General features: G+C 51.0%; 103 protein-coding genes and 2 pseudogenes (2 of these 105 only partly in view). 62 read left to right on the plus strand and 43 right to left on the minus strand.

The window, feature by feature from the left end; genetic code table 11:
* A protein-coding gene (locus ACVB80_RS06755; protein ID WP_481080516.1) for a DUF294 nucleotidyltransferase-like domain-containing protein crosses the window boundary here: on the minus strand, positions 1-884 show its beginning. 1,675 nt of this gene lie to the left of the window's left edge; the window shows 884 of its 2,559 coding nt (coding positions 1-884); its start codon is at positions 882-884; the stop codon falls past the left edge of the window.
* Between the two features lie 407 nt (positions 885-1,291).
* Between ACVB80_RS06755 and ACVB80_RS06760 the strand changes: the two genes are divergently transcribed.
* Complete coding sequence (locus ACVB80_RS06760) at positions 1,292-2,749, plus strand: DUF3360 family protein (protein ID WP_481080517.1); 1,458 nt, start codon at positions 1,292-1,294, stop codon at positions 2,747-2,749.
* Positions 2,750-2,818: 69 nt separating this feature from the next.
* Here the strand turns inward: ACVB80_RS06760 and ACVB80_RS06765 are convergent, their stop codons facing one another.
* Entirely contained in the window at positions 2,819-3,730 is a 912-nt protein-coding gene (locus ACVB80_RS06765; protein ID WP_481080518.1) for a DMT family transporter, read from the minus strand.
* Between the two features lie 94 nt (positions 3,731-3,824).
* Between ACVB80_RS06765 and ACVB80_RS06770 the strand changes: the two genes are divergently transcribed.
* On the plus strand, positions 3,825-5,261 hold the full coding sequence (locus ACVB80_RS06770) for an aminotransferase-like domain-containing protein (protein WP_481080519.1): 1,437 nt from the start codon (positions 3,825-3,827) through the stop codon (positions 5,259-5,261).
* A gap of 67 nt (positions 5,262-5,328) precedes the next feature.
* Positions 5,329-6,030, plus strand: a complete 702-nt coding sequence (locus tag ACVB80_RS06775) for a transposase (protein ID WP_481080520.1) — start codon at positions 5,329-5,331, stop codon at positions 6,028-6,030.
* A 293-nt stretch (positions 6,031-6,323) separates the two neighbouring features.
* On the opposite strand, the gene ACVB80_RS06780 is transcribed toward ACVB80_RS06775, so the two are convergent.
* From ACVB80_RS06780 to ygjJ, 4 genes are all read right to left on the minus strand, one after another.
* Positions 6,324-6,809, minus strand: coding sequence for a methylated-DNA--[protein]-cysteine S-methyltransferase (locus ACVB80_RS06780; RefSeq protein WP_481080521.1), 486 nt, complete (start codon positions 6,807-6,809; stop codon positions 6,324-6,326).
* Positions 6,810-8,165: a DNA-3-methyladenine glycosylase 2 family protein gene (locus ACVB80_RS06785; RefSeq protein WP_481080522.1), complete on the minus strand. Its 1,356-nt coding sequence runs from the start codon at positions 8,163-8,165 to the stop codon at positions 6,810-6,812.
* Positions 8,166-8,295: 130 nt separating this feature from the next.
* Positions 8,296-10,677: an alpha-glucosidase gene (ygjK, locus tag ACVB80_RS06790; protein ID WP_481080523.1), complete on the minus strand. Its 2,382-nt coding sequence runs from the start codon at positions 10,675-10,677 to the stop codon at positions 8,296-8,298.
* 17 nt (positions 10,678-10,694) lie between these two features.
* Positions 10,695-11,747, minus strand: a complete 1,053-nt coding sequence (ygjJ, locus tag ACVB80_RS06795; RefSeq protein WP_481080524.1) for a protein YgjJ — start codon at positions 11,745-11,747, stop codon at positions 10,695-10,697.
* Between the two features lie 995 nt (positions 11,748-12,742).
* Here ygjJ and ACVB80_RS06800 point away from each other — a divergent pair.
* The 16 genes from ACVB80_RS06800 to ACVB80_RS06875 are packed head-to-tail and all read left to right on the plus strand — an operon-like array spanning position 12,743 to position 29,675.
* Positions 12,743-14,134 (plus strand): undecaprenyl-phosphate glucose phosphotransferase, encoded by a 1,392-nt coding sequence (locus ACVB80_RS06800; protein ID WP_481080525.1) that lies wholly within the window; start codon positions 12,743-12,745, stop codon positions 14,132-14,134.
* A gap of 14 nt (positions 14,135-14,148) precedes the next feature.
* Complete coding sequence (locus ACVB80_RS06805; RefSeq protein WP_481080526.1) at positions 14,149-15,378, plus strand: outer membrane beta-barrel protein; 1,230 nt, start codon at positions 14,149-14,151, stop codon at positions 15,376-15,378.
* A gap of 11 nt (positions 15,379-15,389) precedes the next feature.
* A complete protein-coding gene (locus ACVB80_RS06810; RefSeq protein WP_481080527.1) occupies positions 15,390-15,923 on the plus strand; it encodes a polysaccharide biosynthesis/export family protein in 534 nt (177 codons plus the stop codon).
* A 54-nt stretch (positions 15,924-15,977) separates the two neighbouring features.
* Positions 15,978-18,182, plus strand: coding sequence for a GumC family protein (locus ACVB80_RS06815; protein WP_481080528.1), 2,205 nt, complete (start codon positions 15,978-15,980; stop codon positions 18,180-18,182).
* 26 nt (positions 18,183-18,208) lie between these two features.
* Complete coding sequence (wecB, locus tag ACVB80_RS06820) at positions 18,209-19,351, plus strand: non-hydrolyzing UDP-N-acetylglucosamine 2-epimerase (RefSeq protein ID WP_481080771.1); 1,143 nt, start codon at positions 18,209-18,211, stop codon at positions 19,349-19,351.
* A 54-nt stretch (positions 19,352-19,405) separates the two neighbouring features.
* Positions 19,406-20,644, plus strand: coding sequence for a UDP-N-acetyl-D-mannosamine dehydrogenase (wecC, locus tag ACVB80_RS06825; protein ID WP_481080529.1), 1,239 nt, complete (start codon positions 19,406-19,408; stop codon positions 20,642-20,644).
* A complete protein-coding gene (locus ACVB80_RS06830; protein WP_481080530.1) occupies positions 20,645-21,799 on the plus strand; it encodes a hypothetical protein in 1,155 nt (384 codons plus the stop codon).
* The gene (locus tag ACVB80_RS06835; RefSeq protein ID WP_481080531.1) at positions 21,796-22,920 is read left to right on the plus strand and encodes a hypothetical protein; all 1,125 of its coding nucleotides are present in this window, start codon (positions 21,796-21,798) and stop codon (positions 22,918-22,920) included. Before ACVB80_RS06830 ends, ACVB80_RS06835 begins: the two co-directional genes overlap by 4 nt.
* A 2-nt stretch (positions 22,921-22,922) precedes the next feature.
* Positions 22,923-24,026, plus strand: a complete 1,104-nt coding sequence (locus tag ACVB80_RS06840; RefSeq protein WP_481080532.1) for a glycosyltransferase family 4 protein — start codon at positions 22,923-22,925, stop codon at positions 24,024-24,026.
* Complete coding sequence (locus ACVB80_RS06845) at positions 24,026-25,207, plus strand: aspartate-semialdehyde dehydrogenase (protein ID WP_481080772.1); 1,182 nt, start codon at positions 24,026-24,028, stop codon at positions 25,205-25,207. Before ACVB80_RS06840 ends, ACVB80_RS06845 begins: the two co-directional genes overlap by 1 nt.
* An 8-nt stretch (positions 25,208-25,215) precedes the next feature.
* Positions 25,216-25,962, plus strand: coding sequence for a WecB/TagA/CpsF family glycosyltransferase (locus tag ACVB80_RS06850; protein ID WP_481080533.1), 747 nt, complete (start codon positions 25,216-25,218; stop codon positions 25,960-25,962).
* Complete coding sequence (locus ACVB80_RS06855) at positions 25,952-26,644, plus strand: hypothetical protein (protein ID WP_481080534.1); 693 nt, start codon at positions 25,952-25,954, stop codon at positions 26,642-26,644. The genes ACVB80_RS06850 and ACVB80_RS06855 overlap by 11 nt, the downstream gene beginning before the upstream one ends.
* A gap of 22 nt (positions 26,645-26,666) precedes the next feature.
* Positions 26,667-27,065, plus strand: a complete 399-nt coding sequence (locus tag ACVB80_RS06860; RefSeq protein ID WP_481080535.1) for a VanZ family protein — start codon at positions 26,667-26,669, stop codon at positions 27,063-27,065.
* A gap of 27 nt (positions 27,066-27,092) precedes the next feature.
* Positions 27,093-27,770 carry a hypothetical protein gene (locus ACVB80_RS06865; RefSeq protein WP_481080536.1) on the plus strand — a complete coding sequence of 226 codons (678 nt, stop codon included), beginning with the start codon at positions 27,093-27,095 and terminating at the stop codon, positions 27,768-27,770.
* Between the two features lie 51 nt (positions 27,771-27,821).
* On the plus strand, positions 27,822-29,216 hold the full coding sequence (locus ACVB80_RS06870; protein WP_481080537.1) for an O-antigen ligase family protein: 1,395 nt from the start codon (positions 27,822-27,824) through the stop codon (positions 29,214-29,216).
* Positions 29,217-29,219: 3 nt separating this feature from the next.
* Positions 29,220-29,675 (plus strand): low molecular weight protein-tyrosine-phosphatase, encoded by a 456-nt coding sequence (locus ACVB80_RS06875; protein ID WP_481080538.1) that lies wholly within the window; start codon positions 29,220-29,222, stop codon positions 29,673-29,675.
* A gap of 65 nt (positions 29,676-29,740) precedes the next feature.
* Here ACVB80_RS06875 and ACVB80_RS06880 read toward each other — a convergent pair whose 3' ends face one another.
* From ACVB80_RS06880 to ebgR, 5 genes are all read right to left on the minus strand, one after another.
* The gene (locus ACVB80_RS06880; protein WP_481080539.1) at positions 29,741-31,174 is read right to left on the minus strand and encodes an amino acid permease; all 1,434 of its coding nucleotides are present in this window, start codon (positions 31,172-31,174) and stop codon (positions 29,741-29,743) included.
* A 160-nt stretch (positions 31,175-31,334) separates the two neighbouring features.
* The gene (locus ACVB80_RS06885; protein WP_481080540.1) at positions 31,335-32,765 is read right to left on the minus strand and encodes an amino acid permease; all 1,431 of its coding nucleotides are present in this window, start codon (positions 32,763-32,765) and stop codon (positions 31,335-31,337) included.
* 74 nt (positions 32,766-32,839) lie between these two features.
* Positions 32,840-33,292 (minus strand): beta-galactosidase subunit beta, encoded by a 453-nt coding sequence (locus tag ACVB80_RS06890; RefSeq protein WP_481080541.1) that lies wholly within the window; start codon positions 33,290-33,292, stop codon positions 32,840-32,842.
* A 3-nt stretch (positions 33,293-33,295) separates the two neighbouring features.
* Complete coding sequence (gene ebgA / locus ACVB80_RS06895; protein WP_481080542.1) at positions 33,296-36,385, minus strand: beta-galactosidase subunit alpha; 3,090 nt, start codon at positions 36,383-36,385, stop codon at positions 33,296-33,298.
* A 247-nt stretch (positions 36,386-36,632) separates the two neighbouring features.
* Complete coding sequence (ebgR, locus tag ACVB80_RS06900; protein ID WP_481080543.1) at positions 36,633-37,616, minus strand: transcriptional regulator EbgR; 984 nt, start codon at positions 37,614-37,616, stop codon at positions 36,633-36,635.
* Between the two features lie 268 nt (positions 37,617-37,884).
* Between ebgR and ACVB80_RS06905 the strand changes: the two genes are divergently transcribed.
* The 3 genes from ACVB80_RS06905 (at position 37,885) to ACVB80_RS06915 (ending at position 39,701) form a co-directional block, all read left to right on the plus strand.
* Positions 37,885-38,217 (plus strand): tRNA-binding protein, encoded by a 333-nt coding sequence (locus tag ACVB80_RS06905; RefSeq protein WP_481080544.1) that lies wholly within the window; start codon positions 37,885-37,887, stop codon positions 38,215-38,217.
* Positions 38,218-38,462: 245 nt separating this feature from the next.
* Entirely contained in the window at positions 38,463-39,230 is a 768-nt protein-coding gene (locus ACVB80_RS06910) for a YoaP domain-containing protein (protein WP_481080545.1), read from the plus strand.
* 54 nt (positions 39,231-39,284) lie between these two features.
* Entirely contained in the window at positions 39,285-39,701 is a 417-nt protein-coding gene (locus tag ACVB80_RS06915; protein WP_481080546.1) for a VOC family protein, read from the plus strand.
* 56 nt (positions 39,702-39,757) lie between these two features.
* Here ACVB80_RS06915 and norR read toward each other — a convergent pair whose 3' ends face one another.
* Positions 39,758-41,320: a nitric oxide reductase transcriptional regulator NorR gene (gene norR, locus ACVB80_RS06920; protein WP_481080547.1), complete on the minus strand. Its 1,563-nt coding sequence runs from the start codon at positions 41,318-41,320 to the stop codon at positions 39,758-39,760.
* Positions 41,321-41,511: 191 nt separating this feature from the next.
* Here norR and ACVB80_RS06925 point away from each other — a divergent pair, with 191 nt between their 5' ends.
* From ACVB80_RS06925 to ACVB80_RS06945, 5 genes are all read left to right on the plus strand, one after another.
* On the plus strand, positions 41,512-42,285 hold the full coding sequence (locus tag ACVB80_RS06925) for a ferredoxin--NADP reductase (RefSeq protein WP_481080548.1): 774 nt from the start codon (positions 41,512-41,514) through the stop codon (positions 42,283-42,285).
* 243 nt (positions 42,286-42,528) lie between these two features.
* Complete coding sequence (gene norV / locus ACVB80_RS06930) at positions 42,529-44,019, plus strand: anaerobic nitric oxide reductase flavorubredoxin (RefSeq protein WP_481080549.1); 1,491 nt, start codon at positions 42,529-42,531, stop codon at positions 44,017-44,019.
* Positions 44,019-45,164, plus strand: a complete 1,146-nt coding sequence (gene norW, locus ACVB80_RS06935; RefSeq protein ID WP_481080773.1) for an NADH:flavorubredoxin reductase NorW — start codon at positions 44,019-44,021, stop codon at positions 45,162-45,164. Before norV ends, norW begins: the two co-directional genes overlap by 1 nt.
* A gap of 31 nt (positions 45,165-45,195) precedes the next feature.
* Positions 45,196-45,759 carry a class I SAM-dependent methyltransferase gene (locus ACVB80_RS06940; protein ID WP_481080550.1) on the plus strand — a complete coding sequence of 188 codons (564 nt, stop codon included), beginning with the start codon at positions 45,196-45,198 and terminating at the stop codon, positions 45,757-45,759.
* 16 nt (positions 45,760-45,775) lie between these two features.
* Entirely contained in the window at positions 45,776-46,114 is a 339-nt protein-coding gene (locus ACVB80_RS06945; protein WP_481080551.1) for a TehB family protein, read from the plus strand.
* Between the two features lie 82 nt (positions 46,115-46,196).
* Here the strand turns inward: ACVB80_RS06945 and ACVB80_RS06950 are convergent, their stop codons facing one another.
* The gene (locus tag ACVB80_RS06950) at positions 46,197-47,087 is read right to left on the minus strand and encodes a LysR family transcriptional regulator (RefSeq protein ID WP_481080552.1); all 891 of its coding nucleotides are present in this window, start codon (positions 47,085-47,087) and stop codon (positions 46,197-46,199) included.
* Between the two features lie 116 nt (positions 47,088-47,203).
* On the opposite strand from ACVB80_RS06950, the gene ACVB80_RS06955 reads away from it, so the two are divergent.
* The 3 genes from ACVB80_RS06955 (at position 47,204) to ACVB80_RS06965 (ending at position 50,505) form a co-directional block, all read left to right on the plus strand.
* A complete protein-coding gene (locus ACVB80_RS06955; RefSeq protein ID WP_481080553.1) occupies positions 47,204-48,058 on the plus strand; it encodes an SDR family oxidoreductase in 855 nt (284 codons plus the stop codon).
* A 129-nt stretch (positions 48,059-48,187) separates the two neighbouring features.
* Positions 48,188-49,063: a nuclear transport factor 2 family protein gene (locus ACVB80_RS06960; RefSeq protein ID WP_481080554.1), complete on the plus strand. Its 876-nt coding sequence runs from the start codon at positions 48,188-48,190 to the stop codon at positions 49,061-49,063.
* A gap of 230 nt (positions 49,064-49,293) precedes the next feature.
* On the plus strand, positions 49,294-50,505 hold the full coding sequence (locus ACVB80_RS06965; protein ID WP_481080555.1) for a multidrug effflux MFS transporter: 1,212 nt from the start codon (positions 49,294-49,296) through the stop codon (positions 50,503-50,505).
* A gap of 122 nt (positions 50,506-50,627) precedes the next feature.
* Here the strand turns inward: ACVB80_RS06965 and ACVB80_RS06970 are convergent, their stop codons facing one another.
* The gene (locus ACVB80_RS06970) at positions 50,628-50,939 is read right to left on the minus strand and encodes a DUF3861 domain-containing protein (RefSeq protein ID WP_481080556.1); all 312 of its coding nucleotides are present in this window, start codon (positions 50,937-50,939) and stop codon (positions 50,628-50,630) included.
* A 103-nt stretch (positions 50,940-51,042) separates the two neighbouring features.
* On the opposite strand from ACVB80_RS06970, the gene ACVB80_RS06975 reads away from it, so the two are divergent.
* The 8 genes from ACVB80_RS06975 (at position 51,043) to ACVB80_RS07010 (ending at position 57,994) form a co-directional block, all read left to right on the plus strand.
* A complete protein-coding gene (locus tag ACVB80_RS06975) occupies positions 51,043-51,480 on the plus strand; it encodes a MarR family winged helix-turn-helix transcriptional regulator (protein ID WP_481080557.1) in 438 nt (145 codons plus the stop codon).
* A 211-nt stretch (positions 51,481-51,691) separates the two neighbouring features.
* On the plus strand, positions 51,692-52,582 hold the full coding sequence (yhfZ, locus tag ACVB80_RS06980; protein WP_481080558.1) for a GntR family transcriptional regulator YhfZ: 891 nt from the start codon (positions 51,692-51,694) through the stop codon (positions 52,580-52,582).
* Between the two features lie 11 nt (positions 52,583-52,593).
* Positions 52,594-52,971: a hypothetical protein gene (locus ACVB80_RS06985; RefSeq protein ID WP_481080559.1), complete on the plus strand. Its 378-nt coding sequence runs from the start codon at positions 52,594-52,596 to the stop codon at positions 52,969-52,971.
* A complete protein-coding gene (locus ACVB80_RS06990) occupies positions 52,965-53,843 on the plus strand; it encodes a phosphotriesterase family protein (protein WP_481080560.1) in 879 nt (292 codons plus the stop codon). Before ACVB80_RS06985 ends, ACVB80_RS06990 begins: the two co-directional genes overlap by 7 nt.
* An 8-nt stretch (positions 53,844-53,851) precedes the next feature.
* Entirely contained in the window at positions 53,852-54,211 is a 360-nt protein-coding gene (locus ACVB80_RS06995) for a DUF2620 domain-containing protein (protein ID WP_481080561.1), read from the plus strand.
* Between the two features lie 9 nt (positions 54,212-54,220).
* Positions 54,221-55,522 carry a YhfT family protein gene (locus tag ACVB80_RS07000; RefSeq protein ID WP_481080562.1) on the plus strand — a complete coding sequence of 434 codons (1,302 nt, stop codon included), beginning with the start codon at positions 54,221-54,223 and terminating at the stop codon, positions 55,520-55,522.
* A gap of 65 nt (positions 55,523-55,587) precedes the next feature.
* Positions 55,588-56,745 (plus strand): YhfX family PLP-dependent enzyme, encoded by a 1,158-nt coding sequence (locus tag ACVB80_RS07005; RefSeq protein WP_481080563.1) that lies wholly within the window; start codon positions 55,588-55,590, stop codon positions 56,743-56,745.
* 1 nt (position 56,746) lies between these two features.
* Positions 56,747-57,994 carry a phosphopentomutase gene (locus ACVB80_RS07010; RefSeq protein WP_481080564.1) on the plus strand — a complete coding sequence of 416 codons (1,248 nt, stop codon included), beginning with the start codon at positions 56,747-56,749 and terminating at the stop codon, positions 57,992-57,994.
* Positions 57,995-58,221: 227 nt separating this feature from the next.
* On the opposite strand, the gene ACVB80_RS07015 is transcribed toward ACVB80_RS07010, so the two are convergent.
* Positions 58,222-58,614, minus strand: a complete 393-nt coding sequence (locus ACVB80_RS07015) for a universal stress protein (protein ID WP_481080565.1) — start codon at positions 58,612-58,614, stop codon at positions 58,222-58,224.
* A 141-nt stretch (positions 58,615-58,755) separates the two neighbouring features.
* On the minus strand, positions 58,756-59,241 hold the full coding sequence (locus tag ACVB80_RS07020; protein ID WP_481080566.1) for a VOC family protein: 486 nt from the start codon (positions 59,239-59,241) through the stop codon (positions 58,756-58,758).
* A 421-nt stretch (positions 59,242-59,662) separates the two neighbouring features.
* On the opposite strand from ACVB80_RS07020, the gene ACVB80_RS07025 reads away from it, so the two are divergent.
* Positions 59,663-61,336: an ABC transporter substrate-binding protein gene (locus ACVB80_RS07025; protein WP_481080567.1), complete on the plus strand. Its 1,674-nt coding sequence runs from the start codon at positions 59,663-59,665 to the stop codon at positions 61,334-61,336.
* A gap of 142 nt (positions 61,337-61,478) precedes the next feature.
* On the opposite strand, the gene ACVB80_RS07030 is transcribed toward ACVB80_RS07025, so the two are convergent.
* From ACVB80_RS07030 to ACVB80_RS07055, 6 genes are all read right to left on the minus strand, one after another.
* The gene (locus tag ACVB80_RS07030) at positions 61,479-61,907 is read right to left on the minus strand and encodes a CesT family type III secretion system chaperone (RefSeq protein WP_481080568.1); all 429 of its coding nucleotides are present in this window, start codon (positions 61,905-61,907) and stop codon (positions 61,479-61,481) included.
* Positions 61,907-62,890: a YopT-type cysteine protease domain-containing protein gene (locus ACVB80_RS07035; protein ID WP_481080569.1), complete on the minus strand. Its 984-nt coding sequence runs from the start codon at positions 62,888-62,890 to the stop codon at positions 61,907-61,909. The genes ACVB80_RS07030 and ACVB80_RS07035 overlap by 1 nt, the downstream gene beginning before the upstream one ends.
* Positions 62,891-63,060: 170 nt before the next feature.
* Positions 63,061-64,050 (minus strand): helix-turn-helix domain-containing protein, encoded by a 990-nt coding sequence (locus ACVB80_RS07040; protein ID WP_481080570.1) that lies wholly within the window; start codon positions 64,048-64,050, stop codon positions 63,061-63,063.
* Positions 64,047-67,121 (minus strand): efflux RND transporter permease subunit, encoded by a 3,075-nt coding sequence (locus ACVB80_RS07045; RefSeq protein WP_481080571.1) that lies wholly within the window; start codon positions 67,119-67,121, stop codon positions 64,047-64,049. The genes ACVB80_RS07040 and ACVB80_RS07045 overlap by 4 nt, the downstream gene beginning before the upstream one ends.
* Positions 67,118-68,224, minus strand: coding sequence for an efflux RND transporter periplasmic adaptor subunit (locus tag ACVB80_RS07050; RefSeq protein ID WP_481080572.1), 1,107 nt, complete (start codon positions 68,222-68,224; stop codon positions 67,118-67,120). Before ACVB80_RS07050 ends, ACVB80_RS07045 begins: the two co-directional genes overlap by 4 nt.
* Positions 68,225-68,231: 7 nt before the next feature.
* Entirely contained in the window at positions 68,232-69,080 is an 849-nt protein-coding gene (locus ACVB80_RS07055) for an ABC transporter six-transmembrane domain-containing protein (protein ID WP_481080573.1), read from the minus strand.
* A gap of 359 nt (positions 69,081-69,439) precedes the next feature.
* On the opposite strand from ACVB80_RS07055, the gene ACVB80_RS07060 reads away from it, so the two are divergent.
* Together ACVB80_RS07060 and ACVB80_RS07065 are read left to right on the plus strand one after the other, a co-directional pair.
* On the plus strand, positions 69,440-70,231 hold the full coding sequence (locus ACVB80_RS07060; RefSeq protein ID WP_481080574.1) for a hypothetical protein: 792 nt from the start codon (positions 69,440-69,442) through the stop codon (positions 70,229-70,231).
* Positions 70,228-72,141 carry a DUF3857 domain-containing transglutaminase family protein gene (locus ACVB80_RS07065; protein WP_481080575.1) on the plus strand — a complete coding sequence of 638 codons (1,914 nt, stop codon included), beginning with the start codon at positions 70,228-70,230 and terminating at the stop codon, positions 72,139-72,141. Before ACVB80_RS07060 ends, ACVB80_RS07065 begins: the two co-directional genes overlap by 4 nt.
* 53 nt (positions 72,142-72,194) lie before the next feature.
* On the opposite strand, the gene ACVB80_RS07070 is transcribed toward ACVB80_RS07065, so the two are convergent.
* Together ACVB80_RS07070 and ACVB80_RS07075 are read right to left on the minus strand one after the other, a co-directional pair.
* Positions 72,195-72,731: a GNAT family N-acetyltransferase gene (locus tag ACVB80_RS07070; RefSeq protein ID WP_481080576.1), complete on the minus strand. Its 537-nt coding sequence runs from the start codon at positions 72,729-72,731 to the stop codon at positions 72,195-72,197.
* Between the two features lie 58 nt (positions 72,732-72,789).
* On the minus strand, positions 72,790-73,965 hold the full coding sequence (locus tag ACVB80_RS07075; RefSeq protein WP_481080577.1) for a MerR family transcriptional regulator: 1,176 nt from the start codon (positions 73,963-73,965) through the stop codon (positions 72,790-72,792).
* Positions 73,966-74,170: 205 nt separating this feature from the next.
* Here ACVB80_RS07075 and ACVB80_RS07080 point away from each other — a divergent pair, with 205 nt between their 5' ends.
* Positions 74,171-76,078, plus strand: coding sequence for a methyl-accepting chemotaxis protein (locus tag ACVB80_RS07080; protein WP_481080578.1), 1,908 nt, complete (start codon positions 74,171-74,173; stop codon positions 76,076-76,078).
* A 72-nt stretch (positions 76,079-76,150) separates the two neighbouring features.
* Here ACVB80_RS07080 and katG read toward each other — a convergent pair whose 3' ends face one another.
* From katG to ACVB80_RS07095, 3 genes are all read right to left on the minus strand, one after another.
* Positions 76,151-78,325 carry a catalase/peroxidase HPI gene (gene katG, locus ACVB80_RS07085; RefSeq protein WP_481080579.1) on the minus strand — a complete coding sequence of 725 codons (2,175 nt, stop codon included), beginning with the start codon at positions 78,323-78,325 and terminating at the stop codon, positions 76,151-76,153.
* Between the two features lie 168 nt (positions 78,326-78,493).
* Positions 78,494-78,865 carry a hypothetical protein gene (locus ACVB80_RS07090; protein WP_481080580.1) on the minus strand — a complete coding sequence of 124 codons (372 nt, stop codon included), beginning with the start codon at positions 78,863-78,865 and terminating at the stop codon, positions 78,494-78,496.
* Entirely contained in the window at positions 78,862-79,182 is a 321-nt protein-coding gene (locus ACVB80_RS07095; RefSeq protein ID WP_481080581.1) for a monooxygenase, read from the minus strand. Before ACVB80_RS07095 ends, ACVB80_RS07090 begins: the two co-directional genes overlap by 4 nt.
* 118 nt (positions 79,183-79,300) lie before the next feature.
* Between ACVB80_RS07095 and ACVB80_RS07100 the strand changes: the two genes are divergently transcribed.
* Both ACVB80_RS07100 and ACVB80_RS07105 read left to right on the plus strand, forming a co-directional pair.
* Positions 79,301-80,191 carry a LysR family transcriptional regulator gene (locus tag ACVB80_RS07100; RefSeq protein ID WP_481080582.1) on the plus strand — a complete coding sequence of 297 codons (891 nt, stop codon included), beginning with the start codon at positions 79,301-79,303 and terminating at the stop codon, positions 80,189-80,191.
* A 195-nt stretch (positions 80,192-80,386) separates the two neighbouring features.
* A pseudogene (locus tag ACVB80_RS07105) lies at positions 80,387-82,001 on the plus strand (BCCT family transporter).
* 76 nt (positions 82,002-82,077) lie between these two features.
* On the opposite strand, the gene ACVB80_RS07110 reads toward ACVB80_RS07105, so the two are convergent.
* The 3 genes from ACVB80_RS07110 to ACVB80_RS07120 are packed head-to-tail and all read right to left on the minus strand — an operon-like array spanning position 82,078 to position 85,130.
* Positions 82,078-82,623, minus strand: a complete 546-nt coding sequence (locus ACVB80_RS07110) for a dihydrofolate reductase family protein (RefSeq protein ID WP_481080583.1) — start codon at positions 82,621-82,623, stop codon at positions 82,078-82,080.
* Positions 82,624-82,674: 51 nt separating this feature from the next.
* Positions 82,675-84,540, minus strand: a complete 1,866-nt coding sequence (locus ACVB80_RS07115) for a M48 family metallopeptidase (RefSeq protein ID WP_481080584.1) — start codon at positions 84,538-84,540, stop codon at positions 82,675-82,677.
* Complete coding sequence (locus tag ACVB80_RS07120; RefSeq protein ID WP_481080585.1) at positions 84,540-85,130, minus strand: LemA family protein; 591 nt, start codon at positions 85,128-85,130, stop codon at positions 84,540-84,542. The genes ACVB80_RS07115 and ACVB80_RS07120 overlap by 1 nt, the downstream gene beginning before the upstream one ends.
* Positions 85,131-85,279: 149 nt before the next feature.
* Between ACVB80_RS07120 and ACVB80_RS07125 the strand changes: the two genes are divergently transcribed.
* Positions 85,280-86,212, plus strand: coding sequence for a GGDEF domain-containing protein (locus ACVB80_RS07125; protein WP_481080586.1), 933 nt, complete (start codon positions 85,280-85,282; stop codon positions 86,210-86,212).
* Between the two features lie 57 nt (positions 86,213-86,269).
* On the opposite strand, the gene ACVB80_RS07130 is transcribed toward ACVB80_RS07125, so the two are convergent.
* Positions 86,270-87,430 (minus strand): iron-containing alcohol dehydrogenase, encoded by a 1,161-nt coding sequence (locus tag ACVB80_RS07130; protein WP_481080587.1) that lies wholly within the window; start codon positions 87,428-87,430, stop codon positions 86,270-86,272.
* Between the two features lie 118 nt (positions 87,431-87,548).
* Positions 87,549-87,881, minus strand: coding sequence for a hypothetical protein (locus ACVB80_RS07135; protein ID WP_481080588.1), 333 nt, complete (start codon positions 87,879-87,881; stop codon positions 87,549-87,551).
* Positions 87,882-88,032: 151 nt separating this feature from the next.
* Here ACVB80_RS07135 and ACVB80_RS07140 point away from each other — a divergent pair, with 151 nt between their 5' ends.
* From ACVB80_RS07140 to ACVB80_RS07150, 3 genes are all read left to right on the plus strand, one after another.
* A complete protein-coding gene (locus tag ACVB80_RS07140; protein ID WP_481080589.1) occupies positions 88,033-88,902 on the plus strand; it encodes a LysR family transcriptional regulator in 870 nt (289 codons plus the stop codon).
* A 74-nt stretch (positions 88,903-88,976) separates the two neighbouring features.
* The gene (locus tag ACVB80_RS07145) at positions 88,977-89,375 is read left to right on the plus strand and encodes an OsmC family protein (protein WP_481080590.1); all 399 of its coding nucleotides are present in this window, start codon (positions 88,977-88,979) and stop codon (positions 89,373-89,375) included.
* Positions 89,376-89,507: 132 nt separating this feature from the next.
* Positions 89,508-90,653 carry a pectin acetylesterase-family hydrolase gene (locus ACVB80_RS07150; protein WP_481080591.1) on the plus strand — a complete coding sequence of 382 codons (1,146 nt, stop codon included), beginning with the start codon at positions 89,508-89,510 and terminating at the stop codon, positions 90,651-90,653.
* Between the two features lie 36 nt (positions 90,654-90,689).
* Here the strand turns inward: ACVB80_RS07150 and ACVB80_RS07155 are convergent, their stop codons facing one another.
* Positions 90,690-91,094 carry a hypothetical protein gene (locus ACVB80_RS07155; protein ID WP_481080592.1) on the minus strand — a complete coding sequence of 135 codons (405 nt, stop codon included), beginning with the start codon at positions 91,092-91,094 and terminating at the stop codon, positions 90,690-90,692.
* Positions 91,095-91,259: 165 nt separating this feature from the next.
* On the opposite strand from ACVB80_RS07155, the gene ACVB80_RS07160 reads away from it, so the two are divergent.
* Entirely contained in the window at positions 91,260-92,123 is an 864-nt protein-coding gene (locus ACVB80_RS07160) for a LysR family transcriptional regulator (protein WP_481080593.1), read from the plus strand.
* Between the two features lie 19 nt (positions 92,124-92,142).
* On the opposite strand, the gene ACVB80_RS07165 is transcribed toward ACVB80_RS07160, so the two are convergent.
* Positions 92,143-92,706: a porin family protein gene (locus ACVB80_RS07165; RefSeq protein WP_481080594.1), complete on the minus strand. Its 564-nt coding sequence runs from the start codon at positions 92,704-92,706 to the stop codon at positions 92,143-92,145.
* A gap of 1,057 nt (positions 92,707-93,763) precedes the next feature.
* Between ACVB80_RS07165 and ACVB80_RS07170 the strand changes: the two genes are divergently transcribed.
* The 4 genes from ACVB80_RS07170 (at position 93,764) to ACVB80_RS07185 (ending at position 97,122) form a co-directional block, all read left to right on the plus strand.
* Positions 93,764-94,159: a hypothetical protein gene (locus ACVB80_RS07170; protein ID WP_481080595.1), complete on the plus strand. Its 396-nt coding sequence runs from the start codon at positions 93,764-93,766 to the stop codon at positions 94,157-94,159.
* Positions 94,160-94,251: 92 nt separating this feature from the next.
* Entirely contained in the window at positions 94,252-94,647 is a 396-nt protein-coding gene (locus tag ACVB80_RS07175) for a hypothetical protein (protein ID WP_481080596.1), read from the plus strand.
* 314 nt (positions 94,648-94,961) lie between these two features.
* Entirely contained in the window at positions 94,962-96,341 is a 1,380-nt protein-coding gene (locus ACVB80_RS07180; protein WP_481080597.1) for an NfeD family protein, read from the plus strand.
* On the plus strand, positions 96,334-97,122 hold the full coding sequence (locus tag ACVB80_RS07185) for a slipin family protein (RefSeq protein ID WP_481080598.1): 789 nt from the start codon (positions 96,334-96,336) through the stop codon (positions 97,120-97,122). The genes ACVB80_RS07180 and ACVB80_RS07185 overlap by 8 nt, the downstream gene beginning before the upstream one ends.
* A gap of 95 nt (positions 97,123-97,217) precedes the next feature.
* On the opposite strand, the gene ACVB80_RS07190 is transcribed toward ACVB80_RS07185, so the two are convergent.
* Positions 97,218-97,805 (minus strand): DJ-1/PfpI family protein, encoded by a 588-nt coding sequence (locus ACVB80_RS07190; RefSeq protein ID WP_481080599.1) that lies wholly within the window; start codon positions 97,803-97,805, stop codon positions 97,218-97,220.
* Positions 97,806-98,165: 360 nt separating this feature from the next.
* Here ACVB80_RS07190 and ACVB80_RS07195 point away from each other — a divergent pair, with 360 nt between their 5' ends.
* Together ACVB80_RS07195 and ACVB80_RS07200 are read left to right on the plus strand one after the other, a co-directional pair.
* Positions 98,166-99,305, plus strand: a complete 1,140-nt coding sequence (locus ACVB80_RS07195) for a hypothetical protein (protein ID WP_481080600.1) — start codon at positions 98,166-98,168, stop codon at positions 99,303-99,305.
* A 271-nt stretch (positions 99,306-99,576) separates the two neighbouring features.
* A complete protein-coding gene (locus tag ACVB80_RS07200; protein ID WP_481080601.1) occupies positions 99,577-100,707 on the plus strand; it encodes a hypothetical protein in 1,131 nt (376 codons plus the stop codon).
* A gap of 84 nt (positions 100,708-100,791) precedes the next feature.
* On the opposite strand, the gene ACVB80_RS07205 is transcribed toward ACVB80_RS07200, so the two are convergent.
* Together ACVB80_RS07205 and ACVB80_RS07210 are read right to left on the minus strand one after the other, a co-directional pair.
* A complete protein-coding gene (locus tag ACVB80_RS07205) occupies positions 100,792-101,121 on the minus strand; it encodes a hypothetical protein (protein ID WP_481080602.1) in 330 nt (109 codons plus the stop codon).
* Positions 101,122-101,207: 86 nt separating this feature from the next.
* Positions 101,208-102,116 carry a LysR family transcriptional regulator gene (locus ACVB80_RS07210; RefSeq protein WP_481080603.1) on the minus strand — a complete coding sequence of 303 codons (909 nt, stop codon included), beginning with the start codon at positions 102,114-102,116 and terminating at the stop codon, positions 101,208-101,210.
* 99 nt (positions 102,117-102,215) lie between these two features.
* Between ACVB80_RS07210 and ACVB80_RS07215 the strand changes: the two genes are divergently transcribed.
* Together ACVB80_RS07215 and ACVB80_RS07220 are read left to right on the plus strand one after the other, a co-directional pair.
* Complete coding sequence (locus ACVB80_RS07215) at positions 102,216-102,566, plus strand: DoxX family protein (protein WP_481080604.1); 351 nt, start codon at positions 102,216-102,218, stop codon at positions 102,564-102,566.
* Positions 102,567-102,827: 261 nt separating this feature from the next.
* The gene (locus ACVB80_RS07220) at positions 102,828-104,408 is read left to right on the plus strand and encodes a BCCT family transporter (protein WP_481080605.1); all 1,581 of its coding nucleotides are present in this window, start codon (positions 102,828-102,830) and stop codon (positions 104,406-104,408) included.
* Positions 104,409-104,508: 100 nt separating this feature from the next.
* On the opposite strand, the gene ACVB80_RS07225 is transcribed toward ACVB80_RS07220, so the two are convergent.
* On the minus strand, positions 104,509-105,378 hold the full coding sequence (locus ACVB80_RS07225; RefSeq protein ID WP_481080606.1) for an OmpG family monomeric porin: 870 nt from the start codon (positions 105,376-105,378) through the stop codon (positions 104,509-104,511).
* 309 nt (positions 105,379-105,687) lie between these two features.
* Positions 105,688-106,746, minus strand: a complete 1,059-nt coding sequence (glpQ, locus tag ACVB80_RS07230) for a glycerophosphodiester phosphodiesterase (protein WP_481080607.1) — start codon at positions 106,744-106,746, stop codon at positions 105,688-105,690.
* Between the two features lie 419 nt (positions 106,747-107,165).
* Here glpQ and ACVB80_RS07235 point away from each other — a divergent pair, with 419 nt between their 5' ends.
* From ACVB80_RS07235 to ACVB80_RS07255, 5 genes are all read left to right on the plus strand, one after another.
* On the plus strand, positions 107,166-108,533 hold the full coding sequence (locus ACVB80_RS07235) for an endonuclease/exonuclease/phosphatase family protein (protein WP_481080608.1): 1,368 nt from the start codon (positions 107,166-107,168) through the stop codon (positions 108,531-108,533).
* A gap of 109 nt (positions 108,534-108,642) precedes the next feature.
* Complete coding sequence (locus ACVB80_RS07240; RefSeq protein ID WP_481080609.1) at positions 108,643-108,918, plus strand: nitrogenase-stabilizing/protective protein NifW; 276 nt, start codon at positions 108,643-108,645, stop codon at positions 108,916-108,918.
* Between the two features lie 95 nt (positions 108,919-109,013).
* Positions 109,014-110,693, plus strand: coding sequence for an amidohydrolase (locus ACVB80_RS07245; protein ID WP_481080610.1), 1,680 nt, complete (start codon positions 109,014-109,016; stop codon positions 110,691-110,693).
* A complete protein-coding gene (locus ACVB80_RS07250) occupies positions 110,690-111,112 on the plus strand; it encodes a hypothetical protein (RefSeq protein ID WP_481080611.1) in 423 nt (140 codons plus the stop codon). Before ACVB80_RS07245 ends, ACVB80_RS07250 begins: the two co-directional genes overlap by 4 nt.
* A 70-nt stretch (positions 111,113-111,182) precedes the next feature.
* On the plus strand, positions 111,183-111,524 hold the full coding sequence (locus ACVB80_RS07255; protein WP_481080612.1) for a DUF6508 domain-containing protein: 342 nt from the start codon (positions 111,183-111,185) through the stop codon (positions 111,522-111,524).
* 93 nt (positions 111,525-111,617) lie between these two features.
* Here the strand turns inward: ACVB80_RS07255 and ACVB80_RS07260 are convergent, their stop codons facing one another.
* The 4 genes and pseudogenes from ACVB80_RS07260 to ACVB80_RS07275 form a co-directional block, all read right to left on the minus strand.
* Positions 111,618-112,559, minus strand: coding sequence for a TAXI family TRAP transporter solute-binding subunit (locus ACVB80_RS07260; RefSeq protein ID WP_481080613.1), 942 nt, complete (start codon positions 112,557-112,559; stop codon positions 111,618-111,620).
* A 42-nt stretch (positions 112,560-112,601) separates the two neighbouring features.
* Positions 112,602-112,748, minus strand: coding sequence for a hypothetical protein (locus ACVB80_RS07265; RefSeq protein ID WP_481080614.1), 147 nt, complete (start codon positions 112,746-112,748; stop codon positions 112,602-112,604).
* A 17-nt stretch (positions 112,749-112,765) separates the two neighbouring features.
* A complete protein-coding gene (locus tag ACVB80_RS07270) occupies positions 112,766-113,536 on the minus strand; it encodes a hypothetical protein (protein WP_481080615.1) in 771 nt (256 codons plus the stop codon).
* A gap of 263 nt (positions 113,537-113,799) precedes the next feature.
* Positions 113,800-115,343: pseudogene (locus tag ACVB80_RS07275) on the minus strand (chitinase C-terminal domain-containing protein) (its annotated part continues 1,333 nt past the right edge of the window); the annotation flags it as partial.

The following is a 115,343-nucleotide window of genomic DNA, read 5'->3' on the forward strand; positions in this document are numbered from 1 at the left end:
TTCCACTGCCACTGGTATTCCAGGTAGCCATGCTGGGACGCTTTAACCAGTTTGGTGATTTCAACAAACACCGGGAAGCCGGTGGTATTTTCACTGTCCCTGTAATTAGTAAGGTCTGTACCGGTTAATTCACTTCGGTAAGGGTGCATGATCATGCGCGGATGCATATCGGTAATAAAGAAATAGTCTTTATTTTCAGAACCGTATCGCATGGCTTTAATATCGGTAGCCGCCTGTTTTTTTGCCTCTTCAAGGCTTAATACACCTCTTTGCTCAAGGGCGACATAACTGTCGACGATACTGACGGCGGTGGACGTCAGCTCTTTAAGCATCTGACGTTTTTGCCCCAGCATGGAATCTTCAACCAGAGGCAGAATTAAATAGATAATAGTGGTGACAAAAAGAAAGATAGCGACGACGGTTGGCAGGACAATTCTGAGATTGAATTTATTAAATGATGGCTGACTTTCCTGCTGTGAGGAACTGAGTCCGCTGAAATAGTCTGCCAGTTCATTCGCATCGAGGACTTCACTGAGTTCTTCACCATGCGCAGCATCATGATATTTAGCGGTAAATGTGCCGTTTTCGAAGTCTGCCCGCGATGGCAGATAACCGTCGTAATCATCCCTTATATGGGTTTCAAAAACGTCCTGGATTTGCTGGTTGGTGTACTTGCCGCCAAACTCTTTGATGGCTTCTGAAAGGGCTTCTTTGCAGTGACGAAAACGGCGGTGATCGTAGGGGTCATAGCCGATGTGTTTGGCCATGGTGGCAGAGTGGTCAGCCCCGTTGTAGTCGAAGAAGCCGTCTATCCACCTGTGTATCTCTTCCGCCCGAACTCCAAACAGTTGTTCTGTACGATCAGCATGGTCAGATATCTTCATTTAGGTCCTTCGTCCCCTGGTTAAATTAACGTTTTTAACGCAATTAAATGCATTAAAACCCTATTTATAAAATCATCAAAAACTGTGCGATGGGTAGCAAGTATTTACAAAAAATCTGCCATGAATATCGATTGCGCTTTGATAAATTAACCCAAATCAATATTTTTAACTAATGGGTTTTTTAAACTTGGTTACATAAAGTGAATGGATTTTAACCGGGGAGGTGATTAGCCTTCCTGTTTTCCCCCACCGGGTAGCCAACCTTCATTTTCCCTCTTTATCGAAAAATAGAGATGTTTGGTAGCGTCTGGGATGTCGTCTCGTACTGGTCGAAGGCCGGTATACCAAGCGCAAGCGGAATCTGAATGGATTTGGTGCCACCCGAAATCCTATAAGGAATGACTATTATGTCAAAAGATAAGAAGTTTTACAGAGACATGCGTCGAAAGGCGCAGGAGTTTGGGAGTCGTGAAGAATTCCTGAACCATGATCTGAAGATCATGCGCTTTAACCGCTGGGGCATCCACCTGCCTTCGCGTGATTACAGTGTTGAGCTTGAAGACCTGGTACCGGCACTGGCTGCAACCATTGGTAAAGTAGTAATGGTTACCGCTATGGTTGCGGTATTTGCTGCGCAGTTTGGTCTGTCTCCTGAGTTTGTAGCAGAAAACGTTCGTTACGAACTGCTGATTGCTGGTGCTCTGTTTGTAATTCTTTTCTCAGCAATTCTGAACCCTAACGCTAACCTGGCCGGTACCCACGGCCCGATGATTCCGTTAATACCTTTGATTGCCGCCGCCGGGGGACACCCATTGGCGCTTGGTATCATGGTGTGTGTGTTTGGTCTTGTACTCGCTTATACCAAAGGTGGCTCTAAACTGATGACTCTGACCGGGGTCGGTGTTCGGGGTGGTTTGCTTATCTACCTTGGTGCGGTGGGTTTGATCGGTCAGATCAACAAAACTGAAGCCTGGGCAGCAAGCACCGATCAGGGCTACATTTCATTTGCGGTAATTGGTGTGACTCTTGCGGTTTACGCTTACCTGGCAAAAATCAATAAACGCTGGCTGGCTATCCCGCTGTGTTCTCTGATTGCGGGTATTGTTGCTTATGTAATGGGCGCTGACTTTGCCTTTACTACAGAACCAGGCCTGCCACACTTCAGCCCATTCTACTGGTGGGGTGAAGACACAGGCTGGCAGCTGGGCTGGCCGAACTTTGCTCACTTTGTAGCGGTAACGCCGTTTGCACTGCTGGCAGTTGCGATGTGGTCTCCGGATTACCTGGGTCACCGTGTATTCCAGGAGCTTAACTACCCGAAAGATGCGAAAGGCGTTCTGATGGACGTAGATGACACCATGATGGTTGCTTCTATCCGTCAGGGTATTGGTTCTTTCCTGGGCGGTGGTAACCTGGCTTCTTCTTGGGGTACTTACATGATCCCGGCAGCTATCGCGAAGCGTCCTATCCCTGGTGGTGCACTGCTGACAGGTATTATGTGTATTGCTGCTGCGGTTATCGGTTACCCGATGGATCTCGCAATGTGGGAACCTGTTCTGCGTGTTGCTCTGATCGTTGGTGTATTCCTGCCACTGCTTGAAGCAGGTATGCAGATGATCCACAAACACAAAGACTCACTGAGTGCGGGTATCTGTATCTTTGCGTGTGCGTTCGTAAACCCTGTATTCGGTTGGGCAACCACAATGCTGCTGGACAACATGGGCCTTATCGGCGACCACGAGCGTGCGAAAGAGCTGTCTGCTAAAGACAAATACCTGATCCCAGGCGCTGCGTTTGTTATCTGTGTAGGTTCACTTGCACTGGTAGGTCAGCTGCCAGGTATTCCTGCGCTTCTGGGCAACTAAGCTCAATCATTCACTTTAGATGATGGAAAGGGTACTGATTGCGGTCAGTACCCTTTTTTATTGCTCTGCTCAGACGGGTTTTACGCTTTTCCTTTGCAGGCCGGACTTAAACGCTGGTAATTCTGGCTTTTTCACTACCATATAAACTGCGGTTGCCGCGAGAATAAAGCCAACTAATCCCATCCAGTCGAACGACTCACCAAAGGCCAGCCAGGCCTGAATCGCAGTGGTTGGCGGCACCAGGTAAAAGACAGAAGCAACACCCGATGCGGCGCCATTTTTCACCATATAAAGCAGTAAAAGAATCGCCACGCAGGAGAGCACGACCACAAGCCAAATCAGGGTCAGGATGAACTCCGTCGTCCACTGTACTTGCATGGTTTCAAACTGCATCGCAACAGGCAGAAACATAACAAAGGCCGCCAGATACTGCACCGTTGCTCCACCAACCATATCTGTCTGCTGGCAATACTTCTTCTGATATAAGGTTCCGATGGTGATTCCAAATAATGCCGACAGGCAAACACCAATCGCCAGCGGTTTATGCAGATCTGACTGCCACTCCATTTTACCCATCAGGACCATTGCAATACCCGCAAAACCCAATAATAAACCCAGCCACTGTGAGGGTCTGAACTGCTCAGAGGCACATGTCACCAGTACCACAGCGGTTAAGATGGGCTGGATTCCAACCAGTAAAGAACTTAGCCCTGCGGGCATGCCTAAGCTGATTGCGAAGTAGGTACCGCCCAGATAGAAACCGTGAACCAGAATGCCGACGACGCAGCTGTGCCAAAAGTCTTTTCCTGTAGGAAGGCGGCGACGCAGAAAAGCAACAAGGGCCAGAAACAGCAGGACATTAAGTGCCATACGAATCGACAGCAGGGTTGCTGGCTCAGCGTAGTGCAGTCCGAACCGGGCACCGATGAAGCCGGAAGCCCAGAGGACAACGAATACAAAAGGGATGGATCGGATTAGCATTGTTCGCCCTCACTCTTTCTTGTGTTTTGTTTTCAGATGCTGTTAATTTAGTTGGGTACAGTGGTTTCAAAAAGTGACAGAAAGAAGTGTTTTTATGGGTACAGATTTGATGGATAAGCATGCGGCCAATAAGTATTTGAGTGTCGAGAAACACCTCAAACAGGCGATTGGAAATGGGATTTATCAGCCGGACGATAAGCTGCCTTCCATCCGTCAGTTGAGCTCCGAACTTAACGTCAGTAAGAACACCGTGATCCGTGCTTATCAGGAACTGGAAGCTCAGAGCTTAGTGTATGCGGTTCCGAAATCGGGCTACCGGGTCCAGTTCACTCAGAAAAGTGAAACCAAAATTGCAGCCCCTGCTCAGGTAGATTTGCTTTCCGTATGCAGGGAGATCCTCACTTATCCAGGGTATCAGGAGCTGTTGCCAACCGGCTCGGCTCACCCAAATGCTGATGCGCCGGCGATAAAGAGTCTGTACGCCGAAATTGGGCGTCAAAGCCGCCGGCAAAGCCATATCCCAAGCCACTATCAACTGCCGCCTGGCGATGATTTGTTGATCAAACAGCTGGCGAAGATTACTCAGGATCTGGGCACACCGGCCAGCGTGGATGACATTCTGGTCACTCATGGTGCGCAGCAGGCGATCAGCCTGGCCCTGCGTGCGACCACTCAGGCGGGGGATATAGTGGCGGTGGAATCGCCGTGCTATTTCGGCAATCTGCTGATGCTGGAATCCCTTGGCCTGAAAGTGGTGGAGATCCCGGGTTGTCCGCGTGATGGTATGGACCCGGAAGCATTAGAGAAGGCGATTGAGAAGTGGGATATCAGGGCCATCATTGTCACGCCAAACTTCATGAACCCGACAGGTTCACTGATGCCGGTGGCAAGGCGCAGGCAGCTACTCGCCGTATCAGGGGATATTCCAATCATTGAAGATGATGTCTTTGGTGCGCTGAGTTATGACAAGCCTTTGCCGAGCTTATGGAAGATGGATGATAAACAGCGTGTTATCTACGTGAACTCGCTGTCAAAAACACTGGACTCCCGTCTTCGCATTGGCTGGATGCTTGCAGGCCGCTATCGCGCGCAGGTGGAGCAATATCTGTTGTGCGAAAACATGGGCAGCCTGAACCTGATGCAGTCAGCGGTGGCTACTTTTCTGACTTCAGGAAAATACCGCCCCCACACCGCACGTATGTGCCGGATATATCAGGTGAACGTACGTAGGTATTTGCAGATGCTGCACCAATGTCTGGATGCTCACACTCAGCTGAAGAATCGCTATCAAATCAACTCAGTACAGGGTTCATTCCTGCTTTGGCTGCGTCTGCCGCCAAACACTGACAGTTATGCGCTCTACCAGGCCTGTAATGAACATAAAATAAGTATCCTTCCGGGGTCCGTGTTTGCCACACAGGGACAGTTTCAAAACTGTATTCGCATCAGCGTTGCGAACTTCAGCGCAGAAAAAGACTGGCTTCCTGCGATGGAAAAGTTCGCTGCTCTGATTGCTGAGCATGCCAAATGAAATAAAAAGGGTCAGAGCCGTTTTAAATCTACTATCCTTTCATGAACTGTTTTGATGAGGGAAGATAATGCCAAGGAAACCCAGAACGTCAGCGCCAGGCGTGACTGAACACGTGATACAGAGAGGCAACAACAGACAGGCTGTTTTCAGAAGTGACAGGGATATGGCCGCCTATGCTAACTGGCTCAGTGAGTATGCCAGGAAATATAATGTGGCGATTCACGCGTGGGTATTTATGACCAACCACGTACACCTGCTTTGTACACCATCCACATCTACAGCAATATCGCAAATGATGCAGTCTTTGGGGCGAATGTACGTGATGTATTTCAACAAGGCTTATGAGCGTACCGGAACACTCTGGGAAGGGCGTTATCGATCATGCTTAGTGGAAGACGAAAGGTATCTGTTTGAATTACACCGGTACATAGAGCTGAATCCTGTTCGGGCAGGAATGGTCGATGACCCGGCAGAATATAGCTGGTCAAGTTATCAGTGCAATGGTTTGGGTAAACAGAGCAGTTTGCTGACGCGGCACCGGTTGTATACGCAGATGGGCTCAACGGATTCAGAGCGCCAGCAAGCTTATCGTGAACTATTTCATTCGCATGTTGAGGGTGAGCTGCTGGATGAGATCCGCAAGTCTTCGAACAAAGGACTGGTGCTTGGTAGCGAAAGTTTTATTGATGAAATTGAAAAGCTTACCGGAAGCAAATTGAAAGAGGGCAGGCGAGGCAGAAGGGTTGGATGGCGAAAGAGTGAGAATTAGCCGGATTTAAAACGGCTCTGACCCTGTTTAATTGTCGGCGGGGGGCTTTGATGCTGGCCCCTTTTACGCCCGAGCCACACTTGGTTGAGAAGCTACGAATGCTCGTTCACGGGACACTTGTAAAACCCATCGACATTTTTGACCTGCTGATGCATGCCAGTCCGTTGATGCTTTTTGGGATTAAAGCTGTTCGTCAGTTTGTTTTGAAGGTGTGAGAACCTTTTTTAATCTCTGCCTGTCTTTAAATCCGGTATGCATTACCACGCTGGAGCGTGGTAACGAGGTGCTGTACTCTATTGTTCAATAAAATCAATTTCTTCCAGTTTTAATAGCGCTTTCTTCCGCTCCAGCCCTCCGGCATACCCGGTCAGCTTGCCGCTTTTCCCGATCACCCGGTGGCAGGGCACGATAACCGAGACTGGGTTCTTTCCGTTTGCCAGCCCGACCGCGCGTACGGCTTTGGGATTGCCGATATGGTCGGCCAGTTGTTGATAGCTCCAGCTTTCACCAAACGGGATTTCAGTCAGAGCCTGCCAGACCTGTTTCTGGAATCCGGTTCCGGTTGCGTCCAGCGGCAGGTCGAACTCAGTTCGTTTTCCTGCCAGGTATTGGGTTAACTGCTCTGTGGCAGCCTGCAGGAGCGGGTTTTCAGGGGCGTGTTGGCCCAGTTCATCCGGCATGGTGGTGTGGATCTCAAACCAGGCTCCGCAAAGACCTTTGTCTGTGGCCTGAAGGGTAACTTTCCCTAACCGGGATTCAAAACAGCTGTAGTACTTCATTCAGATGGTTCCATTGTTCCAGCAGTGCAGGGTGGCGTAGCTGCCCCATGGGGCGACGCTCTGTTTGTTTACGTTCGGGTATTGCGGCAGGGCCTTTTTTACTACCAAGTCCTGGTCCAGAAAACAGTCTGGCTCGCTTATCCCGCGCAGGCGGGCGTAGTTGACTGTCCAGGGGCCGATGCCTTTCAGTGTCAGCCACTGCTCTGGTTCCAGCTCAGGATTTTTTGATATGGCCAGTGCGAAGCGGTGCAGGGTATCTTTACGGCTTTGGGGCATTTTCAGTTGACTCAGGTCGGCTTTCAATACCTGTTTTGGGTCTGGAAAGCTACCCGGTCCGTTTTCACCAATACACAGAGTACGCAGAAGGTTAAGCTGGCCGATAGCCGCTTTTACCGATACCTGCTGGCCGAGTATCGCTCTTACACCAGCCTCCCATGCGCTCCAGACGCCGGGAATACGGATCCCGCTGTGCCGGATAAGGTTTGGGTCCAGTTCGCGAAGCTGTGCTTCGACGCCAGCGAGGTCCACGTCCAGGTCAAACATTCTGCGAACGCGCACTACCAGGCGGCGCAGGGCTGACACGTCACTCAGCTCAAATGCCATTTCCAGTACGCCGGGGCGTACCGGCGTCAGCGCAAACCATCCGGATACGCCTTCAAGATCGACTGTCCTGCGGTAAGTTTGCCCTTCAATGGACTCGACGCCCTCAAGCAGGCGGGTACGGTAGAAATCGAGCAGATAATCCCAGTCCAGCGCGCCGCGGTAGAGCAGGGTAAGGCGGTTGGAGCCATCTGCCTTAGCGGATTTTCTTATCTGGCCCGGGGTCAGTTTCAGGTGGGCGGAGAAGGCATCATTAAACCGGCGTACGCTGTTAAAGCCGCTGGCAAACGCGATATCGCCGATGGCCAGGCTGCTGTTATGCAGAAGTTGCTTGGCAAACATTAACTGGTGATAAAGGGCGTATTGCTTGGGAGACATCCCCAGATACTGATTGAACAGCTTTCTCAGGTAGCGGTCTGAGAGGCCCAGACGCTCTGAGAGTTGCGCAAGGGATTGAGTCTGAAGCGCACCCTGCTCGATAAGCGCGACGGCGCGCTGAAAAGAGGTCTCGGTGCCTTTCCACGCCCACGAGCCAGGCGCGGCGTCCGGGCGGCAGCGAAGGCAGGGGCGGAAACCGGCCTGCAGTGCCTGCGCAGAGCTTGGGTAATACTCAACGTTTTCTTCTTTGGGAAGATTGGCCGGACAGACAGGACGGCAGAAAATGCCGGTGGTTTTCACCGCGACAAAGAACACTCCGTCAAAGCGGGCGTCACGCGACATCCGGGCTTTCTGGCACTCGCTGCGGCTTAACTCCATTTTCTGTTCCTGACTGGTTTGACTGCAATGGGGTAAGTCTACCTCTGAACGGCCGAAAAACTAGCCATTTTCGGAACCGAATAAAAAAGCCCGGCGTTTAAACCGGGCTCTGCTCTTTATACCAGTTCCATTACTCCTCAGCAGTAAAGAAATCGTTGTAGAGCATATACAGGTGCGCCGCACTCCAGGAGAAGTTTGGGGCGCCCTGCTGGTCGCCGTTAAGCGGGTTGTAGTTCTCGCGGATTGGGCCGTCCTGCAGCAGGCCGTCGGCGTTGTCGAAGAACGCCTGTGCCATTTCGATTGCGTCTTCACGGTAGCCGTACCTGTCCATGCCTTTCAGGCCGAAGTAGAACTGATCTACCCAGACGCGTCCGCGCCAGTAGATGTCCGGGCCAAATGCCGGGCTGGTTTGCGCTGCGGTGCCAAGAGGAACCCAGGTATTGAACTCCTGCGGATCTTTCATCACTTTTACGACCGCATCTGCGTTTGCCTGGGTGGCAGCGCCGTTGAACAGCGGTGACCAGCCTTCAGGGCCTTTACCGCGCTCGACGATAGGCTTACCGGCACAGCCGTTCGCCAGTGGTTTATCTTCGATGCGGATATCGTAGTAGAAGCCGGTTTTCTCATCGAACATACAGGTGTTGATGTAGTCCGCCAGTCTGGTCGCTTTGGCGCGGAACTCTTTGGCCTGTTCAGGTTTGCCGAGCAGGTCTGCCATCTCTGCCAGATAACGGTTATCACTGTACATGTAACTTGCCTGGTCTACCGACTCCTGGAGCAGTGAGTAACCGAGCAGGGTACCGTCTTCATCGCGGTTCTGGGCAAACTCGACGTCCCAGTCACTGCGTTTTCCGCCGGCTGCAACGTACTTCTCCATCTGATCCGGGTCGATAAAGCCGAAGACTGCGGCGTCATCACGTCCGGACTCCCACGATGCAGCAGTCTGAGCCGGGATCTCTATATGGTCATACTGGCCGCTTTTCACGATTTCCTGGTACTGCTCCAGGCCGGAGAAGGTTTCTTCCTTGTCGCCGCGTTTGACGGTAAACAGCATCTGACCGCCTGGTGTATTGTGGGCTTTGTCCAGCGCTGCACCGTACTCCGGTACGCCGTTGTTGTTGTGGTCACGGTTTTTCAGCCACCAGTTGTGGTAGGCGACCAGTTTTGGATACATCTCTTCCAGCCAGGCTTTGTCACCGGTGGTTTTATATACTTCCATCACGGCCCATGCGGCCAGACTTGGTTTGGTGTTGCGCTCGTTCCAGTTACCACCGTCACCGCCGCGTTCAGGGCTCAGGTTGTAGGCGAGAAGATCCGGCACGTATCCGGCATCCCACGGGCGAACAGGGTCATCGGCCTGGATCTGGTAAGCAAACATGGCGCGGATATTGTCTTTGGCGACATCCGGGTTAAAGTGCGCCATCGCGTAGGCCTGTTTCCAGGTATCCCATGGCCAGGTCTGGTTACCGGAGAACCAGCGGGCAGTGACAGACGGAGTGACTGAATCAAATTTCATCGCCCCTGCGATACCACGCCAGTTACCGTTGAGTGTTTCCATCGCTTTGACCGCTACGCGCTCCTGCTCTTTGGTCGCATCCGGGTTGCTCAGGCCGTTGCTGAGGTAATCTTCCCAGCGCTGGACTGAGGCGTCGATATACCTGCCAGGGTTGGCCAGAATATCGCTGATCCTGGCCTGTTCTTTCTGGTTCTCTTCTGCAGTCAGAACATGGCTGTAAGTGGTGTAGATGGTGGTCGAACCATCAACGGCGGCTTTGGAAGTAAAGCTGTGGCCGTTTACCTCGGTTTGTACCGGGATGGATTTTTGGACCTGATATTCGGATTCTCCGGAAGTCAGCAGGGTCCAGGTGGCGCGTACTCTACCGAAGGTGACATTGACGCCGTTGCCTGTTGCGATCAGTTCACGGTCGTAATCCGGGTAAGCCTGGTCGATGGTTTTGTCAGACTGGGCGATGCCTTCTTTCGCGTGGTATTTCTCCAGAAGTTTACCGTCCCACACCAGCTCCAGCGGGCTGTCCGAGGTGATTTTGGTTTCGAGCAGAGAGGTGCGGTCTGAGGCAAAGCGCATTGTCATCTCAACGGTGACATCATCTGAGGTGAGCTTTTGAACCAGTGCGCCGGGAATGCTGTAAGCCTGCATCTTAAAGTCTACTTTTTGGCCGTCTTTGTACACACTCAGACGATCAAAGTTGTCGGCCATAAAGTTGATGTACTCTTCGGTCAGTAGTGCGGTTCCCGGGAATCCCCCCATTCCTTCATCGCTGTCCGGCAGAAGGTGACCGTGCCAGGCTCCGAGGTCAAAGAATGGGTTGTAACGCTGGTGGTCATCAAAGTCGTAATCACGCATGTATTCCGGTGAGCCGGTGCGGTCAATGACGTTTTTAAACTGCATGGCCTGAAGCTGGTCAGATTCCGAAGAAGGTGCTGTTCCGCAACCGGCCAGGAGAATGGCGCTGCCAACTGCCAGTGCAGTCAAAGATTTATGTAGTGTCATCTGTTTTTTCCCCGTGATTACCAGTAGAAATACTGCATTAAAAATACCTGATGGTCTGAGTCCGATGTGTCATTGCTCAGAAAGAATTTTGAGTCAAATGCGGTGGCGTATTTACCTTTGCCATACGCCCACCAGATGCCGGTATTGATGTAAGAAGTGATTTGATCTTCTTCTTTGTCGAGTGGATTGTTTGCGTAGTTATAGGCTGCAGACAGGTAGACGCCTTCTGCTGCTTCATACCATGCGCTGGTCTGAATGCCGGTTTCTGTGCCTTCGCTGGTGTCGGTTCCCTGGTCAGTGTGGTGCCAGGCCCGGGCTGCGAAGTTCTTGTATTGCACACCAAGCAGCATCAGTTCTCCGGCGTTATCTGCGACTTCCGCACCACCCATTAGTGTCAGATCCTCCTGCAGATCATACTGAACGTAGCCGTTGATCATGGCCGCGTGGGTGTACTTGTCCGCGTAACGGTCATACTTGCCAAAGTGCACCCAGGAATCGTCTTCGGTGAAGTTACTTTCCGGCGCAGCGGTTACGCTGTAGCGAAGCTTTCCTTCCCGGTTCTGAACTTTGAAAGCGAAGTTCATATCCCGTGAGTTGGGAATAACGTAGCCGTACTCAACAGTTGGATCTCCCCACCACTGTACGTCATCCAGTGAGGAGTCATTGCGGCCGAGGATAAACTCGGTTCCGCCATCTGTGCGGTAGCCAGCGTAGAAGCGGTTTATCCCGCCTTCAAAGCCACCCCAGCCGTGTCCTGTGGCCCACGGATTACCATCGCCGTCAGCCTGCACTGTCCAGCCTTCACCATAAATAAGGCCAAACCAATTACCATAGGTAAACTCCAGGCCACTTTCTATGTAAGTGCCGTCAGCGTATCTGCCTTTGTGATCGCCCTGAAGAGCGGTATGACCGCCGATCCCAAGTTCGCCATAGAAGTTCAGTTCCAGCTCTGTTTCCGGCGAAGCGTTGGTACTGTGCGGTGTCACAGGGCTTGTATCTTTAGCCTGTACCGATAGTGCAGCAAGCGCAATACACAATACCAGTGTTTTTTTAGTAAATTTATTGTTCATGATTTTACTTATTTGAGTTGATTGATTACGGGTCAGTGGTTGATGCAAACCCTTAACACCCCCGAAAAGTGTCTGCACAGAGTGCCTGATCCGGTGGTTACTTTATGATCGATGCATGCGTTTATAAATGACACTGGAGTAAAAGTGCGATCTTGTTTTTAGTAAAAAGTTTTACCAAATGTGACGGAGTGATGAAGTGGCGCTGAGAGGGCGCTGCGTAAAAAAGGTAAGAGGGATGTAGTCTGTCTGAGCTGTTTCCGGCCCCGGATGGTGGAGCAGATGCTGATGAGTGCAGGAGGTATTGAGGTGCTTTGACTGTTCAGAGTGCCAGGGGATGTGTTTATATTATTTCTTTCAAAGTTAATTAGAGAACAGTAAATAGCTAATGAATAGTAATGGATTTTCATTAATTACTAATACTGGTTAAAGTAATTTAGTTCCAGGCTTAGTATGAGTTGTTGAGCCTGATAACTTAATTATGAGTGTTGTTTTTATTTATTGAATAATTGATATCGTTCATTATTTAATGGTGCTTAAGTACTAAATACATGTCATCGTCTCAGTTATGCTACTTTTAATCTTATTACTTAAAAAGAATTTAGTTACGGCTTTTTCTGTATATTCTGGCGGGATAGTTGGTGGTGGTGATTTGTTCTGTGAATTTTTTGCTTGTTGGTTGTTAATGTTGTTTGTGTCTGTTTTTTTGGTTGTTGATTATTAACATAGGCTTGCGCGACTAATGTCACACTTTGTTATTTGAATTGATTGCGCATAAAGTGAGAGTATTTACCCGATACTCGTCAGGTGGATATATTACGCGATCATTATTAATTGTGGCTTCTGTTATTAATGTGGTGTTTTGAATGTCTGTTTAGTTGTCGGTATTGGCTTTGGTTGGTTTAAAGTGTTATTACATAATTAGCTTGTTAGCTCGTGGTAAGGTGACTAAAGGCATGCTTCCAGGCAGCGTCAGGCTGGAATAAAAAGGCTTTCTTGTGAAAATTAAATTCTATGGGACGGAGTTTTCGGTTTTATTTCGTCTTATTGATGCTCTTGCCATTATTATGGTGCATTTCCTGTGTGCTATGGCTTATGAGGGAGGAGTATCCAGTCATCACCTTATCGCTACAGGATATGCAGTTGCGGTGTTTTTGGTTGCATCAGAAACCAGTGGACTATACCGGTCATGGCGGACGTACAGCTTTAAAGAGCAGTTATTTGCTCTGTGTGTTGGCTGGCTGATGGTCGTAGTGACGCTAATGTTTATCAGCTTCTTCCTGAAAATCAGTTCGCAGTATTCAAGGGTAGTGACTGCAAGCTGGTTTGTACTGACGCCGTTGATCCTGGCTACATGGCGTGTGATGGCAAACCGGGTGATTCATTACCTGAGAAGCCGTGGGCACAATCAGCGCAAAGCCATCATCATAGGGATGACGGGCAGCGGTCTGGCCCTTGCGGATCAGATCACCCAAAACTCACATCTGGGCATTGAATTAGTCGGTTTTTTTGATGACCGCGATCCCTCCCGTCTTAACACTGAAGACGAACGTTACCCCTACAAAGGCAAAGTACAGGAAGGGCTGGAGCTGACTAAAGCTAATATGATTGATCATGTTTACATTGCGATGCCTATGAAGGCGGAGTTACGTAACGCGGAATACCTCAAACAGTTTTCTGATACCACTGCCAACACGTACGTGATCCCTGATTTCTTTGTATATAACCTGATTCAGTCGCGCCTTTCGTCGATCGGTACGGTGCCGACTCTTAGCGTGCATGACACGCCATTTTATGGCTTTTCCACCTGGATAAAGCGGGCTCAGGATGTGGTCCTCTCCTCACTCATTCTGGTTTTGATCTCTCCGGTTCTCCTGCTGGTATCGGCGGGAGTAAAGCTCTCTTCACCCGGACCTGTGCTGTTTAAGCAAAAACGTTATGGCCTTGACGGCAGACAAATAGAGGTTTGGAAGTTCCGCTCCATGAAGACCATGGACAACGGAAAAGTAGTAAAGCAGGCCACGAAGAATGACCCAAGGGTGACCCCTTTTGGTGCTTTTATCAGAAGAACCTCCCTGGATGAACTCCCTCAGTTTTTCAACGTGTTGCAGGGCTCAATGTCCATTGTTGGTCCGCGGCCGCATGCGGTAGCTCATAACGAAGAGTACCGGGCGATTGTTGAGCGCTACATGCTGAGACACAAGGTTAAGCCAGGGATCACGGGCCTCGCTCAGATTAATGGCTACCGGGGAGAGACGGATACTCTGGATAAGATGGAAAAGCGGGTTGAGTATGACCTGAGATACATCAATTCATGGTCGACCATGCTCGACCTGCAGATCATCTTTATGACTGTATTTAAAGGATTTGTTGGCAAAACGGCTTACTAAAGGATTAGGTATTCATGAACAAGAGAACAAAAGCGGCAGTGGCACTGAGTGTGGCTGTTTATGCTTCGGGTGCAGTTGCAGATGAGAAGCGGAGTTTCTTTACTGACTCTGGACTGGAAATCATTCCAATGCTGGAGAGCGGGTTTGAGTATAACGATAATATTGGTCGTGTTTCCGCAAATCAGAATCCTGACTCGTCCTATTTGTTTACGTTTAATCCGGGCATTGCAGCAGAAGCTGAGGTGAATGGGAATGAGTTTCGGGTTTCGTATGAAATGGGCAGTGGATTCTATTTCGACAGCAGCAAAGATAACTATTTGGATCACAGCCTTAAAACTGACAATAAGATCATTTTTAACAGCAAGAACCAGTTAAAAGTGTATTACGCGCTTCAGTATCTGCATGACGAAAGGGGTACGGGGCTGACAGCTGGTGATGCGTTGTCTCCGCTGGTAGATGATCCGGTTCAGTATCTGAAAAATGATTTTGAGCTGACTTATGTATACGGCAGTGATGGTGCCAAAGGCAGGCTTGAACCTGTGTTTGAATACAGCGACAAGCGTTACAGAAACTATCGCGATGTGAGTGGTGGTTTTGAGTCCAGAAGTACCCGCTATAAGGATTTTCAGCAGCTGGGTGCTGGCATCGCATTCTATTACCGCCCTGTCGGTATGGCTTCGTTACTGCTGGAGGCTTCCCGCTTTGATAAGGATTATGCCCTCGATGATCCTGATACCAGCAGCTCTCTGGACAATGTAAACACTTACTACTACATCGGAGCAACGTGGGATATTACCGGACAAACGCGGGGTAAGGTCCGCCTCGGGCATCAGGATAAGTCTTATGCCGACTCTGCAAAGCAGGGTTTCAGTGGTACCAGCTGGACAGCGGAAGTCACCTGGACGCCGCTGGAGATTTCCAGTCTGAAGTTGTCTGCTTCACAAAAAGCAGAGGATCCTGATCAAAGTACGAGTTATATCGAAGTGGTGAATGCATCAGTGGACTGGAAGCATTACTGGAAGCCGGAACTGTTCAGTGATCTGTCCCTCTCGCTGAAATCGGATGATTACTCCGATTCAGCCCGAAATGACGAACTCTATACCTTCAAACTTGATTTTGGTTATGCCTTCCGGGAGTACCTGAATTTTGTTGTTGGCTGGCGAATTGAAGACAAGAAATCAAGCTTCTCGACCTACGGTTATCGTCAAAACCTGTATACGGCGATGGCTGAGTTTAATTTTTAACAGGGGGGGATATGTCCGAAGTATTAAGGATTTTGGTGTGTCTGATATCAGTTTTAATCCCGCTACAGGTATCCGCTTCTGTTAATGACAGTTACCGGCTTGGGGCAGGAGATAAAATTGAAATAGTTGTATACGGAGAGTCCGATCTCACCATTGAAGAGTTGTATATCAATAACAGTGGGTTATTTGATTATCCATATCTTGGCCGGTTAAGTGCGATAGGTAAAACACCTGAGGAAATTCGGGTGGAAATATACAGCGGACTGAAAGGTGATTATCTGATAGCACCTAAAGTTCGTGTAACCGTCGTTGGTTATCGAAGTATCTATGTTAACGGTGAAGTAAAAAAACCAGGGGGATACCAGTATCAGCCCGGCTTAACGGTTGATAAAGCGATTGCACTGGCTGGTGGTTTCACCGACCGGGCATCACGGCAGAAGATATTTGTGACCCGGTCAAACCTGAATGACACCAGGTCAAAGGTAGGGGTTAATTATAAAGTCTTACCTGGCGATATTATTGAAATCGAGCAGAGCTTTTTCTGATTTTCTTTTTACAACACTGCCTGACGCGCTGTGTATTACCTTAAGAGTGATGCTATGTCATCTCAATATGCTAAAAACACAAATGAAAGACAACTGGTAGATATTGGCTACTATTTTAAGCTGATTAAAGCTAATGCCTTATCGGTATTAATGTTTGCCGCCCTTATATCTGCGATCACCCTGATGATTTTACTGTCGGTAACACCTGTTTACCGGGCGACAGCAACCTTGTTGATCGAGGCGTCTCAAAAGAAAGCGGTCTCGATTGAAGAAGTCGTTGGGATAGATACTTCGGCGAAGGAGTATTACCTCACTCAGTTTGAGATCCTCAAGTCCAACAAAATTGCCCTGAAAGTTATTGAGACACTGGAGCTGGACAGGTTACCGGAGTTCAATCCCCAGCTGGAAGACACTACACCGTCTTTTTTTGAGAACCTCTCTCTGAAACTGAGTGAGATCCCGCTGATTAAGGCTGTAATACCCGGTAAGTCATCGTCAGCAGAGACTGCTGAGCACGAACTGGTTACCCGGACGGTGCTGGAAAACTTCAGTCAGCGGCTGACGATCAGTCCGATAAAAAAGACGCAACTGGTCAGAATCTCCTTTGATTCCCGGGATCCGGAACTGGCAGCCCGTGTCGCAAACGCTGTCGGGAATGCCTATATCGAGAACAACCTGGAGTCCAAGCTTATTGCGACAGAGCAGGCCAGCAGCTGGATAAATGTTCGTCTGGCCGAGCTAAAGCAAAAGTTGTCCGAATCCGAGCAGGCGTTGCTGGAGTTTCTTGAACGTGAGCAACTGATCGAAGACAGCGGGATTGTTGCGCTGGCAAGTTCAGAACTGAATAACCTGACCAGTCGTCTGGCTCAGGCTACGGACCGGCGTATTCAGGCTCAGTCTTTATACAGTGCAATCAGCAGCAATAAAACCAAGGATCTGGCTACGCTCTCCTCTGTTGCGGCAATTTCAAATCACCCTCAAATAACGTCCATCAGAATGGCTGAAGTTGAGGCGGAAAAGAAAGTCAGCGAGCTCTCAAGGCGCTACGGCGCCAAACACGACAAAATGATCCAGGCGAAGGCTCAGCTTGAGGCTATTCAGGACCGGGCAGACAAGCTGATCAATAAGTTGTTTGTTGGTATTGGCAAGGAACTGGAGAGTGCCCGTCAGCAGGAAGCGCTTATCCGATCAGAGCTGGAAAGCAAGAAAGATGAGTTTCAGAAGCTGAGTGTCGTCAAGCGGGAGTACGATGCGCTGAAGCGTGAAGTGGACACGAACTCAAAGCTGTATGATCTGTTTCTGACCCGTAAGAAAGAGACCTCGGCGACCAGTGACTATGACGCAACTAATGCCACTTTCTCTGATCATGCGCTGGTTCCTTATGAGCCGGTAAAACCAGACAAGAAAACACTGTTGCTGGTGGCATTTATGTCCAGCATTACCTTTGCGATCGCTGTGGTATTTATCCGCGATGCTCTGGATAACACCATTGAGTCCAGCCGTGACTTTGAAGATAAGTTCGGACTGATCCCTCTTGGTGCCATTCCTAAAATAAAAGACAAAGCCTACCGTAAGGCACCGGTTGGGGCTGAGGCCTATCTTAGGGGTGATCAGGGAATCTATCAGGAGTCTGTGGACTCGATTCGCACCTCCCTGATGCTGATGCTGATGAACAAGTCCCGCAAGCTGATTGCCATTACCTCGTCAATGAAAGGGGAAGGCAAAACGACGACAGCAGTCGGTCTTGCTCTCTCATTTTCCAGGATGGAGAAGGTGCTGCTGGTTGACTGCGATCTGCGCAAATCCTCTGTCGCAGAACGCTTTGGCCTGCCAAGAAACCATCCGGGTGTCACCAATATTCTGCTGCAGGGATCAGAGCCAGGTGACTGCCTGACCACTATTGAAGGCTCAGGGCTGACGGTACTTTGTGCCGGTATGGTTTCCCCTGATGTACAGGAAACGCTGAGTTCTCAGGCTTTTGAACAGCTGATGGAAACTCTGTCCGGCCAGTTCGACCGGATCATCATTGATACGCCGCCAGTGCTCCCCGTTACCGACTCTCTCATCATTGGTAAATACACCGGTTCCCTGATCATGGTGATGAAAGCCAATTCAACATCAAGAACTCAGTATCTTCAGGCGGTTTCCGGCATCAGCAAACATGATATCGCTCTGGATGGCGTGATCATCAGTCAGATTGGGGAGAAGTCCAGAGCCGGGGAGAAGTATCAGGAATACGCACGGTACGCGTATAACTGAGTTGACAAGGAAAAGTACTTAATATGTTGAAAAAAATGAAAATACTGTCGGTGTTTGGTACCCGTCCTGAGGCGATAAAAATGGCGCCACTGGTGAAAAAACTCCAGGCCAGTGATGCTTTTGACGCCCGGGTTTGTGTGACCGCACAGCACAGGGAGATGCTCGACCAGGTATTGACGCTGTTCGATATTGAGCCGGAGTTTGACATGAACATTATGAAGCCGGGACAAAGCCTGACTTCTATCTCTGCCTCTATTGTGTCCGGGCTCAGTCCGATCTTTGAATCTTTCCTGCCGGATCTCGTGCTGGTTCATGGTGATACCTCGACGACCATTGCTGGCGCGATGGCTGCGTATTACCACCAGATCCCTGTGGGTCATGTGGAAGCGGGTCTTCGTACCGGAGATATGAACTCACCCTGGCCGGAGGAGGGGAACCGCCGTCTGACCGGCTCGATCACCCGTTTACACTTTGCTCCTACGGATTCATCCAGGGATAACCTGCTGCGGGAAGGTACCGAGCCTCATCACGTATTTGTGACAGGGAATACTGTTATTGATGCCCTGCTGATGGCGAAAAAGAGAATTGATGGAGAGGCGGGGATGAAGCAGCAGTTTGAAGCCCGCTTTCCAATGATCGAAGGGGACAGAAAACTGATTCTGGTGACAGGGCACCGCAGGGAGAGCTTTGGTGGCGGTTTTGAACGGATCTGTCAGGCACTGGCGAGGATCGCCCGTCTTAATCCGGATGCTCAGGTTGTCTACCCGGTTCACCTCAATCCAAATGTCCGTGAGCCGGTAAACCGCATTCTGAAAGGCATTGACAATATTCATTTGATAGAGCCGCAGGAGTATCTGCCTTTTGTCTATCTGATGGACCGGGCCACGCTGATCCTGACCGATTCAGGCGGCATTCAGGAAGAGGCGCCTTCCCTGGGTAAGCCGGTGCTGGTGATGCGTGATACCACTGAGCGTCCGGAGGCCGTTGAAGCGGGAACGGTCAGACTGGTTGGAACGGATGTCGACACCATTGTTGGTGAGGTTCAGCAGTTATTGGGGTGCGATGATGCTTATCAGGCGATGAGTCAGGCCCACAATCCATACGGGGACGGCCATGCGTGCGACCGTATTGTTGATGCGATTGCCACGTATCACATCAGTCAGGGCTAAACAGTACCTGGCAACAAGGAACAGAATTTGAGTCAGTCAGTTAAAGGATCAGATATGAGTTTTGAAAAGGTCTCAGTGATAGGTTTGGGCTATATCGGCCTGCCAACCGCAGCGGTTGTGGCCTCACGCGGTATAGATGTGATTGGTGTTGATGTCAGTCAGCATGCGGTGGACACCATTAACGAAGGCAATATCCATATTGTTGAACCGGATTTGGACATTGTTGTGCGAAGCGTGGTAACCACGGGCAAACTGCGTGCGACGATGACTCCGGAGCCTGCGGATGCGTTTATGGTGGCGGTGCCCACGCCGTTTACTGAGGGTAATTCACCGGATTTGTCTTATATCAAAGCGGCAGCACAGGCGATTGCTCCGGTACTGGAGAAAGGAAATCTGGTGGTACTGGAATCTACGTCTCCGGTTGGCGCGACAGAGAAACTGGCGGGCTGGCTTGCACAGGCGCGCCCTGACCTGACATTTCCTCAGCAGTCCGGGGACGGGGCCGATATCAAAGTTGCCCACTGTCCGGAGCGGGTTTTACCTGGCTATGTGTTGCAGGAACTGGTGTCAAACGATCGTGTTATCGGTGGTCTCTCTTCTGCGTGCAGTCAGCGGGCAGTTGAACTGTATCAGACTTTTGTCCGCGGAGAGTGTGTTGTCACTAATGCCCGCACCGCTGAAATGGTAAAGCTGACCGAGAACTCATTTCGCGATGTGAACATTGCTTTTGCCAATGAGCTCTCTCTTATCTGTGATCAACTGAAAATTAACGTCTGGGAGTTGATCAGGCTGGCCAACCGTCATCCAAGGGTAAACATTCTTAAGCCGGGACCAGGCGTTGGCGGGCACTGCATAGCAGTTGATCCCTGGTTTATCGTCGACAGCTGTCCGGAGCACGCCAATCTTATCAGGCAGGCCCGGTTGGTGAATGACGGCAAGCCAGGTTATGTGCTGGATCAGATAAGCCGGGCGGCGGATGAGTTTAAGCGCCCGGTGATCGCCTGTCTTGGGCTGGCGTTCAAGGCGGACATCGATGATTTGAGAGAAAGCCCGGCGCTGGAGATAGTGAAAGCACTGGCGGCGCAAAAGCAAGGTCAGGTTTTTGCCGTAGAGCCAAACATTCAGGCTCTGCCAGAGTCACTGGTTCTGGCGGGTGTCGAACAAACCAGTCTTGATGATGCACTTGAACGGGCGAATATTGTTGTGGTGCTGGTGGATCATAAAGAGTTTACCGGTCTTGAAAGCACGCAGCTTGCCACCAAAGTGGTGATTGATACGCGCGGGATCGTCTGAATGCTGGTATTCGAACGGGATAAGGTACTGATGTACCTTATTTTAACCTCAGTCAGCATTAAGCTGGTGATCTCCCCCTGGGCAACGGGGGATTTCGCTGTGTCAGCCGGAAAGGTGCTGAACTATCTGTGTGATGGTGGCATCTTTGCTGCCATTTTGCTGGGGTTGTTCCGTCTCAGACGGGAGTATCTGTTCGTTTATGTTGCTGCGTTTGCCTCAGGGTACGCCTACTGGCTTTCCACGCTGTTTTTTACCGACCTGAATCCGCTCAGCATGCTGTCAACGCACCTGAAGATTTATCTGCCCCTGCTTTCTGTTCCGGTGCTGTACCAGGCGTATGAGCAGGACAGGGAGGCGTTCTTAACTGCGATACAGCGGGTATGCTGGCTGGTTGGCGGACTCTTGTTGTTGGGGCTGGTGATCCTGCCGCCTTCACTCAACCGGATGGAAGTCTGGTGGCCAACCTGGTTCAGCGGGCTGCATTCTACCGCTTATGCGGCATTAGTTCTGATGTACCTGACCTGCGCTCTGGTGATCCATCAGCGGATGTCAGCGTGTTTTGCGCTGGCAGTGATCGGTGCATTGACGCTGGCTGTGTTTGTTGGCTGGGGAGTGAGGACGGCAACCCTGGCTTCGCTGGTTTTTTTGTTTGGCTTACTGGTTATCAGACTGGAACTGCACAGTCGTCCGGTTTTGCCTCCATTGCTGATCATCGGAACTCTGGCGACAGTCTCTTTGCTGCCTCTTGCTGGTATCAGTGAGGATTTTGACCTGCTTACATCCGGGCGTCTGTCAATGTATGCCGCCAAATATGCTCAGCTTCAGCATAACTCCTTATTGCAGTGGTTTATCGGTAACGGTTTTGGCAGTGATCTTATCGAGACAGATATTTGGTGGTGGGGCGCAAGGGGGGCTCACAGTGATGTGATTACCATGCTGGTTGAGGGAGGGCTGATCTACCTTTGCGCCTTCATTTATGTGGTATATCGCCTTTCTGCACTGGGCGGTTGGGTGCTCAGGTGCCTGCTGGCATCGGTAATGGTTACCACGCTTTTTTCCAATGGGGTATTCGTCCGTCCGGTTGCAGGTTATTTGCTTGCGTTTACCCTGGTGCTCTTTATTGCCGCAGACAGTAAGCAGGAGGCTCGCGCATGAGTGCTTTCTGTCGATTGCTTGCAACGCTGTTCCCCGGCGGATACCGGTTTATTTCGGTCTATCTGGTGGCTTTTTTCTGCAGTTCGCCGGTATCTGCATTTTACTCCGGTGCCTTTTTTACTGTGAGCTTACTGGCAACATTTTCTGGTATGGCGGTAGCTACTCAGTCGTTTGTGCGCGGACGTAATCTCCCTCTCGGTTCGCGTCTGGCAGTGATGAGCGTGTTACTGATCATCAGTGCGCTGCCGGCACTGGCATTGTGGCAGCATGGGCTGCACGAGTACCTGGCTGTTGTATTGTGCGCCTGGTGTTATTCGGGTTTTGAAATAGTGCGCTCCGACCTTGCCGCGGAGGGAGAGTTTCAGCGCATTGTCTGGGCCGGTGTGCTTGCCTGCCTGTTGCTGGCGCTGTCTTTGTTCACACTGGCCGGACAGCAGGTCTGGCTGACGCTGGGGATTTTCTCTTCGCTGTTGGTCTCACTGATGGCAGTGAGAAAGCCCCTGACAGTCACCGGCCGCCTGGACCGTGAAGTATACAGAGACATTGGCAGTTACTCCTTGTCTAACGGACTGAGCAGCGGGCTCTCTTTCCTGCTTCCTCTTTTGCTGGCGCGGGAGCTTAACTCTGCGGCAGATTCAGTAACCCTGGCTAAGGTGTTCACGCTGGCAACCCTGTTCCTGTTTTATCCACGCTATCTTTCAGCGAAATTCCTGGTGGATTACAAACACTGTCAGCAACAGGCAACCGTTGTCAGTTTTGAACGGCGGGTTCAGGTGTACGTTGCGGGCATCAGTTGCGGCTACGTTTTGCTGACTCTGCTGTTGTCTCCGGACTATTTTCAGTTCTCTGTGTTGTTCGTTTCAGTACTGGCTACTCAGCTCAGCCTGCCGGTTGCAAATGCCATGATGGTACGGGGACAGGGAAAGCTGATGCTGACAGTTAACCTCATTGTATTTCTGGTTCTGGCCTTGATGTGGGGGGCGATTTACCTCTGTGTGGATTCGGTAACGATGCGGGTATCTCTGATCATGCTGGCTTACTTCGCTTATGTACTGGTGCGCACATTAGTGTATCGGGTTGTGTTTTTCCGCGGGCAGGTAACGCCTGCAGGAGCGGTGTGACGATGAAAAAAGGGAACATGATGCGTCAGAAAATTAACCTTACCCTTGCCACAGATATTGAAGGGATGGGAGGCATTGCTTCGGTGCTGAATACTTACCGTTATTGCGGTTTCCTGCAGCGCAATAATGTCCGCCTTATTGCCACTCACTCCACCCGGTACCAGGCGAAAAGTCTGGCTGCTGTGGGGCTGTATTTGTGGGCACTGCTGAGGGTGACCGGATACCTGATGTTTTATCAGGTCGGCGTGGTACATATCCATGTGTCTGCCAGGGGAAGTTACAGTCGCAAGGCTCTTATGGTTCGTCTGGTAAAGCGTATGGGGGGGCGGGTCATATTACATCTTCACAGCGGAGGATTTCGGGATTTCTACGAAAAGCAGTGTAATGCGGATAAGCAGGCGCACATCCGGAAAACGTTTGAAATGGCGGATATCGTTATCGCTATTTCATCACAGTGGGCTGCGTGGCTGCAGAAGCTGCTTGGGCGCAGCGAACATGTTCGTCTGCTGTATAACTCAACCGCGGAGATCAAAACGGACCGTACAAATGCCGTTCCGGAAAACATCGTTTTTATGGGCAAACTCTGTCAGTTAAAAGGGGTAGAAGACCTGATTCAGGCTTATTCCCGGGTAAGGGAAGTGTATCCGCAGGCCCGTTTAAAACTTGCCGGTAACGGTCCGGCAGAACGTTATCAGGAATATGCCCGTCAGCTGTCAGTTGATGATGGCGTTGAGTTTCTTGGCTGGGTATCCGGAGAGGGGAAAAACAGGCTGCTTGAGAGTGCCGGTGTGTACTGTTTGCCCAGTTATCATGAAGGGTTCCCTAACGGTGTGATTGAGGCGATGTGTTGTGGTATTCCCGTAGTATCTACTCATGTGGGGGGGATCCCCGATGCTATTGGTCATGGTGAGCATGGTTTGCTGGTGGCACCGGGCGATGTTCAGGCACTGACCGATGCACTGCTGACGGCTTTGCTCTGTCAGCCAACACGCAACAGGATGGTGGCTTCGGCCAGAAAGAAATTCGAGCGGGCATTTCATCTGGATGCAGTGATCCCCCAGCTTGAGCTGATTTACCAGGAAGCCGCAGGAGACAAACAGGGATGATTCGGTCAGATACTATTGCTGCAGGGATATTGCGGGAGGCGGTTGCTCAGGACTTTGGTGGTTATGACCCGTTTGACGGGCTGAACAGCCGTCTGTTTGAGTGGTTTCCGGTTCTCAAAGACAGCGTGCTGGGTTTGGCCTGGATCCAGCTGTTTAAGCGCTCTCCGCTCAATCTTCGGCCGCTGTCGGGCGTTCCCAAAGGGCGCAATCCCAAAGGTGTCGCACTGTTTATTTTAGGGTTGCTGAACGATTACCAGCGAACCGGGCAGGCTCATTACCTCGAAACTGCGCTTCCGCTGGCAGACTGGCTTCTCGAACAGCGCTGCGATCGCGATATCTGGCAGAGCAGTTGCTGGGGCTATCACTTTGACTGGAAAGCACGCGCTTTTTTTGTTCCCAAAGGTAAGCCAAATATCATCACAACGATTTATGTTGCCAGGGCTTTGCTGGCTCTTGCATCTCAGGTTGATTCCTGTGATGCAAAGCAGGCCTGCAGGTATCGTATCGCCGCCTGTGAAGCCGCAGATTTCATCGTCAACAGTCTCTCCCATGAGCATGGTGGAAAGCCCTTTTTTGCCTACATTCCCGGAGAAAAGGCGTTTGTCCATAACGCCAGTCTGTGGGGCGCAGCATGGGTGGCAAAAATAGGTGCATTGACGGATAACCAGGATTATAAAACCCTGGCGATCAGGGTAGCTGAACACTCTGTTTCCTGTCAGGGCTGCGATGGCTCCTGGGTCTATGGTTCACGTCATCACCACCAGTTTATCGATGGGTTTCACACCGGATACAACCTGGAAGCTTTGCACATCATCCGGACAGAGCTCGGAACAAGCCAGTTTGATCAGGCCATTGATACCGGGCTGACCTACTACAGGGAGAAGCTGTTCGAGACAGACGGGACAGCCAGGTACTATCACAACAACCGTTATCCGCTGGACATGCATTCTGTGGCTCAGGCGGTGATCACTTTACAGGAAGTAGGCGGAACTCACAGTGACAGGCTGATGGCAGAGAAAGTTATCCGCCGCAGTATCCACTCTCTTTACCACCCCCGCAGGGGCAAATTTGTTTATCAGAAAAACAGGCTCTATACCAATCCGATCAACTACATGCGCTGGACTCAGGCCTGGATCTATTACTCGTTCACATTTTTTCATCTTCACACCCAACAAAGCTGAGCCCGACTATGCAAAGAATACAATTCCTGAACACCCCCATGGACAGTATGACCATGAGTGAAACCACCGGGTACATTGAAAAGCGGGTGCTGGCAGGCCGCTTTACCCAGCATGTGGTGGTGAATGTTGCCAAGATTGTTCACATGCAGACTGATCATGAGCTGGCCCGGTCAGTGACATCGTGCGACATCATTAACATCGATGGTATGGGGGTCGTATGGGGAGCCCGGTGGCTGGGACATGCCGTGCCGGAACGGGTGGCTGGTGTGGATCTATTTCATAACCTTCTGGCAATGAGTGCCCGTAACAAGCTGCCGGTTTTTTTGCTTGGCGCTACGGAAGAGGTCGTTGCCAAAACGGCGGCCGTAGTCAGCGGACAAAATCCCGGGCTGAACATTGCCGGCTTTCATCATGGTTATTTTTGGGATAACGAGCAGGAAGTGGTTGAGAAGATCCGGCAATCCGGAGCCAGGATGTTGTTTGTTGCCATTACTTCACCGAAAAAAGAGAACTTCATCAATCGCTGGAAAGAAGAGCTTGGCGTCAGTTTTGTTATGGGGGTGGGAGGCACCTTTGATGTAGTGGCCGGCAAAGTAAACCGCGCACCTTTGTGGATGCAGAACTATGGGCTGGAATGGCTCTACCGGGTTATTCAGGAGCCGGGAAGAATGTGGAAGCGTTACCTGGTATCCAATACCCGGTTTGCGCTGATGCTGATTAAGGAAAGGTTTTTACGGAAGCGATATGCACGCTAATAACACCCGTTCCGGTTTTCTGACAACGCTCGTATCACTCGCACTGCTGGTGATATGCGGGACAGTTATCTGCTACGCCGCACTGCAGATGCACCTGAGCCTGTATTCCAAGGCGCTCGATCACTCACTGGCACAGTACAGCGGGCTGGATAAGGGCGCAATCATACAACGCGCGGAGAATGACCTTCAGCTGGCGAAGCGAATTACGAGTTCACCACTGGCAAGGGGGTATCACCACAATCTGATAGCCCGTTTGCACAGCTGGCGTCACTACGCGACTCAGGCAGAAGACGCACCAAAGGAAATTGAACGTCACCTGAGGATGAGTATGACGAAAAGGCCAACATGGCCAAATACTTATGTTGAATATATTAACTATCAGCAGAGGGTGGGGGCTTTTCGTGAGGAGTTGTACGAAACCCTCGAGATTGCTCAGAGATTTGGTGCGCATGCGCATTCTGTAAAGCTGAAAGCGGTAAAACTGGATTTTGAAAACTGGCACTACCTTCTGCCGGAACAGAAAAAGCAGGCGGCTCTTAGTTTGCTGACAATGCATGACTACTGGCGAACCAGACCCCGGATAGAGCGGCTTATCAGCTACTCATCCGCGGGAGGAAGAATGTGTCATCTGCTTGGTTTTAATAATGTGAAAAGTAAAGCGTGTGAAAGGTTTGGAAATTAGTACCAGAGAGCCTGCTGACCGGATGATTGTACGGTGGGCAGTTTGGGGACTCAGTGTGTTACTGGCAGGGCTTTTGTCACTGTTTAAGTCAATAGGGTGGATGACAGAGTACATCCTTCAGGCAGAGCAGCTGTTGGGCAGCGATCTTTATTTACACATTTTGATCGCTTTTACCCTTGGTTTCCTGTCTCAGCGACTGGCACCTGACCGCATGCGGTTCAGTCGATTCAGAATAAGCTGGCTGCTGGTACCTCTTATGGTGCTGCTGGCCGGAGATGAGCTGGCTCAGTTGTTTATCAGCAGCCGGCAGTTTGCAGTGGCCGATTTAGTGGCCAACATTGGCGGGAGTGCAGTGGGCGCTGCAGCTGCCGGTGTTATGGATAAGATGAACGCTCAAAAAAGACAGTTTAGGTTGGATTAATGACCATCATGAACAGGGAGTAACACCATGAAAAAGAAAATAATACCAACTCTTATCGCAATGTCTCTTGGCCTGGGCTCGGCCGGAGCTTTGGCAGAGTTGACTGAGCAGCAGTCAGAGTTGCTGAAGCAATTGCAGGGAAACTATTTTCAGGAAAATATTCAGTCGCTGCTTTCTGCAAACCCTGAACTGGCAGCTTCTATTGTGGAGGCACTGGTGAAGTCAGATGCGGTTCCGGTAGCGGATCTGGTTAAAAGTGCTTTGGCTGTCGCCTTGGTTTCACCTGAGCTGATTATCCAGTCTGCGCTGGAGGCAAAGCCGTCGGCGGTATCTGAAATAGTACAGGCGGCGCTGACAGCTGAGGGTGTTTCCCCTGAAGTAGTGGTCCGAACTGCGATGGAGGTAGTTCCGGATGGAGTCAGTCAGATTGTGGAAGCTGCGCAGTCTGCTGGTTTAAGCAATGAGCTGGTTACTACGGCAGCTATCGAAACCGGTATCGACCCCACGTCTGTTGCGGAAGCGACGGCTGCAGGTCGTTCAGATGACGACGATGATGACCGGGATGATGATGATCAGGATGACGATGATGATCAGGATGATGACGATAACGATGATAATGACGAAGACGATGACTCAGAGCCCGGGGAAGATGATGAAGCGGGTGACGACGGGGAAGGCGGTGAAGATGTGGTTTCAGGAAACTGATTAACTGCAGCTGAAAGGCAGTGGGAACACGAATGATCAAACGGAAGTGATATGAAGCACGCTGAAAACCTGGCATTTATTCTTATGATCCTGCTTTTGATCTGGCTGCCGGTACCACTTGGCAGTAACCGTTCATGGGCGTGGGCTATCATGGAAGGCTGGATAGTCCTGCAAACCCTTCTGATCCTTGGGCATTATCAGGGAAGGTTGCCGCTGGAGCGGCTGAAGCCATATGGGCTGCTTCTTGGAGGGCTTGCCGTTTTTCAGCTCTGGGTTTTGCTTCAGATTGTACCTCTGCCATTGTCATGGCTGGCGCTTGTTTCTGAACAAAGTGCTGCGGTGTATCAGCTGACAGGGCTCTCATCCGGCTATCTGTCGCTGGAAAGACTCAGCACTGCCGGATCTCTGGTAAAAGGGATCTGTTACACCCTGTTTGTGTTTAATGCGGCTTTGCTGATCAACAGCAGGAAACGTCTGAAAACGGTTGTGCTGACGCTGATTATCAGCGGTACGCTTCAGGCGTTTTACGCCGCGCTTGTCGTGTTGCTCGACTTCCCCGAGAGCCTGTTGTTTGGCTATGAGGAAAAGGGCATCGCTACAGGCTCATTTGTGTATAAGAATCACCTTGCTAACTATCTGATGATGACCCTGTGTTTGGGGATCGGCTGGATTGTTTCCCATATGCACACCAGCAGTGCGGGTTCAGGAGTAAACAGTATGAAGCGATTACTGACCGGCGTTCTGAGTGGCAAAATGCTGGTCAGGCTGTGTTTGATCATCATGGTAGTCGCACTGGTGATGACGCGTTCAAGAATGGGAAACAGTGCGTTCTTTTTTGCGACGCTTGCCGGAGGATTGCTGGCACTGTTCCTTTACCGGGATCGCCCCCGCGCCCTGACGATATTAATTGTCAGTATTATTGCAGTGGATACCCTGGTGGTTGGCGCACTGTTCGGGCTTGAAAATGTATCTCAGCGGCTTGCGGAGACTTCACTTGCCGGGGAGTCCCGTGACCAGGTCGTACTCTGGGGGCTGGACATTATCCGGGATTACTTCTGGACAGGTACAGGGATGGCCACTTTCTATACTGTCTTTCCTGCGTACAGTCAGAGCAACATCGGTTTTTATGACCACGCCCATAATGATTACCTTCAGTTTGCTGCTGAGGCAGGGATCCCGGCAACGCTGTTGCTGGGGGCAGTTGTTCTGTTCTGTCTGCTCCGTGCAATCGGGACCATACGACGACGAAACAGTAAAACCATGAAAGGGATTGCCCTTGGGAGTGTGATGGCTATCCTAGGGATGTTGCTGCACATTTCGGTCGATTTTCAGTTGCAGCCATCAGCTAATGCGCTGACATTTATTCTTATCCTCTTTCTGGCTAATGCTACGGCGCACCTTCCGGCTGTTTCGCGTGTGGACGCCGACTGCACAGCCAGGGGGTGAGAGGTGTTTCAGCGTATTCTTATTGTTTGTTCAGGAAACATCTGCCGTTCACCGATGGCGGAGGCACTGTTTCTCAAATATCTTCCGGAGCTTGAAACAGAGTCTGCCGGGCTTATTGTTGATGAAAGCGGATTAACCGGTCATCCGGCTGACAGTAATTCTGTTGCTGTTGCCGCTCAGTATGGTCTGGATATTCGTGCTCACAGGGCCAGACAACTGACTACGGAACTGGCACAACGGTTTGACCTGATCCTGGTGATGACACATGACCATTGCGCTCAGGTTGCCAGGGTGGTGCCGGAGGCCAGGGGAAAAACGATTCCTGTTGGACAGTGGATAAATCATGGTCATGTTGAAGATCCGATAGGGGAATCCATTGACCGTTTTAAATGTTGTTTTCAGCTTCTGGAACGCGCGGTAAAGAGCTGGGAAAAACGGCTGATCTGCGAGCAGGTGTAAGACTGCGATTTGGGGGCGTCTGGCAGGAAGAGTGAGGCCGCGGATGCTGCCGCGGCCTTATACCGTTACAGCTGAGCAGCCGGACTGGCCTGGCTGTCAGTCTCTTTGCTTAAAGCCTGCTTTTTTTCAAAGCGGGATATCCACCAGTACGCCAGGGCACTGAACACCGCGGTCATAAATACGTTGATAAAGAACGCTTTAACCAGGTCGACACCGGTCGGGAACGCGGAGGCTGTCATACTGACGACGAAGATAAGGATCAGCATGGATACCACGCCCATACCAAAGCCCCGTGAGCCCATGCGGAAGTCACGCGGGGTATCGTCGTGTTTCCAGCGGAAGACGAAGTAGGCCACCATGATAAAGATAGGTGGCAGCATCGCGGTACCAGCGGTCAGGTTGATGGCGGTGTTCATCATCTCCTGAACGGACTCAGAGCCAAAGCCGTTGACGATTAGCATGACGAACACAAACGCAAACTGCCACCAGGCCGCGCGCACCGGCACGCCATGTTCATTGAGTTCGGTGGTTTTCTTGCCGTAAACGCCCTGAGGGATCTCTGAGAAGTGGATTTTTACCGGCGCAGCAGTCCACATCATCATAGAGCCGAACATGGCGATAAACAGGATGATCCCGACAAAGCGCCCGACCAGCGTCTGGGATACTTCGAAGTAGGTCGCCATACCGGTAAAGATCTCGACCATACCGCCTGCGTAAGTCAGATCCTCACTGGCGACAAACACGTTGACCAGCAGTGAGCCGACAGCGTACATACCGCCGATCAGAACGCCGGCTGCGATGATCACTTTGATAAAGGATTTTTGGCCGCCTTTCACATCATTCAGGTAGGCCGCTGCGGTTTCTGCGCCGCCTGCCGCCTGGAAGATCCAGCACATAATGCCAAGAGTCGCCCAGTTGATGGTCGGGGTCATAGCCTCCATGGTGATTGGCTGAGCCGGGGTATGGTCACCGCCCAGCGCCATCAGCGCGCCGAGCACATAGATACCAAACAGGGCAAATACGCCGTAGGCGACGATTTCAGAGATCTTGCCAAGCCAGCTTGCGCCTTTGGTGGAGATATGGGTCGCGGCAGCAAACAGCACAATGGAAATAACCGATGTGACCATAGGTGAAAAGTTGTATTCGTAGCCCAGCATCGCGTAAGACGCATAGGCAATAACGTTCGGCAGCAGGGAGACGAACCAGAACAGGTTTACGAACCAGTAAAGGAATGAGCCCAAATAGGCAGACCTGGTGCCAAGCGGTTTTTTCAGCCAGTCGTACATTCCCGATTCTGAGTCTTTATTGGCCGAGACAAACTCAGCGATAATAAACACGAACGGAATAAAGTAGACAACGGTTGCCAGCAAAAAGATGGGTGCTGAGCTCAGGCCCAGCTCGATGTTGTTGTTGACTATGTTGCGGACGTTAAAGACCGCCGCAAAGGTCATCGACAGCAGGGCAAATTTGCCAATGGTGCCGCGCATGGAATCAGACATGGTGTCCTCCGGTGAATCACGTCAATTATAGTGCCATCCCGGCATTCCGGTCCGGGATGTATGTCTTGTGTTCGGGCAGGAATCCCCCTGCCCAGGGTTGCTGACTAACGTTGTTTAACTGGTTTGGATATGCGCATGATTTAAATCAGTGGATACTTAATCAGACGCTCACCCCTGGCGTGGCTTCTTTGAGCCGCTCATCTTTGCTCAGGGATTTCTCGTACTGGCTGTACTTCCACCAGGCAAAGCCAAGGAAGATCACGATGCCGCCCACGTTGTAGAACAGGATGGTCATGATGTCCGCGCCGGTCGGGAAGGTTGAGGCCAGAAAGCCCACGGTGAAGATGGCGATAAGTACCGAGACAGCGGCAATACCAAAGCCGCGTGAACCCATCACAAAGTCACGCTTCAGGTGATCCAGTTTCAGGCGCAGGTTCAGGTAAGCGAGCATGATAAACAGCGGTGGCAGCATCGACGCCGCAGCGGTCATGTTGATTACGGTGTTCATCAGATCCTGCGCTGTGTTTGAACCCAGAGTCGGGATGATCATCAGCGGGATAACAATCAGGAACTGAATCCAGGCCGCGCGAGCCGGTACCCCGTTCTCGTTGAGCTCGACGGTTTTCTTACCGAAGATCCCGGCCGGGATTTCAGAGAAGAAGATTTTTACCGGAGTCGCAGTCCACATCAGCAGTGAGCCGAACATTGCGGTGAAAGAGACCAGGCCGACAAAGCGGTTCATCATGATTTCAGGCAGACCAAAGTACGCTGCCAGACCCTCAAATACCTGCACTGAGCCGCCGGTGTATTTCAGTTCTTCTGCCGGTACAAATACGTTGATCAGTACCGAAGCGACTGAGTAGAGCACGCCGATAAAAATACCCGCCAGGATGATGACTTTGACAAACGATTTGGAGCCGCCTTTTACGTCGTTAACGTATACCGCGACCGATTCCGCACCGCCTGCCGCCATAAAGATCCAGGTGGTAATACCGAGGAATGCCCAGCTGAACTCAGGGATCATCGCATCAACTGTGATCGGGTCTGCCGGTTGCACGCCACCGACCAGCGCAGCGCCGGAAAGCAGAATGTAAGACAGGGTGAGCAGCAGCATCAGCGAAGAGGTCACCGAGGTGATTGGCCCCAGCATTTTGGCACCGTTGGTCGACACGTAAGTGGCAAACGCAAACAGCACCATGCTCAGCGCTGTGGTGGCAAACGGGGTCAGGATGTATTCGTAGCCCAGGAACGCGTACGAGGCGTAAGCGATAACCCGCGGCAGCAGCGAAGTGAAGAAGAACAGGTTTACAAACCAGTAGGTGTAGGCAGAAATAAACGCCCAGCGCCCGCCGAGTGAGCTCTTCACCCAGGCGTAGACGCCGGCTTCGGAGTTTTTGTTCAGCGAGACGAACTCAGCGATGATGAGGCAAAACGGGATAAAGTAGAAAATGGTCGCCAGGAAGAACATAGGTGCCGAGGCGAGGCCAATCTCGATGTTGTTATTTATCACGTTGTTAAAGCTGAATACGGCAGCAAAGGTCAGTGACAGCAGACCGAACTTACCTATCGTATTACGTTTTGAATCAGACATTTATCTGTCTCCGGTGAATCACGTTTGGAATCGTAGGGGAGGGGCATACGCGCGGCGTTGCCCCTCTGTTGTTTTTATTTATTCAGGAAATAGCCGTCTTCAATGGTGACTTTAAGGACCACCTTGCGGACCTCGCCATCCCCGTGAAAACGATACGCCTTGTTGTTTTCAAATATCGCCACCTGACCTTCGCAAAGCTGGTGGACGTCACCTTTGCCGCTCAGGTACTCGCGGTCGGTTTCGTTCTGATAGGCTTTGGCTGTGGTCAGTCCGGATTTCTCCGCCACTTCCACGCTTTCACGCCCTTCCAGGTAGTAGTGCACGTCGAAGTAACGGCGGTTACCTTCAAACAGCTCGTTTGCTGCTGTGGTGCCGCTTTCAATCATGTACACCAGGGAATCACCGATGGAGTGCATAACGCCGTCGCGGATGTTGCCAATATTCTCAATGGCTTCTACGCAGCGGTTCCATTTGCGGCCTTCACGGTATACCTGTTTGAATTGCTCTAAGCTCTCTAGCACGATCATGGATTACGCCTCGTTTTCTGAAGTTGGGGTGAAAAAGCCGTGGCCGAAGCTGTGGCCTGCCATCGCCTGGGCGCTGCAATCCCCTGCCTGAAGTGGCATCAGGGTCAGGCCGTAGCGGAAGCGGTCCATATACACCCGGTAGGTATCGAGCACTTCGCTGCCCCAGGAGTTGGAGCCGAGACCCATTACCTGATGGTCCAGGTTGAGGGTGATATAGCCGCTCTTTTCCAGCTCATTGGTGTGCTGCGCTTCATGCAGGTTCTGACTGGTGTAGAACCAGGCGCTGAAGTTGATCTCCTGCTGCGGTTTCACCAGAAGTCCGCAGCCACTGCGGTCAGTCAGTGCTGCCCAGCGTACGTGCTGACGGTTGCCGTTGTTCTGCGGGAACGGGTAGTTCTCAAACATCCCAGCGACGGTCGAGTGGTAGATATCGATAAGGTTGGCCTGCTGGCTGTCCTGGTAGTTCTCTTCCGGGCCGCGGCCGTAGTAGCTTACCTGGTCAAACTCCGCTTTGATGCCAAGGTCCAGTCCGATAACCGGGATAACGTGCGGATAGTCACCGTAGCGCTCGCCGCTCAGTTCGATATTGAGCTGACCTTCGGCTCCGATCTGGTAGCGGTAGGTACAGCGCATACCAAAATCAAATACCGGCGGAGCAATAATGCTGGTGGTGGTGATTTCAACCGTGCCATCTTTCTCACTCACATCAAGCGTGCGGAAGTGCTCCTGCATGATTTGCAGGTGCGCCGGCTCCCAGAGGCCTTCGTGTTCCTGCTTGTGGTTGTCCACCATAGGTTTGAAGAAGTTCAGCTTTGGCTCAGAGGCAATCATCTCTTCACCGTTAACCCGCCATGAGGTCAGCTTGCCGCTCACTTTGGAGAAGGTCAGGGCAAAGTTGTGGCCGGTAATACGGTGCTCAAGGCGGCTCTCTTCCAGCGCCAGCGCGGTTGCGTTGTGGTTAACCAGCTCAGGCTGCTCAGCACTGTTCTCTTTCAGCCGGAACTGATAAACCGCGATATCGTGATTAGCCTCGCTGTACGGGGTGCGGCTGTCTTTGCGCACGGTAAAGTTGATAAAGGTTTCGCGGCCATCGAGCTCAGGCAGTTCAACGCTGAACTCACGCTCACTGTTCGCCGCCAGCGCTTTGGCTTTGAGCGGCAATGAGGCCAGAGTTTCTCCCTCTGCGCGCACTTCAGCGGTAATGGTGTAGTCATCCAGGTTGCTGAACCAGAGCCTGTTTTCGATGATAAAGCGGCCTTTTTCGGCGTCGCAGGCGCGGATCTTCACCGGCGCGATCACCTGTTTGTACTCTTTCAGGCCCGGGCCCGGAGTCTGGTCTGAATAGACGAGGCCATCCATGCAGAAGTTGTAGTTGTTCGGGTAATCCCCGTAGTCACCACCGTACTTGTAGAACTCTTCGCCGTTTTCATCCCTGGCCAGGATGCCGTGGTCGCACCATTCCCACACAAAGTGCCCCTGAATATGGTCATGTTTGTAGAACACGTTCTGGTACTCGGTCAGGCCACCAGGGCCGTTACCCATCGCGTGAGCGTATTCACAGATGATGCGCGGTTTCTCGTGCGGGTGTTCGCCAAAGTAGTTCATCAGCTGTGCACGTGAGTACATGGTGGAGATCACGTCCACCACTTCGGCGTCGCGGTCTTCTTCGTAGTGCACTTGGCGGGTGTCGTCGATTGCTTTGGTTGCCTCGTACATAGAGCGGATGTTGCAGCCGTAGCCGGACTCGTTACCCAGTGACCACATGATGATGGACGGGTGGTTTTTCTGCGCGTGTACATGGCGTTCGGCGCGCTCAACAAATACCGCTTCCCAAGCCGGATCGTTGGTGATGCGGCTGAGGTCACCCACATTGGCAAAACCGTGGGTTTCTACGTCGGTTTCTGCCATTACGAACAGGCCGTAGATATCACACAGTTCGTAGAAGCGTGGGTCGTTCGGGTAGTGAGCGGTACGCACTGAGTTGATGTTGTGCTGCTTCATCAGGAGCAGGTCTTTCTCTACCCGGTCCATACCCACGGCACGGCCTTTGATATGGTCGTTGTCGTGGCGGTTAACGCCATGCAGCATCACGTACTGGTTGTTGATATAGAAAAGGCCATCGCGAACTTTAATGTCGCGGAAACCGACCCGCTGTGGAATGACTTCCACAGTTCTGCCCTGAGAATCCTTCAGGGTGATCAGCAGCTGATAGAGGTGCGGAGATTCTGCGTTCCACTGTTTTGGTTGCACCACATCAATGGCAAAACGGGTTTTGGTGTCGTTGTCGAAGGTCAGTCTGTCTGTGCTGCCCTGCGCCACCACCTGCTCGCTGTCCAGCAGGGTGTATTCGATTTGATAGCCGCTGGCCTGAAGCTCACTCAGGTTCTCCAGCGCTACTTCACATGAGAGGGTCGCGCTCTGGTAATCAGCGGCAAAGTCGGTGCGTACGGTCAGGTCCTGAACGTGTACCGGCTCTTTACCTACCAGGTAGACGTCACGGAAGATCCCCGCGGTCCACCACATATCCTGGTCTTCGATATAGGTCGAATCGGCCCACTGCATGACACGCACAGAGAGCAGGTTTTCACCCTGACTGACGTATTGGCTGATATCGAACTCGGCGGTCAGGCGGCTGCCTTTGCTGAAGCCCGCGTAGTGGCCGTTTACGTAAACCTCAAAGTAGGTTTCGACGCCATCAAACTTGATGATGGTCTGCTTGTCCTGCCACTGGTCACTCAGGGTGAACGTGCGCTGGTAAGCCCCGGTTGGGTTATCGGTTGGGACAAACGGTACGTCGATTGGGAAGGGGAATCCTTCGTCGGTGTATTGCAGTTCACCGTGGCCTTCCATCTGCCACATATTTGGTACGGTGATCTGTCCCCAGCCGGACATTGGCTGAGAGTAAAATTCTTCTGGTACCAGCAGTGGGTTGGTGAAGTAGTTAAACTGCCACTGGCCGCTGAGCAGCAGGTAATGGCTGCTCAGTTCACGTTGAAAGGTTTTGGCGCGCTCGGCGCTGTCATAAGAGAAGAAGTAAGCACGGGGTGCCATACGGTTCTCATGTAAGTGCAGGAAGTTTTCCCAGTTGTTCACGATGCCTCCCGAAGCGGGTGTTTGTAATATGGGAATGAGTTTAGTAAAACTTTTACTAAAATAGATCGGTAAAAAATGTTTATCTTTAACCCGATCACGCTTTTACCCTGGCTGACAGAGAAAGCTGTGATCCGGGCGATAAAACGGAGATTAACTGGGGGAAGGTTTGTGTTTGGTGAAGCGGAGGCGTAAAAAAACGCTGCCAGGGCAGCGTTATTGAACAGCGGAATGCCTTATACAGAAAGGCTCAGCGGGTGGTACCGCGCAGCTTGAGTTTACTCGGCACATAGACCTGCAGTGGCAGTGCCCGGCCATCGCGGGCCTTTTCTGTCAAGAGGTTAACTCCCTGAATTCCCATCATTTCTGAATGAATCCGAACCGTAGACAGAGACGGGAACGTAAACTTGGCGGTCGGAATATCGTTAACGCTGATAAGAGCAATATCGTCAGGAATACTCAGTCCCTGCTCATGTATAGCCCTCAGTACCCCGATAGCGATTGAGTCAGAGGCGATAAAAAGCGCCCCAGGATGGTCGCCTTTGCTCAGCATCTCTCTTGCAAGGTCATAACCGGATGAACTGGTAAAATCACCACGGTAGATATCACCGGCAGACACTACGCCTTTCAGTTGTCCGTATTCGGCGAAGGCCAGCTCGCGGATATCGGGTTTATTGGGCTCATCCTGCCCACCGATAAAGCCGATGCGCTCATAGCCCTGGCCGATAAAGAAGTCGGTGATCTCTTTACTGATCCGCGCAAGGTCAATGTCTACTGAGTCAAAGCGGGCGTCCTTATCGCTGAAATCCACATAGCAGATATTGTCGGTTTTCTTCAGCAGTTGGGTGACCACGCTGGCCGGGCTGCGCCCTACCATGAGCGCGCCGCTGACTTTACCTTCCAGTGCATCCAGATCACTGTCGTAGCAGTTGGTCAGCTCGATACCGAGCTTGTCACACTGGGTTTCGATGCCATGGCGGATCGAGAGGTAGTAAGGGTCGTTTACTTCTGCTTCCTGCCTGTAGTTGTACACCGCGACAAAGTGGTGCTGCTGTTTGCGCTCGGTGGTTTGCTTCCGGGCGCTGCTGGTGCGGTACTCCAGCTTTTCCGCGATTTCGAGAATGCGGTGCTTGGTCTCTTCTTTTACGCTCAGCGTCGGGTCATCGTTCAGTACCCGGGATACCGTCGCCAGCGAAACGCCTGCGGCGGTTGCGATATCTTTCAGTGTTGCCATACGGTTCGCTTTCCTTTGGCGTGACTCACCATCCTGATGAGTGTTGGATCTATAACTGCCCTGATTGTAAACAATTCAGTGATAAATGGGGTGTTTTTTACTAAAAAAAGTGCTGCAAAATTTAACTGTCTCTCAATGCGGGAGCAGAGGGCGGGCAGAGTCCGGTAAATGACTCATCGCTCAAAAATGCGATCCCGGCCACTTTTTATCCGGCTAAAAGTTGTTAACTTGCATTTTTACTAAAATTTTTACCAAAAGGATATATCAGATGGAAATCATTGCCTATTCAGATTTTGCCAAACTGGAAATCAGAACCGGGAAAATCATCGAAGTTGCCCGTCATGAGAATGCGGACAAACTCTATATAGTGCAGATCGATGTTGGCGAACGTACTCTTCAGACCGTCACCAGCCTGGTGCCGTACTACACAGAAGAGGAACTGATGGGCAAACAGGTCGTGGTACTGTGCAACCTGGCAAAAGCCAAAATGCGTGGTGAAACCTCTGAATGCATGCTGCTTTGCGCTGAAACCGACGACGAGTCTGAAAGCGTACTGCTGACACCTGAGCGCGCGATGGCACCGGGTGTAAGGATCGTATAAGCCGTTCAGTTCAGCAGGAGATAAATAACACCGTCAGAATCCGGCTGTCCGGTATGTACAAAAATAAGTCCTCCCCCTTCTGCAAGGAGGAGTCAGAGGGGGGCCACAGTGATCACCTTCCTACGGTTTGCCCTAAACGACCAGCAGTATCACAGGACGTGACCTGCCTTGCGTCCTGCTTTTACTCCGGATGCTACAGTTCAGTATCAGCCACTCTTCTGGCGCTCTGATTAACCGGGGGCAACATGGAATATATCTCACTGACCAAATCCACTATCGAACATGAACATATCTGCTGTGCTTTTTCAGACAAGAAATGCATTGCCGGGTACGAAGCCAAAAAGCAGTGGTTGTCCGGTGAGTTTGAGCATGGTTACGTATTTGAGCGGCTGGACGAAAGGGCCAAAGTCTTTATTGAGTATGGCCCCGCCGAGAGTGCCTGGCTGCCGATAGAAGCAAAAGAGTGCCTGGCGCTGGGCTGCTTTTGGGTATCCGGCAAATACAAAGGGAATGGGCATGGAAAGGAACTTTTAAGCAGAGCCAGGCTGGCGGCTGAAAAGCTGGGTAAGCGCGGGCTGGTAACCGTGGTTGGAAAAAAGAAAAAACACTTTATGAGCGATACCAAATGGCTCATGAGGCAGGGCTTTGAGATTTGCGACAGCGCGCCCAATGACTTTGTGTTGCTTTACCTGCCGTTGGTGGATGACGAATACAAACCGGCTTTTTTACCCCACATACAAACCCCGCAAGTCGATGCAGACGGCTGTGTTGTTTACTACTCCAACCGATGCCCGTTTACTGAGTATCACGTCAGAGAGTCACTGACAGAAAGCTGTAATAAACGGGGCATTCCTCTGAAAGTCATTAAGCTTGAAACCGCGACCCAGGCGCAAAATTGCCCGTCACCTGCCACCATCTTCAGCCTTTACTTCAACGGTGACTTTATTACTACTGACGTGAGTGCCTGTATGGACAGCCGGTTTGATAAGTTTGTTACTGTGAGCACAACATAGGCGCTTGATATCTGGCAAATTCTGTATTTCATTACCCATATCCAAAGGTCACCCATGAAACAGAACATCGTCCATATCGCGCTGGTCGTCAGAGACTACGATGAAGCGATAGATTTCTATGTAAACAAGCTTCAGTTTGAACTTATCGAAGATACTTATCAGCCGGAGCAGGATAAGCGCTGGGTAGTGGTGGCACCGCCAAACTCACACGGCGTAACTTTGCTGCTGGCAAAAGCATCCAAGCCTGAGCAACTGGACTTTATCGGTAACCAGGCGGGAGGAAGGGTGTTCCTTTTCCTCAACACCGATGACTTCTGGCGTGATTATGAGCGTATGAAATCCCTGGGTATTAAGTTTGTACGTGAGCCAAAAGAGCAGGATTACGGAACGGTGGCGGTGTTTGAAGATCTGTATGGCAACCTGTGGGACCTGCTTCAGCTGAATCCTGACCATCCTATGGCAAAACGATAGTCAGACATTAGAGTAGCCGGGAAGTGCTTCATCCCGGCCTGTCTGCAGGGGGCGACTTACTTCAGCCCCAGCCTTTTCATCAGCCTGTGCAGGTTGCCAGAGTTAACCTGGAGCTGCTTTGCCGTTGCGCTCAGGTTCTTGTCGTTATCCAGGTAGGCCTTTTGTACCAGCCGGGTCTGGAACTGCACCATGGCTTCTTTCATTCCTGACTGCTTATAGCTGTCAAGGTCCTGATCGCTTATGCCTGTCACCTGTGGTTCAGCGGATTGTGAGAGGGTTGCAGCCTCTGGCGTAAGCGCGAAGTGTCCGGGGAGCAGTACCAGTTGATCGCCCTGATTGCTGGATTTGGCGATGACAGAAGCCCGGTTGATGGCGTGTTCAAGTTCACGCACGTTACCTGGCCAGGCGTAGCTCTGGAGAAGGGTCAGCGTTTGAGGTGCCAGGCTGATATTGGTCATCCCGAGTTTATGGGCACAGCGCTCTGCAAAAAAGCCGGCCAGAAGAACCACATCGTTTTCCCTCTCTCTCAGCGGTGGTACAAACAGCGGGAACACACTCAGACGGTGATAGAGGTCTGCGCGGAACGTACCTTCAGTGACTTCTTCGTGCATAACCCGGTTTGTCGCGGCAACGATGCGAACGTTCACCTTGATATTACGGTCATCGCCGACGCGCTGAATATCGCCATACTGAAGTGCCCTCAGCAGTTTGGCCTGCAGGGACAGGGAAAGCTCACCAATCTCGTCCAGAAAAAGCGTCCCGTTATCCGCCAGCTCGAACTTACCTTTACGGTTACTGATAGCGCCGGTAAATGAGCCCTTCACGTGGCCGAACAGCTCACTCTCCGCGACGGACTCCGGCAGGGCGGCGCAGTTCAGGTAGACAAGTGGCTCATTACTGCGGTCCGACTGGCTGTGAACAGCATTGGCAATCAGCTCCTTACCCACACCGGTTTCGCCCATGATCAAAACAGACAGATCGGTTCTGGCGACCGCATCGATATGGTTTTTCAGGTCAAACATAGGGCGGGACTGACCGATGATCTCTGTTGAGTGGGTCAGCCGGTTGGTGTGTTTGGGAGAGTTACTGACTGCTCCCATTCCAACGGTTTGTTCCAGCTTTTCCATCAACAGGGCAGTGTTCAGGCTGCTGGCTGCCAGGGCGCTGATGATCCGCAGATCGTCGTTTTCAAAACGCTCAAACTGAACCGGATCAAATGCATCTATGGTGACTGCGCCAATCAGGCGGTCGTCCTGCATCAGCGGCAGGCCGATACAGGAGTGAACTTTCAGCTCATCATCGTGATTTGGGATCAGGCCGTCATAGGGGTCAGGGAGGTCACTGTCTGATGGAAAGCGCACGATATCACCGGCGCGGGCTATCGCTTCCAGCCTTGGGTGCTGCTCTACTGCAAACCGGCGGCCCAGTACATCGCTGCTCAAACCGTCGATCGCCAGCGGGACAAACTGCTGGTCCCGAAACAGCAGCAGTGCGGAAGCGTCACAATGCAGTGTGTCGCGGATGGTTGAAAGCAGCCGGTTAAACCTGTCTTCGGCGGAGATACCTGAAGTAATATCCTGCGCTACCTGCACCCACTCTTTGCTTACCTGAGCGACCATTAATACGTTCCTGTTATATCTTTGTCTTATTGATAGTTAATTTATCTTATTGACAAACTTAAGTCATTGTCAATTTTACAAACCTGGTCAGGGTTTTGAGCTATCTCACTGATATTTATGGTTTTACCTTTCCGGCATGGTAAATGCGTTAAGGAAAGGGAAGTTAGTTATCCATTTCAGGGGGTATGCAGATGATAAACAGTCTGGCGGGTTTTGCTCCGGCCGCGGTAGTTAAGCGCAGGGAGTGGTCAGAATCGCTGTTTTCTATCACAGTAAAAGTACAGGGGGTCTCATTTAAAGCGGGACAGTTCACCAAACTGGCGTTATTTGATACCAGCGGAGAGCTGGTGAGAAGGGCTTATTCAATAGTGAATCATCCTGATCACTATGCTGATACAGGGGAGCTGGAATTTCTGATTGTCACCTGTCCGGACGGACAGCTTTCCCCGTTACTGCACCAGTTATCCGAAGGGGAGCTGGTTTATGTCGGGAAAGAAGCGGCGGGTTTTATGACGCTTGATGAACTTCCTGTCGGTGCCAGGGAGTTATGGATGCTTTCTACCGGCACCGCAATAGGCCCTTTCTTGTCGATGCTGGAAGACAGGAAAACCAGTCATCGTTTCAATCAGTTAGTGCTGGTGCACGCAGTACGTTATCAGTCTGATCTCGTCTATCAGGATGTGATCAATAAACTCAGCCACCTTTATCCGGGGAAATTTGAATATGTGCCAATTGTGTCCAGAGAACAGGCTTCCGGAACTCTGTCTGGAAGAATACCGCTGCTGCTTGGTAATGGAGAGCTCGAACGTGCCGCCTGCGTCCGTCTCGACCCGGAGCAGAGTTTTGTCTATCTTTGCGGGAATCCCGGGATGGTTAAAGAGACGGCTGATACGCTGAAGTCGATGGGGTACCGCAAGCATCTGAGGCGTAAAACAGGTCACTTTGCTGCCGAAAATTACTGGTAGAGACAGACCGGTATTACTTCTTTTCAGGGGGATTGAAAATAATCTCCCTTTTTTGTTTTGTTGGGTTGTCATTATGACAATGGTTTGTCCTTTTGATACTCTTTATGGCCGTGTCATTATGACAGTTATTTTTACTGTAATAGTTGATTTTTCAATAAAAACAATAAGTTAAAAAGTTGGCACGCTGGCTGCAATATAAGGGACAGAAATTAATTTATTTTTGCAGTAACAGGAAAAGAAATAATGACTATCCACGTTAAAAATAACATTCACTGGGTTGGACAACGCGACTGGGAGGTTCAGGACTTTCACGGCACAGAGTACAAAATGACGAAAGGGACCAGCTATAACAGCTACCTGATCCGTGAAGAGAAAACCGTTCTGATTGATACCGTTGATCATCGATTCAGTCATCAGTTTCTGCAGAATCTGGAGATGGAAATTGATCTGAATGAGATCGATTTTATTGTGGTTAACCACGCGGAAGAAGATCACTCAGGTGCGCTTTCTGCCCTGATGGAGAAGATCCCGGGTACGCCTATTTACTGTACTGAGGCGGCCATCGACTCCATTGTCGGCCATCATCATCACCCTGAGTGGAACTTCAAAACCGTAAAAACCGGCGACACCATTGATATCGGTAACGGTAAGCAACTGATCTTTATCGAAGCGCCGATGCTGCACTGGCCGGACAGCATGATGACCTATATGACCGGCGATGCGGTACTGTTCAGTAATGATGCCTTTGGCCAGCACTACTGCGACGAACGCCTGTTTAACGATGAGGTCGATCAGAACGAGCTGATGGACCAGTGTCTGCGTTACTACTCCAATATTCTGACACCGTTCAGCAGCCTGGTGACGGCGAAGATTCACGAGGTTCTGAGCTTTAATGTTCCGGTCGATATGATCGCGACCTCGCACGGTATCGTATGGCGTGACAACCCGACTCAGATCGTGCACCAGTACCTGGAGTGGGCGGACAACTATCAGGAAGACCGCATCACCATCTTCTACGATTCCATGTCCAATAACACCCGCATGATGGCCGATGCGATGGCGCAGGGTATTCATGATGTTGACCCGAAAGTGGCGGTAAAAGTGTTTAACGTCTCTAAACATGACAAGAATGAGATCCTTGCGAATGTGTTCCGTTCCAAAGGGATTTTCGTCGGTTCATCGACCATGAACAACGTCATGATGCCTAAGATCGCCGGCATGCTGGAGGAGATCACCGGGCTGAGATTTAAGGGTAAGAAAGCCGCTGCTTTTGGCAGCTACGGCTGGAACGGCGGGGCAGTGGACCGTATACATGCCCGCCTGACCGACGCAGGATTTGAAACCGCACTGAGCCTGAAAGCCAAGTGGCGTCCCGACGGTAAAGCAATGCGCGAGTGCCGTGAGCACGGACGTCAGATTGCCAAGCACTGGATGTTAAATAATGGCGCTGCAACACAGCAGGTACAGGAGCAGGTTACCGAGCTGGCGACTCCGGCTGCGCAGGCAAACGGTGCCACCAGTGCCACGGATAACAGCGCGCATCCTGCTGACTGCCAGTGCATGATCTGCACCGTGTGTAACTGGGTTTATGACCCTGCAGTTGGCGAGCCTAATCAGGGCGTTGAACCAGGTACTGCGTGGAACGATGTGCCGGATTACTTCCTCTGCCCGGACTGTAACCTGGGTAAAGAAGTCTTTGTTGAACACAGTAAAGATGGTGTGGAGGCGGCGTGATGAATGCTCCGGTGATCATTATTGGCAGCGGCTTTGCCGCTTACCAGCTGGTTAAGACACTTCGTCGTAAAAGCACCGATATGCCCGTTCAGGTGTTCACCGCTGATAACGGGGACGAGTACAACAAGCCGGACCTGAGCCATGTTTTTACCCGTGACCAGAGTGCGGATGATCTGGTCACCCTGACAGGGGAGGAGTTTGCGGCGCGTCACCAGATTGAGCTCTTCGCCAATACCCGGGTTGAGTCCATAGATGTGAAGGCTCACACCATCATCGCCAATGGTGCCTGTTACCGGTACTCCAAACTGGTTCTGGCTACCGGAGCGAGAGCGTTTGTTCCCGGGATAAAAGGGGATGCGGCAGATACGGTCGTGACCCTGAACAGCCTGGAAGAGTACCGGAATGCGCAGCAGCATATCGGCGAATCAAAGCGCATTCTGCTGATGGGCGGCGGACTTATCGGGACTGAGCTGGCGATGGATCTTGCTGCCAGTGGAAAGCAGGTTCGTCTTATCGAGCCCGGAGCTGGCCTGATGGCGAACCTGTTACCTGACTTTGTCGCCACTTCGCTGGAAAAACAGCTGCGCAGTGAGGGCGTTGAGGTCGAGTGTCTTGATTATGTGACCGAAGTGTCGCACGGCGACCAGGGCGTTACAGTCAATACCGCTAAAGGCGTGGTGTATGAGGCTGATTGCGTGATTTCTGCCGCGGGATTAGTACCCAACACTGAGCTGGCGCAGAGCATTGGTGCTGAGGTCAATCGCGGCATCGTGGTCGATAAACAACTGAAGACGACTCAGGAGGATATTTACGCCCTGGGTGACTGCGCAGAAATTGATGGCAAAGTGATGGCTTTTCTTCAGCCTATTATCTTAAGCGCAAATACGCTGGCGGCTGATCTGTTGTCTGACGTGGCCCCGCTTAAGCTGCCTGCAATGATGGTTAAAGTAAAAACACCCGGCTATCCAATCCAGGTGGCCGGCAGTTACGACGCCAGCTCCCGGTGGCAGGTGACATTCTCTGAGCAGGGTACTGTCGCCAAAGCTTATGACACGCAGCAGCGTATGACGGGGTTTGTCGTGACCAAAGATAACGTAAACCAGGCATTTCCCCTGCTGAGGGAACTGCAGACCAGCTCTTCGTAATCAACATCACTAAAGCGGAAATTTGAAAACTATGGGTATTAGCTTTTCCGAGCCGGAGCGGCTCAAAGAGATTTTTGACAACAGTAATCGCGAGGAGTGGCAGAAAACGAGTCATATCATCCGTACTCTGGCGTTGAGTGAGAACTGTATCATCGCGGATATTGGCGCGGGTACCGGTTACTTCTCCAGCATTTTTTCTGAGCAGCTGAAAAGCGGCAGGGTGTACGCCATTGATTGCGAGCCAAATATGGTGGCGTACATGCAAAACCGGTTCTCAGGTGTAGAGCACCAGAACGTCACCCCGATTTTGTCAAAGGCAGAAGACCCCTGTATTCCTTCAGATGCTGAGGTGGTATTTCTCGCCAACACATACCGCTTTATTCAAAATCGCGGCACATTTTTACGCCGTGTGTTCGAACAGACCGGGCTGAACACCAAATACGTCTTTGTTGATTTCAAAGGGGAGAATGCAAGAGTTTCTCCTTCTATGGCGAAGGAGGAAGTCACGACAGCGGGCTTTGAAGTCATGGACTTCGACTCTGACGGCTGCCCGGACCACTATATTCTGACATTTAAAAAAAAGACCAACGATTAATTCGAGGAGAACAGTTATGAGCCACCAACGTATTCCTGAAAACTGGACGATTCAACGCTCAACCCCATTTTTCACCAATGAAAACGTGCCTCAGGCACTGCTTTCTCACCATAACACCGCAGCAGGCGTGTTCGGCCAGCTCTGCGTGATGGAAGGGGTAGTGACCTATTACGGTTTTGCTGACGAGCACGCGACAGAGCCTGAGGTAAAGGTCGTGATCCCGGCAGGCAGCTTTGCCACCAGTCCGCCACAGTACTGGCACCGTATTGAGCTGAGTGAAGACGCTCAGTTCAACATTAACTTCTGGTCTGACTCCGATAAAAAAGACCAGAAAATGTACAACGCCAGGTCATAGCTTCAGGCCTGTCCGGACAGGCGGCATAATGATATGCCGCCTGTTTTTTGTGGTGGGTGCGGTTTCTGTTTGCGTTTGCCGCTCAGTGAAACTCTCCCCCTTCCTGTTTAAGGAAGTCGATCAGCATCCGGATCCCTGCTGGCATCAGCGCCTTATTCTGATAAACCGCATACAGGGAAATGGTGTGGCTGTGAACTTCAGGCAGGATGTGCACCAGCCTCCCTTCAGCTAATTCATCTTTTATCGCAAAACTGGGAAGCACACCGAAGCCAACATGATTGAGCAGAAAATTCTTCAGTGTGGTGGTGGTGCGTACGCGCACTTTGGGCTTTTTGTTTAACCGGATCTTTTCACCCTGTGAGGAGGTCAGTATCAGCAGCTTATCGCCCTGAACAATGTCGTGACTGATCCAGTCAAGCCTGAGCAGATCCTGGGCGGTCTCAGGATTATCAAAGCGCCTGAGGTACTCAGGAGAGGCGCACAGAATATCGTCAAACTCACCGATTCTGGTGGCGTAAAGGCTTGAGTCTTCTAACGCCGAAGAAGCGCGGATAGCGATATCACAGCGGGACTCGATCAGATCGCTGTAAGCGTCGCTTTCTATCAAATCGAGCTGAACCTGAGGGTAGCGGGTAAGGAACTGGCTGAACAGACTGACGTATTTCGTATCACCGACCGGAGTAGATATCCGGATCAGGCCGCTTGGCTCTGTGCGGAACTTCTGCGCTTCGTTGTTGGCCCGTATCGCCAGCTCCTGGATCATCTGACACTTTTTGTAGTAACGCTCCCCGGTCTCTGTCAGCGACAGTGAGCGGGTGGTGCGGTGCAGCAGGCGGGCGCTCAGCTCCTGCTCAAGCCGGGTCACTATCTGGGAGACCCTGGCTTTACCTAGCCCTAACTCTTCGGCTGCTTTGGTAAAAGACCGGGTTTCAACCACCCGGGTAAACACCATCATGTCATCAATCGAGATCATATTGCCCACATTGTTTAGTCACGCTTAACTATCAGTTTATATAATGGCTAATTATCTATCAATGACAAAACTATATAGTTACTCCATCGCAATTCAGTAACGAGTGGAGTCAGAAAATGATTGTTGTAACAGGTGCAAATGGCCAGCTGGGCCGCATGGTGATCAAACACCTTATCGGTAAAGTGGATGCGTCGCAGATTGTCGCGGCGGTGCGCTCTCCGGAGAAAGCCGGTGAGTTATCGGCGCTGGGTGTTCAGGTTCGTGAAGCGGATTACTCGCGCCCTGAAACGCTGAAAACCGCTTTTGCCGGTGCAGAGAAAGTCCTGCTTATCTCATCAAGTGAAATTGGTCAGCGGGTTGAGCAGCACAAAAACGTCATCGATGCTGCGAAGGCAGAAGGCGTATCGCTTATCGCCTATACCAGCCTGCTGCGTGCCGACAGTTCGCCGCTGGGGCTGGCCGCAGAGCATATCGAGACCGAGAAACACCTGAAAGAGAGCGGCGTGCCGCATGTACTGCTTCGCAATGGCTGGTACACCGAGAACTATCTGGCGAGCGTAGCGGCGTCTGTTGAGCACGGTGCTTACATCGGCAGCGCAGGTGAGGGGCGTATCAGCTCGGCGGCAAGAGAGGATTATGCAGAGGCTGCGGCAGTGGTAATGGCATCGGACGTATCTCAGGCCGGTAAAGTGTATGAACTCGCCGGGGATGAGTCATACACGCTCTCAGAACTGGCGGCATTGATCAGCAGGGAGACAGGTAAGGAAATCCCTTATGTGAACATGCCGGAGCACGGGTTTAAAGAGGCCCTGATGGGGGCCGGGCTGCCTGAACCATTCGCGGCGCTGCTGGCAGACTCTGATGTCGGTGCGTCAAAAGGCGGACTGTTTGAAGAGCGCCGGGATCTGAGCACGCTGATCGGCCGCCCGACAACCAGCCTTGCTGAGATGCTTAAAGCGACGCTGGCTTAATTAAACTAGTTTAAGTAACCCGGCGGCGGGTTCCTGGTTCCCTGAGACTGTCGCCACCCAATAAAAAATATAACTATTTGAGCTAAGTACTATGCCGTGTTTGCGGCACATCTGTGAGGATTCATTGAAATGAAAACACCAAAATCTTGTTTGACGGCAGCACTGCTGACATCGGTATCTCTGCTGGGCACGCTGGTAAGTGGCGCAGCTAACTCTCACGAACTACAGGTAAACAGCCCTATGAAACAGACAGCGATGAAAGCTCAGAACGCTTTCTTTACAGACTTTGATGCAGCAGCAATGAAGAAGTATTTCCGCGAAGACTATATTCAGCACAACCCGCATGTGCCAACAGGTCTGGCTCCGGCAATCGGTTTTCTTCCGGCGCTGAAAGAGGCTGGCCTGACGTATAAGACGCATCGTCTTCTGGAAGATGGCGACTTCATCATCATGCACAACACCTACGATAACGCGCAGGCATTTGGCGCCAAAGAAGTGGTGACGTTCGATGTGTGGCGCATGCAGGATGGCCAGGTCGCAGAACACTGGGATGCGATTGCCCCAATCGTGAAAGAGACCGCCAGCGGCCGTTCACAGTTCGATGGTCCGACAAAGGTAACCGATACCGATAAGACTGAGCAGAACAAAGCGCTGGTCGCCAGGTTCATGGATGATGTCTTCTTTGGTAAAGCGCCGGAGAAAATCGGTGAGTACATCAGCAGCGTGCAGTATGACCAGCACAACCCAGCGGTGAAAGACGGTCTGGATGGCCTGAATGAAGCGCTGGCGTATCTCGCTTCCCAGAACAACATGTTCGAGTACCACAAGGTTCACCGCATTCTGGGCGAAGGTAATTTTGTTCTGACCCAGAGTGAAGGACGCTGGAACGGCAAACCACAGGCTTTCTACGACCTGTTCCGTATCAAAGACGGCAAGATCGTTGAGCACTGGGACATCATTCAGGAAATTCCAAAGGAAATGGCCCACTCTAACGGTATGTTTTAATTAGTAAAAGAACCTCTCTGGCAGAGGTTCTTTTTTGTATTCAGGATAGCGCTGTGAGTCAGACATGCTTTCATGTGTTGATCAATGTAGTTGACAAAGTCAATTACATTTTGTATTTTGATTGATATTGTCAACTAGTTTGATTTCTGTATTCCCGGCTGGTCCCTGAAGGTGCAGCATTTTCGCACTCCGGACTGGTCTGAAAACCAATCTGAAATAAGGCATAACGATTGAAAGATAAACAACCCATTTTAGGCCGTATCGGCACTATCCTGTTTCTTGTTCTGATCAGTGCGTTTCCGCCGCTGACCGTGGACCTTTACCTGCCGGCACTGCCGCAGATGGTCGCGAATTTTAATACTGACCAGTCGATGGTCAACCTGACCCTGAGCGTCTACTTTGTCGTATATGCTGCAGGCCTGCTGTTCTGGGGACCACTGAGTGAAAAGCAGGGGCGCAAACCCATCCTGCTCACCGGTATGGTGATGTATATCGGTGCCAGCCTGTTCTGTGCTTCGGTATGGAATATTGAGTCCCTTATCCTGGCGCGTCTGCTGCAGGCCTTTGGTGGCTCTGCGATAACTGTTGTTGCTACGGCGATAGTGAAAGACATGTTTGAAGGGCGGGAGCGCGAGAAGATCATGGCGATAGTGATGTCGCTGGTGGTTATCGCACCAATGGTGGCGCCGGTTCTGGGGGCATTTCTGCTCAAAGTCGCGTCCTGGCGGATGATGTTTGTCAGCCTGGCGCTGTTTGGCGGTATCGCGCTTATCTTCGCGCTTTGCTACAAAGAGACGCTGCACCAACGTTATCAGGGAACCCTCGTAGAATCGTGGGGACGCCTTGGCGCAGTGATGAAAAACACTTCGTTTGTGAAGCTGCTGGCGATCTTTTCCATTGCGCCGATGGCGATGATGGCATTTCTGGCCGCTTCTTCGTACGTCTATATCAACCACTTTGGTCTGACCGAGCAGCAGTTCAGCTTTGCATTTGCCTGTAACGCGCTGACCGCTGCGTTTGGCCCGACTATCTATATGAAGCTGTCTCAGCGTATTTCGGCAGCGAAGATCATCCGGGCCTGTTTTGCCGTCGTTGCTGTAGCTGGTGCGCTGATGATAACGGTTGGTGACAGCTCACCGTTTGTGTTTGCTGCGCTGGCTGCGCCTGTGACCCTGTCCATCATTACCACCCGGATCCCGGGCACTAACCTGATGCTGGACCAGCAGGATAAAGATACCGGCTCTGCTGTCGCGCTTATCCAGTTCGTCGGTATGATCAGCGGCTCGGTGGGTATGATGCTGGTGACGCTGCACCCTGAGTCACTGATCTTCAACCTCGGCGTGATCCAGCTGACCATCGGTCTGCTGTGCAGCCTGGGCTGGATGCTGGTGCGGAACAAAGGTTACGTTACTGAGAATCTGGTCTGTCCCGCTGCGGGCTGATGAGGAACATGGGTGTGTTGATCGTGAAAGATCAACGCGCCCTTGCACTAAGCGGTTTACGAACTGCAGGCAAAAAAAGAGCCGGTACTGAGTTCAGTACCGGCTCTTTCTGTTTCGCTTGCTTATTCAGCTTCTGCCTTTGAAGCTGCTTTCAGTGTGCGTTTCAGGTTACCCATAAAACGGCCGAAATGCGGCATCAGCTCTGAGAACAGAGGATTTTTTCTGTGTTCCATCATCACCGGCCCCAGCAGTTTCAGGCCTACCCCCAGCCGGGTTGCGGTATCGGCTTCAAGGCCGCTCGACTTTTTCATTTTGTCGACGATAGCAAACATATCATCGCGCTCTTCAAGCGCCAGCTGCATAGACTGAACCGTTGTTCCCTCTTCAGGATGGATTTGCTCAATAGTGACGCGGTAATGGTGTGCGTTTCTCATAGTTTCTTCTCCAGCCTTGAAATGGCATCAAGCATGATTGATAATGTCAACTATATCCGATTGGCTGACAAAGTCAACTAAATGTTGAGTAAGGAGATCCGTAATGCGGGAAAGCAAATCCCTGGAGAATGTGTTTCGTCTGGTTCATGTGCTGAAACGTCACCTGCATGAGTACATAGAAAAGCTGGGACTGGGTATTGCCCCCATGCACGTCAGAGTGATGAAAATTATCAATCGTCGTGACGTTTGTACCGCGGTTGATATTGCGAACTTTCTTAACCGGGATAAGGCTCAGGTAACGCGCCTGTTGAAAACTCTGCTCGATAAAGGGCTGGTGGAGAAAGTGCCAAATCCTGAAGATAAGCGCAGCCAGCGACTTTTGATCACTGAAGGTGGCGCAGCAGTTCTGGAGAAAATCACGGAGCTGGATGCGAAGATTAATGCGCTGATGGCTGAGGGAGTCAGTGAGGAAGAGCTGATTGTGTTTCAGAAAGTCGCGGGGCAAATGGCGGAGAACCTGGCGAAGCCGGAACAGGAGTGAGGCTGAAAGCCTTCTGCCCACGGGCACTCCGGATATCACTGCTTCAAAAAGGCCCTTCACCGGGCCTTTGTTCCATCTGTCTGCTCAAAACTTCTCCCGGTAACAGTGGCGATAAATTCATCGAGTCGCTTCACACTTTTCTCTTCTGGTTATTTATAAATCACTTATGACTGATTAATATATCTTCAAAATAATGAAGATATAAAATTCTATGCAATACATTAGTCGCGAAGGCTCTGCCGTTATCAGCGTTGCCAGGTATCTCCTGTCAGCCAAAGTGGGTGACAGGGTAAAAACCATAGACGCATTGTCGTTGGAGTTTGGGGTGTCGATCGGTTTTGTGCAAAAGGCGCTGACCACGATCGAAGAAAATGAAGCGGTGCGGTTACGCCGTCAGGGCAGAAACGGCACCATTATTGAAGCGCTGAACGAGCCACGGCTGGTACAGCTGGCAGGTATTGCCCATGTGGTGTGCGCTATGCCGCTGCCTTACACCCGGCACTATGAGGGGCTTGCCAGCGGGATTAAAGTGCAGATGAAAGAGCTGCCGGTGTTTTTTGCTCACATGCGGGGGGCGAATGTGCGGGCAGAGTGCCTGAAATCCGGCACCTATGATGTGGCCATTATGTCCCGCCTGGCTGCCAAAGAGTATTCGGATGGGCTGGTAACCGCGCTGGATTTGGGGCCCTGTTCATACTCCAATCCACACCGGCTGATTTTCCGCCAGGGTGAATATGAGCAGATCAGGCGGGTCGGGGTCGACTTTGACTCTCCTGACCAGAAAGTGCTGACCGAGCTGGCGTTCGCCGGAAAGGATATTGAGCTGGTGGAAATCAGCTACAGCGAGGGCATCAGTCTTTTGCAGAGCAAAGTGATTGATGCTGTGGTCTGGCTGACAGAGGCAACCGATATGCATGGTCTGAAGCTGGAGGAGAAATCACTGGATGAATTTGCACAGTGTCAGCAGGCTTCAGAAGCGGTCATGCTGGTGAATAATGACAGCCCGCACATACGGGTACTGCTTCGCAAATTATTGAATATAGAGACGCTTCGTCAGCACCAGCAGGCGGTGATTAACGGAGAAATTTCCCCAAGCTATTAGGTGGAAGAGAGATGGAACAGAGACTGTTATTACTGATGCAGAGCAATGTGATCAGCGGGCAGAGTTACCGGGCGACGCTGAACGCATTACCGTTGCTTGCCGAACATTTTGGCGCGGAAGAGGAGTGTCAGCAGTATCAGATGCTGGTGACGCACATGGCCCGTGCTGCCGATCGCATACTGGATGATCAGCAGATTGAAGCTGGTCTGGATGAGGAGATCTGGCAGGAGATCATTGAGGATGAGCAGTATGGTCTGCTGTCAGCACTCAACAGTGAGCTGTTGGCCCTGTATGGCATCAGTAAAGCCAGTCACGCGGAGACCAGTTTTCTGATCAGCAATCTGTTTTCTCTTCATTGCGCGACACAGCAAGAGGCACAGCCATGTTGATTGACAGCAGTGGTTACACTTATTGCCATGAGCATCTGTACATTGATTTATCTGCGCAGAAACAGGATATCGACGCGCGATTGGATCAGTTCGAACTGATTGCCGGTGAAATGCGTGAGCTGGTTGCCCTTGGGGTGTCGAACATCATAGAGGTGACCAACTCTTTTATGGGGAGAAATCCTCATTTTATTGAAGATTTAATGGATCAGACCGGGATCAATGTCCTGCTTTCGACCGGTTACTACATCGAGGGTTTCTTCCCGCCGGAAGTGGAGGCAGAGAGCGCAGCCCAGCTGGCGGCGCGCATGGTCAGTGAGCTGGAAGAGGGCATAGAGGGAAGCCGGTTAAAAGCCAGTGTGATTGGTGAAGTCGGCAGCAGCGAGGACCGGTTTTCCCCTCTGGAGCAGAAAGTCTTTGAAGCGGCGGTGATCGCACACCGTGAAACCGGACGCCCGATCTCCACTCATCAGTCGATGAGCACCATGGGACGGGAGCAGATTGCATTTTTCCGCCGTCATCAGGTGGATCTTGAGCGTGTCACCATTGGTCATTGCGATCTCAAAGACAATCTGGACAACATTTTGTGGCTGATAGATCAGGGCTGTTATGTGCAGTTCGACACTATTGGCAAGAACAGCTATTTCCCTGACGAACAACGGATCGCCATGCTGACGGCTTTGTCCCAGCGCGGCCTTCTTGAGCGGGTGATGCTCTCAATGGATATCACCCGTCGCTCTCACTTAAAAGAAAACGGCGGACCCGGATTTGGATACCTGGTGACTGAGTTTCTTCCCCGGCTCCACGAAGCGGGCATAAGTGAGAAAGAAACAGACATCATGATGAAGCACAACCCCTACACATTATTTAAATAGGCACGGTTATGAAAAGGATCGGTATCGCTGGCCTCCAGCGTGAGCAAATTAAAGAGCAGATTGAACAAACTGCCCCGGGTCAGTTTGAGCTGCACATTCTTAATGACATGGACGCCGCCATGAAGGTAAAAGCCGGGCAGCTGGATTACTACATAGGCTGCTGCAATACAGGCGCGGGAGCAGCACTCTCCATCGCAATTGCCATCATCGGCTTTGATAAGAGCTGCACCATTGCCAAACCTTCTATCCGGGCGAAGCAGGATGAAGTCACCCGCTTTGTTGAAGAGGGAAGAGTCGCGTTTGGTTTGTCGGTTGAGCATGTCGAACATGCTGTCCCCATGTTGACTCAGTCACTGCTCAGTGCGTAAGGAATAATTATGGACATCATGAACTTAGGCCTGGTGGCGCTGCTGTGTGCAACCACCGCCCTGATCGCTAACATGAGTGCGGCCGTGTTCCATGACGGGATCCGCCCGATCCTGCCTCAGCTGTTTGAGGGTAACATGACCCGCCGTGATGCCGGTTCGGTCGCTTTTGGCCTTTCTATCGGCTTTGTAGCATCCGTGGGTATTTCGTTTACCCTTTCCACCGGGTTGCTCAATCCCTGGCTGCTGTTTCTGCCGACTGACATTATCGGTGTACTTGTAGGCAGCCGTCTGCTCGCCGCGGCGGGTGGCGCTGTCTGGGGGATCCTGGTGGTGACTTCGCTGACAGCCGTCAACACCGTGCTGACCGGCCTGCCAATCGATGCGCTGGGCGCTCTGGGCGAGTTGGGTACACCGGTTATGTCTGCGTTTGCGCTGTTCCCTCTGCTGGCTATTTTTTACCAGTTTGGCTGGAGAGCCGGTGCAGTCGCTGCAGTAGTTGTGCTGCTTTCGCGTCTGCTGGTGATGAAGTATACCGGTATCTACCCGGAGTCGATTCAGATCTTTATTGGTATGCTGATGCTTATTCTTACCGCCGTTCGTAAAGACCTCAGTGACCGGAAAAATGGCATCGCCCCTCCGGATATGTCCGGCATGCACAGTATTTTTGACGAGCGAACCAAACGTATCGTGAAGCACCTGCCGTTTCTTGCGCTCACCGGGGCATTGATTGCCGCTGTCTCTAATGCAGGAATCTTTGCCGGCTCGGAAGTGTCCATCTACTCACTGGCAGACGCGTACAAGATAACTGATCCTGCAGAACATGATGCCGCTATGAAGCAGGTTGCCTTGTCTGAGTTTATGCGTGGTCTGGGCTTTATTCCGCTGATCGCAACCACGGCTCTGGCCACAGGGGTATACGGGGTCGTTGGTATGACGTTCGTCTTTGTGGTGGGTTACCTCTCTCCTAACGTTGCTGTTGCCGCAGCTCTCGGTGCCGTCACTATCTGTGTGGAAGTAATGCTGCTGCGCAGTGTTGGCCGCGTACTGGAGCAGTTCCCGTCTATCCGTAATGCGTCTGACAATATCCGTAACTCGATGAACACCCTGATGGAGTTTGCGCTTCTGATCGGTGGCGTACTGGCGGTGATGAAAATGGGCTCCACAACCGGTTTCACCATCTTCGCCATGTTCTACTTCCTCAACGAAGTGATGGGCCGCCCGGTTCTCAAGATTGCCGCACCGGCGGTAGCCGCCATCCTGACCGGTATCGCGCTAAACCTGCTGTACGTTTTTGGACTGTTTGCAGTTTAACCTTCCCTGGTGTCAGCTCTGCTCCCCCTGTAAGGGCTGACACCGCTTTCTGTTGAGATGTCGATATGTTTGTAAACGCATTACAAAAGCACAATCCTGCCCTGATTGACGCTGCGTTGGCTTTGCACGCGCAGGGTAAGGTGTTGCCGGACAGCTATGTATTAGACCTCGATGCTTTCGTGGCAAACGCAAAGGCGATCAAAGCTGAGGCGGATAAATACGGGATCGCGCTGTATGGCATGACCAAGCAGGTTGGCCGCAACCCTTATCTTGCAAAGCTGCTGGTTGAAGAGCTGGGCTATGAAGGTATTGTTTGTGTCGATTTTAAAGAGGCCAGGCTGTTTGCCCGCCATGGTGTAAAAATCGCCCACGTTGGGCATCTGGTGCAGCCGCCGGAAGCGATGCTCGGGCAGTTGATGACGGAAATTAAGCCGGACGTGGTGACGGTGGTCAGCCTGGATAAAGCCCGTTCACTTTCAGAAGCCGCGCAAAAAGCCGGGCGGGTACAGGATGTCCTGCTTAAGTTTCTGGCTCCGTCAGACATGCTCTATATCAACCAGGAGACTGGTTTTCCATTGAATGAGCTGGAACTCGTAGTGGATGAAATCAGGCGGTTACCCGGGCTGAACATCGCCGGGCTGACTCACTTTCCCTGCCTTTTGGCTGAAGGTGAAAGAACAGAGCCGACCCCAAACGCCGCTACTCTGGGTGAGGCTGCCAGACGGTGCCGGAACCTGGATATAGAGCTGACCCAGCTGAATCTTCCGTCGCTCAGCTGCGCCGCGTCTATGCCGGTACTGGCGGAGCTTGGCGCCACACACGCAGAGCCAGGACACGCCCTGACGGGCACCACGCCACTTCATCAGTATCCGGCGGCCCAGCCGGAACAGATTGCGCTGCTCTATCTCAGTGAAGTCTCTCACCATCACAATGGCAGCAGTTATTGTTATGGCGGAGGGTATTATCGCAGGGGCCACGCAACCCATGCGCTGGTTTGGCCCGGTGCAGGAGTCGGTGCAGTGTGTGAGGTTTTTAATGAAGACCTGGCCAGTATTGATTATCACCTGAAGCTGACAGCTCAGGTGCCGGTCGGCTCTCCGGTGATCATGGCATTCCGTACCCAGGTGTTTGTCACCCGAAGCGATTTGGCTGTTGTCGCCGGTATTCAGAGCGGGAAACCACACCTGATCGGGATATGGGATGCGCTGGGAAATGAGGTGTAACATGGCCAGGTTTATCGTTGTGGTGTTGGATGGGTTTGGTATCGGGGAAATGCCTGATGTTGCGGAGGTTCGCCCTCAGGACCTCGGGGCGAACACGGCCGCCAAACTGCTTAACCACTTTCCCCTAAAACGCCTGCCGGTTCTCGAAAAACTCGGGCTTATAAACCTGGTTCCGGGAACCGCCAGCGTGATGTGTGAAAATCCGGAGGCTAATACGGGTGTGGCTCATCTTGCCCACCACGGTGGTGATACCTTTATGGGCCACCAGGAAATCATGGGTACCCGGCCGGTAAAACCACTGGAGATGCCGTTTCAGCAGGTACTGGAACCGGTTGAACAGGCCCTGACCGCAGCCGGTATTTCCCACCGGCGGATATGGAAAGAAGGCCTGGCAGCACTGGTGGCTGAAGAGGCTGTGGTGATAGGGGATAACCTGGAGGCGGATCTGGGTCAGGTTTATAACCTCTGCGCCAGCTTTGACCTGCTGAGCTTCGATAAGGTGCAGGAGATTGGCGCAGTCGTGCGCGGAGCTAATCCCGTTGGGCGAAACATTGTGTTTGGCGGCTTTGTTGGCAGTGTTCAGGTCATCACAGATGCGCTGGAAGTCCGCCCGGATAAGTCAGGAAAGCCCGCTTTCATAGGCACCAATACGCCGGATACCGGGGTATACGAAAACGGTTTTGAAGTAGTGCACCTTGGTTATGGCGTTGACCGTCTGACCCAGGTGCCACACCTGCTGAAGCAGAAAGGGATCACGACCTGGCTGTACGGCAAAGTTGCGGATATTGTGCAAAATCCGGGTGGTGTGTCTTACTGCTCCCTGGTCGATACTGATCAGCTGTTCGCGCTGCTTCATCAGGATCTTACTCAGCACAGTGAGGGTTTTTTTTGCCTGAATGTTCAGGAAACCGACCTCTCTGGGCATCAGCAGGATCCGAGGCAATACTGGAAAGTTCTGGAGCGCGCAGATGCAGGCCTGGGTAAGGTCCTGAGCCTGATGAATCCGGAAGACGTGCTGGTCGTAATGGCCGATCACGGCAACGATCCTTTTATTGGCCATACCCGGCATACCCGGGAGAAAGTCCCGTTGCTGGTTGCCCGGCACGGCCTGAAAGGATGCGCTTTGGGAACGCGCAGCAGCTTGTCAGATGTGGGGGCGACCGTGGCTGGTTTCTTTGGTGCTGATGCTCCTCAGCATGGAGAATCGTTTAACGCACTGCTTTGCCCGGTGGAAGAAGTCGCCGGGTGAGCACTTTTGAGCGGGCTGAACCTGAAGTTCGGCCCGCTCTGAGAAGTTTTCAGATATCCCTGTGGCTGTCCAGCCACTTCATCAGCTTATCGGCAGAACCGGCCATCTGCTCCAGCCCGGCCTGATCCCACTCTTCAAAACACTGCGCCATATAAGGCCCAAAGTTCCCGTTTACCTCTGCGACTTTTTTCAGTCAGTGCAGGAGACGAGGTCTGACTCATATACATTCAGTCATCTGCCAGATGAACCACAAGCAGGTCAGCCTCAACCGCATTCACCATTTTCGGAACAGAAGAGAACAGGCGGCTCGAAACTTTATGATGGTGGCCACAGACCACCAGATCGAAGCCAGACTTTTTCACCAGCCCTGACAGCCGGATATGAAGGTCACCGATAACAACCATGGTATCCGTGACCGGGTAGTCGCATTGTACGGCGAGTTCCTGCAGCTTTTGCTGGCATTCCTGTTCTTCTTTGGGAGCCATCACCACCTTATCGACAGCCACATACACAAACGAGAGTTTGCCACCGGATTCTTTCGCCATTGAAACGGCTTTATTGATCACTACCCGGCTGGAATCTGATAAATCAACGGCCACTAAGATGTTTTTATAGCTCATTCTTCTCTCCTGCTTGTCAGCCTCAAAGAATTGTTGCGATGGTTACTTAGAGTGTAGGGCTGGTAAATGGATAGCGCCTGTTTTAGCCGAAAACAAAAAAGGACCGGCGCTGAGCCAGTCCTTGGTGATGAGTTCACGCAATTACTCGTAATCTGAAGCGTAAGTCTCTTCATAGGTGTGCGAGTACAGCTCAAACAGGTTGCCGAATGGGTCTTCCAGGTAAACCATTTTCGCTGGTTTGCTGTCGTCTTCAGGGTGGTAGCGCATGATGTCCATACGCACTTTACCGCCGTACTGCTCAGTGCGTGCGATCACGCCTTCAAAATCATCGCTCTGCAGACAGAAGTGGAAAATACCAATACGGGAGAAGTCCACTTCGTGGCGCTGCTGGCGTTCTTTCATCTCGAACAGCTCAACGCCGATGCCATCAGTGGTCACCAGGTGCGCAATGTTAAAGCCTTTAAAGCCTTCACCGAATACCGCGATACACATACGGCCAATGGCGGTCTCACGCTCTTCGATAACCTTAGTGTTATCCATCACAATCTTAAGGCCCAGCGCTTTGGTGTAAAACTCAACTGCCTGAGTCATATCGCCCACCATAATGCCAATGTGGTTCATCTTCATAATCTGCTCCGGTTTTGAAATTGGGTTTGTTGTTTGTGTTGGTGGGGAGAGTATAGGGAAGGAGGGTGATTACATGAAATTATCAATATTTATTCTGATAATAACAATGCGTTATGGCTTTGCATGACCACAAGGAAAGACTGCACACTCGTTATGTGGTGATAAGTTGCTCGCAAAATACACAGTTTCCTGTTGTGGGGCGGTCAGGGCGAATAGTGGTTTAGTTTCATCATTCTTAACGATTTTTCGACGTACTTCGCCTTCTCAGTTGTGGAGTAAAACAAAATAACTTTGTCTGAATTACAAATTATCACCTGTTTTACGAATTGCATTAAGTTTCTGTTTTTATTTGATTTTGATCGACTTGAGACGTTACGGATATGACGATACCTTGGTCGAAATTCAATCACAGGACGTAATCATGAAAAGAGTTTTGTTTTACAGTTCAGTCGCGGCTGCGGTGATGGCTTCTGCTTCGGGTGCCTGGGCTCAGGATGTTTCTTCCATGTCTCAGCTGACTATTATTCCCAACCACAACGCTTCTCTGATCCGTAATTTCAACCCGTTCGCGGTGGCGCGTCTGCACACGGCCCGGGACTTTATCTATGAGCCTCTGGTTGTTTTTAATGAGCTGAAGGGGAACATTCCTGAATATCGCTTAGCGACGGATTCACGAATGAGCGAAGATCTGCTGAGCGTGACCTTTGATCTGCGTAAAGGGGTTAAATGGTCGGATGGGGAAGAGTTTAATGCCGATGATGTGGTGTTTACCTTTGAACTGGTAAAAGCCTTCCCGGCTCTGGATGATCGCGGCATCAACGATAAGATCAGGGCAGTGGAAAAGGTCGGTCCCTACCAGGTGACTTTCCATATGAACGAAGTAAACACCAATGGTACTTACGAGATCGTTCAAATTCCAATTGTGCCTGAACACCAGTGGAAAGACGTGAAAACACCGGCGGAGTTTACCAATGAGAATCCGGTAGGTACCGGTCCGTTTACAGAAGTGCCTCAGTTCACTTCAACGCTGTTCCTGCAATGCCGCAACCCGCATTACTGGGATAATGACAACCTGGATGTAGACTGTTTGCGCGTGCCACAAATGAACCACAATGATCAGGTATTACGTGAGCTGATGGACTCCCGGATTGACTGGGCTGGCTCGTTTATTCCGGATATTGATCAGACCTTTATGAAAGCGTCGAAACACCATGGTTACTGGTATCCGCCTGCCGGTACTCAGGCGTTTGTGTTCAACTTTGACTCCAAAGACAAGGTGAAGTATCAGGTCCTGACGGATGTGCAGTTCCGGCGAGCGTTCTCAATGGCACTGGATCGTCAGATGCTGATTGATGTTGCCAACTACGGTAACGGGGTGGTTAACGATTTTGCGTCTGGGCTGGGGTATGCGTTTGAGGCCTGGTCTGATGAAGCGGTCCATAAGAAATATCAGACGTATATGACCTACTCAAAGGACAATGCGAAAGCGTTGCTGAAGAAGGCTGGGTATAAGGACACCAATGGTGATGGTATGCTCGAAACGCCGGATGGTAAGCCATTTGAGCTGGTTATCCAGTCCCCTCAGGGCTGGACTGACTTTAACAACACCGTAATGCTGGCCGCCGAACAGCTGCGGGAAGTCGGGATCAACGTAAAAGCCAGAACGCCGGACTTTTCTATCTACAACTCGTCAATGCAGTCAGCAGAGTACGATATCGCGTATACCAACTACTTCCACGGGCCAACGCCGCATAAATACTGGGACAGCGGCTATCACTCCAGGTTGCAGGCTTCTGAAGGAATGCCAAGGTTCGCTATGCACCACTGGAAAAATGACAAGCTCGATACTCTGTTAGACAGCTTCTACAAGACGGCAAACATGACGAAGCAGAAAGATATTGCCCATGATATTCAGCGAATCATCGCCGAAAATCAGGTGACAGTGCCAGTGTTGTCAGGGCCAAACTTCTACCAGTACAACACCACCAGGTTCACCGGCTGGTGGACAAAAGAGAATCCGAAAGGACGCCCAATGATCTGGGAAGGCACACCAGAGCGCCTGCTTCATGTGCTGGATCTCAAGCCACGGAGTTAATCGGACAGGTTGAAGTGTTTTAGCCGTAATTTGCCCCGGTTCCGGTCGGGGCTTTTTTTATGAGACAGAAGCTGTTTTGAATGGCATCGTTGTTGAGGTAAACGGCCCGCTACAGGGCCGTTCTATCTAATTTCAAAGAGACTTAAACCGAGATCATATGCGGCGCAGAGCGCGTCAGCGAAGGTGCTGGTTGCTCGTCGTTAACATCGGAAAGTGCCATTTGCTTATTGAGCATATCTTCGGTAAAGCGTTCCAGCCACGCTTCAAGCTCAGCAATGGTCAGAGCGGAAAGTGGTTGCTGTGACCAGAGTACCGCCATATCTTCCTGTTGAGAGAGGATATGAGCAGGCCAATATTCACCAAACAGGTTAATCTTTGCAAGCAGCTCAGACAGTGGATTGGTTTTGCCAAGCTCGGCGTAAAGCACCATCCACTGATCGTGGTACTGGGTGAAGTGGACCTGATGTTTGTTGTCGATCAACAGACTGTAAATACCGTCTTCTGAAAGTGGCGCATCGACGCCGATTTTCTCAAACAGGCTTTTTACCAGGTGGTCAAAGGTTGCGCTCATTAGTGATTAGCCTCCATGTTTACAATGGTGAACTCGCCGTACAGGCCAAACTTAGGGAAGTCGTAGCCGGATTTGGGCCAGAAGTCCTGGGTAAACCAGTTGGTGAAGTCTTCTTTACTGGTAAATGAAAACTCACCAAAGTTAGGGTCAAAGAAAGCCACGCCTTTGTCATCAACATGAGCGGCGACTGCGTGTGCGTTGCCTGGGCCGGTCAGACCGATCTTTTTAAACAGTGATGATTTAGGGCCGTTATCGACGATTTTTGCTGCCAGTTCAGCGGCGCCGTTTTTCCCTCGTGTAGTTGTTCCGCGTACCCGCGCCAGTGCACCCAGTTCACGGTACGGAGAATCGATACCGTTGCCTCTCAGCCAGTTTTCGGTAACGGTTTCCTGGTTCTTGTCCAGCATCCCATCAGTCTGAAGCTGAGCGACGGAGCCCATCATCTCCGGTTTCAGCTTACCCTTGTCACTCGCTGCGCCACTTTCAAACAGCATTTCTCCCAGGTTGCTGCCCTCTGAGCGCGCTTTCATCCAGTGTGCGCTCAGCGCTTCACAGCAGCCGCCGGAAGTGTTGGTGTCTTTCATAATTGCACTTTTTACAGTGCCGGTAACCTGAGAAAACTGCTGGGTTACGCTGCCGTTATGTTTTTGAGCAGAGTTACGTACGGATTTTGTCTTGCCACTGACTACTGTATGCATGATGCGATCTTTCAGTGTCAGCACAGCTGTTTTGAATTTTTGCAGTTTTGAGCGTGGCTCTGCACTCTGTTCTGTTGAAGCGGCACTGAGAGAATGCGAAGCCAGTGGTGCCGGATTAGCAATCGCCTGTCCGTCTTTCATCTGCAGCATCAGATTGCGGATCTCATCGGGAGTCATCTGTGTGGTCACAGATAGACCAGCAAGTTTTCCCTGACTCTGAGGCTGGCTGATCGGGCCTGAAATAGTCGGGCGGCCAACCGGGGAAGTATTCATTACACCTTGCATCTGTTCTCCTGAACCTGTTTTTCTGTCTTAGTATGCAGAGCAGGTTAACCGGAGCAGGCTGACAAGGCTGTTAGTAATGGTCGTTGTTTTATTAATTAGCCGGGGTTTCGTTGCGCTATTGGGGAGGGTTGGCTGAATGTTGATTTGCAACCCACTGTTTTCTCCCGGCTTTAGTTCTTTGATGCCTTAACCACCGGTGCCTCAATCCGAAGCACAATCCCCCCGGTTATGGAGTTATCCAGTTCCAGAACCTGCTCAACACAAAGCCCGTCCCAGTCCGGCAGTAAGCCCATTTTTTTACCCTGTTTCTCCATTCCCTCCAGGGCGGCAAGGTAGCCCATGTCCGAGACGATATAGCATTCACACACCAGGTATTCACCAGCGGGTACGTTTTTGTGATCGGGAGAATCGGGGACTGGTTCACACCACTTACCCAGCCAGTGATATTCGTCATTCCAGGGTTCTTCCAGCATTTTGACAGGAGTAAGCATAGCCAGGTCGCAGATCTTATCGCCGAGGTGGTCACACAGTTCGTCAAAACCTGCGTCCGGCACTTTTTCAATACGGATCGCCCGCTGTTCAAACACTTCGATCCGGCACGGCAGGTTTTCGGCCAGCTGGATCTCCAGTGGCGCTTCATCCGGAGAAACGCGGTGGGCAAGGGGTTCGAGCACCTGTTTGAGTTCAGGAACCGTGCCACTGAGGCCGATGGTTTTGACGGCTTTGGCGGTCAGGTTGAGTTCCCGTTTCAGGGCTTTGGCAAGTGCCTGAGACGAGGAAAAACCGCACTCCAGCGCGATATCGGTGATCTTCATATCCGGAGATTCGAGCAGCATGGAGACGGCCCACTGCAATTGTATCCGGCCCAGATAGCTTCCGGGCGTTTCGTGAAACACCCGGGTGAACTGACGGTGGAAATGATACGGGGAGATAGCGCTGCGCTTTGCTATCTCCTGCCAGGTCAGCCCAAACTCGTCTTCTGAGTGCATCAGATCCAGTGCGGTTTCAAAACGCTTACGCTGATGGCGTGGCAGATTCTTCAGCAGTGCGTATTCCGGCACCAGCATGTAGGGCGTTCCATCGGTCATTAATTCCTGCTCCAGGGGCAAGTCAGCATCTGCTACTACCATGCCCATGGAAGCGGGGGATTGCAATATCATTGTGCGGTCACCACTTGTTTCCTCTGTGTCTTTTGTCTGCTGGTGATCCCGAGCAGTACCGGGATCAGTATCAGGGTGATGGTGGTGGCAAACAGCTCACCAAACACCAGTGAAACCGCTGCCGGCTTCAGGTACTGGGCCTGCTCGGCACTCTCGCTCAGCAAAGGCAAAAGCCCGCACACCGTGGTGATGGTGGTAAGGAATATTGCCCTAAAGCGGCTGGTGGCTGCGGTGATCAGCGCTTCTTTGAGTGCCATTCCTGAACGGTAGTAACTGTTAAAACGGGTTATCAGTACCAGCGAATCGTTGATCACTATGCCAGTCATCGCCATCATGCCAAACATAGACAGCAGGCTGACCGGCAGTCCCATGATGCCGTGGCCAAAGATAGCCCCGGCAAAACCAAACGGGATCACCGCCATGATGATAAGCGGCTGCCAGTAAGATTTGAGCGGCACAGCCAGCAGGATGTAGATAAGCAGCAGCGTCAGCAGCATCGCCTGTTTAAAGCCATCCTGCACTTCGCCTATCTCTTCAAACTCACCCGCTGCCCGGATGGTCACCCCAGGGTATTGCGCTTCGATCTGAGCGATTTCCGGTTCCAGTTGTGTGAGTGTCAGTTCCGGCGCCTGTATCCGGCGGTTCTGACTCCAGTATAGGTTCACCACCTGGTCGCGGTTGCGCCGGTGCAGTACCTCTGGTTCCCGCTCGTATTTGAGCTCTGCCACATCGCCGAGTATCACGGTCTGGCCATTTTCCAGAAATACCGGGGTGGTCAGCAGCTGTTCCGGACTGCGTCTCAGCCTTTCCGGGTAGCGCAGGATCAGCCTGGTTTCCTGCCCCTGCTCAAGAATGCGGTGGATCTCCCGCTGGCCAAAAGCTTCTCCGGCAAGTTTGGCTATCCGGAACTGGCTCAGCCCAAGCTGACGCCCAAACTCATTCAGCCTGATCCGGATTTGTTTCTGGCCGCCTTTGCCATCGTCGTAGACATCTGAGACGCCGGGCAAGCCGGTAAGTTTGTCTGTCAGCGCTCGGGTCGCTTTGCGGGCGAGCTCTCTGTCCATAGCAGAGATGGTCAGCAGGCTGCCTCCGGCGGGGGACTCAGCGCCGGAGAATCTGACCGAGTATGCGCCTTCAAAATCTCCGGATTGCTCGCGCCAGTTGTCGAGCAACAGGTTGGCGGGCAGGGCGCTCAGCGCTTCATTGCTGAGCTCTGCGGTCACTTCGATTTCGCCATAGCCGTCCGAGTAGGCCAGCAGGTTGGTGAACAGCTGTTTGGTAAGCCTGTAGTCCTGCTCATGTTCAGCTGCGATATGTTCTGCGCTGCCGGTAAGCCGGTTGAGGGCCATCTCCTGCAGAGGAAGCGGCGCTCCGTCTTCGAGTTCGACCTTAGCGGTGATATAGCGGCCGGGGATCTCCGGGAAGATCGCGCTGCGGATAGCTCCTGTGCTCCACAACCCGTAAGCGAGAATAATAAAGGCACCAAAGCTGAGCAGGGTGGCGGTTTTATTGCCAATGGCCCACGTGAGCACCGGCTGATAAATGCGGTCGATAAACCACTGCAACCCACTCTGGGCCCGGCGTTGTATCGCTTTGATCAATCCCGGTGTCTTTGCTTCCCTTCCGGTCAGGTGTGAGGGCAGAATAAATTTGCTCTCGACCAGGGAGAACAGCAGCGCCAGGATCACCACCGCAGAAAATCCGGCCAGCACTTTGGCGAGTTCGTTGTTGATCCACAGCATCGGCGAGAAAGCCGCGATGGTGGTCAGTACCCCAAATACCGTTGCGACCGATACCGATTTTACTCCATTAAATGCCGCTTCCTTTGGCGCGATGCCACGGCCCCGCTGAGAATAAATGCTTTCTCCGACGACTACCGCATCATCAACCAGTATCCCGAGCACCAGGATAAACCCGAACAGGGTGATGTCATTGATGCTGTAGTCAAACACCTGCATGGTGCCCAGGGTTCCGGCCAGCGCGATGGGAATGCCCAGAGCGACCCAAAATGCCAGTTTAAGCTCAAGAAAGATCCCCAACAGCACCAGTACGATCAGCAGGTCCTGCCAGGCGTTATCTCCAAGGCGGCTCAGCTGGTCGCTGATATAGGGGGCCATATCTGCCATGGTGGAGAGCTGAATATCCTCAGGCAGGCGGGGGCGCAGCTCATCCAGGGTTTCTGCGATGGCGTCGCTCACTTTCAGCAGGTTATCCTGCTGGGCTGTACTGACCAGCAGTGCGATGGCCGTCTCGCCGTTATTGCGGACAATCGCTCCTTCTTCCTGATAATCCCGTTTAATGTCCGCCACATCACCCAGCTGAACTGAGCCCTGTGGGGTAGTTATTAGTGGAATCGCGCTGAGTTTTTTAAGGTTATCGGCATAGCCGTCACCACGCAGCACCAGACGTCCGGTGGTGCTTTTCAGCTCTCCGCTGCGCGCTTCCAGCGAGCTCTGTTCGATGGCCTGTGCCACCTGCTCCAGGTTCAGGCCAAGGTTTTGCAGTTTGTTGAGATTTGGTTCGATGATCAGCAGTGCCTGACGGCTGCCCCAGTTAGAGACTTTAGCGATCTTCGGGTGTTTTTTCAGTGCCAGTTCAACCTGGCGGGCAACGGGCTGAAGTTCGCTGTCTGTACGCTGCCCTGAGACGATCACAAACGCTGCCAGATTGGTAAACTCCTCGCGGGTGATCTGCGGCTTTTCAGCCTGTACCGGGAAGCCCTCAATTGCATTGACCTGATTGCGGATATCCTCGACCAGTTTATCCAGATCGGCGGATGCGGTTCTGCGCACCCGTACGCTTGCCATGCCCGTACTGGACTGACTGACAATCTGTTTGATGCCCGATACACCGCTGATGGATTCTTCAACCTGCTGGGTAATACTCTGGTCGATTTGAGTTGCGGTTCCGCCCGGGTAAGCGACATTAATCACCAGACTGTTTGGCGCGATTTGCGGGAATGATTCGACCCGCAGCTGACCAACAGAAAGGACACCGGCGGCGATGATCGCTACCATCAGCAGGTTGGCCCCTACAGGGTTGTCGATAAACCATTTGGTCAGCCAGTTCATCGAGCCACCTCAACAGGCGTTACCTGTAATCCAGGCTGCATTGAAAGCAGTGGATATATGACGATCTGGCGGGTCTGTGGTTGCGTATTTTCAAACCGGACCCAGACGTGCTCCGGGTGTTGTTCCAGTATCCGGACACGCTCTTTGACCAGTTGGTTGTTTTGCACGTACCAAACCTCTCCATCCCGGGTCAGCGCGCTGACCGGCAGCTGCATCGTATTTTCGACCTGTGGCATCTGAACGAGCACTTTTACCTGCTGGCCAGGCAGCAGGCGGGGTGAGGTGTGATACGGTCTTGCGACACTCAGTACCACCTCCCTCTGACGGGTGGTGTTTTGGGCGACCGGAGTGACGTAGCGAACGCTTGCCGGCCAGCTCTGGTGCTGACGGTCTTCGACAGTGATTTGTGGCTTCCCAAGCGCACTGGAGAGTTTCTGCCACTGGCTTTCGGCAACTGGAAGGCTGACATCCAGGCTGTCAGTTGAGGCGATGTTAAACAGTACCTGGCCCTGTTCAATGTGTTGAGCCGGGCTGATTAAGCGCTTAAGGATCACCGCATCAAATGGTGCATGGATTTGCGCGTCTTCCAGCTGCTTTTGAGCGTTTGCCTGGGTGCTTTTGGCCTGAGCCAGTGCGGCTTTGGCGGCGGCGATTTGAGGCTCTTTACGCGCGTAGGCGGAGCTCTTTTTACCGCTCAGCATTTTAAGCGCGACGGTTTGTTCATGTTGCTCGCGCAGAAGCTGCAGTTCGGCATGTTTCAGCTCACTATCCGCCTGGGTGAGTTGGGCTTTGAGCTGAGTGGTATCCAGTTTTGCCAGCAGTTCACCTTTTTGTATCAGGGTGCCGGGTTCTGTGTTTTCGGATAACCAGTTCAGTTCGGCCGTGCTTTGGGCTTTCAGTTCGCTTTGCCAGCGTGGTGATGTCGTACCCAGCAGCGTAAGTGTTGGTGAGAAAGGTGCAGCGCTGACCTTAACCACGCTGACCGGCCGGGGCGTGTCAGGTTGCTCTTTGGCAGTGACCGGCTCCGGCCCGGTGAGGACCACCAGAGCGATGGCTGCAGCGATCAGCAGGAGTCCGGCAATAATTGGCAGCAGACGTTTCACAATCAGATTACCTCAGGTTAAGTCGTTCGCTGATCTCACTCAGCCGGGAAAGGGTTTGCAGGGTGACTGGCAGCAGGACCGCCGCTTCAACAAACTCCAGCGAGTAAGTAACAACAGAAAACAGCTGACCGGCACTAGGTGTATCGAGCCGGGTGGTCAGCATCAGGTTGGTAAGAACAAAGCCAAACAGCACCAGAAATACAAGTCCGTAGAGCACGGCTTCGGTATCGGAGAGTTTGACTTCCCTTGATTTGAGCTTTCGCAAATGGGTAAAGAGCCCGTTATGGGTCAGTGCGCTCAGCACTTTGACCTGGCGCTCCATCTGGGTATTGAGCGCGGCATTCAGGCTGATAAAGGACTGATGAAACAGCGCATAGGTGGCAAGCATGACTGTGCCTGCAACCCCGGCACTGACCGCGAGCCAGCTGCTGAAACTTGCCAGCACCACGACGGTTACGATCAGCTGGATAATCGCAGTCAACAGGGGAGGCAGATCGTTTTCCAGAAAATCGACCAGTTCACGGGACATACTCAGTCGCGCATTGCGTGTGGTGACGGGGTGCTCACGCAGCAGGTTATCCGTCTGAAGCCCGATCCTGACCCGGATTTCTCCATAGATGCGGGTATCGTAAAAACGCCGCGCCACCGCGACCAGTACCAGCACGGTGATCACGGCGGCCAGTACCAGCACATCGTCAAATCGCCCGGCCATCAGGCTGTCTATTGAGTAGCCGATAAACAGCGGCAGCAGTGCCATCAGCAGGTTTTCAACTACCACCATCAACCAGGTGATGCTTATTTTGCGTTTATGGCCGGAAATGATGGCGGAAAGGGAAATGCGGCTGGCGGAATCCACGTGGGTTCTCCTGATAAAAGTCTCAGGCGAAATTATTGCGCGATGCGGATTAAAAAAAGTGTCTCAGATTGCGGTATGGAGGACGGTGGCAGATTTGAGAGTTGTCACGATATTAATCCGTCAGTTGTTGGTGATTTTGCCATATTGATGCAATGCGTACCGATGCCATTTTGACCAGTTGGGCTGACCAGATAGGGGATGGTATTGGTATACAAAATTGAACCAGCCTTTTCCAAAAGTTGTTAAACTGAAGCCGGATCGTTTGGTCTTGCGTTTTCTTAAGTCTAACCGGTTGCCTGAATGTAAGCTTAGTCTCATATTTTAAGTTTGGCATATGAACCGATTGACTGATAGCCCTCGTGAATGGTTTAATTGATGGTTTCGTATTTACCACCAATAAAAATAAGATGTCTATATTCAACGTCACATCATATATACCTTCTTCAGGAGATGGTGACTCTCCAACACTTCGTACTACTTGTTCAACTTGCCCACCCATTAATGTACTTGCCGAAGTAACTGTTTCAATACAAGGGTGGTATGGCAGGATAAAGAATGCTTCTACTCAAGTTTCCAGGGTAGGAAAAACTAATGGGTACAACCTGGTTAAAAGATTCCTGGTATTACCGGCAATGATATTGCTGGCACCGGTTGGGTGTGTGTCAACAAATATAGTCACGCACGAAAATTACGTAGAGAACAGTATTTACAGAAGTGAAACGCCATCATTTACGCTTGAGTTTTCCGGCGGAACATGGAAAAGAGCAGCCAAAGGAAGTTATACAGACGGTACTTCTGTGGTCGAGTTCTCCGGACCAATGGAAGAAAGCTATGCTGCGGTCTACTCCTACTCTAGGAAATTTGATCTGAATGAACTGATAGATGGGAGAGCGACAACAGATTCTGTTATCACAACTGCCACTCCCGATTGCACTGAGTCCCGGTCATTTGTAGAGGGTACGCTCCGAGTATCCGCTACTCTTAGCTGTCAGGTAAAAATGTATGGCAGGTACGCACTTGTAGTTAATAAGTTTATTGAAACGGATACTGGTTATATTGAGTTGATGTTAGTACAGGACTCTGTCACTCAGCCCTTTGAAAGATGGGCTGATACTTATTACAAAACAGCAGAGGGCTTTAAACCACTATGACTAATAAATGGAAGCTTCAACTATGCTGGCTGGCCGCTTTTTGCTCCTTTTATGCTTTTGGTCAGGAACGTTCTGTAGAACTTAAACTAATTGAACAAAACTCTGAAATTGAATTTGCAAAGGCGTTTGTTAAGCAATCAAATAAACCGAATGAGCTGACCGTAATTCGTTCACATGATACTTACTATGTAACGCCAAAACATGTGACTCACAAAAAAACAAAGATTGTTTACTTTCCCGACTTTAAGGCTATAGAAGATTATGGGCCTGGCTGGATTTACTATGACAATCATACGCAAAAAGTACGTATTACGTCAGCAGCTTCAGTTTCTCCTGATGGCGAAGTGGTTCACATTACCCAGGACAAGCTAAAAGAGGTAGATACTGACAGCTACAATACATTCAGCTCGCAAAAGGAGATATTACTGAATATTCCTGCCATCGTCTCAGGTGGTCTTACCGTTGTCGAGTATGAGATCACGACAGATAGAACCAAACTGGAAGCGGACTGGTGGGATGTACGATATCTTGAAAGCAACTATCCGACTAATGAACTAAAAATCAGCGTTGAATGGGGTGCTGGTGAGCCAGTGCCATGGAAAGTAAGTTCGGGTAATGTTCAGTGTCAGCAGGGCGCCGGTAAACTTAGCTGTGAAGGCTATCAGATTGATGGGTATGAAGGTGACGTAAGTTCTCATTGGAGAGATCATGTCGGCCGTCTGGAGCTTGGAGGGGTGCCTGAGTGGCAAAATGTAGCAGATGCAGCTGCACTCAAGATGAATAAAGGAGCTTCCCAGCTTGGCTCTGCAAAAGATGTATTGGCCAACGTGATAGCAACGGCAAGAAATACGGACGACAAAATTGAAGCGATTTTGGCATTTATAGCTCGCGATATCCGATATGTTTCTATGTCTGACTATGGGCATGCGTATACGCCACACACTATTGGGGAGACTCTCAGTAATCGCTATGGAGACTGTAAAGATAAATCTGTATTACTGAAGTGGATGCTCGGAGAGATTGGCATTAAAGCTGACCTATGGTTGGTTTCAGTGTACCGGACCAGCACTGCAAATGCTCTTCTTCCTTCAATGGGAACTTTTAATCACGTTGTTGTTTGTTTTTCAATGAATGGAAAAGATTATTGTCTTGATCCAACAGATATGCAGTCACACTGGCAGACTATTCCGCGCTGGATCCAGGGGAAAATTGCATTGCCATTGACTAAGACAGCTTCTTTGTCTCACATTCCATTCAGTGATTACCTCTGGCAGGCTGATTTTATCAGTCATATAGAATTTACTGATGAGGGGGGGCTAAAAGAGCATCAATGGCGGTCTTATACAGGGGCAAACGCGAGCCATTATCGTGGGTGGTTGAGTAACAAAAAGTATCGGGATCAGAACAGCGCTATGACAAAGGAATATCAATATATAGTGGCTGAGAATGGTGAACCACAGTTTTGGGTGAATGGATTGACAGATATGAATAAATATCTGGTGATCGAATCTCAGGCTGACTTTGACTCACTAATAGATGTTTCCGAAGACTTGTATTATGAAGAGTCTGACTCATGGGTGGCTTATGAGTTGAGTGAACTTAAGTTAAAGAATGAAGCTCAGGCAGAACACTTTAAAGGCTTAAAACTGATTTCCCGGCATAATTATGACACCAATGGAGTATGGGATGTTTGGGCTAATGCAGCTGAGCTGGATCTGAAGCACAGATTTGGTTCCCTTATCCGGGAAGTATATAAGTCCTCGCCCTCTAAAGTGGATGTTATTACACGGGTAGAGATCCCTGCCAGAGTGGTGAAAGCATCGGAGTTAAAAGAGTTCAACCAATTTCTGGAGGTTCTGGAAAGAGAGTCGACAGTCCGGCTGAAAGGTAAGGTAACCCCAAAAAGGTAATCGACCAATTAGTAAAAAGAGAGCCTCACCGGGCTCTCTTTTTATGTGTATGTTTACCAGTAAGCCTGATTATTAAGCGCTTTGGCGCAGCGGGTTTCCCCAACTACCGGTTTGATCCCTTCACCGGTCAGTGACTGAGCCAGCCATCCTTCCGGGTAGCTCAGTTTGAGCGGTGCCTTCACCAGCTCTTCGCTGATCAGCTCAAAGCCGGTTTTAGAGTAGAAGTTGATGTCTCCATAGGTGACAGCCAGAGTAGCACCAGCTTCACGCAGGGTGTTCAGACCGAAGTCGATCAGCGCCTGGCCGATACCTTTGCCCTGGCAGTCTGTGTGGACGGCAACCGGGGAAAGCAGCCATGCGTTGGTGTCGTCTTCGCAGTGCAGCGGGGTGAAGATAATGCAGCCGGCCAGCGTTTCTCCTTCCATTGCGGTGAAGACTTTCAGTTCGCTCTCGTCTGTCATCTCAAAGAAGTCTTTCACCAGCTCAGCGATAACTTTGCCTTCCTCTGCGCCTTCTGAGTCACTGAATGTTTTAAGGAACAGGTTCTGAATCTCTTCTTCCTGACCTGGTGTATATAGTGCGTATTTCATGTTTTATCCGTTTTTGGGCAGCCCCGGGATATACACCGGCGGCTGCGTGTTATTTGGTTCAGCGCCTTTTGCGCAGAATAAAGAAGTGATAGCCAAAATCACTTTCCAGGTGGTTGTGGTAGATATCCAGTTCGGTTTGCAGGTTTTCCAGTGCGACTGAGCCCGGCATCCGGGGTTTCAGTTCATCCACCCGCTGTTGCAGTGGTTCAAAGTAGTTCCGCCAGGAATCCGTGCTGATGGTGAACTGATTTAACACTTCATATCCGGCGGCTTTTATCTGCTCAAGGCGAGTCGGGATAGTCTGCATATCCGGGTAGTCGCTTTTCCAGAAGGCTTTCGACTCCGGATGCGGCTGGTCGCTCAGCCACACCAGGTCGCTCAGAACCAGAACGCCGTCCTGCTCCAGCAGCGGCTTCCAGCTGGTCAGTGCATTGTTGACGCCCATAATGTAGACACAGCCTTCAGCCCAGATAAGGTCGAAGCTCTCTTTCTCAAACGGCAGCGCCGTCATGCTGGCGCAGACCGGGTTGACCCGTTCAGACAGGCCTTCACTCTGCAGCATTTCGCTCAGCCGGTCGATGGCAGACATTTCGTTGTCTACCGCTGTGATTTCGGCGCTGGTGTTTTTAACCAGCTCCCGGGTAGAGAGCCCTTTACCGCTGCCGATTTCCAGAATCGTTTTTGGTTTTTCCGGCAGCATTGAGAGTGCCTTCAGAGTTTCGTCCCTGCTGCCCGGGCCCCAGCGGTCCAGGGTTTCAAAGACCTTCATAAAGTCGGCCATGTACTGGTCGTGTTCGTTCATATCTTTTGATAACCATTTCACCCGCAGCGCTTCTTTTTCGTTAAAGCCCTGCTTAATCAGCCAGTCCAGATGAGCATCTGGCGCGTTTTCGCTGAGAGACTGGTGCCATTCGGTCTGCAGGCCTTCACCAAGCAGGGCGGCCAGCAGGTTTCGCGACCGCTGCTTTTGCTCTATCTCCCTGTCGAGCTCTTCCAGCCGGTTTTGCAATAGCCGCCTGTCCACTTTGGCTTCCAGACACGCCTGACACTCTTTCAGTGTCAGGCCACCGGCCTGAAGCTGCTGAATCAGGCGCACGCGCTGCAGGTCTGAGTCACTGTAGGCCCGGTAACCGTTGCTCATTCGTTTGCCACAGATAAGCCCAAGCTTTTCGTAGTAAAGCAGTGCAGTGCGTGACAGCCCAACCAGGGCCGCCAGTTCAGATATACGGTACATACTCTGTCTCTCATTACGTTGGCTGCAGCATAAAGTGTAAAGCTATAGACAGGTCAAGCAACAGGGAGATCTTTTTTTGTGGCATTGCGGGACTTCACATAAGGAACTGCTTACAAGAAGTATTAGATAAGGCCTGCCTGAATTTTTATAAATATCAACTAAGCTCAAGATGAATCAGAAAAATCCTGCATAAAGGATAGGAACTATGAAAAATCTGGGATTTAAAAACCTGTTGCTAATTGCCACTCTGACGCTGGTGGCATTATCGGTAGCTGTGTCCGGTATCATTTCGTACCAGAATGAAGCGAGAACGCTCACCAACCTGATCATCAGCAGTACGGAGAGTTTTGTGGAATCGTCAGCCAAAAAAGTGGAGCTGGTGGTCGGAGATAAAGTTGGCGCGGTAGGTAAGATAGCCTCTCTTTATAAAAACAAAGAGGTAGTAGGAACGCCTGAGGAGCTCATTAATATGACCCATCTGATGGCGGCAGCGGCAAACCTGAACAGTGCTGTGGTCGGGTTTGAAAACGGTGATGCTTACTGGAATCAGGAGGCCAAAACCTGGCCGAATCATAAGTATGAGGGTGATGTGACGACCAGAGGCTGGTATCAGGCGGCCCGTCAGTCCAGCGGTACTTCGGTGACGGACCCATATCTTGGCTCAGAAGGGGATGTGTACTGGATCAGTATCGTTGAGAAAACCCTGAGCGGTATGGTTTCGGTGGATATGAAGCTCGGCTTCCTGAACGAGCTGGCAAATGCGGCGACGGAGATCCCGGGGTCAGTCGCGGTGATTATTGCCGAAGATACTTCGATTCTGGCCAGCTCTTCGCCTGCACTGAAAGTGGGTGAGAAAGGGGACAGTATCGCTTCTCTTAAAGATGTGCTTCATAACGCGGTGAAACAGGATCACGCCCTGCAGGAATACACGCTTGATGGTGTGGATAAGATTCTGTTTTCAAAACGAATCAAAGCCGGTGATAAGAACTGGTATTTTGTACTGGGCCTGGATGAATCTGTAGCCTTTGCTGATTTGTCGGCGGCGAGGTCTGAAGCAATATGGGTGGGTGTCATTGCCTGTCTGGTAGCTGTGGTTGCAGCTTACTTCATTATTCAGCTTCTCTATACGCCGATTGTCCAGCTCAAGAAAACCATTCTTGACCTGGCACAGGGAGATGCGGACCTGACCCAGAGATTGAAGGTGGACTCGCATGATGATCTTGGTCAGATAGCCGAAGGGGTAAACGGCTTTGTTGAAAACCTGCAGCAGATGATGAATCAGATCCACGATGCTGCAGGAGTGCTGCAGCAGAATGTGATGCGTTTGCAGGACAACTCTTCGCGCAACTCTTCTATTCTTGATTCTCACGTTTCTGAAACAGAGCAGGTGGTGACTGCAATCGAAGAGATGAATGCGACCGCTGAATCTATGGCGGCAGACGCAGCAAGTACCGCTCAGCTTACCCAGAAAGCGAACGCTGCCAGTGAAGCTTCAAGAGGGACGGTAACCAGTGCCCAGGACTCGGTTTCTGCCCTGGTAGAAGACGTGCAGGGCACTGCAGGCAGCGTGCAGAAGCTGAGCGATGAGACAGACAGCATTAACCAGATCCTGAATGTGATCGGCGATATCGCCGAGCAGACTAACCTGCTGGCGCTGAATGCAGCCATTGAGGCGGCCAGGGCTGGTGATCAGGGACGCGGCTTTGCGGTGGTCGCTGATGAAGTGCGTAAGCTTGCCACCCGTACCAAAGAGAGCACCGAAGAAATCGAGTCTGCGCTGGGCAGCCTGCTGAAAGGTAACCAGCAGGTGGTTCGTGCAATGGACACCACTAAAGACCGTTGTCAGAGCACAGCAGACGCCATGGGCGCGGTGGCTGAGAGCCTGAGTTCGATGACGCAGCACGTAACGGATGTGAGCGATTTAAGCTCGCAAATCGCAACCGCGGCAGAAGAGCAGAGTAGTGTTACTCATGAGCTCAGCCGGAATATGAGTGCGATTAACGATATTGTTCAGGAGCTCGACCAGAACGGCAAAGAAGCGCTGAGTGATGCGGAGAGTATTTCAGATGTTAACACTAAGCTTAACGATATTGTTGGCCGGTTTAAGCTCTGAACAAAATGGCCGGCCCAGTGGCCGGATTGGAACTTACAGATAAGGCCTCCCGAAAAGGGAGGCCTTACTTTCTTAGACCAGGTCGAAGCGGTCAGCGTTCATTACCTTACTCCAGGCGGCGATAAAGTCGCGGACAAACTTCTCTTTGTTGTCATCCTGGGCGTACAGTTCGGCGTATGAGCGCAGCACGGAATTTGAACCAAATACCAGATCCACCCGGGTGGCGGTCCACTTCATTTCACCGGTTTTGCGGTCACAGATATGGTACAGGTTGGCGCCTTTTGGCTGCCAGGTGTAGGTCATATCGGTCAGGTTGACGAAGAAGTCATTGCTTAGCGCGCCTGGGTTGTCGGTAAACACGCCATGGGAAGTGCCGGCGTAGTTACTCTCAAGCATCCGCATGCCACCGACCAGTACAGTCATTTCCGGCGCGGTCAGGCCCATCAGTTGTGCGCGGTCCAGCAGCAGCTCTTCCGGCGTTACGGCATACCACTGCTTCTGCCAGTTACGGAAGCCGTCAGCCAGAGGCTCCAGTACCGCAAACGAGTCGGTATCGGTCATTTCGTCACTGGCGTCACCGCGGCCGGGTGAGAACGGCACGCTGATATCGAAGCCGCCCGCTTTTGCTGCCATCTCCACACCCAGGTTACCGGCCAGCACTATGGTGTCGGCAACACTTGCGCCGTTTTCAGCAGCGATGCTCTCTAGTACAGAAAGAACCTTTTCCAGTCTCTCCGGCTCGTTACCCTGCCACTGATTTTGGGGAGCAAGGCGGATACGGGCGCCGTTCGCACCACCGCGACGGTCAGAGCCACGGAACGTACGCGCGCTGTCCCATGCAGTGGCAACCATTTCGCCGATGCTCAGTCTGCTGTCTGCGATCTTCGCTTTGACGTTGTCTATATCGTAGTCACGGTTGCCCGCCGGAACCGGGTCCTGCCAGATGAGATCTTCATCCGGTACATCCGGGCCGATATAGCAGGCTTTTGGCCCCATGTCGCGGTGGGTGAGCTTAAACCAGGCGCGTGCGAAAGTTTCGGAGAAGTAGTCCGGATCGTTATAAAAACGCTCTGAAATCTTGCGGTATTCCGGATCCATTTTCAGCGCCATGTCTGCGTCAGTCATCATCGGGTTGTAGCGAATGCCCGGGTCTTCGACATCGACCGGCTTGTCTTCTTCCCGGATGTTTACCGGCTCCCATTGCCAGGCTCCTGCCGGGCTTTTGGTCAGTTCCCAGTCATAGCCGAGCAGCAGGCTGAAGTAGCCGTTATCCCACTGAGTTGGATGGGTTGTCCACGCGCCTTCAATGCCGCTGGTGACCGTGTCGCGGCCTATGCCCCGGCTGTGGTGATTCAGCCAGCCAAAGCCCTGGTCTTCAAGGTTGGCGCCTTCCGGCTCTGCGCCCAGCTTGCTGGCATTTCCGTTGCCGTGTGCTTTGCCCACGGTGTGGCCACCTGCAGTCAGGGCGACGGTCTCTTCGTCATTCATTGCCATACGGGCAAAGGTAGTACGCATATCCTGAGCGGTTTTCAGTGGGTCTGGATTACCGTCAACACCTTCCGGGTTGACATAGATAAGGCCCATCATTACCGCGGCCAGAGGGTTTTCCAGCTCACGTTCGCCTGAGTAGCGGCTGTTTTTGCCACCGCTCGGTGCCAGCCACTCTTTTTCTGAGCCCCAGTAGATGTCTTTTTCCGGATGCCAGATATCTTGGCGGCCAAAACCGAAACCGTAAGTTTTCAGTCCCATCGACTCGTAAGCCATGTTACCGGCGAGGATCATCAGATCCGCCCAGCTGATTTTGTTTCCGTATTTTTTCTTGATTGGCCACAGCAGACGTCGCGCTTTATCCAGGTTGGCGTTGTCCGGCCAGGAGTTAAGTGGTGCAAAACGCTGACTGCCTGTGCTGCTGCCCCCGCGCCCGTCGGCGATGCGGTAGGTACCGGCGGAGTGCCATGCCATACGGATCATCAGGCCACCATAGTGTCCCCAGTCAGCCGGCCACCACTCCTGGCTGTCGGTCATCAGGGCTTTAAGGTCTGCTTTGAGTGCGTCGGTATCGAGTTCTTTCAGGGCTTCTCTGTAGCTGAACCCCTCGCCAAGCGGATCTGTCTTATGGTCGTGCTGGTGCAAAATATCGAGGTTGAGTGATTTGGGCCACCAGACAGGGTCTGACTGGCTGGACGAGGTGGCACCGCCGTGCATTACCGGGCATTTTCCTGCAGATTTATTATCATGGTCTTTCATGTTTTGCTCCTTAATCCACCGCCTCTGGCAGTGGTCTGTAATAGGATAAGTACGGCCAAAATCGTACTTAAGCGAACACAAGACCTCTAACTCATTGTGGCTATTAATTTAATAGGTATTACCGAAATGAAGAAGGTGCAGAGGGCCGGGGCCCTCCGTATAACAGGGTTATTGCTTTTTTAGCTGGAGGTAGCTAAGCAGTGTCAGCGTCAGGAAGAACACCGGATCACTCCAGCCAAATCCGGTAAAGATGCCGGCTACAGCTGCGTAACCGGTAATAGCTGCACCAAGAGCGTTGGTAAACAGCAGTGCTTTAATCAGCTGAGTGGCTGATGTACCGTTTTCAATGTCCCGTAGTAGCCAGGTGATCGCAGCGACACCGCCGAGAAAGATGCTGGTGTGCTGCGACAGGAACAGCGCGTACTTATCGTTGATCTCTACACCATACAGCGGCCACATCAGTGCCGGAACGACAAACAGCGCTACCGCAAACAGGGCATAAATGGCGCCATGCAGACTGAGGAACTGACGGTTGCTCATAATGGCTTCTCCATGTTTACCGGAGCACGGTTAATGGCGCTGAGCGGTTGGTTAATATCAAAGATGATCCCTCTGACTTCCTCAACACCCATCGCTTTTAGTCTTGCGCTGTGCATTTCCAGGTAGGCCAGGGCACTGGCTTCATCTTCAAACAGATATACTCCACCACCAATTTGCTGGTGGGCATTCTCGGTCCAGATCTTCCAGATCATGCCTGGTTCCTGATTGATTGACTCTGCCAGCTGGGTGAGCTGGTTCGCCATCTCTTCACCAAATGGGCCATTAAAACCAAAATCGACCTGTAGTAACTTTTTCATTCTCTTGCTCCGTTGTCTGAATCCTGCCACACGTCGGTGGCGTTGGAGCTATTCTTATCTATATAAAATGAACAAAAAAGTTCATAATATTGCGAGATAATGTGGAAAAAATAGACCAATGAGACTTAAGACCACCCTGGAACAGTGGATGACGCTGTTTGAAATAGAACGTGCAGGCAGTATTCAGGCGGCTGCTGGCGTGATGAACAAAAGCCACACAACCCTGATCTATGCGGTGAGAAAGCTGGAAGATCAACTGGGTGTCGATTTGGTTCAGGTTCAGGGAAGGCGGGCAGTGCTGACCGAAGATGGCCGCTCCCTGCTAAGGCGTGCCAGTGCGATGCTCGAACAGGCTCAGGAGCTGGAGCTGGTGGGCGAGCAGCTCTCTCAGGGAGTGGAGTCTGAGCTCACTATCGCAATGGATCACCTGTGCGATCCTCAGATGCTTTACCGGCCACTGGCTGAGTATCTTAAGCAGAATCAGTTCACTTCAATTCAGGTAGTAGAAACCTCACTGAGCAAAACCACCGAAATGGTCACCAGCGAAGAGGCCGATATTGCCATTATTAACCTGCCGGTGACCAACTATCCTGCTGAAGCGTTTGGCCTTACTAGTATGCTGCCTGTGGTATCGGTCAATCACCCTTTGGCCTTGCCCGAAAAGGTTTGTCTGGCGGAGCTTTCCGGTCTGGCACAAATTGTTATCCGGGATCTGGGCGACCGTTCGCAGGGGCAGGATGTTGGATGGCTCAAGTCATCACAGCGGATCACGGTCGATAATTTCGACCACGCACTGCGCGCTGCGCAGGCTGGCCTGGGTTACTCTCGTCTTCCCCGCCATATCATCAGCCAGGCTGCCGCAGGGTCGCTGAAAGTGCTGGAGGTAGAGCAGGCTCAGAGCTACCAGGTGCCGCTGCATATTACGCTGCCCAAAGGCGCAAAGACCGGGCCGGCGGCGAGGTGTCTGTATGATTTCCTGGTCAGGAATGAAAATCCGGAGCAGGATTAAGCCAGCTCTTACGTTCCATTTTGTTTTTAATCTCAGGGAGATGGACAGTTTTCATCAGGATGTTGAGTTAAATGTAAATAATAAAGTGTGATCTGGGTCACGCAGTCATGTTAGGATCGCCGGCTTTTTACAGCCCTGGTAAAACTTACCGGGGGAAATACATGGCCCTTAGGTCCACAAAATAGCGAACGATTTATGTCAGATATGACAAACGCTACCTGCTGCTCTTCGATTGATGAGTCGCAATATCCTGCAGTTCATCCTCCTTCCCTTGGAGAAAAGCTTGCGCTGAATAATCCTGTCTTCCTGCTCAGCGGCAGTTTCCTCTCTCTCTTCGTGTTGCTCGCCCTTACTCACACCCACACGCTTACTGCATCGATTAGCAGTGCATTTTCTTACGCTACTCAGTACTTTGGTGCTTACTGGCAGGTACTCTTGTTGCTTAACTTTATTATTGGTCTGGCCATCGCGATAAGCCGGACCGGCGCGGTGCGCCTTGGCGCGCTTGAGACGCCAGAAATAGATACCTTTAAATGGCTGTCGATTGTGCTTTGTACCCTGCTCGCTGGTGGTGGGGTATTCTGGGCGGCGGCTGAGCCAATTGCTCACATGGTGAGCGCTCCGCCCCTTTATAGTCAGGCTGGTTCACTGAAAGAAGCGGCGGTTAATGCCCTGGCTCAGTCATTTATGCACTGGGGCTTTCTTGCCTGGGCGATTTTGGGCTGCCTGTCATCTGTTGTGCTGATGCATCTTCACTACGATAAAGGCCTGCCGCTCAAACCAAGAACTCTGCTTTACCCCGTGCTGGGTGAGAAGGCGATTAATGGCTGGCCGGGTACCCTGGTGGACTCGTGCAGTATTATTGCCGTGGCAGCCGGTACTATCGGCCCGATTGGCTTTCTTGGCCTGCAGATCAGCTACGCTCTCAGTGAGCTGTTCAGCCTGCCGGATACCTTTGTCACCCAGAGCCTGGTTATTCTGGCTGCAGTGGCCATGTATACCCTGTCTGGCTGCAGTGGCCATGTATACCCTGTCTGCGCTGAGTGGCGTGAGCAAAGGGATTCAGATCATCAGCCGTTACAACATTCTGATGTCGGCCGGTCTGATCGGTTACATCCTGCTGTTCGGTCCAACGGGCTTTATTGTCGATGGCTATCTTCAGGGTGTAGGCCAGATGGTTGATAACTTCTTCCCGATGGCACTGTTTCGTGGTGATACCGCCTGGCTGAGCAGCTGGACGGTGTTTTTCTGGGGCTGGTTTATTGGCTATGGACCAATGATGGCGATCTTTATCGCGCGTATCTCCCGTGGCCGGACTATCCGCCAGCTTGTGTTGTCTATCAGTATCGCAGCGCCGCTTATCACCTGCTTCTGGTTCAGTATTGTTGGTGGCAGTGGCCTGGCATTTGAGATTGCCAACCCGGGTTCAATCTCAGGGGCTCTGGAGGGCTTTAATCTGCCTGCCGTTCTGCTGGCGATCACCGCTGAGCTGCCGATGTCTGTGGTGATTTCAGCGCTGTTTCTGCTGCTGACTTCTACCTTTATCGTCACCACGGGTGACTCGATGACTTATACCATCAGTATGGTGATCACAGGTTCAAATGAACCAAATGCAGCGGTGCGCGCATTCTGGGGCATCATGATGGGCCTGGTGGCAATCGCGCTGATCTCAATGGGTCAGGGCGGTATCGGCGCACTGCAGTCGTTTATTGTTCTGACCGCGGTGCCTGTGTCGTTTATTCTGCTGCCTTCTCTCTGGAACGCCCCAAAAATAGCGGGTGAAATGGCGGATAAACAGGGGATTCGCTAGTAGTCTGATGTATTTCCCACCATCTGGTGATGGTGGGATTATTCGGTTCTCGGTTCTCGGTTCTCGGTTCTCGGTTCTAGGCTCTGGACTCTCTCACTCTCACATAATGACTCTGTACAATCGCATCCAGATAAACTGTGCTGCTCTTAAGCTCAAAGTTCTGTGGTTCAGCAAGCTCTCCAAACAGCGGTGAGCCACCACCGAGCAGTACCGGAATGGTTGAGATGATCAGCTCGTCGATAAGATCCTGTTTAAGGAAGTTCTGGATGGTGAGGCCGCCGTCGATATAAAGATCCTTATAGCCTTTGCTGTTGAGATCTTTCAGCAGCTCATCCAGCGGGCCGTTGACCAGAAAAACTTTATCCTCATACCCTTTGGGGACAGTTTTCAGGGTGTTGCTGAGTACAAACACTGGTTTGCTGTACGGCCATTCCACACCAAAACTCAGCACCATTTCCAGGGTGTTTCTGCCCATCACCAGCGCGTCGACTCTTTCCATTAAAGGGCCAAAACCCATATCGATGCCGTCTGGGTTTGGTATCTGATGCAGCCAGTCAAGGCCGCCCTGTCTGTCTGCGATATAGCCATCTAAGCTGGCAGCGATAAAAACGATATTTGCCATTACTGTTTACCTCATGAAAAAAAGAGCCACCGTCCGGCAGCTCTTCAAAGTTTACACTGAAACCGTCAGCGGCGGCTCCGGTACCTCAAGGAAGCAGGCAATCACCCGGTAGAGTTCGCCTTCTGCGACGGTGATCTTACCGTCAGATTCAACTGCAATCCGGCAGGCTTTAACAAAGGCGTGTTTATCCTTTGGTTTGAGCTGTACCAGCAGCTCCAGTGCTACCCGGGTCAGTTTCCAGTTTTGGTTGGACGCTTCCAGCTGTAGAGCTGGCAGGCCAATGTGCTTAAGCGCGGCGTCATAAGCCTGTTGCGCTTTCTCTGGTTTCGGATGACAAACCCAGGCCAGCTCGCGAAGCACCCAAAGAGCACTCTCTTCCACCTGTTTGAGTGTTTTGTGCTGGCCAGCTTTACCGAAAGAGGGCAGCAGTTGTTTCTCCAGCAGATTGATCACGCACCATTCGCTGAGAGAGTAGTGGTTGTCCATCTGAGCCAGCTCGCGCAGCACCTCACACAGGCGGTGCTTTTGCCCGTCACTGAGGGACTTCAGTGCCGGTATAGCCAGCTCAAGCAGTGGCAGGTGCAGGTGATGGGGAAGATCATGGTCCAGCCATGGCATCATGCGGGGCTGTGCGGCTGGCGGAATATGGTTGGCGATGGCGCTGCGCTGGCTATCGGTTCCGTCAAAGATCAGCATCAGGGTGATAAAGCGGGCGCTGTAGGGTTCTCTCGCCATATCAGCCAGTTCTGGCGGGATTTGACTGATCAGTTTCTGGCCTGCTGCGCTCACGTGCTCAGGCTCCGGAGCTGCCCCGGGGGCTGGCTGCTGTGTTTGAGGCGCTGCTCCGGCGGCAAATCCGCTGGCCTGAGCATGAACAGAGGCACCAGTAGACGGGTTGTCCGCGCTGTAGTTGCCATCCCATCCCGGCTCTATCCGCAGGATGCGTTCTTCCAGTGGCGGGTGGGTGGCAAACATGCCTGAAAGGCCGCTCAGTTTGCTCTGGCCAAACATCATGTGGCTCATCTCCTGGCTGGCTTTGGAGGCCAGTGTGGAGCCTGTGCTGTGGCCGCCGATCTTTTTCAGTGCTCCGGCGATACCCTGATCATTACGGGTAAACTGCACTGCGCTGGCATCAGCCAGAAACTCGCGCTGACGCGAGATCGAGGCTTTGATCATCGAGCCAAACAGGGTACCCAGCCAGCCAAGAATGATGCAGACCACAGCGATGAGCATGATGGCGGCGAGTGTTTTTCCGGAATCTGATGAGCTGGATGAAGAGCTGCGGCGGGAACGGGGCATGTTATCCAGTACCAGATGACCAAACCACGCGATACAGGTAATGCCAAACAGTATGCCAATCAGGCGGGTATTGAGTCGCATATCCCCGTTGAGGATATGGCTGAACTCATGAGCGATCACGCCCTGAAGCTCGTCACGGCTGAACGCATCCAGCGAGCCCTGGGTAACACCGATCACCGCATCGTCTATGCTCATTCCGGCAGCGAAAGCATTAATGCCGTGCTCTTTTTCCATCACGTAGACTGGTGGCACCGGCATTCCGGCAGCAATCGCCATCTCTTCAACTACGTTGAGTAACTGACGGTGTTTGCCGTTTGTGGTATCGGTGGAGATAAGTTTGCCGCCCATGCTTTCAGCAACACCGCGGCCACCATTAGAGCCGAGATCGTGCAGCCGGATGGCGCTGCTCATGCCCACAACAAAGGCCACGCCGAGGAAGCAGTAAAGGCTGTACTCAGCCATTTTCCCTGGCTCAAGTGGTTCTCCGGTGGTGCTGAGATAGATAGCTATCGACACCACACTGACCAGGGCGGTGATGGTCAGCACCGCCACAGAGAACAACACCACCAGAAGCCCGGTACGCTGGCGCGCGGTATCCTGATGCTGAAAAAAATCCATCAGAAGCTCACTTCAGGCGCAGCCTGAATAGCTTCGCTGTCAGCAAACTCCAGCAGCTTGCCATCCTGGAAGCCAAACATATTGGCGAAGATCACTGGTGGGAAAGTCTGCTTGTAGGTGTTGTAGCTGGTTACCGAATCATTGAATGCCTGACGGGCAAACGCGACCTTGTTTTCTGTGCTGGTCAGCTCTTCCTGCAACTGGCTCATGGTCTCATTGGCTTTCAGTTCCGGGTAGGCTTCAACCACCACATTTAGTTTGCCCAGTGCGCTTTGCAGCATGCCTTCGGCCTGAGCAAGCTGGCCGATAGCTGCTGAGCTGTCCGGTGCATCACTGGCCGCTTTCAGACCGGAAATCGCCTGGTTACGGGCCTGAATAACACGTTCAAACGTCTCTTTCTCGTGCTCCATGTAACCTTTGGCGGTATTGACCAGATTTGGGATCAGATCGTAGCGGCGTTTCAGCTGAACTTCGATCTGAGCGAAGCTGTTTTTGAAGCGGTTGCGAAGCGTTACCAGCTTGTTGTAGATACTGATGGCGTATACCACCACAAGCAAAACAATGACGATGAGGACGATTAGTGTGGTCATAGTGCATTCCATTTTGTGAATAAAGCTTAGTTGCTTATATAACCTGCTGACCTAAAAAGCAAATTAACCAGTCGTTACCGTATTGTGTCTCATGGGCCAATGCATGCCTATACTTATAACAGTAAGCAGGAAAATGACGGAGACACACCATGCCGGACGATCCCAAACTCGCCATAGAAGCGGTGCTGCATCAGGGGCTGGATATTTCCCCCGACTGTTTTGGTGTACTGGATGAAAACAACTGCATTCTTTATTGCAACAGTATCTGTGCGAGTATTTTTGGTACCACCAAAGAAAAGGCGCATGGCCAGCATGCAGAAGATTTGCTGCGTAAAGCATGGCACTCTAAACAGGGGGTCAGGATAGAAACTGACGACATTGAAGCCTGGCTGCAGGATGTTTACGAGCTTCAGCAACAAAAGCCGATCAGTCAGTTTGAGATAGATATGGTCGACGGGCGCTGGTATCAGATGACCCGGATGAATATGGAGAATGGCTACAAGCTGCTGTTCGGGGTTGATATTACCCTGCTGAAGAAAACCCAGCGTGAGCTGGAGCTTGCCAACCATGAGATTGAGCGTCTGGCTAATCAGGATCAACTGACCGGGGTGTTTAACCGCCGGGCATTTGAGCATGCAGCCGGGGCCGAGTTTGAGCGCGCGAAGCGCTACGGATTCCCGCTCTCTCTGCTGCTTCTGGATGTGGATTACTTTAAACAGGTTAATGACAAGTACGGTCATGAAGGCGGAGATAAGGCGCTGGCCAAGTTTGCTGCCACCTGTGCCGGACTGATCCGTCAGTCTGATGCGATCTTCCGTATTGGCGGCGAAGAGTTTGTGATCCTGCTGCCCAATACAGAGCGGGATGATGCATTCCATCTGGCCGAGCGTATTCGCGCGGTAGTTGAACATCAGGGAGTCGAGGTAAACGGCTCATTTGAACCTGTGATGCTGACCACTTCTATTGGCGTTGGCTCGATAATGAGCCACGACGGCAGTATCGACCAGGTTCTGTTGCGTGCCGATCAGGCGCTCTACCATGCCAAGAAAGCGGGGCGGAATCAGGTATCGGTAGGGCACTGAGTAAAGGCAGATAAAGAGAAGGCAGGGAGTTTCCCGGCCTTTTTGTGAATGCGGCTGTTACAGCGCGCTGGTCAGGATCTTTCTCACCACATCCGGGGTCAGGTCACCACTTTCTGAAAGGGCAGTCATACCCAGGTTTTCCAGGTTGGCGATCACTTTTTCGATGCCCCGCTGGTCAATGTCGTAGTGCGACAACCGGGTAACGATATCGAGTGAGTTAAAGAAGGATTCGGTTTTATCAATTGCCTGGTCGATCTTCTCATCGTCGCTTCCTTCGGTAATATCCCAGACACGTTCGGCGAACTGCAGCAGCTTATCGCGTTTGTGTAGTTTACGCTCGCGCAGCAGGTGCGGCAGTATAATAGCCAGGGTTCTGCCGTGGGCGATATCGAACAGAGAGGTCAGCTCGTGGCCGATCATGTGCGTTGACCAGTCCTGCGGAACGCCAACTCCGATTAGGCCATTAAGCGCGTTGGTCGCAGACCAGATAAAGTTCTTACGCGCTTCTATATCTTCATTGTTTGCGTAAGTCACCGGGCCGATCTCTATCAGGGTCTTCAGCAGTCCCTCAGAGAAGCGGTCCTGTACCAGGCCATTGGCCGGCACCGTCAGGTACTGCTCGATAACGTGCACAAACGCATCCGCGACCCCATTGGCGATCTGCGCTTTTGGCAGAGTCTGGGTCAGTTGCGGATCAAGGAAAGAGAACTTCGGAAAGGTCAGCGGCGACATAAACAGCAGCTTCTGGCCGTTGTATGTCACCACGCCACCCATATTCATCTCAGAGCCGGTAGCAGGCAGGGTGACCACACAGCCAAACGGCACGGCAGATTCGGTCGGAACCGGGGCGAAGCCGCTGAACAGAATGTTCTGGTACTCGTCGCTGGCGTAGCGCGCAGCCAGGGCGATAAATTTGGTGCCATCCATTACCGAGCCACCGCCGACAGCGAGAAGAAAATCGACTCCTTCCGCTTTTGCCACTTCGGTTGCTTTTACCAGGGTTTCAAACTTCGGGTTGGCTTCAATGCCGCCAAACTCAACTACCTCATGGGACCTCAGAGCCTGGCGTACCCGCTCAATCGTGCCGTACTTCTTCGCGCTCTGGCCGCCAAACGTGATCATGACTTTGGCACCGGCCGGAACAAGGCGGTCTAGCTCATTAAGGCGGTTCTGGCCAAATACGATTTGAGTGGGGTTGTAATAATCGAAATTTTGCATAGCTGCTTTCTCACTTTGGTTGTGTGGCTGACAATCACCAGTCTAGAGAAAAGCGCCAGGCATGCACTCGCCAAAGATGCCAACTCACTTGCCAAAAGTGACAACAGGCGGGCAGAGGTTAACGTGGCCATCTGAGCTGCCAAAACAGCTCGATTCTGTCCTTCGTCGCAATACGGACAGAGCCCTCACTGCCTCTGTTGATGGTTATCCTGGGAAGCACTTCTACTGTACAGGTTCCTTTTTTGTCCTCATGGCACTGTTGTTCAACAGTCGCGATCGGAGAGATGCAGTCATCGCACAGCTGCAGGGTGGAAAGTGTCAGGAAGGTGTTCAGCCCGGCACCTGCCGGACTGATATTCGTCCGGCTGTTAAGTGCTAATCTGTGGGGGCCATAGTCGGTATTGGCTAAGATCAGTCTGATTTCAACTTCTTCGGCAGAGGAAATGAACATGTTGAACTCACTTATTGTTTTTTTACTAAGGTTAAGCTTTCATGCTCGTCTGTTCTATGCAAACTCCGTTAGTAAATTGTGATGGAGTTTGCTCTTGCGCCGGAAAGAGAGTTCTTCCAGAATCACTCTGAACAGGACAACCGGAACTACCATGAACCTCAATGCCATCAGAGCTTTTGTTTATACCGCCGAAACCGGCTCAATTTCTGCGGCCGCACGGCGGATGGGGCGCAGCCGGGCGCAGCTTAGTCAGTGGATCAGCAGCCTGGAGATAGACTGGAATACACAGCTTTTTAGCCGGGAAGGCTATACGCCGGAACTGACAGCCGAAGGCAAAGCCATGCTTGATGAGTGTAAGCAGATGCTTCGGATGGAGCAGTACATTAATCAGAAAGTCGGTAGCCTTCAGGATGGCCACAGTAATGAAATCAACATAGGTGTCAGTCGTTATCTGGGGTATAAAACGCTGGCTCAGGCGATAATCCTGTTTCATCAGAAGTATCCCAATATTGATTGTAATTTCTATGGGCGCTGCGATGAAGATTTGATGAGCGATCCCAACAACTATGACCTTTCGGTGGGGTATTACGCCGACGTACTCAATGATTACCTGCATGTTGAGCAGGTCTGTGAGCATACCCATCTGGTGGTGTGCGGAGCCGGGCATCCGCTGGCAAATCAGGACGTGGTTTCTATTCTGGATTTTAACCAGTACACAGTGGCTGACCTGCGTAAAGAGACAGATAAAGAGTACTGGCCGACTCTGCCGGATCAGAAATGCTGGCTGGTAGATGACTACGAAGCAGCACTTGAGCTGACCGAAGCCAATCTGACGCTTTTCTTTACGCCTAAACACCGTATCGAGCAGGAGCTGAGAGACGGAAAGCTGCTTATTGTTAACCATCCTAAGGCAGTATCCGTTGTACGCCTTGGAGTATCCTGGCAAAAGCCGCGCAATCTGTCAGAACCGGAGAAATACCTGCTTGAATGTATTAAGCAGGTTTTTTGCCAGCATGGCTGACAGGCTTGCCCGGTTCGTCAACTCATTGTAAGTTCGTTCTTAAATCGCACCGCATCCAGCAGTAAGGAGCAAGCATGCAAGCAGAAGTAAAATGGGTTGATGGACTGAAATTTATCGGCACTTCGCCATCTGGCCACTCAATCGTAATGGACGGAAACGGTGGCGAAACCGCCCCAAGTCCGATGGAAATGGTACTGATGGCCGCAGGTGGCTGCAGCTCAGTGGACGTGGTAGATGGCCTGAAAAGTGCGGGCCAGACCGTGACCGGCTGTAACGCTAAACTGACCACTGAGCGTCGTGAAACTGCGCCACGGGTGTTTACTGCGATTAATATTCACTTTGAAGTATCCGGCAAGGATCTGGATGCAGACCTGGTAGCGAAGGTATGTGCTGATTCGCTGGAGAAGTACTGCTCAGTGTGCCTGATGCTGGGGCAGGGCGTGGAAATGACCCACAGCTGGGAAGTGCTCTGATCCCGGCTCAGTAAGGTTCAGCCGGGACTGCCCGGCTGATCTGTAATAAACCTGCTACAGAGTGTGAATTCATCAGTTATTTGATTTGTTTTACATTGAATACATAACTTCAATGACACTTAGCAGGTAACTATGAAAACGGCTCATCTTATCTTTCTCTCCCTTGCAATATCACCGCTCTCTCATGCCACGGGTCTGGGAGGAGCAACAGTCACCGAGTCCCAATTGACCGGTTTGTGGCAGGAGGTGGAGCCAGGTGGCGACACCATGTGCAGTGACGGCAGCCCTTACCGCTTTTATCACCAGAAAGGCAGTTCTGATAATCTTCATATCTTCTTTCAGCCAGGCGGCGCGTGCTGGGATGAAGAGAGCTGTAATTTGCCCGTACACTGGCAGGATAAAGCTAAGAGCGTTGAGGGCGGCATCTATTACGCCGATGCGCTGAACATGAATGAAGCGGCTTTTCAGACCGGTATTTATCGCCAGGAAAGGCAGGCTAACCCTCTGAAGGACTGGAACAAGGTGGTGGTGACCTATTGCTCCGGCGATGTACATATTGGTAACGCAGAGCGCCAGTACCGCGGCCCTGACGGTAAGCTGAAAACCATACATCACAAAGGGCAGTCTAATGCCCGGGCGGTACTGGACTGGGTTGCTGAAAACTACCCAAAAGCAGATAAAGTGTTTGTTTCAGGTGAGAGCGCAGGCGGTCATGGGGCAATCTATTATTTGCCGGCTATCGCTGAAATGTACCCCGACAGTCAGATTTTCCAGTTGTCGGATGGTAATGCACTGACTACGGAGAGGTTCGCAGAGATTACCGGCTGGTGGGGCGTTAACGCTAAGGAGACGTTTGGATTCGAAACCACCAACAATACGATGAATGATGGTTATCGCTATGCGCTGGAGAAGTTTAAGGATGAGCCCCGTGTTACCATGATGCAGCAAAATACCATCAGGGACAGGGCGATGGTCGGCTTTCAGGCCAGAACCAGCCGTGTGGCAGTAACCGATGCAATCAAGGCCCGCTGGCAACAGGATATGGTTTACGCAACCCAGGAGTTAAAGCAGCTCAGTAACAACAATTACTATTATTGGATTTCTGACTGCCATATGGACCCGAAAACCAAGCTGACCCCGCACTGCCTGGAGTGGCTGGACGAGTTCTATACCTGCAAACAGGATGGTGTAACCTTCTATCAGTGGCTGGACGGGATTCTTAACCAGAACAAACGGTTTGATGTCGGCTCGCGTTTTTTACCTGCTCCGCTTAAGTAAGAATGAAAAAGGCTCTTATATTTAAGAGCCTTTTTTTCAGTTCAGTAACTGTACCCTCCAGTAAATATCAGTAAATGCCTCTGAACCAATTTCGATACTTCCTTCACTGCCCGGTTTCAGGGTCAGGCTTGGTGAAGTAAACAGGTTATAATTTCCCTTCAAAACATTGTGTACCTGCTCAACCTCAGCGATCAGCTCGATACTGTCATCGTACATAACCCGGTCAGAGACCGTCAGATAGGTGCGGTAGTCGGAGTCTGGCTGGGTGATATTCGTTCTGGTGTTCAACTGGATCTGATGCCTGCCGTAATCGGAATTTTGCAGGATCAGATGAGTATCAATGTCGGGCTGTTGCTGCTCTTTGCCGGGAAGCCACAGGGCTCCTGCAATAGTGGTGAGTGACAGGGCCAGAAACAGGCCGGATGCTGAAATAACTCGCATGTTTTCTCTGAGATTTGGCGCAGCAATATCACTGCCCGGTCAGCATATAAATTACGGTCACAACCAGCCATTCACACTCTGTCACAAAAACAGGACGGTGTACTCTTGTACTAAAAGCTGGTCTCTACCATTATCAAAGTCATCAATAATGCGGGTGCCGACACGATGAATTTAAATGCGATAAGGGCTTTTGTGTACACTGCACAGACCGGCTCTATTTCTGCTGCTGCGAAGCGGATGGGGCGCAGCAGGGTCCAGCTCAGTCAATGGATCACCAATCTTGAAATTGACTGGAATACGACTCTGCTCAGCCGGGAAGGCCATAAGCCGGAGCTGACCGAAGAGGGTAAGAATCTTCTCAACGAGTGTAAGCAGATGCTGCGTATGGAGCAGTACCTGACCCAGAAAGTTGACAGTATGCAGGAAGGCTTCAGCAGTGAGTTAACAATCGGTGTGAGCCACTACCTTGGCGGTAAAGCTGTAGTTCAGGCGGTAGAAGAGTTTAACCAGCGTTATCCCAACATTGACTGCCATTTTTTCAGTCACAGTGATGAAGACCTGATGGATGATCCTAATCGGTACACGCTGTCACTGGGTTATTATACCGAGCAGCTTTGTGACCAGTTCCATGTTGAGCATGTGTGTGAGCAAACCTTGCTGGTGGTGTGTGGTGATGACCATCCGCTTGCCATGCAGGAGGAGGTTTCTATTCTGGAGCTGAACCAGTACACGGCAGCAGCCCTGCGGAAGAACACCGAGAAGGAATACTGGCCTACATTGCCGGATCAGAAATGCTGGTATGCCGACGACGCGGCGACGTGTATTGAGCTGACCAAAGAGAATCTGACGATCATGCTGGTACCAAAGCATCGAATAGAGCGTGAGTTAGATGAAGGAGAGTTGGTCATCATCAACCATCCTCAGGCAGTTTCCAGCGGAGATGTGGGCGTGTTCTGGCAAAAACCTTATGTTCAGAGTGAGCCAGAACGTTATTTGGTTGAGTGCATAAAAAAGGCATTTACCGCCTGAGCGGTAAATGCCTGACCGGTTAGAATCGGTAGTTAATAGAAAGGTTAAACCCGCCCAGTTGCAGATCTTGTGGTTTCTTTTTACCAACCGCATAGTTAATGTAGTCAGCGCTTACAGTCAGGTTATTGGTAATGTCATAACCAACACCCACACCCAGTGACGGCTTGAACTGACGATGATGTTCCGTTTTTTTAGGATCTTCAAGATGGCCTTTCAGTCCATATTTCACGTTAGAAACACCAGCAAGGCCATACAGATATGCCTTATCAGTCACGTTCATGCTGAACTTAGAGTACAGACCCAGGTTATAGTTGTTGCTTAGTTCAACGCCATCTTTCTTATAGCTGTTCGCCTTATTGATTCGCCCTTCAACGGAGAACCAGTCGTTTACCTGGTAACCGGCATTCAGACCAAAGCTGCGGGCATTAAATTTCTCGTCCTTATCATTTCCAGTCGCTTCCTTGCTGATAGTGCCGCCCAAGTTTCCTACGTTGGCGCCAAGATAGAAACCGCTGTTGTCTGCAGAAGCCAGGGCTGAAACAGATAACAGAGATGCAACTAAAAAAGTAAGTGGTTTACGCATTGTTTTGATTTCTCCTCATTGATAATGCGGGGTGGATTATTGATGAAAAGTTCAATGCGGAGAATTCAGTTTCTGTAGCAGATTTATTACAGGTTGTGGGAGTGCATCATACGGGCAGTGTCGCTGGAAGGTTTGTTAACATCTCGCGCTTTGGCTCTATCCACACACAAGAACGAGATCACTTCATATTCTTCAGAGAATTTCTTTTCGCTTTTGACAGAACGATAGTGCAATGGATTGCGCTCTCACTATTTACTCTGTGAATTTATGTGGTTTGATTTATGTGAATTAGCTCATAGCTCACTCTGAAGGATTTCGTTACATTCCGAAAAATTTTCACAAGCAAAGCTTACAGAATGGGTAGATGGAATAGCTCGGATGAAGGGATTAACAATCTGTGGGAAAGTTAGGCAAGCTTGGTTTTAATCAGGCTGGAGTACATTATGTATACAAGATTTAAGATTGTCGATATTGCTGTATTGCTACTTTTCATCCCTTCAATGTCTGTAGCGAGTTACAAGTGTAATAAATTCGAACTGGATTCTTACTTTAATCTTAAGGAGGAAGGCTACGCTTTGGCCAGGCCTGATAGCACAGGGACATCCTTCATATTACCTAAACTGATTGACTGTAAAATTCATATGAATTTGGTTTTAAATAACCATGATATATTAAAAAATAACAAATGAAAAAAGAAAGAGCATGGAGACTGAACTAATACGAGAGCTATGCGCACAGGATTACGTGTCTGGTTTGGTTGATAAAATGGGAGTGGTTTATTTTCGCTTTGGTGATGTGTTTAATAGGGATATGTTGGAATTTTCGTTGACAAAGAAAGTATGTGGGGACGTCAATTGAAATGTATATAGCATCATGCAATAAAAGAAAAGTATCCTAACTAGAAGGAAGGGTTAATTCTATTTTAGAAAGGCTGGCAGACGCTGGGTGGCCCCAAATAAATAGAAGGCTATATATATGCCAGTGATGCTTCTGTGATCAATAAAAAACAACATCGATTTTTACTTAGAGCCTGGTTTTACTTAAACAGGAGGAAACTATGAAAAAATACTTTAAATATATCTTTCCAGCTTTAATCTGGTCAGGCTGTTCTTTAGCAGCAGAGCAATGTGAACAGAATGTCTTGGATTTTTACTCTGGTATTAAAGAGAAAGCCTATGGCTCTAAGCCTAACGCAGATAGGATTTATGTTGCGCCTCCAAAAATCATAAATTGCATTGTTCATATTTATCTAATAGCTAATAGTTCTGATAAAGACAAAGTAACTGGTGAAGAGCTGGTTGCAAGGAAAGAGATAGCAAGAAAATCCCTTTGCAGTGATGAATCAAATATACAATCTGCAAGTGAATTAGGTGGTGTTGTATATGTATTTAGAGACTATTACAATCGAGACTTGTTTTCTGTAGCTTTGAATAAACAGACCTGTAACAGGTGAGTGAGGGTGTATTTATGTCAGTGAGGCTTATATAATTAAAAAGCAACACCGATTTTACTTGAAGTTTTGATTTACTCAAATAGGATGAAATAATGAAAAAACACTTTAAATATATCTTTTTAGCTTTAATTTGGTCAGGGTGTTCTTTAGCTGCGGAGCAATGCAATCAAAATGTCTTGGATTTTTACTCAGGTGTAGAAGTGATAGCTAATAGCTCTAAGCCTAACTCCGATGGGATTTATATAGGCTATCCAAAAATCAAAGATTGTATAGTTCACATGTATTTAATTTCTAATAGTACAGATAAAGAAAAAATATCAGATGAAGAGTTGCTTATAAGGAGGGAGGTGGCCAGACAGTCCCTTTGCAGCGATGACTCAAATATACAATCCGCAAACAGCTTAGGTGGTGTTGTATATGTTTTCAGAGATTATTATAAACGAGACTTGTTTTCTATAACCTTGAATAAAAAGACATGTAGTAAGTGAGTATAAGGTATTGTTATGTCAGTAAATGGATTGCCGGATGTTCTACCTGGCAATCTCAGGGTAGCAATAAATTAACGATGGAAATAGCTGTTTCAATGTAAGTACTGACTTAAGTAGCACTTTGCCTTACGTTAGGCTACTGAATATTTTATGATTTACTAAATGACACTTTTTTTAGATCGAGGATAGTCTCTGGCTCCTGCTTCTATTGACCTCATTTCGTATGTACCGAAGCAAAGGCTGCATATCAATATCCCCACACAACAGCCACTTATCGACTAAACTCTAATTAAACACGCTTGTGGAGTGTCCGGATGTGTCGATGGGTGATGGGGCTTTTCCTGTATTGTCTCCTTATAATTCCCGGTTCGTCTGTGGCTGAGCAGTTTGCTCCTGAATCTGCTTCTGAGTCAGCTTCCTCCAGGACGGTACCGGTACTGGCTGTCAGCGGGGCGATAGGCCCGGCTGTGAGCGAATATCTTATTAATGAAATACGGCGGGCGAATCAGCAGCCCGGCGTTCCTGCTGTGATCATTACCCTGGATACCCCGGGTGGTCTGGTGTCCAGCCTGCGTGACATCAATCAGCAAATCCTCGCTTCTGACGTTCCGGTGCTTTGCCTTGTTTACCCTCAGGGGGCCAGGGCTGCCAGTGCCGGTACGTTTATTCTTTATGCCTGCCATATTGCGGCCATGTCTCCGGCGACTACGCTTGGGGCTGCGACGCCGGTCAATATTGGCGGTGGTACGCCAGGCGGTGAAGAAGAGGGTAAAGAACAGCAGTCAAAAGAGCCCAGCGCGATGGAAAAGAAAGTCCTCAATGACTCTGTCGCCTACATCCGCTCGCTTGCTCAGCTTCGCGGACGTAACGTGGAGTGGGCGGAAAAAGCGGTCACTGAAGCGGCTACGCTCTCTTCTTCCGAAGCGCTGGAAATGAACGTGATCAACCTGATCGCAGAAAGCCCGCAGGATCTGCTGGCTAAGCTGGAAGGCCAGAGTGTGATGGTTAACGAAGAGCCGTATCAGATGGCCTTTGATGGCGCAGAACTGGATCAACGCGAGCCTGACTGGCGCAACAAGTTCCTCTCTACCATTACCGACCCCAATATCGCTTACATCCTGATGATTATCGGCATCTACGGTCTGCTGCTGGAGTTCTACAGCCCGGGCTTTGGTATCGCCGGGATCATGGGGGCTATTTGTCTGCTTATTGCTATGTACGCGTTCCAGATGTTGCCGGTGAACTATGTCGGAGTGGGGCTGATGCTGGTGGGGATCGCGCTGCTGATTGCCGAATCCATGGTGCCGAGCTTTGGCCTGTTTGGCTTTGGCGGGATTGTCGCCTTTGTGCTCGGCTCGCTGTTTTTGATTGACAGCGATCTGCCGGAGCTGCAGGTGTCGATGAACCTGATTTACAGCATCGCGCTGATATCAGCGACGTTTGTGGTGTTTGTGTTGCGGCGGATCTGGATGCTGAGGAAAAAGCAGGTGGTATCGGGCCTGGAATCAGTGATCGGTACCGAGGTGCTGGTGATAGAGAGTGCAGATAACGGCGGTTTTGTTTTGGTGGATGGAGAGCGGTGGTCAGCCCTGGCTGACGAGCCGCTGCAGGAAGGGGAGACCGTTGTGGTTGGCGGTGTGGATGGTCTGACCCTGCTGGTGAAAAAATTACCGGGGAGAAAGGAGAATGGGTGAATTAATAGTACAAAGCGGAATGGTGACCCCCGTACTGGTTGTGGTGCTGGTACTGCTGATCGCGTTCAGTATGTTCCATGTGCTGCGTGAGTACGAGCGGGGTGTGATCTTCTTCCTGGGCCGTTTTCAGGCTGTGAAAGGCCCGGGCCTTATTATTGTTATCCCGATCGTTCAGCAGATCGTCAAAGTGGACATGCGCACCGTGGTGATGGACGTGCCGAGCCAGGACGTGATCAGCCGCGATAACGTATCGGTGCGGGTGAATGCGGTTATCTATTTTCGGGTGGTGGATGCGCAGAAAGCGATCATCAAGGTGGAAGACTATCTTCAGGCTACCTCACAGCTGGCACAAACCACGCTGAGATCCGTACTCGGTCAGCACGAACTCGATGAAATGCTGGCTAACCGTGAGATGCTCAACAACGATATTCAGTCGATTCTCGATACCCGTTCAGACGGCTGGGGGATCAAAGTGTCAGACGTGGAAATCAAACACGTTGACCTTAATGAAACCATGATCCGTGCTATCGCCAAACAGGCAGAAGCCGAGCGTGAGCGGCGGGCGAAGATCATCCATGCTTCGGGTGAAATGGAAGCGTCAGAGAAGCTGGTGGAGGCGGCCAACCGGATGTCGGCCCAGCCGAATGCGATAATGCTTCGTTACCTGCAAACCCTGACCGAGATCGCCGGTGAGAAGAGCTCGACTATAGCGTTCCCGCTGCCGATGGAACTGATGAAGAGCATTTTCAGTCAGGATAAGGGAAAGAGTGATAAAGAGTAATACCAGTCCGGGGCAATCAGCCGGGCAGAGCAGTTACCGGGTAAGACTGCTGCAGTAACAAACCGCGCTTCGGCGCGGTTTGTTTTTTGCGGAGCTTAAAAGCGCAGAACGGAATCTGGCCAGCCTTCGTAATAAATGTGGTCCGCCTGCCACAGGATGTGGTCCGGGTCGTCGGTGCGCAGTGTTTGGGCAACCGTCAGAGCGAAATCAAAGCTGCAGCCAAGGCCCTTACCGGTAATGAACTGACCATCGGTGACCACTTTGGCGTCGACAAAAATGCCGTCTTCCACCATGGACTCAAGACCACTGCCTGTCACAAAATGTTTGCCTTTCAGCAGGCCATGGCGGCCCAGCACCTTGGCCGGCGACGAGCACAGCGCGCAGATATAGCGGCCATTTTCGATATGGCGTTTGATAAAGCTCAGTACCTGCGGATTGGCCGAAAGGTTATCCGTTCCCTGAGGGCCACCTGGCATCATGATGGCGTCATAATCCTGGCCAAACTTCTCGTTCAGGGTAAAGTCGGCAGTGAGCCGGGTTTCAAAATAAGTCTCAAGCGCCACCTCATCTTTACAGGCAAGCACATCCACTTTCATACCAGACCGGCGTACCACATCAATAAATACCACTGCTTCCGCTTCTTCGAATCCGTCCGCCAGCAGTACTGCTACTGTTTTTTGCATAATCATCTCCTGATAAATCAGGGGGGATCATACTGCTAATCGGTCAATAATGAAAAAGTGTTTTATAAAAAATATGATCTATCTTCATTTTGATCTTCTCAGAAAGATGAGAGCCTATATCGACCGGGACAGAAGCAGGAAAGCGCAATGACAAGTGAACAAGAGTATTGCGTTGGTTTGTAGTGCTACAAGTTGCAAATTAGCACATACCATTCCATAAAATGAGCTTGTAACGACTTGTTCTAAGAGCGTCGTTAGTTATCAAAGTTCGTCTAAAGAGCGGGTGGATACCTGCCTATACTCAAATCAGGAGCGGCGAAGAGTATGAGGGGGCATATTATGTTTAAAGCAGGATATTGGATGGCTGCTTTAGTCGCACTGCTGGTTGCGCCTGGCAGCTGGGCGGGAAAAACGGTTGATCTGGATGGTATGTTTTTAGGGAATGGTTTTCCCAGTGGTGAGCACTATAACTTGCTGATACATGGCAAGAAAGATAATTACTTCTGTCAGACCCAAATTGTGGTCACAGAAGTCATCGACTTAAAACCAAGAGACCGTGTCGTGCCTACTTATGAAGTCGGCGATGAATTTCTTCCGGGAGAATGTCCGGAAGAGAAAGGAATTGAGTACAGCTGCGCGTACAGCAACGTGGTCAATACGTTAAGGGAGTTCCCGGACGGTGATGGCGACGGCGATGGTGGCGGTGAAGGCGGTGATGGCGGGTTCCAGATCCTGCTGGAGTCTGGTGCCAAAGGACCTGGCAAAAAATCAGGCAGCCTTGAAGACCTCGATGAAAGCACCTTACAGGTAACCGATGCCTGTGCCGGCTTTGCTCCGGATGACCCTGCAATCGTCAGACTGCCTGCTGATAAAGATGGCTATGCAGTCTATGGACGGGTACTGGGCAAACCGGCCAGAGGTGGCGGACCTGGTTTTATGGTAGATGGACGGGAAATCCCAATTATCGGTGACGGTAAAACTACTGATGATGTTTCTGATGACCTTTGGTTAATCGGTGTGATTGATAATTATGGGGTATTGCTGCCTGAAAATTGTGATGATTCCGGTTGCTTTATGATGCGCTCCGATCCGGGAACTTCAGGCTCTGGCGTTCTTGACGCAACTGACCTGACCGAACTGTTTACCTTTAGCGGAGAAGTTTGCTACTGGGATGACGGTGCGTACTGTCTGGATGGTGCTACTAACGTATGCAGCGATAAAGACTTCTGCTGTACAGATGTTACCGGTGACGGATTTAGCCTGGGTGATATCGAGTATAACGGCAGTATCTACAGCTGTGACGTGGCGGACGCAGGTAACACAGATGAGTTTGGTATGTGTCTGCTCGATGGAGCTGCACTGGAAACCCTGCACTGCCGTACTTATGAAGGTGAGTGGATTTTCAATATCAGCGACTTCGTAAACGTACTGTATGAGGTTTATAACGAAGCTTACAACGTGCAAATCCGTTTCTACCCATTGCCGCTGAAAACCAAATAACAGCTGGCAGTTAAATCAATGCCCGCCGGGAACAAACCGGCGGGCATTTCTTTTTTTGCTCAGCCATTCAAATGCTTATTAATCGCCCCCGAGTTTTTGTAAGCACTGGTTTGTAGTGTGATTAGTTGCAAAACAGCACATACCATTCCATAAAATGAGCTTGTAACGAAACGGTCTAAGTGCATTGTTTTGCTTCAAACATCATCTAATACACCGATGGTGAAAACCTATACTTTAAGCAGGAGCGGCGAACAGCAAAAGGGGGCTGATTATGTTTAAAGCAGGATACTGGATGGCTGCTTTGGTCGCACTACTTGTAGCTTCAGGCAGCTGGGCGGGGAAACCGGTTGATCAGGACGGTATGTACTTAGGGAACGGTTTTCCCAGTGGTCCACATTTTAATTTGTTGATCCATGGTAAGAAAGCAGATTATCAGTGTGTAACCCAAATCGAAGTGGTTGAAGTGACTGATTTGGATCCGAACGATCTTATCACTCCAACCTGGGCGGTCGGGGACGAGTTCCTTCCTGGTGATTGCCCGGTTGAGGCTGGCATTGAGTATCGCTGCGCTTACGGAAATGTGATCAATACACCAAGGGGACTTCCTGACGGAAGTGACGATAAGATGCAGATCCTGATGGAATCTGGTGCCAAAGGTCCGGGTAAGAAATCAGGCAGTGTAGCTGATCTTGATGAGACTACATTGCAGGTTACCGATGCCTGTACCGGTTTTGGTGGCAGTGATCCTGCCATTGTCAGAATTCCAGCCGATAAAGACGGGTATGCTGTATACGGACGGGTTCTTGGTAAACCTACTTCCGGTGGCGGACCTGGTTTTATGGTAGAGGGACGTGAAATTCCAATTATTGGTGATGGTAATACACCGGATGATCTTTCCGATGATGTCTGGTTGATTGGTGTTATTGATAATGAAGGGGTATTGCTGCCCGAAAACTGTGATGATAACGGATGTGAGATGGTGCGCTGGGATCCGGAAACTAAAGGTAAAGGCGTAAAAAATGCGACTAACCTGACCGGACTGTTCACCTTCAGCGGAGAAGTCTGCTACTGGGATGATAATGAATACTGTCTCGACGGTAATACCAACGTATGTACCGATAAAGACTTCTGCTGTAAAGATGTTACCGGTGATGGATATGACCTGGGTGATATCGAGTACAACGGTACCATTTACAGCTGTGAAGTAGCCGATGAAACCACTACTGATGAGTTTGGTATGTGTCTGACCGAAGGTGCCGCAGTGGAAACTCTGCACTGCCGGACATATACCGGGGAGTGGATTTTCAACATTAATGACTTCGTCAATGTGTTGTATGACATCTACAACGAAGCCTATAACGTGCAAATCCGTTTCTACCCACTGCCACTGAATACCAAGTAGCAGTTGGCAGTTAAATCAATGCCCGCCGGGAACTAACCGGCGGGCATTTCATTTTGTCGGTCGTTTTAGCGGTACTGATTTGGCTCAGTCATTATCAAACACAATGCAGTCGCGCTCGTCTCTTTTGGCGCAGTCGTTGCGTTTCTCGTTCATCATCTTGTCGGTGATGTCCATTTCCGACCACTCTTTGTCTGATGGCTTGCGCCCTTTATCGTGGAATAAAGGGTCGTATTTCTCTTCCTGTTGCTCCTTCTCCCAGATGGACTCCTTGTACTCAAACCCTGTCGGGCCGGTAACGCACAGGTGGCTGTTGGGGTGATTAAGCGGCAGTTTACATGGGTCCTGCATCATCATCTCTGACGAGGCGTTTACCACCGTGGCCGGAAGCAGCAAAGCAAAAAGAAACGTTTTCATTCTAATGATAGTTTTATGAATCAGAGCGGGGATCATATACCTGCTGAAATTCTAATCAAGGAAGAAATTGTCCGGTTTGTGTCATCTTAAATTTTAAGGGTGGGAGGCTGCTTCTCAAAGTGCGCCACCAGATGGTCGATAAAGGCACGGATCCGCATCGGCTGGTACTCGTCAGCTTTATATACGGCGTACATTGGCAGCGCTTTCATTTGATACTGCTCCAATATCTGGACCAGCTCGCCGCTCTCCAGCCATGGCCTGGCCATCCATTCCGGCAGCATGGCGATCCCCTGGCCGAGACGCGCCATTTTCAGCAGCATTTCCGGGCTGTCGCTTTTAAAGCGTTGTCCGACTTTTACCCGCACAGGCTCATCGCCCGGTATGCTTAGCTGCCATATATCAGATGGGGTGATCAGTGAGTAGCAAAGGCAGGCGTGGTTTGCGAGATCTTCTGCCTGTTCCGGTTTGCCATTTTGCTCCAGCCAGGATCTGGCGGCAAAGCAGATTGCCTGATTATTGAATATAAACCTGGCCTTATAGCCGGAGTCTTCAAGCACTGCCGCCCGGATCGCAATATCCACATCATCTTCAATCAGGTCTGCTTTGCGGTCAGTGACGGAAACGTGGATGCTGACCTCTGGATGAAGAGACATAAAGGTGCTGATGGGCTCTGCCAGAAGCTCTGTGGCCATTGCGCTTGGCAGAGAGAGTTTCAGCTCTCCGCTGACGTCATGGCGCTCTTTCTTCAGGGTGCTTTCGGTGTGGTTCATCTCCTCAAGCATGCGCTCACAATAATTCAGGTATACCTTGCCCTGCTGAGTCAGCTGGATCCTGCGGTTATTACGGTGAAACAGGCGAAAGCCGACGTTTTGTTCCAGCCAGGCAATCTTCTTGCTGACGGCACTTTGAGTCAGGTCTTGTTCGTCTGCGGTAGCGGTAAAACTCCCCAGTCTGGCGCTTCGGATGAATAGCCGGATGCTCTGATATTTGTCCATTTTGCATTCCTGCTTGGAATGGTAGTTAGTCGATTAATAGCATTTATTGGTGTTTATGGGAATGTTTAAATGGATTCAGATTTCAGAGGAGAGAGTGTTATGCAGCAAGTTACGGTAATAATTCTGATGGTGTTTTTCCTGTTTGCCAGTTCGGTCAAACTGCTCGGCTGGCAGAAAACCATCTTCGAAACTCAACTGGCGTTTTTCCATAAATACGGACTTAACCGGAGTCTGATGTTTTTGGTTGGCCTGACAGAGCTGACAGGGGCACTTAGCCTGGCAGGCTATCTGTTGATCTCCCAAAATGATCTGCTGTTACTCGCAGGTGCCGGTGTTCTGGCCGCGACTTCGGTGGGGGCGCTGTTTTTCCATTTTCGGTTTGATAAATGGACTGACGGTATCCCGGCAATGGTCACCCTGGTAATGTCTGCAATCGCTTTGCTGGCGTAGCCTGAGCGTGAAGTTTGCGAAGCGGAAAATGCTTAGGGTTGTATTGTTTCGTGCTCGATGTATTTAGGTGGTTTTATTGTGTGCATGGAAGCCCGTAAACATGTCTGAATGTGGTGTGATTTGATCTTGTTGGGTGTTTCTTGCTAATATTCGCCCCCTTTGAAGGTTAGTGTACTAATCTTTTGTGGTTTTCTCAGGGCATCATGGCGCTTTTACAGGCTGGCTGATTCTTTGAGGGCGAAATAAAATTGAGTAGTATTTATGGAAGATGCACTAAAGAAATACAGTATAGACACGACGGACTATCAGGTAGGTCAGGACAACGTACAGAAGTGGGGTTTTGATGTTCATAACCCGGTTTTCGGTATCAGTGCCGGGCTTATTCTGCTTTTCTTAACCATTTTGATGCTGGTGGACCCGGCCACCGCCAATCAGGCGCTGAACTCACTTAAAAACGGCATTTTGGAACAGTTTGATGCCTTTTTTATGTGGGCAACCAACTTCTTCGTTCTGTTCGCGATTGCGCTGATCCTGTCGCCTCTTGGTAAGGTACGCCTTGGCGGAAAGGAGGCAGTGGCCGAACATTCCATGCTCTCCTGGCTGGCGATGCTGTTTGCCGCAGGTATGGGGATTGGCCTTTTGTTCTGGGGTGTGGCTGAGCCTACCGCCTATTACACCGACTGGTGGGGAACGCCATTCAATGTAGAGCCGAACACAGAGCAGGCCCGATCCCTTGCCATGGGCGCAACCATTTTCCACTGGGGTATTCACGGTTGGGCGATTTACGCCATCGTTGCTCTTTCACTGGCGTTCTTTGCATTCAACAAAGGCCTGCCGCTTTCTATCCGTTCCGTGTTTTATCCGGTATTCGGTGATAAAGCCTGGGGCTGGCTGGGCCACGTCATTGATATTATGGCGGTACTGGCGACCCTGTTTGGTCTGGCAACATCGCTGGGTCTGGGCGCGCAGCAGGCAACATCTGGCATCAACTATGTGTTTGGCCTGAATGGCGGCATCGGTATGCAGATGGTGGTGATCGCCTTTGTGACCTTTGTGGCTATCCTGTCGGTCGTGCGTGGGCTTGATGGTGGCGTAAAGCTGCTGAGTAACATCAACATGGCCTTCGCGTTTGGTCTTCTGGTGTTTATCATCGCTGTCAGCCTGGATGTGGTTGCGGAATCGCTTCCTGCTACCTTTATGGCTTATATCGAAAATGTGATTGCGCTGAGTATGCCACATGGCCGTGATGATCAGACCTGGATGCACGGCTGGACAGTATTCTACTGGGCCTGGTGGATCTCCTGGTCACCATTTGTAGGTATGTTTATCGCCCGCGTGTCCAAAGGACGTACCGTACGTGAGTTTCTGACCGCAGTGGTATTTGTACCAACCCTGCTGACCATGGTCTGGATGGCGGTGTTCGGCGGAATCGCACTGGACCAGGTAGCCAACAAAGTGGGTGAACTGGGTGCCAATGGCCTGACCGATATTTCACTGACTCTGTTCCATGTTTACGAGCAACTGCCGTTTGGTAATGTCATTTCGGTGCTGTCGATTGTACTGGTGCTGATCTTCTTTGTGACCTCTTCAGATTCAGGTTCTCTGGTGATCGACAGTATTACCGCCGGTGGTAAGGTGGATGTACCGGTGCCACAGAGAATTTTCTGGGCCAGCGTAGAAGGGGCGATTGCTGCCGTGATGCTGTGGGTTGGCGGCTCTCAGGCGCTGCAGGCGCTGCAGTCCGGCGTGGTGGCGACGGCGCTGCCGTTCAGTTTCGTGCTGCTTTTGATGTGCATCAGCCTGATCAAAGGGCTGAAGAGCGAGTATCAGTTGTACCGGTAACGGCAGACACTGAAAAGATATAGTCCTTCAACAACAAAAGGCCTGGCAAAAATGCCAGGCCTTTGTTTTCAATCAGAATGCGTTGCAGAAAAGCGATGGCTTAGAAGCTGTATTTGATAGCCAGCTTGTAGAACATACGGTTCTTGTCGTACTTAGACTCGCTCGCTTTAGACTGCTCTACCTGGTAGTTCACATCGTAAACCAGATCCAGGTTTTGCTGCAGCTTGTATGAACCCAGCAGACCAACACGGTGGCGCAGCAGTTTTTCTGCATCTGCCGGCTCTACTTCGAACTTACGGTCAAGGTCGATACGTGCGTAAGGAGTCAGAGAGAAGTCGTTCAGCTGTTGGGTGAACATCAGGCGCAGCTGCCATTCGTTAGCTTTGGCATCGCCTTTACCTGGCGCGCCTTCTTTTTTGTTTGCTTCGTTGTAGAACGAGATGCGTGCGCTTTGAGTATCATTTAGTGTGATATTTGCACGGAAGTCCAGCTCGTGTTTGAAGTCAGAGTAGTTGCGCTTGTCAGTGTGATTTACACGCGTAACCGGAGCAACGAAACCGTCCAGTGCCAGAGTAAAGGTGTCATCCAGCTTGTAAGACATGTTCGGGTGGAAGCGCCACTCAGTGTCGTGGGTGCTGCCTTCGTAGTGGTTGTGACGGATAGCAAACATAGGTGCGATAACGAAGTCTTCGTTTACGCTGTGTTTGTAGCTTACCATGTACTCCTGACGAGCGCGGTCTGCAGGTACAGAGCGGTCTTTCATCTGCTTGTCACTGTGCTTGAAAGCAAAGGTCAGTGGCAGGTCTGCAACTGGATTAAAGCCAACCGCCAGGTATGGCAGGGCATTGTCATTTTTTGTAGCGAAGTCTTTTGCGAATGCTTCGTACTCAACACCACTTTCCAGGAAAGCTGCGTTTGCAGAAGTTGCGGCCATCACAGCCATCAGGGTAGGGATAGTAAGGTTTTTCATCACTGCATCTCATTTAATTTTCAATGTGGTTTGATGTGTTATCAAACTTTTCGCGTGCATTTTATGTACGACATATTACTTTGTAAATGTGGAAATTGTTAATAGATCTGAAAATGCTGTAAATGGCAGATTGAGCGGGAAGATGTTCTGTATGAGTGCCTTTTTGCAACTTAATCGTTTGCGCAAAGGTTTTCATCCGGATCTGTATGGTGGTAAGAGGTGTGCACTTAATCAGGTGTGGGAGAGAGATTCATTATATGAATGTGCCCGCCTGGTGGCTTCCCGGCGGGCACACAGTTAACTCAGAAATCAGTGCTGCTTTTGAACAAAACTCACTGCTTTATCCGGAAAATCAGTAAACAGGCCGTCTACTTTCACCTGGTTGTAGAACACGTCCAGCATGCCGTTGAAGTTTTCTGCATACGGCGCGATGCGGCCTTTGTCTGCACGGAAGGTATAAGGGTGAACCACAAGGCCGGCCGCTTTGGCGTGTTTCATCAGTGGCTTGATGATGATGTTGTCTTTGGTCGATGCATCGTCAACCAGCATTGGTTTCCACGGGCCGATCCCGTCAGCGTAGCGGGCTACTTTTTGCATGCCTTCCGGCTCAAACATCCAGTCGTAAGCGTAAGGGGTTGCCTTATCTCCCTGATAGACCATGGTCTCGTTCCAGTCGGTATAAGCCATCAGCTGAACCAGGTTCAGATCCATTTTCATTGCCGGCAGCAGTTCATCGTGGATGCGTTCCAGTTCAATTGGGTCAAAACACTGCAGGTAAACCTTATCGGATTTGGTGGTGTAACCGTAATCTTTCAGGACTTTCAGTACCGCTTTGGAAATGTCTTTGCCTTCATGGCGGTGGAACCATGGCGCTTTGATTTCTGGATAGATACCGATGTCGTACCCCAGGGTGTGGTTCAGACCCTGGATCAGTTCAATTTCTTCTTCGAGGGTTGGTACTTCAAAAGAGGATTTCCACATCGGGAAGCGGTCGGGGAAACCGGCGGTCTTATTGCCATTTTCGTCCAGGTTAAAGCCCTCGGTTACTTTCAGGGTTTTGATTTCAGCCAGAGTAAAGTCAATCGCGTAGTAACGGCCATCTTTTCGGGCACGGTCCGGGTAGCGCTCTGCCACATCGGTGACGCGGTCCAGGTAGTGGTCATGCAGCACTACCAGGCGGTCGTCTTTGGTCATTACCACATCCTGCTCGATGTAGTCGGGCTTCATGGCGTACGCCAGGGCTTTGGCTTCAAGCGTATGCTCAGGGAGGTAACCGGACGCACCGCGGTGAGCAATGACCAGAGGATCAGCAAAAGAGAGGGAAGAGCAGGCCAGAGCCAGAAGGGGGAGAGTTTGGACGATCTTCATTGTTATTAATCCCATTATGGTTTCGATTGTGCTCGAATGAATTATCGGTTGATTAATTGGTGTTCGTTCGAGCGTTCGTTTGGAATTATTATGTCTGTTCGACAATGACGCTGTGATGACGTTTGTGTTTCAGAAATTTTACGTCTTAACAGGCTGTTTATTATGGTGATTTGTGCGCGGGGTTCAAAAAAGCCACTACGCCATGGTGAGCAGGGCTGCTCCTGAACCATCTGAGTCCGTTTTGATCATGAACTCCATGTATACTAAAGGTGTTGAAAGCGGAATCTGTCAGTCAGGGCTCACTATACGAATGTATACAATTGCATCATCCGGACAGCAAATGTGAGTTTTGTCGTATCTATTTGGTTTGGCTCTGATTAATAATGACGGCGAAATCAAACAAAGGCACCGGACTGATAATGAAAAAATTCAAAACTCCTCTTGCCATTATGATCAGTGCAGCCCTGCTGGCTGGTTGTAACAGCGCACCTGAATCAGGTAACGATGTGAAACAAGAAGTAAAAATCGCGACATACAATCTCTCGTTTGACCGGGCATCGTTTGAAGACCTGGTGCGTGAAATGCAGATTGAACCAGCCCGCCAGACGGAGCTGGTGACGGCTTATCTGAACAAGACGATTGCTCCGGAAGACAAAGTTACGGCGGAGAAGGTCATTCAGATCCGAAATGTAGCGGCTGTGATTCAGAAAAACCGTCCGGATGTACTGATGATGGCGGAGTTTAACAATGACGGGACAGGTCAGAACAAAGCGGCGATGACCGGCTTTCAGAAGAACTACCTGTCTGTTGCACAGAGCATTGAAGGCGCAGGTGGCAAGGCGGAGCTTGAGCCGATTGAGTATCCGTTCTTTGAGTCCTACTCCACCAATACCGGCCTGGTAAGCGGGTTGGATCTCGACAATAACGGTTCCGATGGTAATCGCCTGCCAGGCGATGCGTGGGGTTTTGGTTTTTACCATGGTCAGTACGCATTCGCTCTGATGTCCAAATACGAGATTGACCGCGATAATACCCGTACATTCCAGACCTTTAAGTGGAAAGATATGGAAGGCGCGCAGATCCCGCAAATCACCATCTGTGGTAACCCGAAAAAAATCCCGGCTGGAATGAAGTGTGGTGACAACTGGTACAGCGCTGACGAGTGGAACGAAGTACGTCTGTCATCAAAAAACCACGTAGACGCGCCAGTGATCATCCCGTCAGAAAACGGCGACCAGGTGGTTCACCTGCTGATGTCTCACCCGACTCCTCCGGCGTTTGATGTGGGTAAGAACAAGGCACAAAACGCCGCAGAAGTGCAGTTCTGGCATGATTATGTGCAGGACAAAGCGTACTTCTATGATGACAAGGGCGCAAAAGGCGGTCTGGATAAGGGCTCGAAGTTCGTCATCATGGGTGACCTGAACCTTGACCCGGTGGATGGTGATGGTGAAAGCACTGTAATGCAGGCGCTGCACAGCGATCCGTTGCTGAACCAGACAGTAATGAACGGTGACCTGTACCCAACCAGCCAGGGTGCTGCAGAGCATGCAGCAGAGAAGAACAGCAAACACCCGAAACCGGCACGTATTACATCAACTTTCGGCCTTGGGGTGGATTACGCCATGCCTTCAGCCAACATTGAAGTGGTGGACACCGGCGTGTACTGGCCTGGAGCTGAGCAGCCTGGCCGTAAACTGATGAACGATAAGCGCATCGGTAAGTACGGCAACGGCAAAGATGTTTCTTCTGATCACCGTATGATCTGGATTAAAGCGCAGTTCTGACCTGACTGACCGCTGAAATGGTATTACAGGCCCGGTTTCTCTCCGGGCCTTTTCATATCATCTGCAGGCATGCTATTTTTTCTTCAGGAAAGACCATATTTCAGCCCTTATGACCCAAAACGACATCCGGCAAAAAATCGCAACTTTCACCTCCATCGAGCAGGCGCTGGATTACTTTGAAATTGAGTATGACAGTCGTTTTATCGAAGAGTACCGGCTGCCGCTGGTGAAAACCTTTAACGGGTATCTGATCATGCAAAAGCCGGATGACTGGTTTTCTGCCCGCCGGGCGCTGAAGAATGCCTACTGCAAAATACAACGCGGCAGGCTGGATAAACATACCCGCTCTGCCTGCCGGGGGTGTACGACCTGTCAGCGCAGGTAGTGTTGGGCGGAGCTTAGCCCTGAATGCTGTCCCCATCTATACTTGATTACATCTCCAGAGCCTGGAAACGGCGCTGTCGTTAAGGACCTTCAGCTATGAAAAATGCTCACTTTCTGATTTGCCTGGCCGGGCTGATGATGTCTGCAGCAGGCCATACCGCCATTGCGGATACTGTGTATACCAACGCCGGGATCTACGGTCACAGCGACGCTGACACCATCGCGGTTGCTGATGGAAAGATCCTGTTTATCGGTCGCAAAGCGGAAACAGAGCGATATTACTCAAAATATACCCAAACCCTGGATATGAAGCGGGCGTTTATTATGCCGGGTTTTGTCGATAACCATAATCACGTGTTTGAAGCTGCCTCAGGGATAGGCGGAGACTGTGAGCTCAGTATGCACGGCAGCCTGGAAGACCAGCTCCCTTACCTGAAAGCCTGCCGCACGGATGCAACCCGGGGTCAGTGGGTTACCGGTTATGGTTTTTCTATTGATTCAGTGCTCGCTGAGGATAATGAACGCACCCCGCTGGAAGTGCTTGATTCTGTTTTTCCTGATCAGCCTGTGGTTCTGATGGAACAGACTTCTCATTCCATGTGGGTCAACTCGGTGGCGCTGGCCAAAGCGGGAATCGATGCAGACACCCCGGACCCGCAGGGCGGCGTTATCCTAAAAGATGAACAGAGTGGCAGGCTGACAGGTATTTTGCTCGATAATGCCGGTGATATCGTGTTGGAGCAGGCCTGGAACAGTACCCGCAGAAAGTTTGCCCGCAGCTATGATGGTCTGATGGCCGGGCTGGAAGAAGCGGCCAGGCATGGCATCACGACCATTGGTGATGGCCGCCTATACTGGAAGCGGGGCTGGTTTGATGTCTGGCAGGCTGCGGAGAAAGACGGTGACCTGACAGCAAGGGTGTCTGTCCGTCCATGGATTTATCCGGCAGATGCGATGGAGCCACAGCTCGCTTATCTGCGCGGCATTCAGTCTGCTGATCGTGATCGGTTGCTGGTGGTCGACCAGGTCAAAATGTACAGTGACGGGATTTTTATCAATGGCACGGCAAAACTGCTCGCTCCGTACCTGGATACTTACATCCCGGACCAACCTTATGGGATCAACTATATTCCGCCAAAGGCGATGCCTGTCTGGCTGAACGCGCTTGATGACATTGGCTACAGTGCTCATATTCACGCCATCGGTGATGGGGCGATAAGGGAGTCCCTGAACGCTATCGAGCAGATGCGAAAACAGGGCTCAAAACGGCCTTACACCCTGACCCACGTTGAGCTGGTGAACTCCAAAGATGTTCCCCGTTTTGCAAAGCTGGATGTGACTGCAGATTTCCAGGTAGGTTCTGATTACATTGCCTATCACGACCACCAGTGGGCAGAAGCGTTTCTCGGTGCCCGCCGGACCCGGGCGCTGATGAACCTGAAAGCGATATCTGACACCGGTGCCAATGTGACTCTCAGCAGTGACTGGAATGTGCATGGTATTAATCCGCTGGTGGGCATTGCGAACAGTTTGATCATGGGCAAAACCGGTCTGCCGGATCTTAATTCGGCCATCAGGGCGTATACCATTGACGCGGCGGCCAGCCTTGGGCTGGATAAGCTGACCGGCTCACTGGAAGTGGGGAAATCTGCAGATTTTGCAATACTGGATAAAGACATTACCATGCTGGAAGCGGAGCAGATCCCGTCAGCCAGGGTGGTGATGACGGTACTGCAGGGACAGATTGTGTATGAAGAACCTCAGGGGAAAGAATGAAAGGAAGCCAGTTTTACTTTGAAGTTGCGTTAAAACAGCTTTTTTTGCTGTGTCTGGTGTTGCCGGTATTGCTCACCCACACCATGAATTTTATGCAGGGGATGGAGCGCAGCAACCAGTCGCCGATCCTGTCAGTGGTCGGGCTGTTAATGGCGGCGGCGATTGTTGGCGTATTTGAGGCCACCTATCAGAAAACCACCCTCAGCGAACCGTGGCAGCGCTACCTTGCTCATGCCACCAAAGTGCTGCTGTTTGTTGGGATTACTGAACTGATGATTCTGGCGATTGCCGCGGTGGGGACTACCTATGAAGTGCTTGATGATCCGCTGATTTGGGCACTTATCCCGGTTTATCTGGCTCTGTATCTTTATGACTGGTGGGATGCGCTGGTCAGCCTGAAAAGTCAGGGGCAGGAGTAATAAGCTTATCTGAGTAGCATCTGGGAAATGATTTGATAAAATACCATTTTTCTCCGCACAGATATACCCAATGACACTGACTGATATTCAAAGCCTGAAAAAGCGCTACACGCTCGCGCTGGCCGCACTTTCAAAGGCCGATACTTCCTCATACGCGCCAGCTTATCCGCAGGCAGTTTCTGATTTCATGCACAGCCTGTGTGAGCCGCCATGGCTGGATGTAAACTATGAACGTATTGAGGTATGGGAGGTGCTGGAACACCTTGAACAGGCCAGCCTGGGGCAGCTCCGCTGCCTGTTAACCGGCTTTGCCCGTTCGGAGCGTTTTTGTGATGGAGCCTGGCTGGAGATCATGCAGCAGCCGCACTGGCAGCGGATATTTGCCCGTCTTGAAGCGCTGATGCAGTCCTGAGCCGGAGATGGTCAGGGCAACGTACACTGTTGCCAGCTTTCGACAGAAACAAAAAAGGGAGCTTGCCGGATGGCTGAACTCCCTCAGAGGGGGTTAGTTTAGTGGGAAGTAGCTCCAGTTGGTCATATCGCCACTATCCTGAAGTTCTATGACGCTGGTCCAGTTAGGATTGGTATCAGGATCATCGGCCAGATCTTCCAGGTTATCATCAATGCATTTAGCCAGGGCGATCATACCTCCGTTTCGCTGGGATTTACGGAATGCTTTCCCCAGCAGGTAAGCGCGGACACCAACGGTCTCAACCGTTTTTAGCTTTCCGTCTATTTCGTAGTTTGCCTGAGTTTTGGTGTAGAAAGGGCGACTGCTCAGAGATTCACCAGAGATACCGACCAGCATGTATTTCTTGGTTTTCAGCAGAGACTGAACCAGTTTGTCTGGCTGACCACCTACGATCAGAAGTGGTGCAACAGAACTTTGTGCCTGACTGGAGTTAATTGAAATAACATTCAGGTTAAGTCCCATAAAGTAGCTCATGGCTTTGGCGCTGACTTCCGCTCCACCGACAGCGCCGATAACCTGCCCTTTCAGGGAGTCAATAGAGATCTTTTTTGGTCCGTCATCATTCATCCAGCTTTTGAACTTTGCGGTAAGACTGCTATTTCCTTTGGGTTTGTAACCTTTTGGGATCAGAAGGTGGAATGTTTCAGAGTGCAGACCACTGATGATCTTAAGACGATTTGAATTGACACGTTTTGGATCCTGAGTTTTGTAAAATTGCAGTACGTCTTCCTGAATGATACCGGCAGAAAACTCTTTATTGTTCATGCCTGTCAGATTTGATACTGAGCCGCTCGAAGGCATGATTTCGATGCCTGTTCCATCAGGTAATGTGTCTTCGCAGTACGTTTTTATGTCTTCTGACATTGAGTAGTAGTTGCCAGTTTCACTTCCGGTGCCCAGCCTTATGTCTGAGGCATACGTGGTAGCTGACGCCAGTATGGAACACAGGATAAGTGGTATGTATGCTTGTTTCATGAATTTCCCTTTCTTTCTTGCTTACTTATTGCTGAGCTGTAATTATCCAAATGGATTTTCTTCAATTTCATGAACCTGAGTGCCTGACGATGACTCGCCGTTGAGAAATGCGTAGCCCCCGACCAGAATGACCAGAGCAAATAAGACACCCAGTACTATTTTCATAGCTTTTGTTGATTTAGTAACCATTTCTGATTTTTCCTCTGTTAGTATTCATCATCAGCCAGCATGTCACGGGCGCTGTTTTCTACTGAAATCAGTGATTCATTAAAGTCAGTTTCAATTTGTGAAAATGCCTCTAGTGACAGAGTTTCGTCCAGTTTCAGATCTCCGGATTCTGCAAACATTGACATAGCCGCACTTGCTGTTGAAGCAAACTCTTCCATGTCTTTGTATTCTTTCACTTTTTCCTCAAACGCTTTATTGGCTCTGGCAGCGTTGTCAACTTTAGTGATTACCTGCTGGTAGGCTGCGTTAACGCGGTTGTACAGCTCGAGTTTCTTTTCGTAAATGGGCTTACCTTTGTTTGCCGGATTAATCTGATTTCTCAGCTTCTCAACGGTTGCTCCCATTTGATTTCGGGCACTTCTTGCGGCTTCAAGGCGTGTTTGATTGGTGATGACCTGATTGTTCAGCTGAGCCACCGCATTTTTACGGGCCTCTTTTACCATCATGTTCAGCTGGAGATTTTTGGTTTTTTGTTTAACCAGAGGGTCGAGAGCATGGAAAAGCCGGTGCCCCCAGTAAAGTACGATTGATGTGATTACCAGGACTACCAGAGCAAAAGCGCCGGTAATAATGTTCAGAGCAAAAACAGACAGGATAATCAGGCAGAAGAAGACCAGCCCGACAAAAATGATATTTCGTGGGGTGACGGAAATAGGGGCATTTTTATATTCCTCTATTCTGGCCAGATCCTGCTTGTTTCGGCTCAGAATAGAAGAGAAAGATTGTGTATTAACGGTAGTTTCAATCATTAAGTAGTTCCTTCACCAAATGACAGGTATTGAAATGCAGAAAGTCATATAACCGCTGGCCTGGTGATTAATAAAACGGCAAACACGGGAAATGCGGGATTACTCACTCAGCTCCATACTTAGGTATGAGGTATTGATATGATGGCGGTAACAGTTTGTTTTAATGATATATTTGTATGTTCGTACCAGAAATTACTTATGACTGAACGGGGTGTTCACATAAAAAAAAGGCCCGGTTTCCCGGGCCAACATCTGAGCAAGGATCAGATTTTACATACTGCTTCCCAGGTGGTGTCGCTGCCTGGTTCGGTGTTGGTCCACCATTTGGCCTGGTAGACGATGCCGTTGTGGATCATCTGGTCACCGCCGTTGGCATGGCTTGGTTTACCGGCCCAGTCAACCTGAGGGAAGTCGGGGTAGGTGTTGATACCTTCAGTGGACTCACATTTTGGCAGGTCTCCGCCCTCGTTGCCGCCGTTGCTGATGTCACCAATCGGCAGTTCCGGATGCTCGAACTTAAGCGCGTAGTCCACACCGCCGACGGTTACCGTGTAGTTCGCCGGGCCGGTGATTGGCAGGTAGTAAACCAGATCCAGCTGGTAGCTCTCACCGGTAGCCAGGTCCTGCCAGGAAGGCAGACTGAACGCAGCGCGGTGCATGGTACCGTCAAGGCCGCCGATATTGTTGTCGCGGCTGTGACCGGAGGAGATGACCTCCAGTCCTGCGCCGGACTGATCTTTGGCGTTATCCGGGGTGGATACCGGAATATCAAACTGGAACTGTGTGCCGCCTTTGAGCGTTACGCCGGTGTTGTTGGTGATGGTCAGTTTCGGGTTGATCGGGTAGTTCTGATCGCCCACTTTAAAGCCATCAACTTTCACCGTTATATCCAGCGCTTCTGCCGGGACTCCGGAAACGGCAATCTTGTTGCCATACGGCGCAGCGGTTTTGAACTTGTCGTAAATGGCTTTGGTCATGGTGTTACCCATGTAGTATTCGCCATTGCCGCTGGTACAGGCCTGCTCGGTCGGGTCGACGGTGGTTCGGTTGCCCTGAGCGTCAAGCTGGTAACAGGCATAGTCACCGGCCAGCTCCCAGAACATGATGCCGCCGATCTCTTTATCGATCACGTAGCTGGATTTCACGTCAATGGAGGCTTTGTCTTCCATCGACAGGAATACCTTCTTCTCGTCATTCCAAAGCCAAGGTGCTACAGCTACATCGTCGTAGTGGCGGGTGTAAGTACCGACTAACTTATCTGCCGGGTCTTTGGACGGGTCGAGGCCGAATGCGGATGCGTAAGAACCCCATATGCCGTTTTGCAGGTTCTTGGCATGCCAGACCGGGTTAGAACCGGCACCCATTTCGTTGCCATTGGCGTCCAGGTCATGCCACATATTGTCGATACCCATGGCACCATTACCGCAGTTGTTCTTCTCACCGATGCCGGTACCCGGAGGGCACCGGGACTGATCCGGCAGTGCAGCACGGCCCCACAGACCATTCTCACCACCACTGACGCCCTGCCAGCCACGGGTGTAGTAAGGTACACCAATGTTGATCCGGCCTGCCGGCATAGAGCCGCGGAAGTAGTGATACGCCCAGTCGGTATTGAGGTAACCAATACCGCCGTACTGTTCGGTGGTGTAGACGCTCCACTGTGCCAGCTCTGAGTCTTTGCCGGTGTCATAGAGGGCTGCGTTGTGGCCGACGTGGTCATTCCATGCGCCGTGCAGGTCGTAAGTCATGATATTGACGTAGTCCAGGTATTTGGTGACCGACATGGTCTCCATACCACGCAGCAGAT

Source organism: Vibrio sp. 9-16B-A1, assembly GCF_056726165.1.

Excerpts from the sequence above, each read along its gene's own strand:
- ACVB80_RS06760 (WP_481080517.1), top strand. The coding sequence starts at position 1,292 with ATGTCAAAAGATAAGAAGTTTTACAGAGACATGCGTCGAAAGGCGCAG.
- ACVB80_RS06765 (WP_481080518.1), bottom strand. The coding sequence starts at position 3,730 with ATGCTAATCCGATCCATCCCTTTTGTATTCGTTGTCCTCTGGGCTTCC.
- ACVB80_RS06770 (WP_481080519.1), top strand. The coding sequence starts at position 3,825 with ATGGGTACAGATTTGATGGATAAGCATGCGGCCAATAAGTATTTGAGT.
- ACVB80_RS06775 (WP_481080520.1), top strand. The coding sequence starts at position 5,329 with ATGCCAAGGAAACCCAGAACGTCAGCGCCAGGCGTGACTGAACACGTG.
- ACVB80_RS06780 (WP_481080521.1), bottom strand. The coding sequence starts at position 6,809 with ATGAAGTACTACAGCTGTTTTGAATCCCGGTTAGGGAAAGTTACCCTT.
- ACVB80_RS06785 (WP_481080522.1), bottom strand. The coding sequence starts at position 8,165 with ATGGAGTTAAGCCGCAGCGAGTGCCAGAAAGCCCGGATGTCGCGTGAC.
- ygjK (WP_481080523.1), bottom strand. The coding sequence starts at position 10,677 with ATGACACTACATAAATCTTTGACTGCACTGGCAGTTGGCAGCGCCATT.
- ygjJ (WP_481080524.1), bottom strand. The coding sequence starts at position 11,747 with ATGAACAATAAATTTACTAAAAAAACACTGGTATTGTGTATTGCGCTT.
- ACVB80_RS06805 (WP_481080526.1), top strand. The coding sequence starts at position 14,149 with ATGAACAAGAGAACAAAAGCGGCAGTGGCACTGAGTGTGGCTGTTTAT.
- ACVB80_RS06810 (WP_481080527.1), top strand. The coding sequence starts at position 15,390 with ATGTCCGAAGTATTAAGGATTTTGGTGTGTCTGATATCAGTTTTAATC.
- ACVB80_RS06815 (WP_481080528.1), top strand. The coding sequence starts at position 15,978 with ATGTCATCTCAATATGCTAAAAACACAAATGAAAGACAACTGGTAGAT.
- wecC (WP_481080529.1), top strand. The coding sequence starts at position 19,406 with ATGAGTTTTGAAAAGGTCTCAGTGATAGGTTTGGGCTATATCGGCCTG.
- ACVB80_RS06830 (WP_481080530.1), top strand. The coding sequence starts at position 20,645 with ATGCTGGTATTCGAACGGGATAAGGTACTGATGTACCTTATTTTAACC.
- ACVB80_RS06835 (WP_481080531.1), top strand. The coding sequence starts at position 21,796 with ATGAGTGCTTTCTGTCGATTGCTTGCAACGCTGTTCCCCGGCGGATAC.
- ACVB80_RS06840 (WP_481080532.1), top strand. The coding sequence starts at position 22,923 with ATGAAAAAAGGGAACATGATGCGTCAGAAAATTAACCTTACCCTTGCC.
- ACVB80_RS06850 (WP_481080533.1), top strand. The coding sequence starts at position 25,216 with ATGCAAAGAATACAATTCCTGAACACCCCCATGGACAGTATGACCATG.
- ACVB80_RS06855 (WP_481080534.1), top strand. The coding sequence starts at position 25,952 with ATGCACGCTAATAACACCCGTTCCGGTTTTCTGACAACGCTCGTATCA.
- ACVB80_RS06860 (WP_481080535.1), top strand. The coding sequence starts at position 26,667 with ATGATTGTACGGTGGGCAGTTTGGGGACTCAGTGTGTTACTGGCAGGG.
- ACVB80_RS06865 (WP_481080536.1), top strand. The coding sequence starts at position 27,093 with ATGAAAAAGAAAATAATACCAACTCTTATCGCAATGTCTCTTGGCCTG.
- ACVB80_RS06870 (WP_481080537.1), top strand. The coding sequence starts at position 27,822 with ATGAAGCACGCTGAAAACCTGGCATTTATTCTTATGATCCTGCTTTTG.
- ACVB80_RS06880 (WP_481080539.1), bottom strand. The coding sequence starts at position 31,174 with ATGTCTGATTCCATGCGCGGCACCATTGGCAAATTTGCCCTGCTGTCG.
- ACVB80_RS06885 (WP_481080540.1), bottom strand. The coding sequence starts at position 32,765 with ATGTCTGATTCAAAACGTAATACGATAGGTAAGTTCGGTCTGCTGTCA.
- ACVB80_RS06890 (WP_481080541.1), bottom strand. The coding sequence starts at position 33,292 with ATGATCGTGCTAGAGAGCTTAGAGCAATTCAAACAGGTATACCGTGAA.
- ebgR (WP_481080543.1), bottom strand. The coding sequence starts at position 37,616 with ATGGCAACACTGAAAGATATCGCAACCGCCGCAGGCGTTTCGCTGGCG.
- ACVB80_RS06905 (WP_481080544.1), top strand. The coding sequence starts at position 37,885 with ATGGAAATCATTGCCTATTCAGATTTTGCCAAACTGGAAATCAGAACC.
- ACVB80_RS06910 (WP_481080545.1), top strand. The coding sequence starts at position 38,463 with ATGGAATATATCTCACTGACCAAATCCACTATCGAACATGAACATATC.
- ACVB80_RS06915 (WP_481080546.1), top strand. The coding sequence starts at position 39,285 with ATGAAACAGAACATCGTCCATATCGCGCTGGTCGTCAGAGACTACGAT.
- norR (WP_481080547.1), bottom strand. The coding sequence starts at position 41,320 with ATGGTCGCTCAGGTAAGCAAAGAGTGGGTGCAGGTAGCGCAGGATATT.
- ACVB80_RS06925 (WP_481080548.1), top strand. The coding sequence starts at position 41,512 with ATGATAAACAGTCTGGCGGGTTTTGCTCCGGCCGCGGTAGTTAAGCGC.
- norV (WP_481080549.1), top strand. The coding sequence starts at position 42,529 with ATGACTATCCACGTTAAAAATAACATTCACTGGGTTGGACAACGCGAC.
- norW (WP_481080773.1), top strand. The coding sequence starts at position 44,019 with ATGAATGCTCCGGTGATCATTATTGGCAGCGGCTTTGCCGCTTACCAG.
- ACVB80_RS06940 (WP_481080550.1), top strand. The coding sequence starts at position 45,196 with ATGGGTATTAGCTTTTCCGAGCCGGAGCGGCTCAAAGAGATTTTTGAC.
- ACVB80_RS06945 (WP_481080551.1), top strand. The coding sequence starts at position 45,776 with ATGAGCCACCAACGTATTCCTGAAAACTGGACGATTCAACGCTCAACC.
- ACVB80_RS06950 (WP_481080552.1), bottom strand. The coding sequence starts at position 47,087 with ATGATCTCGATTGATGACATGATGGTGTTTACCCGGGTGGTTGAAACC.
- ACVB80_RS06955 (WP_481080553.1), top strand. The coding sequence starts at position 47,204 with ATGATTGTTGTAACAGGTGCAAATGGCCAGCTGGGCCGCATGGTGATC.
- ACVB80_RS06960 (WP_481080554.1), top strand. The coding sequence starts at position 48,188 with ATGAAAACACCAAAATCTTGTTTGACGGCAGCACTGCTGACATCGGTA.
- ACVB80_RS06970 (WP_481080556.1), bottom strand. The coding sequence starts at position 50,939 with ATGAGAAACGCACACCATTACCGCGTCACTATTGAGCAAATCCATCCT.
- ACVB80_RS06975 (WP_481080557.1), top strand. The coding sequence starts at position 51,043 with ATGCGGGAAAGCAAATCCCTGGAGAATGTGTTTCGTCTGGTTCATGTG.
- yhfZ (WP_481080558.1), top strand. The coding sequence starts at position 51,692 with ATGCAATACATTAGTCGCGAAGGCTCTGCCGTTATCAGCGTTGCCAGG.
- ACVB80_RS06985 (WP_481080559.1), top strand. The coding sequence starts at position 52,594 with ATGGAACAGAGACTGTTATTACTGATGCAGAGCAATGTGATCAGCGGG.
- ACVB80_RS06990 (WP_481080560.1), top strand. The coding sequence starts at position 52,965 with ATGTTGATTGACAGCAGTGGTTACACTTATTGCCATGAGCATCTGTAC.
- ACVB80_RS06995 (WP_481080561.1), top strand. The coding sequence starts at position 53,852 with ATGAAAAGGATCGGTATCGCTGGCCTCCAGCGTGAGCAAATTAAAGAG.
- ACVB80_RS07000 (WP_481080562.1), top strand. The coding sequence starts at position 54,221 with ATGGACATCATGAACTTAGGCCTGGTGGCGCTGCTGTGTGCAACCACC.
- ACVB80_RS07005 (WP_481080563.1), top strand. The coding sequence starts at position 55,588 with ATGTTTGTAAACGCATTACAAAAGCACAATCCTGCCCTGATTGACGCT.
- ACVB80_RS07010 (WP_481080564.1), top strand. The coding sequence starts at position 56,747 with ATGGCCAGGTTTATCGTTGTGGTGTTGGATGGGTTTGGTATCGGGGAA.
- ACVB80_RS07015 (WP_481080565.1), bottom strand. The coding sequence starts at position 58,614 with ATGAGCTATAAAAACATCTTAGTGGCCGTTGATTTATCAGATTCCAGC.
- ACVB80_RS07020 (WP_481080566.1), bottom strand. The coding sequence starts at position 59,241 with ATGAAGATGAACCACATTGGCATTATGGTGGGCGATATGACTCAGGCA.
- ACVB80_RS07025 (WP_481080567.1), top strand. The coding sequence starts at position 59,663 with ATGAAAAGAGTTTTGTTTTACAGTTCAGTCGCGGCTGCGGTGATGGCT.
- ACVB80_RS07030 (WP_481080568.1), bottom strand. The coding sequence starts at position 61,907 with ATGAGCGCAACCTTTGACCACCTGGTAAAAAGCCTGTTTGAGAAAATC.
- ACVB80_RS07035 (WP_481080569.1), bottom strand. The coding sequence starts at position 62,890 with ATGCAAGGTGTAATGAATACTTCCCCGGTTGGCCGCCCGACTATTTCA.
- ACVB80_RS07040 (WP_481080570.1), bottom strand. The coding sequence starts at position 64,050 with ATGATATTGCAATCCCCCGCTTCCATGGGCATGGTAGTAGCAGATGCT.
- ACVB80_RS07045 (WP_481080571.1), bottom strand. The coding sequence starts at position 67,121 with ATGAACTGGCTGACCAAATGGTTTATCGACAACCCTGTAGGGGCCAAC.
- ACVB80_RS07065 (WP_481080575.1), top strand. The coding sequence starts at position 70,228 with ATGACTAATAAATGGAAGCTTCAACTATGCTGGCTGGCCGCTTTTTGC.
- ACVB80_RS07070 (WP_481080576.1), bottom strand. The coding sequence starts at position 72,731 with ATGAAATACGCACTATATACACCAGGTCAGGAAGAAGAGATTCAGAAC.
- ACVB80_RS07075 (WP_481080577.1), bottom strand. The coding sequence starts at position 73,965 with ATGTACCGTATATCTGAACTGGCGGCCCTGGTTGGGCTGTCACGCACT.
- ACVB80_RS07080 (WP_481080578.1), top strand. The coding sequence starts at position 74,171 with ATGAAAAATCTGGGATTTAAAAACCTGTTGCTAATTGCCACTCTGACG.
- katG (WP_481080579.1), bottom strand. The coding sequence starts at position 78,325 with ATGAAAGACCATGATAATAAATCTGCAGGAAAATGCCCGGTAATGCAC.
- ACVB80_RS07090 (WP_481080580.1), bottom strand. The coding sequence starts at position 78,865 with ATGAGCAACCGTCAGTTCCTCAGTCTGCATGGCGCCATTTATGCCCTG.
- ACVB80_RS07095 (WP_481080581.1), bottom strand. The coding sequence starts at position 79,182 with ATGAAAAAGTTACTACAGGTCGATTTTGGTTTTAATGGCCCATTTGGT.
- ACVB80_RS07100 (WP_481080582.1), top strand. The coding sequence starts at position 79,301 with ATGAGACTTAAGACCACCCTGGAACAGTGGATGACGCTGTTTGAAATA.
- ACVB80_RS07110 (WP_481080583.1), bottom strand. The coding sequence starts at position 82,623 with ATGGCAAATATCGTTTTTATCGCTGCCAGCTTAGATGGCTATATCGCA.
- ACVB80_RS07115 (WP_481080584.1), bottom strand. The coding sequence starts at position 84,540 with ATGGATTTTTTTCAGCATCAGGATACCGCGCGCCAGCGTACCGGGCTT.
- ACVB80_RS07120 (WP_481080585.1), bottom strand. The coding sequence starts at position 85,130 with ATGACCACACTAATCGTCCTCATCGTCATTGTTTTGCTTGTGGTGGTA.
- ACVB80_RS07125 (WP_481080586.1), top strand. The coding sequence starts at position 85,280 with ATGCCGGACGATCCCAAACTCGCCATAGAAGCGGTGCTGCATCAGGGG.
- ACVB80_RS07130 (WP_481080587.1), bottom strand. The coding sequence starts at position 87,430 with ATGCAAAATTTCGATTATTACAACCCCACTCAAATCGTATTTGGCCAG.
- ACVB80_RS07135 (WP_481080588.1), bottom strand. The coding sequence starts at position 87,881 with ATGTTCATTTCCTCTGCCGAAGAAGTTGAAATCAGACTGATCTTAGCC.
- ACVB80_RS07140 (WP_481080589.1), top strand. The coding sequence starts at position 88,033 with ATGAACCTCAATGCCATCAGAGCTTTTGTTTATACCGCCGAAACCGGC.
- ACVB80_RS07145 (WP_481080590.1), top strand. The coding sequence starts at position 88,977 with ATGCAAGCAGAAGTAAAATGGGTTGATGGACTGAAATTTATCGGCACT.
- ACVB80_RS07150 (WP_481080591.1), top strand. The coding sequence starts at position 89,508 with ATGAAAACGGCTCATCTTATCTTTCTCTCCCTTGCAATATCACCGCTC.
- ACVB80_RS07155 (WP_481080592.1), bottom strand. The coding sequence starts at position 91,094 with ATGCGAGTTATTTCAGCATCCGGCCTGTTTCTGGCCCTGTCACTCACC.
- ACVB80_RS07160 (WP_481080593.1), top strand. The coding sequence starts at position 91,260 with ATGAATTTAAATGCGATAAGGGCTTTTGTGTACACTGCACAGACCGGC.
- ACVB80_RS07165 (WP_481080594.1), bottom strand. The coding sequence starts at position 92,706 with ATGCGTAAACCACTTACTTTTTTAGTTGCATCTCTGTTATCTGTTTCA.
- ACVB80_RS07170 (WP_481080595.1), top strand. The coding sequence starts at position 93,764 with ATGAAAAAATACTTTAAATATATCTTTCCAGCTTTAATCTGGTCAGGC.
- ACVB80_RS07175 (WP_481080596.1), top strand. The coding sequence starts at position 94,252 with ATGAAAAAACACTTTAAATATATCTTTTTAGCTTTAATTTGGTCAGGG.
- ACVB80_RS07180 (WP_481080597.1), top strand. The coding sequence starts at position 94,962 with ATGTGTCGATGGGTGATGGGGCTTTTCCTGTATTGTCTCCTTATAATT.
- ACVB80_RS07185 (WP_481080598.1), top strand. The coding sequence starts at position 96,334 with ATGGGTGAATTAATAGTACAAAGCGGAATGGTGACCCCCGTACTGGTT.
- ACVB80_RS07190 (WP_481080599.1), bottom strand. The coding sequence starts at position 97,805 with ATGCAAAAAACAGTAGCAGTACTGCTGGCGGACGGATTCGAAGAAGCG.
- ACVB80_RS07195 (WP_481080600.1), top strand. The coding sequence starts at position 98,166 with ATGGCTGCTTTAGTCGCACTGCTGGTTGCGCCTGGCAGCTGGGCGGGA.
- ACVB80_RS07200 (WP_481080601.1), top strand. The coding sequence starts at position 99,577 with ATGTTTAAAGCAGGATACTGGATGGCTGCTTTGGTCGCACTACTTGTA.
- ACVB80_RS07205 (WP_481080602.1), bottom strand. The coding sequence starts at position 101,121 with ATGAAAACGTTTCTTTTTGCTTTGCTGCTTCCGGCCACGGTGGTAAAC.
- ACVB80_RS07210 (WP_481080603.1), bottom strand. The coding sequence starts at position 102,116 with ATGGACAAATATCAGAGCATCCGGCTATTCATCCGAAGCGCCAGACTG.
- ACVB80_RS07215 (WP_481080604.1), top strand. The coding sequence starts at position 102,216 with ATGCAGCAAGTTACGGTAATAATTCTGATGGTGTTTTTCCTGTTTGCC.
- ACVB80_RS07220 (WP_481080605.1), top strand. The coding sequence starts at position 102,828 with ATGGAAGATGCACTAAAGAAATACAGTATAGACACGACGGACTATCAG.
- ACVB80_RS07225 (WP_481080606.1), bottom strand. The coding sequence starts at position 105,378 with ATGAAAAACCTTACTATCCCTACCCTGATGGCTGTGATGGCCGCAACT.
- glpQ (WP_481080607.1), bottom strand. The coding sequence starts at position 106,746 with ATGAAGATCGTCCAAACTCTCCCCCTTCTGGCTCTGGCCTGCTCTTCC.
- ACVB80_RS07235 (WP_481080608.1), top strand. The coding sequence starts at position 107,166 with ATGAAAAAATTCAAAACTCCTCTTGCCATTATGATCAGTGCAGCCCTG.
- ACVB80_RS07240 (WP_481080609.1), top strand. The coding sequence starts at position 108,643 with ATGACCCAAAACGACATCCGGCAAAAAATCGCAACTTTCACCTCCATC.
- ACVB80_RS07245 (WP_481080610.1), top strand. The coding sequence starts at position 109,014 with ATGAAAAATGCTCACTTTCTGATTTGCCTGGCCGGGCTGATGATGTCT.
- ACVB80_RS07250 (WP_481080611.1), top strand. The coding sequence starts at position 110,690 with ATGAAAGGAAGCCAGTTTTACTTTGAAGTTGCGTTAAAACAGCTTTTT.
- ACVB80_RS07255 (WP_481080612.1), top strand. The coding sequence starts at position 111,183 with ATGACACTGACTGATATTCAAAGCCTGAAAAAGCGCTACACGCTCGCG.
- ACVB80_RS07260 (WP_481080613.1), bottom strand. The coding sequence starts at position 112,559 with ATGAAACAAGCATACATACCACTTATCCTGTGTTCCATACTGGCGTCA.
- ACVB80_RS07265 (WP_481080614.1), bottom strand. The coding sequence starts at position 112,748 with ATGGTTACTAAATCAACAAAAGCTATGAAAATAGTACTGGGTGTCTTA.
- ACVB80_RS07270 (WP_481080615.1), bottom strand. The coding sequence starts at position 113,536 with ATGATTGAAACTACCGTTAATACACAATCTTTCTCTTCTATTCTGAGC.